Annotated in this window: 104 protein-coding genes (1 of these 104 only partly in view); 58 read left to right on the forward strand and 46 right to left on the reverse strand. The window is 69.5% G+C overall.

Going from position 1 to position 112,821, the window contains the following annotated elements; genetic code table 11:
- From ACGFNK_RS39080 to ACGFNK_RS39100, 5 genes are all read left to right on the forward strand, one after another.
- A partial coding sequence (locus ACGFNK_RS39080; RefSeq protein WP_393424372.1) for a transposase occupies positions 1-141 on the forward strand: 141 nt, incomplete at its 5' end.
- 123 nt (positions 142-264) lie between these two features.
- Positions 265-969 (forward strand): MazG nucleotide pyrophosphohydrolase domain-containing protein, encoded by a 705-nt coding sequence (locus ACGFNK_RS39085; protein ID WP_393423945.1) that lies wholly within the window; start codon positions 265-267, stop codon positions 967-969.
- Positions 970-1,322: 353 nt separating this feature from the next.
- Positions 1,323-2,756 carry a DUF2252 domain-containing protein gene (locus ACGFNK_RS39090; RefSeq protein ID WP_393423948.1) on the forward strand — a complete coding sequence of 478 codons (1,434 nt, stop codon included), beginning with the start codon at positions 1,323-1,325 and terminating at the stop codon, positions 2,754-2,756.
- 36 nt (positions 2,757-2,792) lie between these two features.
- Positions 2,793-3,737 carry a hypothetical protein gene (locus ACGFNK_RS39095; RefSeq protein ID WP_393423951.1) on the forward strand — a complete coding sequence of 315 codons (945 nt, stop codon included), beginning with the start codon at positions 2,793-2,795 and terminating at the stop codon, positions 3,735-3,737.
- A 111-nt stretch (positions 3,738-3,848) separates the two neighbouring features.
- Positions 3,849-4,178, forward strand: a complete 330-nt coding sequence (locus tag ACGFNK_RS39100; RefSeq protein WP_393424375.1) for a rhodanese-like domain-containing protein — start codon at positions 3,849-3,851, stop codon at positions 4,176-4,178.
- Between the two features lie 166 nt (positions 4,179-4,344).
- Here ACGFNK_RS39100 and ACGFNK_RS39105 read toward each other — a convergent pair whose 3' ends face one another.
- From ACGFNK_RS39105 to paaA, 6 genes are all read right to left on the reverse strand, one after another.
- A complete protein-coding gene (locus ACGFNK_RS39105; protein WP_393424378.1) occupies positions 4,345-5,481 on the reverse strand; it encodes an acyl-CoA dehydrogenase family protein in 1,137 nt (378 codons plus the stop codon).
- A gap of 166 nt (positions 5,482-5,647) precedes the next feature.
- Positions 5,648-6,715, reverse strand: a complete 1,068-nt coding sequence (locus ACGFNK_RS39110) for a 2Fe-2S iron-sulfur cluster-binding protein (RefSeq protein WP_393423954.1) — start codon at positions 6,713-6,715, stop codon at positions 5,648-5,650.
- A complete protein-coding gene (gene paaD, locus ACGFNK_RS39115) occupies positions 6,715-7,308 on the reverse strand; it encodes a 1,2-phenylacetyl-CoA epoxidase subunit PaaD (protein ID WP_393423957.1) in 594 nt (197 codons plus the stop codon). The genes ACGFNK_RS39110 and paaD overlap by 1 nt, the downstream gene beginning before the upstream one ends.
- Entirely contained in the window at positions 7,302-8,021 is a 720-nt protein-coding gene (paaC, locus tag ACGFNK_RS39120; RefSeq protein ID WP_393423960.1) for a 1,2-phenylacetyl-CoA epoxidase subunit PaaC, read from the reverse strand. Before paaC ends, paaD begins: the two co-directional genes overlap by 7 nt.
- The gene (gene paaB, locus ACGFNK_RS39125; protein ID WP_033320367.1) at positions 8,018-8,305 is read right to left on the reverse strand and encodes a 1,2-phenylacetyl-CoA epoxidase subunit PaaB; all 288 of its coding nucleotides are present in this window, start codon (positions 8,303-8,305) and stop codon (positions 8,018-8,020) included. Before paaB ends, paaC begins: the two co-directional genes overlap by 4 nt.
- Entirely contained in the window at positions 8,302-9,312 is a 1,011-nt protein-coding gene (gene paaA, locus ACGFNK_RS39130; RefSeq protein WP_393423964.1) for a 1,2-phenylacetyl-CoA epoxidase subunit PaaA, read from the reverse strand. Before paaA ends, paaB begins: the two co-directional genes overlap by 4 nt.
- 271 nt (positions 9,313-9,583) lie before the next feature.
- Here paaA and ACGFNK_RS39135 point away from each other — a divergent pair, with 271 nt between their 5' ends.
- From ACGFNK_RS39135 to ACGFNK_RS39145, 3 genes are read left to right on the forward strand one after another with little or no spacing between them, the layout of a single operon-like run.
- Positions 9,584-10,417, forward strand: coding sequence for a DUF5819 family protein (locus ACGFNK_RS39135; protein WP_393423967.1), 834 nt, complete (start codon positions 9,584-9,586; stop codon positions 10,415-10,417).
- Positions 10,414-11,682: an HTTM domain-containing protein gene (locus ACGFNK_RS39140; protein ID WP_393423970.1), complete on the forward strand. Its 1,269-nt coding sequence runs from the start codon at positions 10,414-10,416 to the stop codon at positions 11,680-11,682. Before ACGFNK_RS39135 ends, ACGFNK_RS39140 begins: the two co-directional genes overlap by 4 nt.
- Complete coding sequence (locus tag ACGFNK_RS39145) at positions 11,679-12,476, forward strand: TrmH family RNA methyltransferase (RefSeq protein ID WP_393423973.1); 798 nt, start codon at positions 11,679-11,681, stop codon at positions 12,474-12,476. Before ACGFNK_RS39140 ends, ACGFNK_RS39145 begins: the two co-directional genes overlap by 4 nt.
- A gap of 19 nt (positions 12,477-12,495) precedes the next feature.
- Here the strand turns inward: ACGFNK_RS39145 and paaN are convergent, their stop codons facing one another.
- Positions 12,496-14,190: a phenylacetic acid degradation protein PaaN gene (gene paaN / locus ACGFNK_RS39150; RefSeq protein WP_393423976.1), complete on the reverse strand. Its 1,695-nt coding sequence runs from the start codon at positions 14,188-14,190 to the stop codon at positions 12,496-12,498.
- Between the two features lie 148 nt (positions 14,191-14,338).
- On the opposite strand from paaN, the gene ACGFNK_RS39155 reads away from it, so the two are divergent.
- A complete protein-coding gene (locus ACGFNK_RS39155; protein WP_393423979.1) occupies positions 14,339-15,856 on the forward strand; it encodes a 3-hydroxyacyl-CoA dehydrogenase in 1,518 nt (505 codons plus the stop codon).
- Positions 15,853-16,443: a TetR/AcrR family transcriptional regulator gene (locus ACGFNK_RS39160; RefSeq protein ID WP_165338877.1), complete on the forward strand. Its 591-nt coding sequence runs from the start codon at positions 15,853-15,855 to the stop codon at positions 16,441-16,443. The genes ACGFNK_RS39155 and ACGFNK_RS39160 overlap by 4 nt, the downstream gene beginning before the upstream one ends.
- A 58-nt stretch (positions 16,444-16,501) precedes the next feature.
- Here ACGFNK_RS39160 and ACGFNK_RS39165 read toward each other — a convergent pair whose 3' ends face one another.
- Positions 16,502-16,987 (reverse strand): Lrp/AsnC family transcriptional regulator, encoded by a 486-nt coding sequence (locus ACGFNK_RS39165; protein WP_033320373.1) that lies wholly within the window; start codon positions 16,985-16,987, stop codon positions 16,502-16,504.
- 188 nt (positions 16,988-17,175) lie between these two features.
- On the opposite strand from ACGFNK_RS39165, the gene pdhA (ACGFNK_RS39170) reads away from it, so the two are divergent.
- From pdhA (ACGFNK_RS39170) to ACGFNK_RS39200, 7 genes are read left to right on the forward strand one after another with little or no spacing between them, the layout of a single operon-like run.
- Complete coding sequence (gene pdhA, locus ACGFNK_RS39170; protein ID WP_393423982.1) at positions 17,176-18,327, forward strand: pyruvate dehydrogenase (acetyl-transferring) E1 component subunit alpha; 1,152 nt, start codon at positions 17,176-17,178, stop codon at positions 18,325-18,327.
- A complete protein-coding gene (locus tag ACGFNK_RS39175; protein ID WP_393423985.1) occupies positions 18,324-19,328 on the forward strand; it encodes an alpha-ketoacid dehydrogenase subunit beta in 1,005 nt (334 codons plus the stop codon). The genes pdhA (ACGFNK_RS39170) and ACGFNK_RS39175 overlap by 4 nt, the downstream gene beginning before the upstream one ends.
- On the forward strand, positions 19,328-20,878 hold the full coding sequence (locus tag ACGFNK_RS39180; RefSeq protein ID WP_393423988.1) for a dihydrolipoamide acetyltransferase family protein: 1,551 nt from the start codon (positions 19,328-19,330) through the stop codon (positions 20,876-20,878). The genes ACGFNK_RS39175 and ACGFNK_RS39180 overlap by 1 nt, the downstream gene beginning before the upstream one ends.
- Positions 20,879-20,903: 25 nt before the next feature.
- Complete coding sequence (locus tag ACGFNK_RS39185; RefSeq protein WP_393423991.1) at positions 20,904-21,836, forward strand: NTP transferase domain-containing protein; 933 nt, start codon at positions 20,904-20,906, stop codon at positions 21,834-21,836.
- Complete coding sequence (locus ACGFNK_RS39190; protein ID WP_393423994.1) at positions 21,833-23,116, forward strand: molybdopterin molybdotransferase MoeA; 1,284 nt, start codon at positions 21,833-21,835, stop codon at positions 23,114-23,116. The genes ACGFNK_RS39185 and ACGFNK_RS39190 overlap by 4 nt, the downstream gene beginning before the upstream one ends.
- Positions 23,117-23,155: 39 nt before the next feature.
- Complete coding sequence (locus tag ACGFNK_RS39195; RefSeq protein WP_393423997.1) at positions 23,156-24,307, forward strand: potassium channel family protein; 1,152 nt, start codon at positions 23,156-23,158, stop codon at positions 24,305-24,307.
- A gap of 9 nt (positions 24,308-24,316) precedes the next feature.
- On the forward strand, positions 24,317-25,297 hold the full coding sequence (locus tag ACGFNK_RS39200; RefSeq protein WP_393424000.1) for an NAD(P)H-quinone oxidoreductase: 981 nt from the start codon (positions 24,317-24,319) through the stop codon (positions 25,295-25,297).
- Positions 25,298-25,326: 29 nt separating this feature from the next.
- Here ACGFNK_RS39200 and ACGFNK_RS39205 read toward each other — a convergent pair whose 3' ends face one another.
- The gene (locus tag ACGFNK_RS39205) at positions 25,327-25,779 is read right to left on the reverse strand and encodes a hypothetical protein (RefSeq protein ID WP_393424003.1); all 453 of its coding nucleotides are present in this window, start codon (positions 25,777-25,779) and stop codon (positions 25,327-25,329) included.
- 207 nt (positions 25,780-25,986) lie between these two features.
- Between ACGFNK_RS39205 and ACGFNK_RS39210 the strand changes: the two genes are divergently transcribed.
- On the forward strand, positions 25,987-26,526 hold the full coding sequence (locus ACGFNK_RS39210; protein WP_393424382.1) for a bacterial proteasome activator family protein: 540 nt from the start codon (positions 25,987-25,989) through the stop codon (positions 26,524-26,526).
- Between the two features lie 130 nt (positions 26,527-26,656).
- On the opposite strand, the gene ACGFNK_RS39215 is transcribed toward ACGFNK_RS39210, so the two are convergent.
- Positions 26,657-28,294 (reverse strand): protein kinase, encoded by a 1,638-nt coding sequence (locus ACGFNK_RS39215; protein WP_393424006.1) that lies wholly within the window; start codon positions 28,292-28,294, stop codon positions 26,657-26,659.
- 335 nt (positions 28,295-28,629) lie between these two features.
- Between ACGFNK_RS39215 and ACGFNK_RS39220 the strand changes: the two genes are divergently transcribed.
- Positions 28,630-30,198 carry a protein kinase gene (locus ACGFNK_RS39220; RefSeq protein WP_393424009.1) on the forward strand — a complete coding sequence of 523 codons (1,569 nt, stop codon included), beginning with the start codon at positions 28,630-28,632 and terminating at the stop codon, positions 30,196-30,198.
- A 99-nt stretch (positions 30,199-30,297) separates the two neighbouring features.
- Here ACGFNK_RS39220 and ACGFNK_RS39225 read toward each other — a convergent pair whose 3' ends face one another.
- On the reverse strand, positions 30,298-31,335 hold the full coding sequence (locus tag ACGFNK_RS39225) for a phosphotransferase (RefSeq protein WP_393424012.1): 1,038 nt from the start codon (positions 31,333-31,335) through the stop codon (positions 30,298-30,300).
- Between the two features lie 446 nt (positions 31,336-31,781).
- On the opposite strand from ACGFNK_RS39225, the gene pdhA (ACGFNK_RS39230) reads away from it, so the two are divergent.
- The 3 genes from pdhA (ACGFNK_RS39230) to ACGFNK_RS39240 are packed head-to-tail and all read left to right on the forward strand — an operon-like array spanning position 31,782 to position 35,456.
- Positions 31,782-32,948 (forward strand): pyruvate dehydrogenase (acetyl-transferring) E1 component subunit alpha, encoded by a 1,167-nt coding sequence (pdhA, locus tag ACGFNK_RS39230; protein WP_393424015.1) that lies wholly within the window; start codon positions 31,782-31,784, stop codon positions 32,946-32,948.
- A gap of 2 nt (positions 32,949-32,950) precedes the next feature.
- A complete protein-coding gene (locus tag ACGFNK_RS39235; RefSeq protein WP_393424018.1) occupies positions 32,951-33,931 on the forward strand; it encodes an alpha-ketoacid dehydrogenase subunit beta in 981 nt (326 codons plus the stop codon).
- A gap of 10 nt (positions 33,932-33,941) precedes the next feature.
- A complete protein-coding gene (locus ACGFNK_RS39240; protein ID WP_393424021.1) occupies positions 33,942-35,456 on the forward strand; it encodes a dihydrolipoamide acetyltransferase family protein in 1,515 nt (504 codons plus the stop codon).
- Positions 35,457-35,697: 241 nt separating this feature from the next.
- Here the strand turns inward: ACGFNK_RS39240 and ACGFNK_RS39245 are convergent, their stop codons facing one another.
- Positions 35,698-36,597, reverse strand: coding sequence for a D-alanyl-D-alanine carboxypeptidase family protein (locus ACGFNK_RS39245; RefSeq protein ID WP_393424024.1), 900 nt, complete (start codon positions 36,595-36,597; stop codon positions 35,698-35,700).
- Positions 36,598-36,810: 213 nt separating this feature from the next.
- On the opposite strand from ACGFNK_RS39245, the gene ACGFNK_RS39250 reads away from it, so the two are divergent.
- Both ACGFNK_RS39250 and ACGFNK_RS39255 read left to right on the forward strand, forming a co-directional pair.
- Positions 36,811-37,512: a GntR family transcriptional regulator gene (locus ACGFNK_RS39250; protein WP_393424027.1), complete on the forward strand. Its 702-nt coding sequence runs from the start codon at positions 36,811-36,813 to the stop codon at positions 37,510-37,512.
- Positions 37,509-38,822: a nitrate/nitrite transporter gene (locus ACGFNK_RS39255; protein WP_393424030.1), complete on the forward strand. Its 1,314-nt coding sequence runs from the start codon at positions 37,509-37,511 to the stop codon at positions 38,820-38,822. The genes ACGFNK_RS39250 and ACGFNK_RS39255 overlap by 4 nt, the downstream gene beginning before the upstream one ends.
- Positions 38,823-39,066: 244 nt before the next feature.
- Here ACGFNK_RS39255 and ACGFNK_RS39260 read toward each other — a convergent pair whose 3' ends face one another.
- Positions 39,067-39,891 carry a maleylpyruvate isomerase family mycothiol-dependent enzyme gene (locus tag ACGFNK_RS39260; protein WP_393424033.1) on the reverse strand — a complete coding sequence of 275 codons (825 nt, stop codon included), beginning with the start codon at positions 39,889-39,891 and terminating at the stop codon, positions 39,067-39,069.
- Between the two features lie 137 nt (positions 39,892-40,028).
- Between ACGFNK_RS39260 and ACGFNK_RS39265 the strand changes: the two genes are divergently transcribed.
- Complete coding sequence (locus ACGFNK_RS39265; protein ID WP_393424036.1) at positions 40,029-40,811, forward strand: carbon-nitrogen family hydrolase; 783 nt, start codon at positions 40,029-40,031, stop codon at positions 40,809-40,811.
- Between the two features lie 138 nt (positions 40,812-40,949).
- Here ACGFNK_RS39265 and ACGFNK_RS39270 read toward each other — a convergent pair whose 3' ends face one another.
- The 3 genes from ACGFNK_RS39270 to ACGFNK_RS39280 all read right to left on the reverse strand — a co-directional run bounded on the left by ACGFNK_RS39270 (position 40,950) and on the right by ACGFNK_RS39280 (position 44,621).
- Complete coding sequence (locus tag ACGFNK_RS39270; protein WP_386339884.1) at positions 40,950-41,201, reverse strand: DUF6458 family protein; 252 nt, start codon at positions 41,199-41,201, stop codon at positions 40,950-40,952.
- A 119-nt stretch (positions 41,202-41,320) separates the two neighbouring features.
- A complete protein-coding gene (locus tag ACGFNK_RS39275; RefSeq protein WP_393424041.1) occupies positions 41,321-42,619 on the reverse strand; it encodes a M18 family aminopeptidase in 1,299 nt (432 codons plus the stop codon).
- A gap of 175 nt (positions 42,620-42,794) precedes the next feature.
- The gene (locus ACGFNK_RS39280; RefSeq protein ID WP_393424044.1) at positions 42,795-44,621 is read right to left on the reverse strand and encodes an acyl-CoA dehydrogenase; all 1,827 of its coding nucleotides are present in this window, start codon (positions 44,619-44,621) and stop codon (positions 42,795-42,797) included.
- Between the two features lie 405 nt (positions 44,622-45,026).
- Here ACGFNK_RS39280 and ACGFNK_RS39285 point away from each other — a divergent pair, with 405 nt between their 5' ends.
- The 3 genes from ACGFNK_RS39285 to ACGFNK_RS39295 all read left to right on the forward strand — a co-directional run bounded on the left by ACGFNK_RS39285 (position 45,027) and on the right by ACGFNK_RS39295 (position 46,876).
- Positions 45,027-45,500 (forward strand): SseB family protein, encoded by a 474-nt coding sequence (locus ACGFNK_RS39285; protein ID WP_165338906.1) that lies wholly within the window; start codon positions 45,027-45,029, stop codon positions 45,498-45,500.
- A gap of 111 nt (positions 45,501-45,611) precedes the next feature.
- Complete coding sequence (locus ACGFNK_RS39290) at positions 45,612-46,583, forward strand: pirin family protein (protein WP_393424048.1); 972 nt, start codon at positions 45,612-45,614, stop codon at positions 46,581-46,583.
- Between the two features lie 26 nt (positions 46,584-46,609).
- Positions 46,610-46,876, forward strand: a complete 267-nt coding sequence (locus ACGFNK_RS39295) for a hypothetical protein (RefSeq protein ID WP_393424051.1) — start codon at positions 46,610-46,612, stop codon at positions 46,874-46,876.
- Here ACGFNK_RS39295 and ACGFNK_RS39300 read toward each other — a convergent pair whose 3' ends face one another.
- Positions 46,877-49,054, reverse strand: coding sequence for a SpoIIE family protein phosphatase (locus ACGFNK_RS39300; RefSeq protein ID WP_393424054.1), 2,178 nt, complete (start codon positions 49,052-49,054; stop codon positions 46,877-46,879). It abuts the gene before it with no gap.
- A 242-nt stretch (positions 49,055-49,296) separates the two neighbouring features.
- Here ACGFNK_RS39300 and aspS point away from each other — a divergent pair, with 242 nt between their 5' ends.
- The 3 genes from aspS (at position 49,297) to ACGFNK_RS39315 (ending at position 53,875) form a co-directional block, all read left to right on the forward strand.
- The gene (aspS, locus tag ACGFNK_RS39305) at positions 49,297-51,060 is read left to right on the forward strand and encodes an aspartate--tRNA ligase (RefSeq protein WP_386339867.1); all 1,764 of its coding nucleotides are present in this window, start codon (positions 49,297-49,299) and stop codon (positions 51,058-51,060) included.
- A 290-nt stretch (positions 51,061-51,350) separates the two neighbouring features.
- Positions 51,351-52,271, forward strand: coding sequence for an intradiol ring-cleavage dioxygenase (locus tag ACGFNK_RS39310; protein ID WP_393424057.1), 921 nt, complete (start codon positions 51,351-51,353; stop codon positions 52,269-52,271).
- Positions 52,272-52,519: 248 nt separating this feature from the next.
- The gene (locus ACGFNK_RS39315) at positions 52,520-53,875 is read left to right on the forward strand and encodes a TerD family protein (protein WP_393424060.1); all 1,356 of its coding nucleotides are present in this window, start codon (positions 52,520-52,522) and stop codon (positions 53,873-53,875) included.
- A 50-nt stretch (positions 53,876-53,925) separates the two neighbouring features.
- Here the strand turns inward: ACGFNK_RS39315 and ACGFNK_RS39320 are convergent, their stop codons facing one another.
- Positions 53,926-54,675, reverse strand: a complete 750-nt coding sequence (locus ACGFNK_RS39320) for an aminoglycoside 3'-phosphotransferase (protein WP_393424063.1) — start codon at positions 54,673-54,675, stop codon at positions 53,926-53,928.
- A gap of 279 nt (positions 54,676-54,954) precedes the next feature.
- On the opposite strand from ACGFNK_RS39320, the gene ACGFNK_RS39325 reads away from it, so the two are divergent.
- Complete coding sequence (locus ACGFNK_RS39325; protein WP_393424066.1) at positions 54,955-56,283, forward strand: polysaccharide lyase family 1 protein; 1,329 nt, start codon at positions 54,955-54,957, stop codon at positions 56,281-56,283.
- Between the two features lie 169 nt (positions 56,284-56,452).
- Here the strand turns inward: ACGFNK_RS39325 and ACGFNK_RS39330 are convergent, their stop codons facing one another.
- On the reverse strand, positions 56,453-57,637 hold the full coding sequence (locus tag ACGFNK_RS39330; RefSeq protein ID WP_393424069.1) for a beta-propeller fold lactonase family protein: 1,185 nt from the start codon (positions 57,635-57,637) through the stop codon (positions 56,453-56,455).
- Positions 57,638-58,182: 545 nt separating this feature from the next.
- Here ACGFNK_RS39330 and ACGFNK_RS39335 point away from each other — a divergent pair.
- Complete coding sequence (locus ACGFNK_RS39335) at positions 58,183-58,905, forward strand: class E sortase (protein WP_393424072.1); 723 nt, start codon at positions 58,183-58,185, stop codon at positions 58,903-58,905.
- 50 nt (positions 58,906-58,955) lie between these two features.
- On the opposite strand, the gene ACGFNK_RS39340 is transcribed toward ACGFNK_RS39335, so the two are convergent.
- The 3 genes from ACGFNK_RS39340 to ACGFNK_RS39350 form a co-directional block, all read right to left on the reverse strand.
- The gene (locus ACGFNK_RS39340) at positions 58,956-59,864 is read right to left on the reverse strand and encodes a hypothetical protein (protein WP_393424075.1); all 909 of its coding nucleotides are present in this window, start codon (positions 59,862-59,864) and stop codon (positions 58,956-58,958) included.
- A 156-nt stretch (positions 59,865-60,020) separates the two neighbouring features.
- Positions 60,021-60,917 carry a helix-turn-helix domain-containing protein gene (locus ACGFNK_RS39345; protein WP_393424385.1) on the reverse strand — a complete coding sequence of 299 codons (897 nt, stop codon included), beginning with the start codon at positions 60,915-60,917 and terminating at the stop codon, positions 60,021-60,023.
- Positions 60,918-61,055: 138 nt separating this feature from the next.
- Positions 61,056-61,610, reverse strand: a complete 555-nt coding sequence (locus ACGFNK_RS39350) for an ATP-binding protein (protein WP_393424078.1) — start codon at positions 61,608-61,610, stop codon at positions 61,056-61,058.
- Positions 61,611-61,763: 153 nt separating this feature from the next.
- Between ACGFNK_RS39350 and ACGFNK_RS39355 the strand changes: the two genes are divergently transcribed.
- Both ACGFNK_RS39355 and ACGFNK_RS39360 read left to right on the forward strand, forming a co-directional pair.
- Positions 61,764-62,639: a helix-turn-helix domain-containing protein gene (locus ACGFNK_RS39355; RefSeq protein WP_393424081.1), complete on the forward strand. Its 876-nt coding sequence runs from the start codon at positions 61,764-61,766 to the stop codon at positions 62,637-62,639.
- Complete coding sequence (locus ACGFNK_RS39360; protein WP_393424084.1) at positions 62,636-62,908, forward strand: DUF397 domain-containing protein; 273 nt, start codon at positions 62,636-62,638, stop codon at positions 62,906-62,908. Before ACGFNK_RS39355 ends, ACGFNK_RS39360 begins: the two co-directional genes overlap by 4 nt.
- A 57-nt stretch (positions 62,909-62,965) precedes the next feature.
- On the opposite strand, the gene metG is transcribed toward ACGFNK_RS39360, so the two are convergent.
- Both metG and ACGFNK_RS39370 read right to left on the reverse strand, forming a co-directional pair.
- A complete protein-coding gene (gene metG / locus ACGFNK_RS39365) occupies positions 62,966-64,681 on the reverse strand; it encodes a methionine--tRNA ligase (protein WP_393424087.1) in 1,716 nt (571 codons plus the stop codon).
- Positions 64,682-64,862: 181 nt separating this feature from the next.
- Positions 64,863-66,650, reverse strand: coding sequence for a VWA domain-containing protein (locus ACGFNK_RS39370; RefSeq protein WP_393424090.1), 1,788 nt, complete (start codon positions 66,648-66,650; stop codon positions 64,863-64,865).
- Between the two features lie 273 nt (positions 66,651-66,923).
- Between ACGFNK_RS39370 and ACGFNK_RS39375 the strand changes: the two genes are divergently transcribed.
- Positions 66,924-69,002 carry a PhoX family protein gene (locus ACGFNK_RS39375; protein ID WP_393424093.1) on the forward strand — a complete coding sequence of 693 codons (2,079 nt, stop codon included), beginning with the start codon at positions 66,924-66,926 and terminating at the stop codon, positions 69,000-69,002.
- 8 nt (positions 69,003-69,010) lie between these two features.
- On the opposite strand, the gene ACGFNK_RS39380 is transcribed toward ACGFNK_RS39375, so the two are convergent.
- Entirely contained in the window at positions 69,011-69,991 is a 981-nt protein-coding gene (locus ACGFNK_RS39380) for a LysR family transcriptional regulator (protein WP_393424096.1), read from the reverse strand.
- A 174-nt stretch (positions 69,992-70,165) separates the two neighbouring features.
- Here ACGFNK_RS39380 and snpA point away from each other — a divergent pair, with 174 nt between their 5' ends.
- Positions 70,166-70,858: a snapalysin gene (gene snpA / locus ACGFNK_RS39385; protein WP_393424099.1), complete on the forward strand. Its 693-nt coding sequence runs from the start codon at positions 70,166-70,168 to the stop codon at positions 70,856-70,858.
- A gap of 136 nt (positions 70,859-70,994) precedes the next feature.
- Here snpA and ACGFNK_RS39390 read toward each other — a convergent pair whose 3' ends face one another.
- The 3 genes from ACGFNK_RS39390 to ACGFNK_RS39400 all read right to left on the reverse strand — a co-directional run bounded on the left by ACGFNK_RS39390 (position 70,995) and on the right by ACGFNK_RS39400 (position 74,346).
- On the reverse strand, positions 70,995-72,020 hold the full coding sequence (locus tag ACGFNK_RS39390) for an endonuclease/exonuclease/phosphatase family protein (protein WP_393424102.1): 1,026 nt from the start codon (positions 72,018-72,020) through the stop codon (positions 70,995-70,997).
- Between the two features lie 267 nt (positions 72,021-72,287).
- Positions 72,288-73,178 (reverse strand): LLM class flavin-dependent oxidoreductase, encoded by an 891-nt coding sequence (locus ACGFNK_RS39395; RefSeq protein WP_393424105.1) that lies wholly within the window; start codon positions 73,176-73,178, stop codon positions 72,288-72,290.
- Between the two features lie 379 nt (positions 73,179-73,557).
- Positions 73,558-74,346 (reverse strand): alpha/beta fold hydrolase, encoded by a 789-nt coding sequence (locus ACGFNK_RS39400; RefSeq protein WP_393424108.1) that lies wholly within the window; start codon positions 74,344-74,346, stop codon positions 73,558-73,560.
- Between the two features lie 87 nt (positions 74,347-74,433).
- On the opposite strand from ACGFNK_RS39400, the gene ACGFNK_RS39405 reads away from it, so the two are divergent.
- Positions 74,434-75,837 (forward strand): PLP-dependent aminotransferase family protein, encoded by a 1,404-nt coding sequence (locus tag ACGFNK_RS39405; RefSeq protein WP_393424111.1) that lies wholly within the window; start codon positions 74,434-74,436, stop codon positions 75,835-75,837.
- Here ACGFNK_RS39405 and ACGFNK_RS39410 read toward each other — a convergent pair.
- The 4 genes from ACGFNK_RS39410 to ACGFNK_RS39425 form a co-directional block, all read right to left on the reverse strand.
- Entirely contained in the window at positions 75,752-76,654 is a 903-nt protein-coding gene (locus tag ACGFNK_RS39410; RefSeq protein WP_393424114.1) for a hypothetical protein, read from the reverse strand. The two genes, ACGFNK_RS39405 and ACGFNK_RS39410, sit on opposite strands and share 86 nt — an antisense overlap.
- Positions 76,655-76,767: 113 nt before the next feature.
- Positions 76,768-77,619 carry an ABC transporter permease gene (locus tag ACGFNK_RS39415; protein ID WP_386342383.1) on the reverse strand — a complete coding sequence of 284 codons (852 nt, stop codon included), beginning with the start codon at positions 77,617-77,619 and terminating at the stop codon, positions 76,768-76,770.
- Positions 77,616-78,644: an ATP-binding cassette domain-containing protein gene (locus tag ACGFNK_RS39420; protein WP_393424118.1), complete on the reverse strand. Its 1,029-nt coding sequence runs from the start codon at positions 78,642-78,644 to the stop codon at positions 77,616-77,618. Before ACGFNK_RS39420 ends, ACGFNK_RS39415 begins: the two co-directional genes overlap by 4 nt.
- Positions 78,645-78,915: 271 nt before the next feature.
- The gene (locus ACGFNK_RS39425) at positions 78,916-79,308 is read right to left on the reverse strand and encodes a hypothetical protein (RefSeq protein WP_393424121.1); all 393 of its coding nucleotides are present in this window, start codon (positions 79,306-79,308) and stop codon (positions 78,916-78,918) included.
- 170 nt (positions 79,309-79,478) lie between these two features.
- Between ACGFNK_RS39425 and ACGFNK_RS39430 the strand changes: the two genes are divergently transcribed.
- Complete coding sequence (locus tag ACGFNK_RS39430; protein WP_393424124.1) at positions 79,479-79,799, forward strand: DUF6191 domain-containing protein; 321 nt, start codon at positions 79,479-79,481, stop codon at positions 79,797-79,799.
- Positions 79,800-79,818: 19 nt separating this feature from the next.
- Here ACGFNK_RS39430 and ACGFNK_RS39435 read toward each other — a convergent pair whose 3' ends face one another.
- Complete coding sequence (locus ACGFNK_RS39435; RefSeq protein ID WP_393424388.1) at positions 79,819-81,207, reverse strand: hypothetical protein; 1,389 nt, start codon at positions 81,205-81,207, stop codon at positions 79,819-79,821.
- 228 nt (positions 81,208-81,435) lie between these two features.
- Here ACGFNK_RS39435 and ACGFNK_RS39440 point away from each other — a divergent pair, with 228 nt between their 5' ends.
- Entirely contained in the window at positions 81,436-82,674 is a 1,239-nt protein-coding gene (locus ACGFNK_RS39440; RefSeq protein WP_393424127.1) for a molybdopterin-dependent oxidoreductase, read from the forward strand.
- A 379-nt stretch (positions 82,675-83,053) separates the two neighbouring features.
- Here ACGFNK_RS39440 and ACGFNK_RS39445 read toward each other — a convergent pair whose 3' ends face one another.
- Genes ACGFNK_RS39445 through ACGFNK_RS39455 form a run of 3 tightly spaced genes read right to left on the reverse strand, consistent with a single transcriptional unit; the run spans position 83,054 to position 85,292 of the window.
- Positions 83,054-83,851 carry a class I SAM-dependent methyltransferase gene (locus ACGFNK_RS39445; protein ID WP_393424130.1) on the reverse strand — a complete coding sequence of 266 codons (798 nt, stop codon included), beginning with the start codon at positions 83,849-83,851 and terminating at the stop codon, positions 83,054-83,056.
- Positions 83,848-84,528 carry a DUF2064 domain-containing protein gene (locus ACGFNK_RS39450; protein WP_393424133.1) on the reverse strand — a complete coding sequence of 227 codons (681 nt, stop codon included), beginning with the start codon at positions 84,526-84,528 and terminating at the stop codon, positions 83,848-83,850. Before ACGFNK_RS39450 ends, ACGFNK_RS39445 begins: the two co-directional genes overlap by 4 nt.
- Entirely contained in the window at positions 84,525-85,292 is a 768-nt protein-coding gene (locus ACGFNK_RS39455) for a glycosyltransferase family 2 protein (protein WP_393424136.1), read from the reverse strand. The genes ACGFNK_RS39450 and ACGFNK_RS39455 overlap by 4 nt, the downstream gene beginning before the upstream one ends.
- Before the next feature lie 164 nt (positions 85,293-85,456).
- On the opposite strand from ACGFNK_RS39455, the gene ACGFNK_RS39460 reads away from it, so the two are divergent.
- Entirely contained in the window at positions 85,457-86,224 is a 768-nt protein-coding gene (locus ACGFNK_RS39460; RefSeq protein WP_393424139.1) for a response regulator transcription factor, read from the forward strand.
- A gap of 6 nt (positions 86,225-86,230) precedes the next feature.
- The gene (locus ACGFNK_RS39465) at positions 86,231-87,343 is read left to right on the forward strand and encodes a sensor histidine kinase (protein ID WP_393424142.1); all 1,113 of its coding nucleotides are present in this window, start codon (positions 86,231-86,233) and stop codon (positions 87,341-87,343) included.
- Positions 87,344-87,537: 194 nt separating this feature from the next.
- On the opposite strand, the gene ACGFNK_RS39470 is transcribed toward ACGFNK_RS39465, so the two are convergent.
- Both ACGFNK_RS39470 and ACGFNK_RS39475 read right to left on the reverse strand, forming a co-directional pair.
- Entirely contained in the window at positions 87,538-88,152 is a 615-nt protein-coding gene (locus ACGFNK_RS39470) for a hypothetical protein (RefSeq protein ID WP_393424145.1), read from the reverse strand.
- Between the two features lie 146 nt (positions 88,153-88,298).
- Positions 88,299-89,048 (reverse strand): response regulator transcription factor, encoded by a 750-nt coding sequence (locus ACGFNK_RS39475; protein ID WP_393424148.1) that lies wholly within the window; start codon positions 89,046-89,048, stop codon positions 88,299-88,301.
- A gap of 249 nt (positions 89,049-89,297) precedes the next feature.
- Between ACGFNK_RS39475 and ACGFNK_RS39480 the strand changes: the two genes are divergently transcribed.
- Positions 89,298-90,617: a hypothetical protein gene (locus ACGFNK_RS39480; protein ID WP_393424391.1), complete on the forward strand. Its 1,320-nt coding sequence runs from the start codon at positions 89,298-89,300 to the stop codon at positions 90,615-90,617.
- A 53-nt stretch (positions 90,618-90,670) separates the two neighbouring features.
- Here ACGFNK_RS39480 and ACGFNK_RS39485 read toward each other — a convergent pair whose 3' ends face one another.
- Positions 90,671-91,672, reverse strand: coding sequence for an NAD-dependent epimerase/dehydratase family protein (locus ACGFNK_RS39485; protein WP_393424151.1), 1,002 nt, complete (start codon positions 91,670-91,672; stop codon positions 90,671-90,673).
- 212 nt (positions 91,673-91,884) lie between these two features.
- Positions 91,885-92,784, reverse strand: coding sequence for a helix-turn-helix transcriptional regulator (locus ACGFNK_RS39490; protein ID WP_393424154.1), 900 nt, complete (start codon positions 92,782-92,784; stop codon positions 91,885-91,887).
- Between the two features lie 103 nt (positions 92,785-92,887).
- Here ACGFNK_RS39490 and ACGFNK_RS39495 point away from each other — a divergent pair, with 103 nt between their 5' ends.
- Complete coding sequence (locus ACGFNK_RS39495; RefSeq protein WP_393424157.1) at positions 92,888-94,414, forward strand: MFS transporter; 1,527 nt, start codon at positions 92,888-92,890, stop codon at positions 94,412-94,414.
- Between the two features lie 65 nt (positions 94,415-94,479).
- Here the strand turns inward: ACGFNK_RS39495 and ACGFNK_RS39500 are convergent, their stop codons facing one another.
- The 3 genes from ACGFNK_RS39500 to ACGFNK_RS39510 are packed head-to-tail and all read right to left on the reverse strand — an operon-like array spanning position 94,480 to position 96,942.
- Positions 94,480-95,223: a hypothetical protein gene (locus ACGFNK_RS39500; RefSeq protein WP_393424160.1), complete on the reverse strand. Its 744-nt coding sequence runs from the start codon at positions 95,221-95,223 to the stop codon at positions 94,480-94,482.
- A 21-nt stretch (positions 95,224-95,244) separates the two neighbouring features.
- Positions 95,245-96,489, reverse strand: coding sequence for an amidohydrolase (locus tag ACGFNK_RS39505; RefSeq protein WP_393424163.1), 1,245 nt, complete (start codon positions 96,487-96,489; stop codon positions 95,245-95,247).
- 24 nt (positions 96,490-96,513) lie between these two features.
- A complete protein-coding gene (locus ACGFNK_RS39510) occupies positions 96,514-96,942 on the reverse strand; it encodes an ATP-binding protein (protein WP_393424166.1) in 429 nt (142 codons plus the stop codon).
- A gap of 84 nt (positions 96,943-97,026) precedes the next feature.
- Here ACGFNK_RS39510 and ACGFNK_RS39515 point away from each other — a divergent pair, with 84 nt between their 5' ends.
- The 3 genes from ACGFNK_RS39515 to ACGFNK_RS39525 all read left to right on the forward strand — a co-directional run bounded on the left by ACGFNK_RS39515 (position 97,027) and on the right by ACGFNK_RS39525 (position 100,917).
- Positions 97,027-97,875, forward strand: a complete 849-nt coding sequence (locus tag ACGFNK_RS39515) for a helix-turn-helix domain-containing protein (protein ID WP_393424169.1) — start codon at positions 97,027-97,029, stop codon at positions 97,873-97,875.
- Positions 97,835-98,095, forward strand: coding sequence for a DUF397 domain-containing protein (locus ACGFNK_RS39520; RefSeq protein ID WP_393424172.1), 261 nt, complete (start codon positions 97,835-97,837; stop codon positions 98,093-98,095). Before ACGFNK_RS39515 ends, ACGFNK_RS39520 begins: the two co-directional genes overlap by 41 nt.
- A gap of 839 nt (positions 98,096-98,934) precedes the next feature.
- A complete protein-coding gene (locus ACGFNK_RS39525; RefSeq protein WP_393424175.1) occupies positions 98,935-100,917 on the forward strand; it encodes a calcium-binding protein in 1,983 nt (660 codons plus the stop codon).
- Positions 100,918-101,170: 253 nt separating this feature from the next.
- On the opposite strand, the gene ACGFNK_RS39530 is transcribed toward ACGFNK_RS39525, so the two are convergent.
- Positions 101,171-102,514: a tetratricopeptide repeat protein gene (locus tag ACGFNK_RS39530; RefSeq protein WP_393424178.1), complete on the reverse strand. Its 1,344-nt coding sequence runs from the start codon at positions 102,512-102,514 to the stop codon at positions 101,171-101,173.
- Between the two features lie 199 nt (positions 102,515-102,713).
- Between ACGFNK_RS39530 and ACGFNK_RS39535 the strand changes: the two genes are divergently transcribed.
- The 8 genes from ACGFNK_RS39535 (at position 102,714) to ACGFNK_RS39570 (ending at position 109,394) form a co-directional block, all read left to right on the forward strand.
- A complete protein-coding gene (locus tag ACGFNK_RS39535) occupies positions 102,714-102,860 on the forward strand; it encodes a hypothetical protein (protein ID WP_386342401.1) in 147 nt (48 codons plus the stop codon).
- Between the two features lie 118 nt (positions 102,861-102,978).
- Positions 102,979-103,590, forward strand: a complete 612-nt coding sequence (locus ACGFNK_RS39540) for a dihydrofolate reductase family protein (protein ID WP_393424181.1) — start codon at positions 102,979-102,981, stop codon at positions 103,588-103,590.
- 285 nt (positions 103,591-103,875) lie between these two features.
- Positions 103,876-104,862: a transposase gene (locus ACGFNK_RS39545; RefSeq protein ID WP_393424184.1), complete on the forward strand. Its 987-nt coding sequence runs from the start codon at positions 103,876-103,878 to the stop codon at positions 104,860-104,862.
- A complete protein-coding gene (locus ACGFNK_RS39550) occupies positions 104,850-105,575 on the forward strand; it encodes a transposase (RefSeq protein ID WP_393424187.1) in 726 nt (241 codons plus the stop codon). The genes ACGFNK_RS39545 and ACGFNK_RS39550 overlap by 13 nt, the downstream gene beginning before the upstream one ends.
- Positions 105,576-106,001: 426 nt before the next feature.
- Entirely contained in the window at positions 106,002-106,841 is an 840-nt protein-coding gene (locus ACGFNK_RS39555; RefSeq protein ID WP_393424190.1) for an SDR family NAD(P)-dependent oxidoreductase, read from the forward strand.
- 49 nt (positions 106,842-106,890) lie between these two features.
- Positions 106,891-107,859: an SDR family NAD(P)-dependent oxidoreductase gene (locus tag ACGFNK_RS39560; RefSeq protein ID WP_393424193.1), complete on the forward strand. Its 969-nt coding sequence runs from the start codon at positions 106,891-106,893 to the stop codon at positions 107,857-107,859.
- The gene (locus tag ACGFNK_RS39565) at positions 107,856-109,124 is read left to right on the forward strand and encodes an Nramp family divalent metal transporter (protein ID WP_393424196.1); all 1,269 of its coding nucleotides are present in this window, start codon (positions 107,856-107,858) and stop codon (positions 109,122-109,124) included. The genes ACGFNK_RS39560 and ACGFNK_RS39565 overlap by 4 nt, the downstream gene beginning before the upstream one ends.
- 30 nt (positions 109,125-109,154) lie before the next feature.
- A complete protein-coding gene (locus ACGFNK_RS39570; RefSeq protein ID WP_393424199.1) occupies positions 109,155-109,394 on the forward strand; it encodes a hypothetical protein in 240 nt (79 codons plus the stop codon).
- 48 nt (positions 109,395-109,442) lie between these two features.
- On the opposite strand, the gene ACGFNK_RS39575 is transcribed toward ACGFNK_RS39570, so the two are convergent.
- Positions 109,443-109,871 (reverse strand): nuclear transport factor 2 family protein, encoded by a 429-nt coding sequence (locus ACGFNK_RS39575; RefSeq protein WP_393424202.1) that lies wholly within the window; start codon positions 109,869-109,871, stop codon positions 109,443-109,445.
- A 136-nt stretch (positions 109,872-110,007) separates the two neighbouring features.
- On the reverse strand, positions 110,008-110,613 hold the full coding sequence (locus ACGFNK_RS39580) for a TetR family transcriptional regulator (RefSeq protein WP_393424205.1): 606 nt from the start codon (positions 110,611-110,613) through the stop codon (positions 110,008-110,010).
- 257 nt (positions 110,614-110,870) lie between these two features.
- Between ACGFNK_RS39580 and ACGFNK_RS39585 the strand changes: the two genes are divergently transcribed.
- The 3 genes in view from ACGFNK_RS39585 to ACGFNK_RS39595 are tightly spaced (at most 19 nt apart) and all read left to right on the forward strand, a layout consistent with a single transcriptional unit that may run on beyond the window.
- A complete protein-coding gene (locus ACGFNK_RS39585) occupies positions 110,871-112,139 on the forward strand; it encodes an amidohydrolase family protein (RefSeq protein ID WP_393424208.1) in 1,269 nt (422 codons plus the stop codon).
- Between the two features lie 19 nt (positions 112,140-112,158).
- The gene (locus ACGFNK_RS39590) at positions 112,159-112,536 is read left to right on the forward strand and encodes a Rieske (2Fe-2S) protein (protein ID WP_393424211.1); all 378 of its coding nucleotides are present in this window, start codon (positions 112,159-112,161) and stop codon (positions 112,534-112,536) included.
- 2 nt (positions 112,537-112,538) lie between these two features.
- Positions 112,539-112,821 carry the beginning of an amidohydrolase family protein gene (locus ACGFNK_RS39595; RefSeq protein ID WP_393424214.1) on the forward strand. 839 nt of this gene lie beyond the right edge of the window, so the window shows 283 of its 1,122 coding nt (coding positions 1-283); it begins with the start codon at positions 112,539-112,541; its stop codon lies off the right edge, out of view.

Raw genomic sequence — 112,821 nt, forward strand, 5'->3', positions numbered from 1 at the left:
CGCTGGACCATCGAACGCACCATGGCCTGGCTCGCCGGATGCCGACGTCTGCACCGCCGCTACGAACGCAAGGCCGACCACTTCCTCGCCTTCACAAGCATCGCCTGCACCCTGATCTGCTACCGCAGACTCACCAAATGAGATGACGTCTTAGAGCGTGGGAGCGATGCAATCGTCGTCCCGCTCCTCGGCCTGGCCGGGGAAGCTGGCTCCGTCGCCACCGTCTACAAGAAGTACCTGCGGGACGGTGCTGCCCACCGCACGATGAAGTCCCAGATGCGCGAGGAGCTCGGGGACGTCCTGTGGTATCTCGCTGTGATCGCGCGAGAGTTCGATCTCGATCTTGATGACGTCGCCATTGCGAGCCTTGGCAAGAATGCCGACCGCTGGAAGCCCACGGCGAGCGAGGAGATCATCCTTGACGTCGGCTATCCGGCGAACGAGCAACTGCCCCGCCAGGGCCGTTTCATCTTCGAGCTCAAGACCCTTCCCGATGGCCGAACGGCCAGCATGGTCACCTTGGAGGGACAGTCAGTCGGTGACCCCCTCACGGACGCGTCCCACATCCAAGACGGCTATCGATTCCATGACGCCTGTCACCTAGCTCATGCGGCAGTGCTCGGTTGGTCACCCGTTCTGCGGTCGTTGATGAAGCGCAAGCGCCGCAGTAACCCGGCCGTTGATGAGGCGGAAGACGGCGGACGGGCCATCGCTATTGAGGAGGGCATCTCCGCGCTTGTCTTCGCCTATGCGGCTGATCATGACTATCTGGCGGGCGTGCAGCGCCTGGACCACGAGCTGCTCGACACCATCAATCGCATGGTCGCGCACCTTGAAGTCAGCTGTCATCGCATCGCCGATTGGGAAAAAGCGATCCTCACCGGCTACGAGGTCTGGCGGACCCTCAACGAGCGTGGCGGAGGTGTCGTTGAGTTCGACATGACGCGGCAGTCCCTCAAAGTCGTATGACTGCGGAACTAGAGCCCGTCCTGGGCACTGGGAAACGATCTTGATGTCCGCGGGAAACGATCTTCGGCGACTCGGGCATAGCCCCTGGTCAGACAATTCCGTCGGTTCCCCACAGATGAAGCCCCGCAGGTCTTGGACCTGCGGGGCTTTCGCGTTGTCCGGACGCGGGCTGGGCGGTCCGGGCCGCCTCGGGTTCGGCTCGGGTCGCGCCGGGTCGTCTCGGGTGAGGACAATCACAGGGCAGACCTGGGTTTTTCCACAGGTGCGGAGTTGTCCACAGGGACTCACGCGGTTCGGCGCCCGGCGGTACCGTCGTGGCAAGTTGATGTTCGTGCACGGGGGAGGCGGTCCAAGTGAGCGAGAGCGGTAGCGCGGCGGCAGCGCGGGCTGAGCAGGCGGGACAGACCAGGGTTGCCGGGGTGCGCGGTTTCGCGCAGTGGCCGGCTCAGGGGTCCCCCAAGGAAGAGGGCAAGGCGCTGCGGGATCGGGTGCCGCGGGCCGCACACGCCGCCCAGGGCGGGAACGGGGACCGGCCTGGCGCCGTGACCGCCGTAGAGGAGTCCAACCGCGGCCGCATCCCCGAGCTCACGGCGATACGGGTCGGCAGGATGGCGGCCACCCCCTTCGCCTTTCTGCGCGGCTCCGCCGGACTCATGGCGTACGACCTGGCGCGTACGCCCATGACGGGCGTCGGAGCGCAGATCTGCGGGGACGCGCACGCGGCGAACTTCGGCCTCTACGCGGACGCGCGCGGTGGCCTCGTCATCGATCTGAACGACTTCGACGAGACGGTGCACGGGCCCTGGGAATGGGACCTCAAACGGCTCGCGACCTCGCTGGTCCTCGCGGGCCGGGAGGCAGGAGCGGACGAGGACACCTGCCGCAAGGCGGCGCACTACGCGACCGGCTCGTACCGGCGCACCATGCGGCTGCTCGCCAAACTCCCGGCCCTGGACGCCTGGAATGCCATCGCGGACGAGGAACTGGTCTCGCACACCGACGCCCACGACCTGCTGGGCACCCTGGAGCGGGTCTCGGAGAAGGCGCGGGCCAACACCAGCGGCCGCTTCGCCGCGAAGTCGACGGAGCCGGTCGAGGGCGGCGGGCGTCGCTTCGTCGACGCGCCTCCGGTGCTGCGGCGCATTACCGACGCGGAGGCAGCCGGGGTGGCGGCGTCACTGGAGCAGTACCTGACCACGCTCTCCGAGGACCGCCTCCCGCTCCTCGGGCGATACGCGGTGCACGACGTCGCTTTCCGCGTGGTCGGCACGGGAAGCGTGGGCCTGCGCTCGTACGTGGTGCTCCTGCTGGACCACCGTGGCGAACCTCTCGTCCTCCAGGTGAAGGAGACCCGCCCCTCCGCCCTGCTGCCGCACCTGAGGACGGCGGGCCTGACGGTGCCGGAGACCGAGCACGAGGGCCGCCGTGTCGTCCTCGGCCAGAAGCGCATGCAGGTCGTGAGCGACATCCTGCTCGGCTGGACCTCGGTCGACGGGAGGCCTTTCCAGGTACGTCAGTTCCGCAACCGCAAGGGCAGCGTCGACCCTGCGGCCCTCGCCGCAGACCAGATCGACGACTACGCCCGCATGACAGGCGCCCTGCTGGCCCGCGCCCACGCCCACAGCGCCGATCCCCGACTGATCGCGGGCTACTGCGGCAAGAGCGAGGAACTGGACGAGGCGATCGCGTCCTTCTCGGTGGCCTACGCGGACCGCACCGAGGCGGACCATGCGGAGCTGGTGGGGGCTGTGAAGGTGGGGAGGGTTGTGGGGGAGTTGGGAGTTTGAGTGGGCCGTCGGCTCGTAACCTAGGCTGGGTGGGTGATGACGCCGGAAGCTGAGCAGTCCCAGTCCGAGCCGCCTGCTGAGGAGGGGGCTGCGGCGCTGTCGGCGGATGATGCTCCACCGACAGGGGACGAGGCATCGGCCGGTGGGGATTCCGCCGAGGATTCCACGAGTGAGGATTCCGTCGGCGAGGGTGCCCGTGAAGAGCAGGTGCGGCCCGAGGAGCGGCTGGAGCGGGCCGTGCGTGCGGCTGAGCAGGCGTTGATCGAGTACGAGATCGCGGTGGAGACCTTCCGCATCGAGGTGGAGAATTTCTCCCGGTTGCACCACCAGAGGCTCGGGCCGATGTACGCGCGGCTCGACGAACTGGAAGCGCAGATCGCCGAGGCCCGGGCCGCCCGCACCGGCGACCCGGAGGACATGCGCAAGGCGCAGGAGGCGCGGGCCAGGGTCATGCCGATGCCGGGGGTCGAGGAGCTGTTCCACGACTGGCTCGACTCGGACGGGCTGTCCCCGGAGGCCTCGGCCATGCTGACCGAGCAGCCGGTACGGCCACCGCAGCGCGTGCGTCCGAGCGACGAGGCGCGCAAGCTCTACCGGGAACTGGTCCGAAAGGCGCACCCCGATCTGGCGCAGGACGACGCCGAGCGCCGGCGGCGCGACGAGTTCATCGCCCGGGTCAACGCCGCGTACGCCCGCGGGGACGAGGCCCTGCTCCAGGAGCTGTCCGAGGAGTGGGCCGCCGGGCCCGTAGCCAAGGAATGGCGCCCGAGCCGCGCCGAGGAGCTCTACGTCCGCCTCGAATGGCTCGCCGAGCGCAAGGAACTGCTCAGCCTCGTGGCCCGTGACCTGGAGGAGAGCGCGATCGGCGCGATGCTCAAGCTTGCCCCGGACGACCCCGACCGGCTGCTGGAGGAGATCGCCGAGCAGCTGCTGACTCAGGTGAGCGAGCGCGAGGCGGAGCTGGCGGGGTTGCTCGGCTAGCTGCACCGGGCTGCCGGTCGGCTTCACCGGGGCGTGGCTCCCCGTGAGGTGCCCCGGCCGCAGGTGGTGGGCGGGTCGGGTAGCGTCGGGCGTATGCATTTCGGAGCTGGTGTGCCCACGGTCGAGGTCGGGGATCTCGCGGACGGAGCCTTTCTGCTGGACGTCCGGGAGGACGACGAGTGGCAGGCCGGTCACGCGGCGGGGGCGCTGCACATCCCCATCAGTGAATTCGTGGCGCGCTACGGCGAGTTGACCGAGGCGGCGCCACAGGACGGCAGGATCCATGTGATCTGCCGCTCGGGCAGTCGCTCCGCGCAGGTCGCGATGTACCTCGTCCAGCAGGGCCTCGACGCGGTGAACGTCGCCGGCGGTATGCAGATCTGGGCCGCCACCGGCCGCACCGTCGTAGACGACAAGGGCCAGCCGGGCTTCGTGCTCTAGCGCTCCGCTGGGTGAGGCGGTCGAAGCTGCGGGTTCGTCGTGGCTGGCCGCCCCCCACTCTCGGCTTCTCCCTCACTCTCGGCTTCGCTCGCGCGGGGGGAGCCCCATAGCGGGGGATCCCCATCGGGGCGGAGCCGCAAAGTGGCCACGCGCTGGCCTCCGCCGCTCACCCCAGTGCATGCGCCGCCAGCAGATCGCCCAGCGTCTCCTCATGGGCTGCCGACGGGCCGAGGGAGAGCTCCAGGTGCTTGGCCCAGGCGTGGTAGCGGTGCAGTGGGTAGTCGGTGTCGGCGCCGAAGCCTCCGTGCAGATGCTGCGCGGTCTGTACGACGCGCCGTACGCCCTCGGAGGCCCAGATCTTGGCCACGGCGATGTCGCCGGACGCGGGCAGCGCCCCGCCCGCCCCCGTGCTGATCCGCCAGGCGGCCTGCCAGAGGGTCGCCTCCATCGCGCGCAGGTCGATATAGCGGTCGGCGGCCTGCACGGCCACCGCCTGGAACGTGGCGACCGGGAATCCGAACTGCTCCCGTTTGCTGGTGTATTCACTCGTCATCCCGAGAACGCCCTCGCCGAGGCCGAGCGCCAGCGCACACGTTCCGGTGGCGAGCAGATCCCGTAGCGATTCCCAGGCGCCGTCGGTGTCGATGACGTCGCGGGTGGCGAGGCGTACGGAGTCCAGCCGGAGTTCGCCGAGCCGCTCACCCGTCGTGGAGATCTGCTCGGCGAGCACGGCGCCTTCGTGGCCGCGCGGTACGAGGGCGAGCACGGCGCGGCCCGAACCGGTACTCAGAGCGGGTACGACGACAAAGTCCGCGTTGTAGACCCAGGGCACTGCTGTCTGCACCCCGTCCAGCACCCACACGTCGCCTTCCCGGCGTGCGGTGACGGCCTGTTCGGCACCGTCGTGTCCGGTACGGCCGTTCGCGGCGACTGTCAGCACCACTTCGCCCCGGCCTGCCCGCGCCAGCAGCTCCGCCTTCAACTCCTCACTGCCGTACGTCTGCACGGCCAGCGCCGCCGCACTGCTCTCCAGCAGCGGCACACGCGCGAGCACCTTCGCCGACTCGCGCAGCACCCGGCACAGCGCGATGGCGTCCAGACCCGCCCCGCCGTAGCGCGCGTCGAGCAGCAGGCTCAGCAGGTCGGCGTCGGCGATCTTGGCCCACAGTGCCCGGTCGAAGTCGTTCGCGACGGCGCCCGCAGTGAGTGCGGGTGAGGGCACCCCGTCCGGTGCGACCCCGGCGAACACCGCCTTCGCCGCCTCCGCGGCCGCCTGCTGTTCCTCGCTGAAGCTGAAGTCCACAGCCTGTCCTCCCACGTACCTGATCCATCGGACGGAGCTGATGGACCGACGATGGATCTGACGGAGCGTCAAGGTAGAACAGGTTCTATGAAAAGGGAACGGCGCGACAACAACGGAGCCACCGGCGAGCGAAGCTCACCACCGCCGAAACTCGACCGGGCGAAGCTCACCGGTCGAAGTCCAACTCCACCCTCTCCGTGGCCGGATGGGACTGGCACGCCAGTACATATCCCGCTTCCGTCTCCTCCGGTTCCAGCGCGAAGTTGCGGTCCATCCGTACCTCGCCGGAGACCAGGAACGCCCGGCAGGTCCCGCACACCCCGCCGCGGCAGGCATACGGCGCGTCGGGGCGGTTGCGCAGCACCGTCTCCAGGAGCGGCTCGCCGTCCTGCACGGGCCAGGTGCCTGCGCGCCCGTCGAGCCGCGCGGTGACCGTGCTGTGCGCGGGAGCCGGCACGGTGGCAGCCGGTGCGGCCCCGTCGTCGACGTGGAAGATCTCCTCGTGGATACGGCTCCGTGACACCCCGAGATCGCGCAACGCCCGCTCCGCCCCTTGCACAAGCCCGAACGGCCCGCACAGAAACCAGCCCGCCACCGCGTCGACCGGCAGCAGTGCCGGCAGCAGCTCCGTGAGCCGCTCCCGGTCGAGCCGCCCGGAGGGCAGGCCGGCCTGCTGCTCCTCCCGGGAGAGCACCGTCACCAGCTGGAACCGCTCCGGAAAGCGGTCCTTCAGATCGGCGACCTCTTCGAGGAACATCGTCGAGGCGGACGTACGGTCGCTGCGTATGAGGCAGAACCGCGCCTCGGGCTCCCGAGCCAGCAGCGTCGTGACGATCGACAGCACGGGTGTGATGCCACTGCCGCCGACCACCGCCGCATACAGCCCGGGTGCCGGTTCGAGCGTGAAGCGTCCGGCCGGTGTCATCACCTCCAGCTCGTCGCCCACGCCGATCTCCTTGAGCGCGTGCGTCGAGAAGGCCCCGCCCTCGACCAGCCGCACCCCGACCCGCAGCGTCCGGGGACCGGAGCCCTCCGCCGGGGCGGGCGCCGGCGAGCAGATCGAGTACGTACGCCGTATCTCCGTGCCATCGACCGTGTGCCGCAGCGCCAGGTGCTGGCCAGGTGCGTACCGGTACTCCTCGCGCAGCTCCGGCGGCACCGCGAAGGTCAGGGCGACGGAGTCGTCGGTGAGCCGGTCGACCGCGGCCACCGGGAGCGTGTGGAACCGGGCCATCACAACTCCTTGAAGTGGTCGAATGGTTCACGGCAGGACAGACAGCGCCGCAGCGCCTTGCATGCCGTGGACGAGAAGCGGCTGAGCAGCTCGGTGTCGGCGGAGCCGCAGTGCGGACAGCGCACGGGGTCCGCCTCCAGGCCCGCATCCGGTGGGGCGTCTTCCACCCCGCCGGGAGCGTGCGCGGCTGTCCGCGTCGGGCCGAGCGATATCGGAACCGGTCCTGTCGCCCGCTGTGTACGTGGCGGTGCTATCCCGAACTCCCTCAGCTTGCGGCGTCCTTCGTCCGAGATGTCGTCCGTCGTCCAGGCAGGGGACAGCACGGTCTGGACCGTCACCTCCGGCACTCCGTGCTCGAGCAGCACCTTCTCGATGTCCGCCGACATGGCCTCAACGGCCGGGCAGCCGGTGTAGGTGGGCGTCAGCTCGACGTCGACCGCACCGCCTCCACGGACATGGACCGCGCGGAGCACGCCCAGCTCCTCCAGGGTGAGGACCGGCAGCTCGGGGTCCGGCACGGAACCGGCGAGCCTGCGCAGCTCCTCCTCGAGGAGCGTCTCCGCCTCTTGGGAGGGCGTCGTTCTGGTCACCATGATGCCCCCGGGTGGCTGCGGTGCAGATGCTGCATCTCGGCGAGCATCCGTCCGAAGGGTTCCGTATGCAGCCCCTGGCGTCCGGCGCCCGCGGTCCATGCCCCGGATCGCGGCCCTTCCGGCACGTCGAGGGTCGCCCGGCGCAGGACGGCGGAGACGGACTCCAGCCAACTGGTCTCCAAATCCTTCCAGTTGACGTCCACACCCTCGACCGGCTGGAACAATTCACCGGTGTACCGCCACAGCGCCTCGCCCGCCCGATGCATCCGCTGACGGCTCTCGGCCGTGCCGTCTCCCAGTCGCAGCGTCCACTGCTCGGCGTGGTCCTGGTGGTAGGTGACCTCCTTGACGGCCTTGGCCGCGAGCGGGGCGAACTCGCCGTCTCCGGCAGCCAGTTCCGCGTACAGCAGTCGCTGGTAGGTGGAGAAGTACAACTGGCGGGTGATCGTGTGGGCGAAGTCGCCGTTCGGCTGCTCGACCAACTGGACGTTGCGAAAGGCGCGCTCCTCGCGGAGGTATGCCAACTGATCCTCGTCGCCTGCCATCGACAGGAGTACCCGCGCCTGGCCCAGCAGGTCGAGGGCGATATTGGCGAGGGCCACTTCCTCTTCGAGGACGGGCGCCTTGCCCGCCCACTCCCCCAGTCGGTGCGAGAGCACCAGGGCGTCGTCGCCGAGGGCGAGGGCGGCTGCGGAACCGGCGGTGACCGTCACAGGTGCTTGACCCCTTCCGGGATGTCATAGAACGTCGGGTGGCGGTACGGCTTGTCGGCGGCCGGTTCGAAGAAGGGGTCCTTCTCGTCCGGTGAGGACGCCGTGATCGCGGCGGACGGGACGACCCAGATGGACACGCCTTCGCCGCGCCGGGTGTACAGATCGCGGGCGTTGCGCAGTGCCAGCTCGGCGTCCGGCGCGTGCAGGCTGCCGGCGTGGGTGTGCGAGAGTCCGCGGCGCGAGCGTACGAAGACCTCCCACAGGGGCCAGTCGTTGGTGGTCATGCTCGCGCCTCCCCGTTGCCCGCGGCGTGTTTGCCGGCGTACGCCGCGGCCGCTTCCCGTACCCATGCGCCCTCTTCGTGTGCTTGCCTGCGCTGGGCTATCCGCTGTTCGTTGCACGGGCCATTGCCCTTGAGGACCTCCCAGAACTCCGTCCAGTCGATCGCTCCGAAGTCGTGGTGCCCCCGCTCCTCGTTCCACTTCAACTCCGGGTCGGGGAGCGTGAGTCCGAGGGATTCGGCCTGGGGGACGCAAATGTCCACGAAGCGCTGGCGCAGTTCGTCGTTCGAGTGCCGCTTGATCTTCCAGGCCATCGACTGCGCGGAGTGCGCGGACTCGTCGTCGGGCGGGCCGAACATCATCAGTGAGGGCCACCACCAGCGGTTCACCGCGTCCTGCGCCATCTCGTGCTGCTCCGATGTGCCGCGGCTGAGGGTCAGCAGCAGTTCGTATCCCTGGCGCTGGTGGAAGGACTCCTCCTTGCAGATGCGGACCATCGCGCGCGCGTACGGACCGTAGGAGCAGCGGCACAGGGGCACCTGGTTGGTGATCGCCGCGCCGTCCACCAGCCAGCCGATGGCGCCCACGTCCGCCCAGGTCAGCGTCGGGTAGTTGAAGATCGACGAGTACTTCTGGCGGCCGGTGTGCAGCCTGTCGAGCAGTTCGTCGCGGCTCGTGCCGAGCGTTTCCGCCGCGCTGTAGAGGTAGAGCCCGTGTCCGGCCTCGTCCTGGACCTTGGCCATCAGGATCGCCTTGCGGCGCAGGGAGGGCGCGCGCGTGATCCAGTTGGCCTCCGGCTGCATGCCGATGATCTCGGAGTGCGCGTGCTGCGCGATCTGCCGGACCAGCGTCGAACGGTAGGCGTCGGGCATCCAGTCGCGTGGCTCGATGCGCTCGTCGGCGTCCACGGCGGCGTCGAAGGCAGCCTCGTACGCCGCTGTCCGCGCGGCCTCGTCCGCCGTTCCGTCCGCCTGTGCCCGGGCGGTGCGGTGCGCGGCTGCTGTCGCCATGTGGTCCCCCTCGACCTCGATCAAGTGCTACCGACCGATCGTTCGGTTCGTCCGATTCAATGGTGGGTCGAGGGCCGTAAGGTGTCAACCGCTGTGGATAACCCGCTGTGGACAACGTCACGGTTGTGGCCGCTGTGCTCGCCGGGGCTGTGCCGGACGGGCGGCCTTAAGTACCGTGCCGGTGCGAACGTCGCGGCGCGGCACCCCGCGGGCGGTACGGCACCCGGCCGGCCGGCGACAGGAATCTGGCGGACATCGGAAACGGGGCGGAATGGACGCGTACCACGAGGGCTCGAACCCCCGGCACGAGCCGCCGGACGAGCCCGAGCCCGCCGCTGCCGACTCTCACCCGCCGAACGACCGCAAAGCCCTCGCCGCACCCCCGCCGCACCACCCGCCGCCCCCGCAGTACGACCCCGCGCCCCCTCCCCCCACCGGCATAGCCGCCCTTTCCCTCCCCTACCAGATCGCCGTCGCCCTGGCCCTCGCCGTCGTCGCGGTCGCCGCCTGTGTGCACCTCGGCACGATGTTTCTGCACGTCGCGCCCTCGAACACGGTCACCAAGCAGCACGGACAGGCGATCGACGAGTGGGTCTACCCCGAGTTCGAGCAGAACTGGAAGCTCTTCGCCCCCAACCCGCTGCAGCAGAACATCGCGGTCCAGGTCCGCGCCGAGGTGCGGGCCGCGGACGGCGGCATCCGGACGACCCGCTGGTACGACCTCTCCGCGCTGGACGGCGCGGCCATCGACGGCAATCTGCTGCCCAGCCACACTCAGCAGAACGCCCTGCGCCGCGCCTGGGACTTCTACGTGGGCACGCACGACAACGAGAACCGTCCCGACGGCCTGCGCGGCGCCCTCGCCGAGCGCTATCTGCGCCGCCTCGTGGTGCTGCGCCTGGACCGTGAGGAGGCGGGCGGCAGGGGCGCGGTCGTCCAGCAGGTCCAGGTCCGCTCCCGTACGACCAATGTGCCGCCTCCCAAGTGGAGCACGGAGCAGGTCTCCGACAAGCCTGTCTTCCGTGAACTGTCCTGGTGGCCGGTGACCGAGGCCGACCGTGCGGCGGGCACGCGCGACCCGGGAACAGAGGCGGGGGCCCAGTGAGCAGCGACGACCGCACCGGCACCCTCGAGAACAAACCCCGCCTCGACCGGAAGCTCGCACGCGGCATCTCCCAGGTCACCGGTTCGGCGCTCGCCCCGTACCAGAGCGCCGTCATACGCATCGGCTTCGCCGCCACCTGGCTGCTGTTCCTGCTGCGGGAGTTCCCGCACCGGCGGGAGATGTACGGGCCCGACGGCCCCTGGAGCTGGGACCTCGCCCAGCAGCTCATCGCGGACAACCATGCCTTCACGGCCCTGATGTGGTCCGACAGCCAGACCTGGTTCGAGATCGTCTACGCACTGGCCGTGCTGTCGAGCGCCCTGCTGCTGCTGGGCTGGCGCACCCGCGCCATGTCCGTGCTCTTCATGATCGGCGTGCTCTCGCTGCAGAACCGCAGCGTCTTCATGGGCGACGGCGGCGACAACGTCATCCACCTGATGGCGGTCTACCTGGTGTTCACGCGCTGCGGCCAGGTGTGGTCCCTGGACGAGCGGCGGGAACGTCGCGCGCGTGAGGCGCGCGCCCGTGGAGAGGGTTCCGGCCCGGACAGGGTGGGTCCCGCCCTGTGGGGCGTGCTCGGATTCCTGCTGGCCGCGGCCACGCTCGCGGGGAAGATCGACGGTGGCTTCCTGGGCGGCTGGCTGACGGTCTTGTGGGGGCTGTGGGCGGTGCAGGGCCTGTGGTGGGTCGTCTCACGCCGTGCGCGGACCGCCGAGCCGCGCATCTTCCTGGACATCGTCGCCAATCTCGTCCACAACGCCGCCCTGTTCGTGATCATGGCCGAGGCATGCCTGATCTACGCGACCGCCGGCTGGTACAAGATCCAGGGCTCGCGCTGGCAGGACGGCACCGCCGTCTACTACCCGCTCCACCTCGACTACTTCTCGCCCTGGCCCGCCCTGTCCGACCTGCTGACCGCGAACGGCACGCTGTTGATGCTGGTGACGTACGGGACGGTCGTCGTGCAGGTCGCCTTCCCCTTCACACTGTTCAACCGGCGGGTGAAGAACGTCCTGCTGGCAGCCATGATCACCGAGCACGCAGTGATCGCCGTGGTCCTCGGTCTGCCGTTCTTCTCGCTCGCCATGATCGCGGCGGACGCGGTCTTCCTGCCGACGTCCTTCCTGCGCCGCCTCGGCGGATGGGCGGCACGCGCGCGCGTGCGGCTGTTCTCACGCGGCCGCCCGGCGCTCCCGGGGCCACGTAAGGGCGATCAGCGCACCCCGGAGGAGGCAGAGCACACGCACGTAGGCTTCACCGCATGACGGCCCCCCACGACCCCGTACGCGCCTGGCGCCGGCTCGCCGACACGTCCGTACTGCTCGACGGCTTCCACGCCCTCAAGCACGCCGTACGCTTCCATGCCGAGGTCCCGGTGGCCGTCACCGCCGACCGGCGGGCGGCCCTCGCGCTGGCCGAGGAGCTGGCCCCGGACGTACGGGACACGCTCGACGGGACCCTGGCAGAGGTCCCGGAGGACGTCTTCCAAGCCCTCGTCCCCCGGCCGCACCCCACCGCGGTGGCCGCTTTGGCGGTACGTCCCTCCCGTGCGGCCAACCTGGATGCGCTGGCCCGCGCGCCGCGCCCTGCCCCCGTCGTGGTGCTCGACAATCCACGCAACCTGGGCAACGCCGGAGCCGTGATCCGCCTCGCCGCCGGCTTCGGGGCGACCGGTGTGATCACCACGGGCACCCTCGACCCCTGGCATCCCACGGTCGTACGCGGCGGGGCGGGGCTGCACTTCGCGACGGCCGTGGAGCCGCTCGCCGTGCACGAACTGCCCCCCGGCCCGGTGTTCGCCCTCGACCCGGAGGGCGAGGACATCCGTGGCCTCAAGCTCCCGGACGACGCCCTGCTCGCCTTCGGCTCCGAACGCAGCGGGCTGTCACCCGAACTGCGTGCCCGCGCCGATCACTTGGTGTCCCTGCCGATGCGCTCCCAGGTCTCCAGCTACAACCTCGCCACCAGCGTGGCCATGACCCTGTTCCACTGGAGCGCCGCCGGGGGCGGAGCCGGCAGCGCGTCTGTGCCGGGCGGCCCTGACGTCCGCCCGGCCTGAGCGTCCGGAAGACGAAGGCTCACGCCTCCCGGCGTAGCTCCACCACCCGGAAGCGGTTCGCCACGAATGCCCCGTCGCACAGGGCCGCGTTCGCCGCCGGGTTGCCGCCCGAGCCGTGGAAGTCCGAGAAGGCCGCCGTCTGGTTGACGTACACCCCGCCGGTCAGGTTCAGCGAGAGCTGGGCGCACTCCTCCAGGCAGGCCTCCTGGACGGCCTGCTCGACCTCCTGGGAGGTGGTGTATGCGCCGACTGTCATGGCGCCCTTGTCCCTGATCGTCCGCCGCAGCAGCTCCACGGCCTCCTCGGCCGAGTCGACCGCGACCGCGAACGAGACCGGACCGAAGCATTCGCTCATGTAGGCCGCTTCGGCATCGGGCTTGGCGCCGTCCAGCTTCACGATCACGGGCGTACGGACGATCGCGTCCGGGAACTCCGGATTGTGGATCTCCCGTGAGGCCAGGGCGACTTCGCCAAGACCCGACGCGGCCTCCAGGCGGGCCTTCACCTCCGGGTTCACGATCGCGCCGAGCAGGGCGTTCGCGCGGGCGTCGTCCCCGAGGAGGCCGCCGACCGACTTCGCGAGATCGGCGACCACCTCGTCGTACGACTTGGGGCCGTCCTCCGTACGGATGCCGTCGCGGGGGATCAGCAGGTTCTGCGGGGTCGTACACATCTGGCCGCTGTAGAGGGACAAGGAGAAGGCGACGTTCGACAGCATCCCCTTGTAGTTGTCGGTCGACTCCACGATCACCGTGTTGACGCCGGCCTTCTCCGTGTAGACCTCCGCCTGCCGGGCGTTGGCCTCCAGCCAGTCGCCGAATGCCGTCGAGCCCGTGTAGTCGATGATCCGGATCTCGGGGCGGGTGGCCAGGGTCTTCGCGATGCCCTCGCCGGGGCGCTCGGCGGTCAGGGCCACCAGGTTCGGGTCGAAGCCCGCCTCGGCGAGCACCTCGCGCGCCACCTGGACGGTGAGGGCGAGCGGGAGCACCGCGCGCGGGTGGGGCTTCACCAGGACCGGGTTGCCCGTGGCCAGGGAGGCGAACAGGCCCGGATAGCCGTTCCACGTCGGGAAGGTGTTGCAGCCGATCAGCAGGGCGATTCCGCGCGGCACCGGCGTGAACTTCTTGCTCAGTGCGAGGGGCTCACGCTTGCCCTGAGGCTTGGTCCACTCCGCGGTGTCAGGGGTGCGGACCTGCTCCACATACGCGTACGCCACCGCCTCCAGGCCGCGGTCCTGGGCATGGGGGCCGCCCGCCTGGAACGCCATCATGAAGGCCTGGCCACTGGTGTGCATGACCGCGTGTGCGAACTCATGCGTGCGGTCGCTGATCCGCTTGAGGATCTCCAGACACACCACCGCACGCATCTCCGGGCCCGCGTCGCGCCATGCGCGCTGCCCGGCCTTCATGGCGGGCAGCAGGACGTCGATGTCCGCGTGCGGATATGTGACACCCAACTCGATGCCGTACGGGGAGACTTCGCCACCCACCCAGTCGTCGGTGCCGGGCTGGCCCAGGTCGAGGCGGGTGCTCAGGAGGGCGTCAAAGGCGGCCTTGCCTTCCGCCAGGCTCAGGCTGCCGTTCTCGCCGTACGCCTTGGGGTGCTCGGGGTGCGGGGACCAGTACGCGCGCGTGCGGATCGTTTCCAGCGCCTGGTCGAGGGTGGGCCGGTGCTGGGCGATCAGCTGGTGCGCGGTGAGTTCGGCGGCGGCCATCAGGGACCAACTCCTCGTCTCTAGAGCTCTTCGTTGAGCTCGCGACCTGGGCGGAAATGGGCAGTCAGAGTTAGAGTAACCGAACGATCGGTCGGGACAAGGGGGTCCGCTGAACCTGTGGAAAACCCCGTGCGGGAGGATCGCGAGCATGACAGCACTCGACCTCGCCGACCCGGTGGCCGTCGTCGGCACGGGCACCATGGGCCAGGGCATCGCCCAGGTCGCACTGGTCGCGGGCCACCCCGTGCGGCTGTACGACGCCGTCCCCGGCCGCGCCCGGGCCGCGGCCGAGGCCATCGGCGCCCGCCTCGACCGGCTGGTCGAGAAGGACCGGCTGACCGGCGCCGACCGGGACGCCGCACGCACTCGTCTCAGCCCCGCCGAGAGCCTGGCCGAACTGGCCGACTCACATCTCGTCGTCGAGGCCGTCCTGGAGCGGCTCGACGTCAAGCAGCAACTGCTGCGCGAGCTCGAGGAGATCGTCACGCACGACTGCCTGCTCGCCACCAACACCTCCTCCCTGTCGGTGACCGCCATCGGCGGCGCCCTGCGAAACCCCGGCCGCTTCGTCGGCCTGCACTTCTTCAACCCCGCGCCGCTGCTGCCGCTCGTGGAGGTCGTCTCCGGGTTCGCGACGGACGTCACGTCGGCCACGCGCGCGTACGAGACGGCACGCGCCTGGGGTAAGACGCCGGTCGCCTGCGCCGACACCCCCGGCTTCATCGTCAACCGCATCGCGCGGCCCTTCTACGCCGAGGCCTTCGCGGTCTACGAGGCCCAGGCCGCCGACCCCGCCACGATCGACGCCGTCCTGCGCGAATCCGGCGGTTTCAAGATGGGCGCCTTCGAGCTGACCGACCTCATCGGGCAGGACGTCAACGAGGCGGTCACCCGCTCCGTGTGGGAGGCCTTCTTCCAGGACGTGCGGTTCACGCCCTCGCTCGCCCAGCGGCGGCTCGTCGAGTCGGGCCGGCACGGGCGCAAGACGGGACGCGGCTGGTACGCGTACGGGGACGACGCCGAGCGACCCGAACCGCACACCGCGGAGAAGGCCCAGCCGCCCGCGTACGTCGTCGTCGAGGGGGGCCTGGGCCCCGCGGCCGACCTGCTCCCGCTGATCCGCGAGGCGGGCATCCAGGTCCGCGAGGACGAGGAGGACAACGGCACCCGCCTGGTGCTGCCCAGCGGCGGGCAGCTGGCCCTCGCGGACGGACAGACCTCGGTCGAGTTCCGTGACGTCGTCTACTTCGACCTGGCGCTCGACTACCGGAAGGCGACCCGGATAGCCCTGTCCGCCTCGCAGGACACCCAGTCGGCGACCCTCGCCGAGGCCACCGGGCTCTTCCAGGCGCTCGGCAAGCACGTCAGCGTCATCGGGGACGTACCCGGGTCGATCGTCGCCCGCACCGTGGCCCGCATCATCGACCTGGCGCACGACGCGGTCACCAAGGGGGTGGCCACCGAGGAGGACATCGACACGGCGATGCGCCTGGGCGTCAACTACCCGCTGGGGCCCTTCGAATGGAGCCGCAAACTCGGCAAGGGCTGGGCGTACGACGTCCTGGACGAGATGCATCTGCGCGACCCCTCCGGACGGTACGCGCCGTCCCTCGCGCTCTACCGCCACGCGTACGCCTCGGACAAGCGGGAGGGCACCACCTCATGACCACGGCCAAGCGCGACACGTACACCCCGGAGACGCTGCTCTCCGTCGCCGTGCGGGTCTTCAACGACCGCGGCTACGACGGCACGTCCATGGAGCACCTCTCCAAGGCGGCCGGCATTTCCAAGTCGTCGATATACCACCACGTCGCGGGCAAGGAGGAGCTGCTGCGCCGGGCCGTGAGCCGGGCGCTGGACGGCCTCTTCGGGATCCTCGACGAGGAGCACGCGCGCGTGGGGCGTGCCGTGCGGCGACTGGAGTACGTCACCCGGCGCATGGTCGAGGTGCTCACCGCCGAACTGCCGTACGTGACGCTCCTGCTGCGGGTGCGCGGCAACACCGGCACCGAGCGCTGGGCCCTGGAGCGGCGCCGCGAGTTCGACCACCGGGTGGCCGAGCTCATGAAGGAGGCGGCGGCCGACGGCGACGTCCGCGCGGACGTGGAGTTCGGGCTCGCCACCAGGCTGGTCTTCGGGATGATCAACTCGCTCGTCGAGTGGTACCGGCCCGACGGCCGGGGCGTCGGTGAGCGGGAAGTCGCCGACGCGGTCGTGCGGTTGGTCTTCGAGGGGCTGCGCAAGGAGGAGTGAGGGCCGGGCCGCACGCCCCGAAGAAGCCGGGCCGCACGCCGGGAAAAGGGCAGCGGGGTCAGCCCTCCGGCTCCACGTCCTCCTCCTCGAAGACCAGCAGCGTCCGGGTGCTGAGCACCTCCGGGATGGACTGGAGGCGGGTCAGCACCAGGTCGCGCAGGTTCCTGTTGTCCGGCGTGTGCACCAGGAGCAGGACGTCGAAGTCCCCGCTGACCAGGGCGATATGGGCCACCTCGGGGAGCGCGCGCAGCTGTTCGCGCACCGTGCGCCAGGAGTTCTGCACGATCTTCAGGGTGATGTAGGCGGCGGCGCCCTTCCCTGCCCGCTCATGGTTGATGCGGGCGCCGAAGCCGAGGATCACGCCGTCCTCGATGAGCCGGTTGATGCGCGCGTACGCGTTGGCCCGGGACACATGCACGCGCTCGGCGACGGACCGTATGGACGCACGGCCGTCCGAGCGCAGCATCTGGAGGATGTCCTGATCGATGGCGTCCAGCGGACGCGGAGGAGTGTCGGCACGGCCGCCCTCCGGTCCCTCGGCCATTTGTTCAGGTGCCATGTCCCCCCGCCTCCATACCATGGACGTACTGCATCCATCCCAGGCTGTGGAGGACCGATTGTCCACAGCCTGGAGCTGCCTGTAGCCAAAATGTGCCGACGACCGAACAATCGGTAGGTGAGGCGCATCACATCCGGTGTGCCGCCGGACCACTCCCACGAGGAGGTGCCGTCATGACGGTCATGGAGCAGCGGGGCGCTTATCGGCCCACCCCGCCGCCTGCCTGGCAGCCCCGCACCGACCCCGCCCCCCTGTTGCCGGACGAGGTTCCGTACCGCGTCCTCGGCACGGACGCGGCAGCCGAGGCCGACCCGGGGCTGCTGCGTCGTCTGTACGGGGAGCTCGTGCGCGGCCGTCGCTACAACACGCAGGCCACCGCCCTCACCAAGCAGGGCCGGCTCGCGGTCTACCCCTCCTCCACCGGCCAGGAGGCCTGCCAGGTCGCCGCCGCGCTCGTCCTCGAAGAGCACGACTGGCTCTTCCCCAGCTACCGCGACACGCTCGCCGCTGTCGCCCGCGGCCTCGACCCCGTCCAGGCCCTGGGCCTCCTGCGCGGCGACTGGCACAGCGGATACGACCCTCGCGAGCGCCGTATCGCGCCCCTGTGCACGCCCCTCGCGACCCAGCTCCCGCATGCCGTTGGCCTCGCGCATGCCGCGCGTCTTCAGGGCGACGACGTGGTCGCGCTCGCCCTGGTCGGTGACGGCGGCACCAGTGAGGGCGACTTCCACGAGGCACTGAACTTCGCCGCCGTCTGGCAGGCCCCGGTCGTCTTCCTCGTCCAGAACAACGGTTTCGCGATCTCCGTTCCGCTCGCCAAGCAGACCGCCGCGCCTTCCCTCGCCCACAAGGCGGTCGGTTATGGCATGCCGGGCCGCCTGGTCGACGGCAACGACGCGGCCGCGGTGCACCAGGTCCTCGGCGAAGCCGTGGCCCACGCGCGCGCGGGAGGCGGACCGACGCTCGTGGAGGCGGTGACGTACCGCATGGACGCCCACACGAACGCCGACGACGACAAGCGCTACCGCGGCGACGCAGAGATCGAGGCCTGGCGCGCACACGATCCGATCGCCCTCCTGGAGCACACGCTGACCGAGCGCGAGCTCCTCGACGAGGCCGGCATCCAGGCCGCGCGCGAGGACGCCGAGGCGATGGCCGCGGACCTGCGCGAGCGCATGAACCAGGACCCGGCGCTCGACCCGATGGACCTCTTCGGGCACGTCTATGACCGGCCCACGACCCAACTCCTGGAACAGGAGGCACAGTTGCGGGCCGAACTGGCCGCCGAGGAGCGGCATCACGAGTCGGAGGGAGCGCCGCGATGACCACGGTCGCCGTGAAACCGGCCACCATGGCGCAGGCCCTCGGCCGTGCCCTGCGCGACGCGATGGCCGCCGACCCGGCCGTCCACGTCATGGGCGAGGACGTCGGCACCCTCGGCGGTGTCTTCCGGGTCACCGACGGGCTCGCCAAGGAATTCGGCGAGGACCGCTGTACGGACACGCCGCTGGCCGAGGCGGGCATCCTGGGGACGGCCGTCGGCATGGCCATGTACGGGCTGCGGCCGGTCGTGGAGATGCAGTTCGACGCCTTCGCCTACCCCGCCTTCGAGCAGCTGATCTCGCACGTGTCGCGGATGCGCAACCGCACCCGCGGAGCGATGCCACTGCCGATCACGATCCGTGTCCCCTACGGAGGAGGCATCGGCGGCGTCGAGCACCACAGCGACTCCTCCGAGGCGTACTACATGGCGACTCCGGGGCTCCATGTCGTCACGCCCGCGACGGTCGCCGACGCATACGGGCTGCTGCGCGCCGCCATCGCCTCCGACGACCCGGTCGTCTTCCTCGAACCCAAGCGCCTGTACTGGTCGAAGGATTCCTGGAACCCCGAGGAGCCACCGGCTGTTGAACCGATAGGCCGCGCGGTGGTGCGGCGCTCGGGCCGGAGCGCCACACTGATCACGTACGGGCCGTCCCTGCCCGTCTGCCTGGAGGCGGCCGAGGCGGCGCGGGCAGAGGGCTGGAACCTCGAAGTCGTCGATCTGCGCTCCTTGGTGCCGTTCGACGACGAGACGGTGACCGCGTCCGTACGGCGCACGGGGCGGGCCGTCGTGGTGCACGAGTCCGGGGGCTTCGGCGGACCGGGCGGGGAGATCGCCGCGCGGGTCACGGAGCGGTGCTTCCACTACCTGGAGGCGCCGGTGTTGCGGGTGGCCGGTTTCGACATCCCGTACCCGCCGCCGATGCTGGAGCGGCACCATCTGCCCGGCGTCGACCGCATTCTGGACGCGGTCGCGCGGCTGCAGTGGGAGGCGGAGAACTGATGCCCCAGGTCCTCGAATTCAGGCTGCCCGACCTCGGCGAAGGGCTCACCGAGGCGGAGATCGTCCGCTGGCTCGTCCAGGTCGGCGACGTCGTCGCCGTCGACCAGCCGGTCGTCGAGGTCGAGACGGCCAAGGCGATGGTCGAGGTGCCCTGCCCGTACGGCGGCGTGGTCACGTCCCGCTTCGGCGAGGAGGGCACGGAACTGCCCGTCGGAGCACCGCTGCTGACGGTGGCGGTCGGAGCACCCGCCTCCGGTGACGCGGACGAGGGGTCCGGCAACGTACTCGTGGGATACGGCACGGGAACGCCGCCGGCGCGGCGCGGAAGGGTACGGCCGACCGGCCCGGCGTCTGCTGGGCGGCGGCCGCCGGGCCGGCCCACGGAGGGGCCCGTCAGCGCGGACGTGGCGTCCGCCGCTCGCGCTGCGGACACGTCGGCCGCCGACCGGGGTACGGACAGCGGTGCCATCGGAACGGCGGCGCACGAGGCAGCCGCCCACCGCCTCGCGCAGGACGTGGCCACCACCGAGGGCCGGCCGGGTGGCGGGGACGGACGCCGCGCCGATGGTCCGGTGCCGGTGATCTCCCCGCTCGTGCGGCGGCTGGCCCGGGAGTATGGCCTGGATCTGCGGGAGTTGGCGGGATCCGGACCCGACGGACTGATTCTGCGGGCAGACGTGGAGCACGCGGCGCACGCGGCGCACGCGGCACGCGCCGCCGGGGCTCGCGGCCAGGCGATGGAGACCGGGGCTGTGTCGTACGCGCCGACGGGGCCGGAGCCCTCGGCCGCCCCCCACGCGCGCGTGCCTGCCGCGTCCGCCGGTGAGACTCTCCCGCGCGCGGCAAGCCTTCCGGCAGCCTCCGGCACCCGCATCCCCCTGCGAGGCATACGCGGTGTCGTCGCCGACAAGCTCGCCCGCAGCCGCCGGGAGATCCCCGACGCGACCTGCTGGGTGGACGCCGACGCGACGGAACTCCTGCACGCGCGCGTGGCGATGAACGCAAGCGGCGGACCGAAGATCTCCCTCCTCGCGCTGCTCGCCCGTATCTGCACCGCCGCCCTCGCCCGCCATCCCGAGCTCAACTCCACGGTCGACATGGACGCCAGAGAGGTCGTACAGCTCGACGAGGTGCACCTCGGGTTCGCGGCGCAGACCGAGCGGGGGCTCGTGGTGCCGGTGGTGAAGGACGCGCACACGCGGGACGCCCAGTCGCTGAGCGCGGAGTTCGCTCGGCTCACTGAAGCGGCGCGGACCGGAACGCTCACGCCAGGGGAACTCACCGGCGGAACCTTCACGTTGAACAACTACGGCGTGTTCGGCGTCGACGGCTCCACGCCGATCATCAACCACCCCGAGGCGGCCATGCTCGGCGTCGGCCGGATCGCCCCCAAGCCCTGGGTGCACGAGGGCGAGCTGGCGGTGCGGCAAGTCGTACAGCTCTCGCTCACCTTCGACCACCGGGTGTGCGACGGCGGCACGGCGGGCGGATTCCTGCGGTATGTGGCGGACTGCGTGGAGCAGCCGACGGTACTCCTGCGTTCCCTGTGATCGCCGTGGCACGCATACTCGTGGGGTGACCGCGTACCAGGCCCCCGGCACCTCCGGCGACTCCGGTGTCGATGTACACGACGCCGTCGTGCTCGCCGGAGGTGCCGCCCGGCGGCTCGGCGGAGCCGACAAGCCCGGTGTGCGCGTGGGCGGTCGCCCGCTGCTCGACCGGGTCCTGGCCGCCTGTTCCTCCGCCGCCACCACCGTGGTCGTGGCTGACCGCAGGGCCACCGCGCGCCCGGTGCTTTGGGCGCGCGAGGACCCGCCCGGCGCGGGTCCGCTGGCCGCGCTCGACGCGGGGCTCCGGCGGACCTCGGCGGCGTATGTCGTGGTGCTCTCCGCCGATCTGCCGTTCCTCGACGAGGAGACGGTACGACGGCTGCTGGCCGCCGTTCGGTCGACCGACACCGAAGGCGTGCTGCTCACCGACCCCGATGGCCGCGATCAGCCGCTCGTGGCCGCGTACCGGAATGCGGCGCTGCGCCGTGAGCTGGCGGCGCTCGGCGCCGAGCACGGTGGTCTGGCCGGGCTGCCGCTGCGGCTGCTGACCGGTGCGCTCGACCTGACCCGTATCACCGACCCTGTCGCGTCCTTCGACTGCGACACCTGGGACGACATCGCTGCCGCCCGGGCACGTATCAGGGAGCATGGGCACGTGTTGGATGAATGGATTTCCGCAGTCAAGGAAGAGCTGGGCATCGACCTCGACGTCGACACCGGCATCCTGCTCGATCTCGCCCGCGACGCCGCACACAATGTGGCCCGGCCCGCGGCTCCGCTGACGACATTCCTCGTCGGATACGCGGCCGCCCAGGCCAAGGGAGGTCCCGAGGCAGTGGCCGAGGCCTCGCGCAAGGCGACAGCGCTCGCGCTGCGCTGGTCGGAGGAGGAGGCCAAAGAGGCCTCGTCCGGCCCCGGTGCCGCCCCCGCCGCCGAGGCCCGCCCGGAAGCCGGATGACCGCCCACGGGCAGTACGAGGACGTCGACCTCGACGTGGAGGAGGCCCTCGCCTTGGTCAACGACAGCGGTGCCCACCGGCCCGGCGAAGCCACCCCTTGGCCACAAGCACGCGCCACCGCCGCGCGAGCCCCCCGCACCCCGACCGCGCCCGTCTCCGTCCCACTCGACGCCGCGCTGGGACTCGTCCTCGCCGCCTCCCTCACCGCCCTCACGGACCTCCCCTCGTTCGACACGTCCGCGATGGACGGCTGGGCGGTCGCCGGACCCGGCCCGTGGCACGTCCGGCCGGAAGGAGTGCTCGCCGGGCACGCCGAGCCGGCGCCGCTCACCGACGGAGAGGCGGTCCGGATCGCCACCGGCGCACGCATCCCGCAGGACGCCACCGCCGTCCTGCGCAGCGAGCACGGCCGCACCGACGACAAGGACCGGCTGCACGCGACCCGGGACGTCGTGCACGGCCAGGACATCCGGCCGCGCGGCCAGGAATGCCGCTCCGGTGACGCCCTCCTGCCTCCCGGGACGCACATCACCCCACCCGTCCTCGGGCTCGCAGCCGCCGCCGGATACGACACCGTCTCCGCCGTCCCGCGACCACGCGCCGAAGTCCTCGTCCTCGGCGACGAATTGCTCACCGAAGGACTGCCCCACGAGGGCCTGATCCGTGACGCGCTCGGCCCGATGCTGCCGCCCTGGCTGCGCGGGCTCGGCGCGGACGTCATCGCGGTGCGCAGGCTCGGCGACGACGCCGAGGCCCTGCACAAGGCACTGCAGCACTCCGAAGCCGACCTCATCGTCACCACCGGCGGCACCGCCGCGGGCCCGGTCGACCATGTCCACCCCACCCTGCGCCGCATCGGAGCCCAGCTCCTGGTGAACGGCGTCAAGGTGCGCCCCGGGCACCCCATGCTGCTGGCCCGCACCAAGAGGAACCAGCACCTCGTCGGTCTGCCCGGCAACCCCCTCGCCGCCGTCTCCGGCCTGCTCACGCTCGCCGAACCCCTGCTGCGTACGCTCGCGGGACGCCCGGCCCCGGAGCCGTACACACTGCCCCTCCAGGAGGCGGTGCACGGGCATCCGTACGACACCCGGCTGATCCCCGTCATGCTGCGCGAGGACCGGGCCGTGCCGCTGCACTACAACGGCCCGGCCATGCTGCGCGGCATCGCCGTGGCCGACGCGCTCGCGGTCGTCCCGCCCAGCGGTGGCCGCCCCGGCCAGGAGCTGGAGATCCTCGAGCTGCCGTGGGCGATGGCCGGGATGGGGGCAGGTCTCGCATGAACCGACTCGGGGTGACTCTCATATGAACCGGATCGGGGAGTGTTTCACGTGAAACTTCCGGGCCAGGACGCGATCGCCCGCCAGGCCGACGAACGTCTCGTGACTCAGCGGGTGAGGCTTCCCCGCCGGACCGTGGAGCATCCGTTTCGCCAGGTCGCCAAGCGCGTCGTCATGGCGCTGCTGATCCTGATCTCGACCGGCTTCCTCGTCTACCTCGACCGCGACGGCTACAACGACAACTCGGACCGCGCGGTCGATATGCTCGACGCCTTCTACTACGCGACGGTCACCCTCTCGACCACCGGGTACGGCGATATCACCCCGGTCAGCGACGCCGCCCGGTTCACCAACATCTTTGTGATCACGCCGCTGCGCGTGCTCTTCCTGATCATCCTGGTCGGCACCACTCTCGAGGTCCTCACCGAGCGCACCCGGGAAGAATGGCGACTGAACCGCTGGAGGACCGCTTTGAGGGAGCACACCGTTGTCATCGGCTTCGGGACGAAGGGGCGGTCGGCGATTCAGACCGTGTGTGCGACAGGGTTGAAAAAGGAGCAGGTCGTGGTGGTCGACCCCAGTACGAAGGTGGTCGACGCGGCGACGGCGGACGGGTACGCAGGTGTGGTCGGCGATGCCACGCGCAGCGACGTTCTGATCAGGGCCGAGGTGCAGAAGGCGCGGCAGATCATCATCGCGACCCAGCGCGACGACACAGCCGTACTCGTGGCGCTGACGGCCCGGCAGCTCAATCGCGGGGCGAAGATCGTGGCTGCGGTCCGCGAGGAGGAGAACGCGCCGCTGCTGCGCCAGTCCGGTGCCGATGTCGTGATCACCAGTGCGAGCGCGGCCGGACGGCTGCTCGGGCTCTCGGTGCTCAGCCCCAGCGCGGGCATGGTCCTGGAGGACCTCATCCAGCAGGGCAGCGGGCTCGACATCGTTGAACGGCCCGTCGTGAAGGCCGAGGTGGGGCGTGGTCCACGGGACGTGGAGGACCTGGTGGTCAGTGTCGTACGAGGGCATCGCGTGCTCGGATACGACGATCCGGACCTTGCGAAGCTCCAGTTGACGGACCGTCTGATCACCATCGTGCGGAAGACGCCGCATACGCAGGTCGCGCCCGACACCAAGCGCCTGCCCGGGGCCGAGCCGTCGGCAGGAGGGGCTTTCGGTAGGCCGAAACCCCGGGAGTAGCCTCGCCGCATGCGTGCGATCACGATTCCTGAACCTGGTGGGCCCGAGGCGCTGGTGTGGGACGAGGTCCCGGATCCGGTGCCCGGCGAGGGCGAAGTGCTGGTCGAGGTGGTGGCCGGGGCGGTCAACCGCGCCGATCTCCTCCAGAGGCAGGGCTTCTACGATCCACCGCCCGGCACCTCCCCGTACCCCGGCCTCGAGTGCTCCGGACGCATTGCCGAACTCGGCCCCGGCGTTTCGGGATGGGCCGTCGGCGACGAGGTGTGCGCGCTGCTCGCGGGCGGCGGATACGCCGAGAAGGTCGCTGTACCGGCCGGACAGCTGCTGCCCGTGCCCCAGGGCATCGAGCTTCAGCAGGCGGCCGCGCTGCCCGAGGTGAGCTGTACGGTCTGGTCCAACGTCTTCATGATCGCCCACCTCCGCCCCGGCGAGACCCTCCTCGTGCACGGCGGTGCGAGCGGCATCGGCACCATGGCGATCCAGCTGGCCAAGGCCGTCGGCGCGAAAGTCGCCGTCACGGCGGGCAGCAAGGAGAAGCTGGCGTACTGCGCCGACCTGGGCGCGGACGTGCTGATCAACTACCGCGAGCAGGACTTCGTCGAGGAGATCAGGACCGCCACGGACGGCGCGGGCGCGGACGTCATCCTCGACATCATGGGCGCCAAGTACCTGGACCGGAACGTCAAGGCACTCGCCACCAACGGCCGCATCGCGGTCATCGGCCTGCAGGGCGGCACCAAGGGCGAGCTGAACCTCGCCGCGCTTCTGGGCAAGCGGGCCGCCATCACCGCCACCTCGTTGCGTGCCCGGCCCGTCGCCGAGAAGGCGGCGATCGTCGCGGCCGTACGCGAGCACGTCTGGCCGCTGATCTCCGGTGGCCATGTACGCCCGGTCGTCGACCGCGAGCTGTCGATGAGCGAGGCAGCCGCAGCGCACCGCGTGCTGGAGGAGAGCGGGCACATCGGGAAGGTGCTGCTGACGCTCCCGTAAGGCCCTTCAGCGCGCTCCCGTACGGCGTCTCAGCCGCGCCGTACGCGCAGGCCGAGGAACGCGAGCCCCAGGCCGAGCCCGACGAGGACCAGGCCGCTGCCCAGGGGGAGGAGGCGCAGTACGGGCTGTGAGGAGGACGGCGGCGCGGCGTGCCGTGACGGCTCGGAGCCCACGTCGGAGCCGACGCCGGTCTCCGGGCCGACCGGGATGTCCGGCACCTCGGGAACGCCGGGGTCGATCTCTGTGCGTATGGCGCCGGCATCCTCCTCCGGCGACGCCTGCCGCCCCGGCCTCTGACGCCCCACGCCCGCACTGCTGCCGGCACGCGACTCGGTGGGGACGGGCTCGCCGGCGTACGACTCGGTGGGCGGGGCAACGAGCAAGGAGTTCAAGGCGGGTGACGCGTACGAGACAGGAGCGGGGACCGCCCCCAGGACCAGCAGCAGGCCGGCTGTACTCAGCGTGCGAAGCCACGGAGTCATGTCGATGACCCCCTCCCGATGCTCGGGCGCCAAGACGCATCAAGCGTCACACGGGTCCCGCATTCCGGCATCTCGGTCACATTCGGTGACAAGCCCGGCGTTCACGGGACCGTCCGCCCGACGCGAACACCGATTCCGTACACGGTGGATCTCTTTTGCGAGGGGGCACCACGGTGATGAGGTGTACGAGTGCGAGAGAATGACGGCATGGAGATGCCGAGGAACGAAAGGTCGCCGGAGAACCCACAGATCCTGGTCGTGGGCCAGGATGGCATGGCTCTCGGCGGCGGAGGAGACGACGACTCCCGCGAGGTCCCGGTGACGGAGATGGTGGAGCAGCCCGCCAAGGTCATGCGCATCGGGAGCATGATCAAGCAACTGCTGGAGGAGGTGCGTGCGGCACCTCTGGACGAGGCGAGCCGGGTCCGCCTCAAAGAGATCCATGCCAGCTCGGTGAAGGAGCTGGAGGACGGTCTCGCTCCCGATCTCGTCGAGGAACTCGAGCGGCTCTCCCTGCCGTTCACGGACGACGGCATTCCCTCCGACGCCGAGCTGCGTATCGCGCAGGCCCAGTTGGTGGGCTGGCTGGAGGGCCTCTTCCACGGAATCCAGACGACCCTGTTCGCCCAGCAGATGGCGGCCCGCGCCCAGCTGGAACAGATGCGCCGCGCGCTGCCGCCGGGCGTCGGCGGCGAGGGCGACGAAGAACCGCACCAGGGCGGCCGCTCGGGCGGGCCGTACCTGTAAGTGACGTACCTCTAAGTGCCGTACCAGTAGAGCCGTACGCGTAAAGCGGCCGCGCAGACGACAGCAGACGAAAGGGGCCCGGCACGGATGCCGGGCCCCTTCGCTTGTCCGGAAGATCATGTCCCAAGGATCAGGAGGGATTGCCCGTCGAGACATCGAGCTGGATCTTGGGCATGTTGTTGGGGTCGACGTCCGTGTCGTCCGCGGGGAACTGTTTCATGATCGTGCCGTCGCCGTAGGTGTTCTCGTCGACGGGCTTCTCTTCGTACTGCCAGCCTGCCTGCTGCAGGCACTTCTTCACCGAGTCGATGTTCTTGAAGGTGAAGTCGGGCAGCTTGATCTTGTTGGGGTCGTTGTACGACTCGTCCGGCTCCGTGCACTTCTCCGGATCGATCGTCTTCGAGGGGTCCGGCGCCTTGTACCCGGCCTCCTGCTGCTGCGTCGCGGACCCGCTGGCGTCGTCGTCACCGCCCGGGTCGCCGCCTCCACCCCTGTTCAGCGCCAGGATCAGTCCGACGACTGCGGCGAGCGCGACGACGGCCGAGCCGATGATCACCGGCAGGTTGCTCTTGCGGCCGCCGCCCGGGGAGGGGGCCGAGGGCTGCTGCGGGGAGATCGTGTAGGGCGGCGGGGGCGTCAGGCCCTGCTGCGGGGAGTACGCCGCGGTCTGCGGGGGCGTCGGGTAGCCGCCCTGCTGCGGATAGCCGTAGGCCGCGGACTGCGGCGTGGCCGAGGGGGTCGGTGGGCCGTACGGACCGGGTGTGTACGGCGTCTGGACGTTCCCCGCCGGGCTCGGGCCCGTCTGGCCGATCGGTGGGAAGACCGCGGAGCCGACACCGGCGCCGCTCGACGTCTGCACCCCGGGGACGATGTTCGGCGCGGCCGAGTGCAGCGACTGGGTCACGCGATGGCACTCGTCGCGCATTGCCTCGGCGCTCGGGAAGCGCTCGTTCGGGTTCTTCTTCAGCGCGCGGGCGATCAGCGAGTCCACGGCCGGTGGCAGCGAGCGGTTGATCGAGGAGGGCGCGACGGGCTCCTCCTGGACATGTGCGTAAGCGATCGCGAGCGGCGAGTCCGCCTCGAACGGCAGCCGTCCGGTGACCAGCTGGAAGAGCATGATGCCGACGGAGTACAGGTCGGAGCGGGCGTCCACGCCGCGGCCCAGCGCCTGCTCCGGGGAGAGGTACTGCGGGGTGCCGACCACCATGCCGGTCTGGGTCATGGAGGTGACGCCGGACTGCATGGCGCGGGCGATGCCGAAGTCCATCACCTTGACGACGTTCCGCTTCGTCATCATGACGTTGCCCGGCTTGATGTCGCGGTGGACCAGGCCCATCTCGTGGCTGATCTCCAGCGCCGCCAGCACATCCGCGGTGATCTTCAGGGCCTTGTCGGAGGGCATCGCGCCGTACTGCGCGATGTCCGCCTCGAGGACGGAGCCGAGCGGCTTGCCCTCGATGTACTCCATGACGATGTACGGAGTGGTCGCGCCGTCAAGGTCGTCCTCGCCGGTGTCGAAGACCGAGACGATGTTCGTGTGCGTGAGTTTCGCCACTGCCTGGGCCTCGCGGCGAAAGCGCTCACGGAAGGCCTGTTCGCGTCCCAGCTCTGTGTGAAGTGTCTTGATCGCTACTTGTCGGTCGAGCACCGAGTCGTATGCGAGATGGACCGAGGCCATGCCGCCTTCGCCGAGCAGATCACGCAGTTGGTAGCGGCCGCCGGCGACCGCACGCCCCGCGTACCGGCCTTGTGCGCCGTCCTGGCTCATGTTCTGCGTCCCCCATCGGCGTGCGCCGTCGCGCGGGCGAAAGCTGCTGATGTGCTCCCGCGGTCGGTGATCCTTTGTGCATTCCCGGCCAAGTCTGCCCGAGGGCACTGACACGTCAAGCGCGGTGCCCGATCCGTGACCGTACGCGATAGAAGCGTCGCGGAAGCGTTACAGGTGACGTGCGGACGGTACACAGGATTTGCACCCGGAGACCCGCTACGGGTTTCATGACCCGTCCATCTCGGACCGGCGCCTCATGCGGAGGCTGTAGCGTGGCCCGACGGAGACCGTAACAACCACCGCGCGGACGCGGGCTGAAACGACGGCGAGGACTGATGGCACAGCAGCAGCGCGCTCAGGGCCCGTCCGACCCCGAGGCGACTGGCGGCGGTATGTCAGATGCGCCGGACATGTGGGGTAACGGCGGGCTTGTCGGGGATGGCCGGTATCGGCTGACCCACAGACTCGGCCGGGGCGGCATGGCCGAGGTGTTCGCGGCCGAGGACGTACGCCTGGGACGTACCGTCGCGGTCAAGCTGCTCCGCTCCGACCTGGCCGAGGACCCGGTGTCCAAGGCGCGCTTCACGCGCGAGGCCCAGTCGGTGGCGGGCCTCAACCACCATGCGGTGGTGGCGGTCTACGACTCCGGCGAGGACGTGATCGCCGGCAACACCGTGCCGTACATCGTCATGGAGCTCGTCGAGGGCCGTACGATCCGCGATCTGCTGCTCAACGCCGAGGCCCCCGGGCCCGAGCAGGCGCTGATCATCGTCTCTGGTGTTCTTGAGGCGCTGGCGTACTCGCACCAGCACGGCATCGTGCACCGCGACATCAAGCCCGCGAACGTGATCATCACCAACACCGGCGCGGTGAAGGTGATGGACTTCGGCATCGCGCGCGCCCTGCACGGCGCGCAGTCGACGATGACCCAGACCGGCATGGTCATGGGCACGCCCCAGTACCTCTCGCCCGAGCAGGCGCTCGGCAAAGCCGTCGACCACCGCAGCGACCTGTATGCGACGGGCTGTCTGCTGTACGAACTTCTCGCGCTCCGGCCGCCGTTCACGGGTGAGACCCCGTTGTCGGTGGTCTACCAGCACGTTCAGGACATTCCGGTACCCCCGTCCGAGGCCTCGGACGTGGCGCCGCCGGAGCTGGACGGCCTGGTCATGCGCTCCCTCGCCAAGGATCCGGACGACCGGTTCCAGACCGCCGAGGAGATGCGCGGGCTCGTCCAGTACGCGCTGCAGATGCTGTACGACCAGGGCGGCCACACCGGCGGCACCTGGAACACCGGTCCCGTGATGATGCACGAGGGCGGGGGCACTTCGGCGATGGGCATGGCGGGTACGAACGTCATGCCGCACCCGAGCGACTCGGGTACCACGCAGATCCCGTCACCGATCCTGCCGAACCGCGGCTCGGGCGACGACGGGGGCTTCGACGGCAACGGCAACCGGGGCAGCGGCCGCGGCAAGCTGTGGATCCTGGCCGTTCTCGCGGTGATCGCCATCGGGGCGGGCGTCGCGCTGGCCCTCCAGGACAGGGATAAAAACGGTGGCGGGGGCGGCGACACCACGCAGTCGCCGACGACCTCGCAGACCGAGAAGGACCCCACGCCGAGCGAGAGCCCCTCGTCCGAGGCGACGGAAGAGGAAAGTCAGGACGACGGCGCCGGCACGGGTGGTGACCCGGACTACACGCCGCCGACGTACGAGCCGACGGACGAGCCGACCAAGGAGCCGACGCAGGAGCCGACCGAGCCCACGGCGAACCCCACGACCGCGGCGCCCACGACTGCGGATCCGACGGAGGATCCGACGGAGGACCCGACGGAGGATCCCACGGAGCCGACGGAGGATCCGACGGGTGCTGTTGCCGGTGGCGCCACCGGCGGCAACTGACCCCGAAGCACCCTTCACGCGCGCGTGCGGCCCGAAAGCGGGCTCCACGCGCGCGGGCCGTTCGGCAGGCTCCACGCGCGCGTGCCCTGTGGCCGCGCCTCACCCCACGAACGCCCCGCAGACCGCGGCGTACTCCTTCGTCCACCACACGGCGAGCGCGGAAGCCGCCGGGAACTGCGGGTCGGCGCGGGTATCCCCCCGCTCGTAGTGCCAGCGCAGTATCCAGAAGTCGTTGAGCCGCTCCCACCACACGCGGTGCACGGCGGCCGAGAGTTCGGTCGGGGTGGCGTGTGCGGAACGCCGGTACGCACGCGCGTAGGCCCGTACTTTCGCCAGATCGAGAGCGCCGTCGGGACGTACGAAAAAGATCACCGCGGCGCGTACGGCCTCCTCGGCCCGTGGCTGGACCCCGAGGCGGTCCCAGTCGACGATCGCGGCGGGAGCATCCCCCTTGTAGAGCACGTTGAAGGGATGGAAGTCCCCGTGCACCCAGCCCACGGAGCCGCCCTGCGGTGGGCGCCGGTCGGCGTGCCGCTCCAGGAGAGCCCGCCGTTCCAGGAGCCGGTGGCGGGCCAACTCATCGAAGTCGTCCGGCGGGCGGTGGCGGCGTACCCGGGCGAGCAGGTCGTCGATGAGCGCGAAGGTGTCGGCGAGGTCGGCGCTCTGCGCTCGTGCCTCGGCCTGGCGCTGCGGCATCACCCGCTCCAGGGACGCGTGCACGACTCCCAGGAGCGCGCCGAGGCGCCGGCACTGCTCGGTGGTCAGCTGGGCGCCGCCACGGTGGCGCCCCTCGATCCAGGGGTGCAGCGCATAGGCGTGGCCGCCGATGACGGCGACCGTACGGCCGTCGGTACCGGTCAGCGGCGGGGCGACCGGGATGCCGAGGTCGGCGAGGAGCCGGGTCGCGTGATGCTGGCGGGCGATCGCGGCCGGGTCGGCGGTCTCGGGGTCGAAGTGATGCTTGAGGAAATACCGGCCGTGGGTCGTGGCGAGACGGTAGCCGCGATTGAGCAGCCCCTGGTCCACAGGTTCGCAGGCCAGTGGGGATCCGGCGGCGTACCGCCGCAACAGGGGGCCCAGCGGGGGCCCGGCGGAGGGCCCGGGGCAGGCAGCGGGGAGTACAGATGAGCGCGGCACGCGCCAGATGTTAGGTCACTGAACACGCCGTTGACCTTGCGTTTGTCACAGACGGTGCCCATGTGGTTCTGGTCCGCACCGCCGATCGGTCACAAATGGGCTCACTGTTCCACCGAGGCGAACTCTTCCCGTCCCCAGGGTGACCGGGATAACGTGCCGGTGTTCCGGCCCCCTGCAAGGCTGTGACCAGCGGCTGTTCCCGACCGGCGCGATCTGTGCGGAAATCCGACCACAGGGTACTTGGATATCCAAGCAAAAACGCAGGTCAGGAAGGGTTTCCCACGGGTGTGGGGCACTGGGTAACGTGCTAGTTGCAGGGCGCTCGCCGGGGCACCTGTCACGCCTGTTCCCGGCTGAGGGCACCTACCCGTGCACGGGTACTGGAACAGGCGAGCCGCACTGGTCACCCGGCAACCCCGGGGGGCCGGACCGACGGAGGAGCACACGTGACCGTGGAGAGCACTGCCGCGCGCAAGCCGCGACGCAGCGCCGGCACCAAGCGCACCAGCGCCAAGAAGCCGCCGAGCCGGGACACCGAGCTCGTGCAGCTGCTGACGCCGGAGGGCAAGCGCGTCAAGCATGCCGAGTACGACCCGTACGTCGCCGACATCACCCCTGAAGAGCTGCGCGGTCTGTACCGCGACATGGTGCTCACCCGCCGCTTCGACGCCGAGGCGACCTCGCTGCAGCGTCAGGGCGAACTGGGCCTGTGGGCCTCGCTGCTCGGCCAGGAGGCCGCCCAGATCGGCTCCGGGCGGGCCCTGCGCGACGACGACTACGTCTTCCCGACCTACCGCGAGCACGGCGTCGCCTGGTGCCGCGGCGTCGACCCGACCAACCTGCTCGGCATGTTCCGCGGCGTGAACAACGGCGGCTGGGACCCGAACGGCAACAACTTCCACCTCTACACGATCGTCATCGGCTCGCAGACCCTGCACGCCACCGGCTATGCGATGGGCGTGGCCAAGGACGGCGCGGACTCGGCCGTGATCGCGTACTTCGGGGACGGCGCCTCCAGCCAGGGCGATGTTGCCGAATCGTTCACCTTCTCCGCGGTCTACAACGCCCCTGTGGTGTTCTTCTGCCAGAACAACCAGTGGGCGATCTCCGAGCCCACCGAGAAGCAGAGCCGCGTCCCGCTCTACCAGCGGGCACAGGGCTACGGCTTCCCGGGCGTGCGCGTCGACGGCAATGACGTACTGGCCTGCCTGGCCGTCACCAAGTGGGCCCTGGAGCGGGCCCGCCGGGGCGAGGGACCCACGCTCGTAGAGGCGTACACGTACCGCATGGGCGCGCACACCACCTCCGACGACCCGAGCCGCTATCGGCACGACGACGAGCGGATTTCATGGGAGGCGAAGGACCCGATCCAGCGCCTGCGCAGCTATCTGGCGTCCGAAACTGACACGAATGAGGGATTTTTCGGGGAACTCGAAGCCGAGAGCGAGGCGTTGGGCAGGCGAGTGCGCGAAGTGGTACGTGCCATGCCGGACCCGGACCACTTCGCCATCTTCGAGAACGTGTACGCGGACGGGCACGCGCTCGTCGACGAGGAGCGGGCCCAGTTCGCCGCCTACCAGGCGTCGTTCGTTCAGGAAGGGGAGGGCGAGTAGCGATGGCGGCAGAAAAGATGGCGCTGGCCAAGGCGATCAACGAATCGCTGCGTACGGCCCTCGACGCCGACCCGAAGGTCCTGATCATGGGCGAGGACGTCGGCAAGCTCGGCGGTGTCTTCCGGGTCACCGACGGGCTGCAGAAGGACTTCGGCGAGGACCGGGTCATCGACACCCCGCTCGCCGAGTCGGGCATCGTCGGCACAGCGATCGGCCTCGCACTGCGGGGCTACCGCCCGGTGGTGGAGATCCAGTTCGACGGCTTCGTGTTCCCCGCGTACGACCAGATCGTCACGCAGCTCGCGAAGATGCACGCGCGAGCACTCGGCAAGATCAAGATGCCGGTCGTCATCCGCATTCCGTACGGCGGTGGAATCGGCGCCGTCGAGCACCACTCCGAGTCCCCGGAAGCGCTGTTCGCGCATGTGGCCGGCCTGAAGGTGGTCTCTCCGTCGAACGCCAGCGACGCCTACTGGATGATGCAGCAGGCCATCCACAGCGACGACCCGGTGATCTTCTTCGAGCCCAAGCGGCGCTATTGGGACAAGTCCGAGGTCGACGCCGAGGCGATCCCCGGGCCGCTGCACAAGGCCCGTGTCGTGCGCGAGGGCAGCGACCTGACGCTTGCCGCGTACGGCCCGATGGTGAAGGTCTGCCAGGAGGTCGCGAACGCTGCCGCGGAGGAGGGCAAGTCGCTGGAGGTCCTGGACCTGCGCTCGGTCTCGCCGATCGACTTCGACACCGTCCAGGCCTCGGTCGAGAAGACCGGCCGCCTGGTCGTGGTCCATGAGGCTCCGGTGTTCTTCGGCTCCGGTGCGGAGATCGCCGCCCGCATCACCGAGCGGTGCTTCTACCACCTGGAGGCACCTGTTCTGAGGGTCGGCGGCTATCACGCCCCGTATCCGCCGGCGCGCCTGGAGGACGAGTACCTTCCGGGCCTGGACCGGGTGCTCGATGCCGTCGACCGCTCGCTGGCGTACTGAGGAGAGGGTCGTGACGACGATGACGGAAGCGTCCGTGCGGGAGTTCAAGATGCCCGACGTGGGCGAGGGACTCACCGAGGCCGAGATCCTCAAGTGGTACGTGCAGCCTGGTGACTCCGTCACGGACGGGCAGGTGGTCTGCGAGGTCGAGACGGCGAAGGCGGCCGTCGAACTGCCGATCCCGTACAACGGGGTGGTGCGGGAGCTTCGGTTCCCTGAAGGGGCGACGGTCGACGTGGGCACGGCGATCATCACGGTCGACGAGGGCGGTGGGGATGCCGGGGCCGGTGAGGCCGGTGGTGCCGCTTCGGTCGCGGAGTCCGAGACGCCTGCCGAGACTCCGGCTCCGACACCGACACCGTCCGCACCGGAGGCGCCGAAGCCCGAGGGGCGCAAGCCGGTCCTGGTCGGGTACGGCGTGTCCGAGGCGTCGACGAAGCGTCGTCCCCGTAAGGGAGTTCCGGTTCAGCAGGCCCAGGCCCAGGCCCGAGTCCAGACCCAGCAGCCCGAGGCTGCGGCTGCCCTCCAGGGCGAGCTGAACGGGCACACCACGCCGGTGGACCGCCCCTCTCCGGTGAGCAGTCCGCCTTCGGCCGGCAGTGCAACTCCGGTGGGGGGCCGCCCGCTGGCGAAGCCGCCGGTGCGCAAGCTGGCCAAGGACCTGGGAGTGGACCTGGCGACGGTCACGCCGTCCGGGCCGGACGGGATCATCACGCGCGAGGACGTGCACGCGGCGTCGGCGCCTCCGGCTCCCGAGCCGGTGCGGACTCCCGTAGCCGCTCCAGCACCGGCGCAGGCACCGGCGGCGGTGTCGCACGAGGGCGCCCGTGAGACCCGTATCCCCATCAAGGGCGTCCGCAAGGCCACGGCGACCGCGATGATCGACTCGGCGTTCACGGCGCCGCATGTCACCGAGTTCGTGACGGTCGACGTGACCCGGACGATGAGGCTCATCGAGGAGCTCAAGCAGGACAAGGACCTCGCGGGCCTGCGCGTGAACCCCCTCCTGCTCATCGCCAAGGCCCTCCTTGTGGCGATCAAGCGGCATCCTGAGGTGAACGCGTCCTGGGACGAGGCGAACCAGGAGATCGTGGTCAAGCACTACGTGAACCTCGGCATCGCGGCGGCCACCCCCCGCGGCCTGATCGTCCCGAACATCAAGGACGCCCACACCAAGACCCTGCCCGAACTGGCCGCCGCACTCGGCGAGTTGGTGTCAACGGCCCGCGAGGGCAAGACGTCCCCCGCAGCCATGCACGGCGGCACGGTCACGATCACAAACGTCGGCGTCTTCGGCGTCGACACCGGCACGCCGATCCTCCCTCCCGGGGAGTCCGCGATCCTCGCCGTCGGCACCATCAAGCTCCAGCCGTGGGTCCACAAGGGCAAGGTGAAGCCGCGCCAGGTCACGACACTGGCGCTGAGCTTCGACCACCGCCTGGTGGACGGCGAGCTGGGCTCCAAGGTGCTGGCGGATGTGGCGGCGATCCTGGAACAGCCGAAGCGGCTGATCACCTGGGCGTGAGGCCGTCGGCCGGATGGGTTCAACGATGAAGGGGGCGCCGCAATTTCGGATTGCGGCGCCCCCTTTGCCTCCCTGCCGTCAGCCTTCGTGGGACGCGATCAGGGGTTCGCGGGTGGCCCTCCGGCGCCGCCGGCCGGCGCCGGAGTCCGGAGAGGGCCCGCCGCATGCCGTGTAGGCGCTGGCGGGCCCTCTCCGTCGTACCTCTGGAGCCGACGCTCTTACGGCGGCCTCCAAGAGCGTCCTATCGCGCGAAGGCGTAATCCATCAGCTTCTTCGCGTCCGATGCGCGGTTCGTCGACGAAGTCGACGCGAGCACCGTGCCGATGACCGTCTTGCCGTCGCGGGTGGCGGCGAAGACCAGGCAGTACTGGGCCTCCGGTCCAGAGCCGGTCTTGACGCCGATGGCGCCGGTGTAGGTGCCGAGGAGGGGGTTCGTGTTCGTCCACGGCGCCATCGTGCGGGTGCCGCCGGTCTTCGTGGTCGTCTTCGCCGTGTACGACTTCGTCTTGACGACCGAGCGGAACGTGGAGTTCTTCATCGCACTGCTGGCGATCTTCGTGAGATCGCGCGGCGTGGAGTAGTTCGCGCCCCTGCCGATGCCGTCGAACGAGTCGAAGTGAGTGTTCGCCAGGCCGAGGTCCCTGGCCTGCTTGTTCATCTTGCCGATGAACGACTTCACGCGGGCGGCCCGCGTCGTGCCGGAGCCGAACTTGTCGGCGAGCGCGTACGCGGCGTCGCAGCCGGACGGCAGCATCAGCCCGTACAGCAACTGACGGACCGTTACCTTGTCGCCGACGATCAGCTTGGCGTTCGAGGCCCAGTTGTTCTGGACGATGTAGTCGCTGTACGCCTTCTGGATCGTGACCTTGGCGTCCAGGTTGAGGTTCGGCTGCGACAGCACGACCTTCGCGGTCATGATCTTCGTGGTCGAGCCGGTGGAGCGGCGGGTGTCCGCGGCCTTCGTGTAAAGCGTCCTGCCGGTGCCGTTGTTCATCACGTAGCCGCCCTTGGCGGCGATCGTGGGCACGGTGAGGGCCGTTGCGGGCGCCGCGGTGAGGGCTCCGGTCGCGAACATGGCTCCGGCGGTGATGATCACGGCGGCAGCTCTGCGGACCCGTACGCCCTTAATGCCGGTTTTCAAGTCAAGTACCCCGATTACGTCGTATGCCCCAAACGCCCTTGAGGGGCGGCCACTTGGCGGCGACTCGAGCGAGTCGCCTGCTCCTGCGACACGTATGACACGTAAGTAGCACAGGAGGTTGTGGCGTCTGCGAGGCGGGGTGCCTTTAACGCCGTGCGTCCGCATCCTGGACGGCCCGCGACGATGCGTACGTGTTGTATCTATGCTGTGCGCATGCCTGCAGCGTCCTCCCCGACTTCGAGCAAGACCGCGTCCGGACCAGCCAAGCAGCAACTCGCCAAGCAACCCCCCGCCGCCGAGCGCGTCTACGCCCACGTCAAGCAGGGAGTCCTGGAGCGCCGGTACGAGGGCGGGACGCTGCTCACCGAGGGCGAGCTGGCCGAGGCGGTCGGTGTGTCACGCACCCCCGTTCGCGAGGCGCTGCTGAAGCTCGAGGTCGAGGGGCTGATCAGGCTCTACCCGAAGAAGGGCGCGCTGGTCCTGTCCGTCTCCGCGCAGGAGATCGCTGATGTCGTGGAGACCCGGCAGCTCGTCGAGGAGCACGCGATCCGCAAGGCGGTGCCGGCCTCGCCCGCGCTCATCGGGCGCCTCACCGAACTCCTGGACAAGCAGCGGGAACAGGCCGAGGCGGGCGACCTGGCGGCAGCCGCCGTCACCGACCGCTGCTTCCACGCCGAGATCGTCCGCAGCGGAGGGAACGAAATCCTCTCGCGGCTCTACGACCAGCTGCGCGACCGGCAGTTGCGCATGGGCGTCGCCGTGATGCACGCCCACCCCGACCGCATCACCAAGACGCTCACCGAACACCGCGAGATCCTCGAAGCGCTGCGCTCCGGCGACGCGGAGGCGGCCGTCGACCTGGTCCACCGGCACGTCAGTTGGTTCTCCAGCCTCGCCCGAGGTGATGTCCGATGACCGCTCGGGCACGCTCCACGCCCGCGGCCCTCCCCGGCGACCCGCCCGGCGGCCGCCGCGCAGTCCTCGTCTGGTCCGTCGGCGTCTCCGTCTACTTCGTCGCGGTCATCTTCCGTACGTCCCTGGGGGTGGCCGGACTTGACGCCGCCGACCGCTTCGACGTGGGCGCCTCCGCGCTGTCCACCTTCTCCATCCTCCAGCTCCTCGTCTACGCGGGCATGCAGATACCCGTCGGCCTGCTGGTGGACCGGCTCGGCACCAAGAAGGTGCTGACCATCGGCGTGCTGCTGTTCACGGCGGGTCAGTTGAGCTTCGCCTTCTCACCCTCGTACGGGATGGCGCTGGCGTCGCGCGCGCTGCTCGGCTGCGGTGACGCGATGACGTTCATCAGCGTGCTGCGGCTCGGGGCGCGCTGGTTCCCGGCCCGGCGCGGCCCGATGGTCGCGCAGCTCGCGGGCCTGGTGGGCATGGCGGGCAACCTCGTCTCGACGCTCGTCCTGGCCCGGCTGCTGCACGGCGTCGGCTGGACCGCCGCCTTCGCGGGCAGCTCGCTCGCGGGCGTCCTCGTCCTCGTACTGATGCTGCTGTTCCTCAAGGACCACCCCGAGGGGCACGAGCCGGAGCCGTTCCCGCACCGTGGCGGCGCGTATGTGCGCCGACAGATCGTCGCGTCCTGGCGGGAGCCCGGGACGCGGCTCGGGCTGTGGGTGCACTTCACGACGCAGTTCCCGGCGATGGTGTTCCTGCTGCTGTGGGGCCTGCCGTTCCTCGTCGAGGCACAGGGCCTCTCGCGGGCGACGGCCGGCGAGCTGCTGACGCTGGTCGTGCTCTCCAACATGGTCATCGGCCTGGTGTACGGGCAGATCGTCGCCCGGCACCACGCGGCGCGGCTTCCGCTGGCGCTCGGCACGGTGCTGTCGACGGCGGCCGTCTGGGCCGCCACGCTCGCGTACCCCGCCGACCACGCGCCGATGTGGCTGCTGATCGTCCTCTGCACGGTGCTCGGCGCCTGCGGCCCCGCCTCGATGATCGGATTCGACTTCGCACGGCCGGCGAACCCGCCCGAGCGTCAGGGCACGGCCTCCGGAATCACCAACATGGGTGGTTTCGTCGCCTCGATGACGACGCTGTTCGCGATCGGTGCGCTGCTGGACGCCACCGGTGACGACTACGGTGTCGCCTTCTCCGCGGTGTTCGTGCTCCAGGCACTCGGCCTCGGCCAGATCCTGCGGCTGCGCCGCCAAGCGGCCCGCCGTGAGCGCGAACGGCTGGTCGCGAGCCGGGTGGAGACGGTGCACGTTCCCGCGTGACGCGGGACGGTTGTCCGTAGCTGCCCTTCGCAGCCGAGGTGTTGCTCTGCGACCAGCATCACCGAGGACGGCTGCGCCCCGTCCGCTGACCGTGACCGTTCGACGGCGGGCCTCCCACGGCGGGCCGCGACCGCACGATGACGGGCCGCCCCACGGCGGGCCGCGAGGCGAACACTCCGCGCCCGCCGGGGCCCGATCCCCGCGCAGGCGTCCGGCGCACCCGCGGCCCTCGCCGGTGCGTGCGCTACTGCGTGACCACGAAGTGCCGCAGGATCGCCGCCGCCAGCTCCGGATCGCCCTCCGTCTTGATGCGGTCGGCCACCGAGTCGACGGTGACGCGGCCGCAGGCCAGCCGGAAGTACGTCTCCCAGTCGAGCGTGAGGGTGGCCGCCGGACCGAGCGACGGCGCGCCGTCTATCGTCCCGTGGCCCTCCGCGTCGACGCGGACCGTGCGCAGGAATTCGACCGGTCCGTGCACATCGAGGACGACCGCGGAGTTCGCGGGCGCGCCCGCTTCCTTGGCGACGACCTTCGGCAGTACGGCGAGCAGCTCGTCGCGCACGATGTACGCACCCGGCGAGTCCAGATTGCCCGGCCGGCCGAGCGCGGTGCGCAGGTCCTGCTCGTGCACCCAGACGTCGAAGGCGCGGTACCGCATGGACTGTTCGAGGGTGATCTCCGAGCCCAGCGGACCGCGCACCTTGGCGTGCGGTTCGCGCGACTCGTTCCGCAGCTGCCGGTTGCGGCGGATGATCGTGTACTCCAGCTCGGACGTCATCTCCGGTGCCGTGTGGTGACGGCGCACGTCGACCTGCATCTCCATGTACCGCTGGTGCTCGTTCGACACGTGGTACAGATCGCGCGGCAGCGTGTGGATCGGGCGGGGATCGCCGAGCATCTCGCAGTCCAGACCGATCACGTGCGAGACGATGTCCCGGACGGACCAGCCCGGACAGGGTGTCCGCCGGTTCCACTCACCCTCCACGAGCGGCTGCACCAGCTCGGATATCGCTTCCACTGAGTGGGTCCAGGCATCGGCATAGGTCTGAAGGCTGGGATGGAGACTCACGGGACCCCTCGGGCGGTTCGTGCGCGGGCATGGGTGTCTTGGACCGCTAAGTTACGCTGCTCCAAGGCACCCCGGCAGTGCTTTCGTGTGACGATCGTAGGCCCGTTTCGCAGTTCGAATGCCAGGACGGTGGTAGTGTGCGCGCCTCCCTCATCCAGATCGGTGTATACGACGACGAAGGGGGCGAATCGATCGACGCGCGCCGAGAACGTGTGGCTGCCCTCGTCCGCGAGCAGGCCGGTGCCGATCTGGTCGTGCTGCCCGAACTGTGGACCACGGGGGCGTTCGCCTACGAGTCCTTCGGGACTCAGGCCGAGCCGCTTCAGGGGCCTACGTACGACGCGATGGCCAAAGCGGCGAGCGACGCGGGCGTATGGCTGCACGCGGGCTCCATCCCCGAGAGGGACCCCGACGGCCTCCTCTACAACACCTCACTCGTCTTCTCCCCCTCCGGCGAACTGACCGCCTCGTACCGCAAGATCCACCGCTTCGGCTTCGACAAGGGTGAGGCGGTGCTGATGAGCGCGGGCACGGACGTCGTCACCGTACGACTGCCGTCGACCATGCTCGGCCTCGCGACCTGCTACGACCTTCGCTTCCCCGAACTCTTCCGCCGCCTCGTCGACGCCGGCGCCGAAACTCTCGTCATCCCCGCCGGCTGGCCCGAACGCCGCCGCTCCCACTGGACGCTCCTGGCCCGGGCCCGCGCGGTGGAAAACCAGTCGTACGTCCTCGCGTGTGGAACGGCCGGCACGCATGCGGGAGTTCCGCAGGCCGGTCACTCGATCGTGGTGGATCCCTGGGGCGAGGTACTGGCCGAGGCGGGCCCGGACGAGGAGGTGCTCACGGTGGAGTTCGATCCGGGGAAGGTGGGCGTGACGAGGGATCAGTTCCCGGCACTGAAGGACCGCGTCCTGTGACGGTGCCGCCGGTGGCCTGGCGGGTGCGTTCGTTGTCGGGTGCGGGTTGTGGGTCGCTGGTCGCGCCTGTGGCGACCTGAGTCAGCTCGCGGGCGCCCAGCGACCCGGCCCGCCACGTTCACCGGCAGAGGAAGACGATCAGATGCCGTAACCGTCGCTGTATCCATCCCGGCGGCTGTGGTGCCGTTCCTCGTCGATCACCGGGGTTGTGGGCGGTACCACCACACGCCTGCGCTTGGCGACGCTGCTGAACGTCGCGACGCCGATCAGGCCGACGATGATCAGGATGATTCCGACCAGGTCGAGGTTGACTCCCTGCATGTCCCAGTCGGTCGCGAACGTGAGGATGGCCCCCACCGCGATCAGAATGATGCAACCACCAAGACCCATGAGTCCGGCCTCCCTGTGCTGTCCGTGTTCAACGGCTGTTGCGGACCCGGGCCGGGTACCCTCCGCCGGACCGGCCATGCGGAGGCGAGCACTCACTTCATGTAGAAGCTTGGGGAGAACTATCCCTCCAGGAACGCCATCAACGCGTTCCCCAGCAGGAACGGGTCCTCCGTGGCGCATAGTTCGCGGGCGCTGTGCATGGAGAGGATGGCGACGCCGATGTCGACCGTCTTGATGCCGTGGCGGGCGGCGGTGATGGGGCCGATGGTCGTGCCGCACGGCATCGAGTTGTTGGAGACGAAGGACTGGAAGGGGACGGCGGCCTTCTCGCAGGCGGCGGCGAAGATCGCGCGGCCCGAACCGTCCGTGGCGTAGCGGTTGTTGACGTTGACCTTGAGGATGGGGCCCCCGCCCGCGCGCGGGTGGTGCGTCGGGTCGTGGCGCTCGGCGTAGTTCGGGTGGACCGCGTGGCCCGTGTCGGAGGACAGGCAGACCGTGCCGGCGAAGGCGCGCGCCCTGTCCTCATACGTACCGCCGCGCGCGAACACCGAACGCTCCAGCACACTCCCGAGCAGCGGACCGTCCGCTCCCGTGTCCGACTGCGAGCCGTTCTCCTCGTGGTCGAACGCCGCGAGCACCGGGATGGACAGGAGGGCAGCGTCACAGGTCGCGACGGCCGCCAGCGCGGCCGTACCCGCGTGCACGGACAGGAGGTTGTCCATGCGCGGGCCGGCGACCAGCTCCTTGTCCCGGCCCAGGTACGACGGCGGCTCGATGGAGTGCGTCATCAGGTCCCAGCCGGTGACCTCGCCCTCGGCCAGCCCGGATTCCCGCTCCAGGAAGCGGATCAGGTCCCCGTCGCGTACGTCGTTGCCGAGGCCCCAGATCGGCTGGAGATGCCGCTGCTTGTCGAGCTTGAGGCCCTCTGTGGTGACCGAACGGTCCAGGTGGATGGCGAGTTGGGGAACTCTCAGCAGGGCCCGGTCGATGTTCACGAGGTGGCTCGTGCCGTCGCGCAGTGAGAGCCGGCCGGCGAGGCCCAGGTCGCGGTCCAGCCAGGAGTTGAGCAGCGGGCCGCCGTAGACCTCGACCGCGACCTGGCGCCAGCCGTGCGCTCCGCTGTCCGGCCGCGGCTTCACACGCAGGTTGGGGGAGTCGGTGTGGGCCCCGACGATCCGGAACGGCGTGTGCGGCTCGGCGCCCTCGGGCACGTACCAGGCCACGATCGCGCCCCCGCGCACCACGTACTTCCCGCCGTGCGCCCCCTCCCACGCGTCCGTCTCGGCGACCTGCCTGAAGCCGGCCTTCTCCAGCCGCTCGGCCGCGTTCGCCACCGCGTGATACGGCGACGGGCTTGCCGTCAGGAAGGACATGAGGTCGTCGGTATGGCCGCGATCAAAGCGTGGGGGTGTGCGCATGGGTTCACCTTAACGACGTACGAGAGCCCGCTCCCGGTGATGGGGAACGGGCCCTCGTAAGGGGTATGTGGAGGGGGCTGCCGACCGGAAGGTGACTTTCCGGTAGGGCTCCGGTATGTACGCAGACGCTCCTGGAAAGGCCGCCTCGTATGTGCCGAAGCGTACGGAAGCGTTCCTAGAAGGCCGCTTCGTCGAGCTCCATCAGCTCCAGGTCGGTGCCCTCGGCGAGCTTGCGCGCACCGGTGACGCCCGGCAGGACGTTCGCCGCGAAGAACTTGGCCGCGGCGATCTTGCCGGTGTAGAAGGCCTTGTCCTTGGCGGGTGCCGTCTCCAGCTTCTCGGCGGCGACGGCGGCACCCTTCAGCAGCAGGTAGCCGACGACCACGTCACCGGAGGCCATCAGCAGGCGGGTGGTGTTGAGCCCGACCTTGTAGATGTTCTTGACGTCCTGCTCGGTCGCCGCGAGGTCCGTGAGCATCAGGCCGACGATGGCCTCCAGATCGACGGCCGCCTTGGCGAGCTGCTCGCGGGCCGCCGACAGCTCCTCGCCACCCGTACCGATCGCCAGGAACTTCTTGATGTCCTCGGCGAGCGAGTTCAGCGCCGCGCCCTGGTTGCGGACGATCTTCCGGAAGAAGAAGTCCTGGCCCTGGATCGCGGTGGTGCCCTCATAGAGGGTGTCGATCTTGGCGTCCCGGATGTACTGCTCGATCGGGTACTCCTGCAGATAGCCGGAGCCGCCCAACGTCTGCAGCGACTGCGACAGCTGCTCGTACGCCTTCTCGGAGCCGTAACCCTTCACGATCGGCAGAAGCAGGTCGTTCAGGGCCTCGAGGGCGGCGGTGTCCTCGCCCGCGGCCTCCCTGATGAGGATCTCGTCCTGGATCGAAGCGGTGTACATGACGAGGGCGCGCATGCCCTCCGCGTACGCCTTCTGCGTCATCAGCGAGCGGCGGACGTCCGGGTGGTGCGTGATGGTGACCTTGGGGGCGGTCTTGTCCATGAAGTTCGCGAGGTCCGGGCCCTGGACGCGCTCCTTGGCGTACTCGAGGGCGTTCAGGTAACCCGTCGACAGCGTGGAGATCGCCTTCGTGCCGACCATCATCCGGGCGAACTCGATGATCCGGAACATCTGGCGGATGCCGTCGTGCTTGTCACCGATCAGCCAGCCCTTGGCGGGGTGCCGGTCGCCGAACGTCATCTCGCACGTGTTGGAGGCCTTGAGGCCCATCTTGTGCTCGACGTTCGTCGCGTACACGCCGTTGCGCTCGCCCAGCTCGCCGGTCTCGAAGTCGAAGAGGAACTTCGGTACGAGGAAGAGGGAGAGGCCCTTGGTGCCGGGACCGGCGCCCTCGGGACGGGCCAGCACGTAGTGAAGGATGTTCTCCTCCATGTCGTGCTCACCGGACGTGATGAACCGCTTCACGCCCTCGATGTGCCAGGAGCCGTCCTCCTGCTGAACCGCCTTGGTGCGCCCGGCGCCCACGTCCGAGCCCGCGTCGGGCTCGGTGAGCACCATGGTCGAGCCCCAGGTCCTGTCCACGGCTATCTGGGCGATCTTCTTCTGGGCCTCGGTGCCCTCGTCGAAGAGGATGCGGGCGAACGCCGGGCCGGAGGAGTACATCCAGACCGCCGGGTTCGAGCCCAGGATCAGCTCCGCGTACGACCAGATCAGGGACGGCGGGGCGGTCGTGCCGCCGAGCTCCTCGGGCAGGCCGAGCCGCCAGTACTCGGAGTCCATGAAGGCCTTGTAGCTCTTCTTGAAGCTGGCGGGTACGGGCGCGGTGTTGGTCTCCGGGTCGAAGACCGGCGGGTTGCGGTCCGCGTCCGCGAAGGACTCCGCCAGCTCATTCTCCGAAAGTCGGGTCAGTTCTTCGAGGATGCTCTTGGCGGTCTCGGTGTCCATCTCCGCGAACGGGCCGCTGCCGTACAGCTTGTCGCGCCCGAGCACCTCGAAGAGGTTGAACTCGATGTCGCGGAGATTCGACTTGTAGTGCCCCATGGCGACGGCTCCGTTAAGGGATCGGGTGAGGTGTGATTCCTCGGACCTAGGTTCGTGTACCAGCAAGTAGCCACGATGATGCTACCCGTGGGTAATAAGAATCAACCCCTAGCGGCTCAAGTGTGAGTTAACCCTCCAGGTTCGGACGGGGTGGTTTTGTGAGGGTTGGGTCGGTTTTCGGGTGGGGGTGCATGGTGGGCTTCCGCCGGTGAACAAGCGCGGGTCCATGGTGGCCCGCGGGTGAGTGGAGCCGCAGGTGGTTCAGGAGCACGCGGCTGTGACATGAGCGGCTCCGCCGCGGGCGCGACAAGCCACGTTGAACCCGCACTCACCCACGAACCGAACCTCCCCCTCCCGGATGACGCCCCGGCCCAACCGCCGGAGGCAACGGCTACTCTGGCCCCCATGTACGGCTACGACCAGACCGCGGGCCCCGGCCAGCAGCAGTATGCGCAGCCTCAGCCGCCGCCCCAGCCCGGAGGGTATGGGCCGCAGAGCGGACCGCTGTACCCGGAGCCGTCGCCGCCCTCGCTCGCGGACGCGGTGCGCGCGTTCACCACGGGGGCGATCTCTGCCGAGGACTTTCAGCAGGTCTTCGCCACGTCCAAGGTCTACTGCCCGCGCGGTGACAACCCCGGCTTCCTCGCGCTGCACAACACCCAGCAGCCCGTGATCCCCATGTTCACCTCGCTCAAGGAGCTGCGCCGGTACGCCGGCAAGGAGTCCAAGTACTTCGTGATCACCGGTGCCGAGGTGATCGACCTGCTCCCCACCGGCTACGGCTTCGTCCTCGACATGGAGGGCGAGCACCGCATGGTCTTCGACGCGAAGGCGGTCGAGCAGATGGTCGACTTCGCGATGCGCCGAATGTACGGCTGAGGTGCCCCGACACCGCGCGACGCCCGGAGGGAATTCCCTCCGGGCGTTCTCTGTTCCGGGTAGCAGGAAGTTCAACAATCAACTAAACTCGGAGCACAAGGAGGTACCGACATGCCTGCAGTGACCGTCGAGAACCCGCTGACCCTGCCCCGTGTGGTGGCGTCGGCCGAGGCGGTGGCCCGCCCGGTGCTGGCGGTGACCGACGCGCCGAGCGGCTTCGAAGGCGAGGGCTTCCCGGTCCGCCGGGCCTTCGCCGGAATCAACTACAAGTACCTCGACCCGTTCATCATGATGGACCAGATGGGTGAGGTGGATTACGCGCCCGGGGAGCCGAAGGGCACGCCGTGGCACCCCCACCGCGGCTTCGAGACCGTCACGTACATCATCGACGGGATCTTCGACCACCAGGATTCCAACGGTGGTGGCGGCACCATCACCAACGGCGACACCCAGTGGATGACCGCGGGCTCGGGGCTGCTCCACATCGAGGCGCCGCCGGAGTCGCTCGTCATGTCCGGTGGGCTCTTCCACGGCCTCCAGCTGTGGGTGAACCTCCCGGCCAGAGACAAGATGATGGCCCCGCGCTACCAGGACATCCGTGGTGGTCAGGTGCAGCTTCTCAGCACGCCCGACGGCGGTGCACTGCTGCGCGTCATCGCCGGTGAACTGGATGGTCACCAGGGTCCCGGTATCACGCACACGCCGATCACGATGGTGCACGCGACGCTGGCGCCGGGCGCCGAGATCACCCTGCCCTGGCGTGAGGACTTCAACGGCCTCGCGTACGTGCTGGCGGGCAAGGGTACCGTGGGCGCGGAGCGCCGCCCGATCCACCTGGGGCAGACCGCGGTCTTCGGCGCCGGATCCTCGCTGACCGTCCGTGCGGACGAGAAGCAGGACTCTCACACGCCTGACCTGGAGGTCGTCCTCCTGGGTGGGCAGCCGATCCGTGAGCCGATGGCGCACTACGGGCCGTTCGTGATGAACACCCGCGAGGAACTGCAGCAGGCCTTCGACGACTTCCAGAAGGGACGGCTGGGTACGATTCCGGCCGTGCACGGGATGACCGAGGGCGGTCTCTGACCGTACGGAACGGAAGGACGACGGGCATGGCGCAGGAGAATCCGGAGTTCCACCTCGTGTTCCATCCCGTCGTCGGGGAGCCGCTGGCTGTCAGGAGCCGTGACTACGAGTCGTTGGAGTCGGCGGTGGACAGCGTCACCATGGCGCTGGAGCAGGGGAACACCCTGCGCTTCGAGCTGAACGGCCGTGACGGCGCCGACAGTGGGGCCGCGCTGGTCAACTGTTCCAACGTCGTCGCGGTCAAGGTGCGGCCGGTGTCGGCGACAGGCGCCGACGACGGCCAGTACCTCTGATCACGTACCGGTGATCGTCTCGACGAGATCGCCGGTGCCGTCCGGTTCGTAGAGCTCGAACCAGATGCTCTTGCCCTCGCCCCGCGGGTCCACTCCCCAGGCGTCCGAGAGCAGCTCCATGAGCATCAAGCCCCGCCCGGAGGACGCCAGTTCTCCGGGCTGACGCTTGTGGGGAAGGGCGTCGCTCCGGTCGGTGACCTCGACCCGGATCCGGCGGGAGCCCGCCTCGCCCGTCATCTCGGCGACGAGCAGCGCTTCGGCGTCCGTGTGCACGAGTACGTTCGTGACCATCTCCGAGACCAGGAGCACCGCCGAGTCGATCTGGTCGTCGGACGCCCAGTCGTGCAGCAGTTCCCGGAGCTGGTTGCGGGCGTCCGCGACCCGCTCGGGCTCCGCCTGTGCCACGGTCAGCACGGTGCGGCGTACGGAGGTCCGTGCTGCCAGGGGTTCGCCGCAGCCGCAGCCCTCCCCCTGCCGGCACAGCAGCAGAACCGCGATGTCGTCCTCGCGGCGGTCCACCAGCGGCCCGGTCATGTGGTGCGAGGAGGGCCCGTGCACGGCCTGGACCAGTGCGTCGGCCAGCGCCTCCAGGTCGCTCTGCTCGCCGTCGTGGCTCTCCAGGATCTTGCGGATCCTGAGCCAGCCCGTGTCGAGGTCGTGCCCGCCGGTCTCGATGAGTCCGTCCGTGCAGATCAGCATGGTCTCGCCGGGTTCCAGGGCGAGCCGTGTCGTCGGATAGTCCGCGTCCGGGTCGATGCCGAGCGGCAGTCCGCCCGCGGTCGGCCGGGTCAGTACAGTCCCGTCGGCCATCCGTATCGCCGGGTCCGGATGCCCGGCGCGGGCGATGTCCAGTACGCCGGTCGCAGGGTCGACCTCCACGTACAGGCAGGTCGCGAAGCGCAGGTCGGCGGCCTCCTCGTCGGACGTCATCCCGTACAGGAACCGCGAGGCGCGCGACAGCACGGCGTCCGGGCGGTGCCCTTCGGAGGCGTACGCCCTGAGCGCGATCCGCAGCTGGCCCATCAATCCGGCGGCGCGTACGTCATGGCCCTGGACGTCGCCGATGACGAGGGCGAATCTGCCTCCTCCGGGCTGCGTCGGGGAGGTGCCTCCGGGGAGCGGGATCATGTCGTACCAGTCGCCGCCGACCTGGAGCCCGCCACCGGTGGGCACGTATCGCGCGGCAACCGTCATGCCCGGGATCTGCGGCCCAAGGTTGGGCAGCATGGAGCGCTGGAGGCCGTCGGTCAGCTCGCGCTCGGACTCGGCGGCACCGGCGCGTGAGAGGGCCTGCGCGAGCATGCGGGCCACGGTGGTGAGGACGGAGCGTTCGTCGGGGGTGAAGGAGACGCGATAGGTGAAGGCCGCCATCCACGCGCCGATCGTGCGGCCCGCGACGACGAGCGGCAGAAACGCCCACGACTGCCGTCCGAAACCCTGGGCGAGTGGCCACCAGGCGGGGAAGCGTTTCCGGTAGTCCTTCGGGGAGGAGAGATAGACGGCACGGCCGGTGCGTACGACCTCCGCGGCGGGATGGTCCGTGTCCACGGACATCGCGGAGGACGGTCCCTCGTCGTCGGACTGGTGTCCGTGGTGGCCGATGAGCGTCAGCCGGTCGCCCTGAGTGCCGTAGACGGCCAGGCCGTCCGGGGAGAACCCGGGCATCGACAGGCCGGCCGCGACCCGCAGCACCTCCGCCGTGGACCGGGCCTCTGCCAGTGCGCGCCCGGCGTCCAGCAGGAACGCCTCGCGGGAGCGGCGCCAGTCACCGGTGACAGGCGTGCGGGCGGCGGCGCCCGGCGGTGGCTCCGAGACCTCCTGAAGCGTGCCGACCAGCTGGTAGGAGCGCGATTCCTGGTCGTACGACGGCTTGGAGCGGCTGCGGACCGTACGCAGTACGCGCCCCTGCCCGTCCATGACCCGCATCCGGAGTTCGGCGATGGTGCCCTCGGAGGCGGCGAGCTGGACGACCGGTTTGACCTCGTTCCAGTCGACCGGGTGGAAGCGGGCGCGGGCGCCGGCCTCCGACAGCGTGATCGGCTCGGCGGGAAGTCCGAGCAGCCGTGCGGCCTCGGCATCCAGAGTGACCAGTTCGGCCGCGTTGTCCCAACGCCACAGGCCGGTCGCGAGGGCGGCCAGGACGTCCCCCACGGCGGGCAGGGGCTCACCAGTGCGCATTGGGCCACTGTAGGAAGAGGTGATCGTGAGAAGCCACTAAAGGTGAAAAGGCCACCCTTCGGAGGGCCGGACCGTGACAGGCCTGTGATGGTCGTGACCCGCCCGTAATGGTGGGGAGGCGGGCTTTGGCTCCCCGGTACGCTTGGGTCTGTGTTTCACGTGAAACACAGACCGTGACAACACAGGCCGTGACATAGGCCGTGACGCACAGACCCCGATCCGCGAAGACTGGATGAACGACGATGCATCGGTACAGGTCCCACACCTGCGGCGAGCTCCGCGCCTCTGACGTCGGCAGCGACGTCCGGCTGAGCGGCTGGCTGCACAATCGGCGCGACCTGGGCGGCATCCTCTTCATCGATCTGCGCGATCACTACGGCATCACGCAGCTGGTCGCCCGCCCCGGCACGGCCGCGTACGAGGCGCTGGACAAGCTCTCCAAGGAGTCGACCGTCCGTGTCGACGGCCAGGTCGTCTCGCGCGGCGCCGAGAACATCAACCCGGACCTGCCGACCGGCGAGGTCGAGGTCGAGGTGAGCGAGGTCGAGCTGCTCGGTGCCGCCGCCCCGCTGCCCTTCACGATCAACACCGAGGATGGTGTGAACGAGGAGCGGCGCCTGGAGTACCGCTTCCTGGACCTGCGCCGCGAGCGCATGCACCGCAACATCATGCTGCGTACGGCGGTCATCTCCGCGATCCGTAACAAGATGACGACCCTCGGCTTCAACGAGCTGGCGACCCCGATCCTCACCGCCACCTCGCCCGAGGGCGCCCGCGACTTCGTCGTCCCGTCCCGTCTGCACCCGGGCAGGTTCTACGCCCTTCCGCAGGCCCCGCAGCAGTTCAAGCAGCTGCTGATGATCTCCGGCTTCGACCGCTACTTCCAGATCGCGCCCTGCTTCCGCGACGAGGACGCGCGCGCCGACCGTTCGCCGGGCGAGTTCTACCAGCTCGACGTGGAGATGAGCTTCGTCGAGCAGGAAGACGTGTTCCAGCCGATCGAGCAGCTGATGACAGAGCTGTTCGAGGAGTTCGGGAACGGCCGCCATGTCACCTCCCCCTTCCCGCGGATCCCGTTCCGCGAGGCGATGCTGAAGTACGGCTCCGACAAGCCGGACCTGCGGGCCCAGCTGGAGCTGGCCGACATCACCGACATCTTCGAGGGCTCGGAGTTCAAGGCCTTCGCGGGCAAGCACGTGCGGGCGCTGCCGGTGCCGGACGTGTCCTCGCAGCCCCGTAAGTTCTTCGACCAGCTCGGTGACTACGCCGTCTCGCAGGGGGCGAAGGGCCTGGCGTGGGTGCGGGTTGCTGAGGACGGCTCACTCACCGGTCCGATCGCGAAGTTCCTGACGGAGGAGAACGTCGCGGAGCTGACGAAGCGGCTGTCTCTCGCTGCCGGTCACGCGGTGTTCTTCGGTGCGGGTGAGTTCGACGAGGTCTCGAAGATCATGGGTGCGGTGCGGGTCGAGGCCGCTCGTCGCTCGGGTCACTTCGAGGAGGACGTCTTCCGCTTCTGCTGGGTCGTCGACTTCCCGATGTTCGAGAAGGACGAGGAGACGGGGAAGATCGACTTCTCTCACAACCCCTTCTCCATGCCGCAGGGCGGTATGGAGGCCCTGGAGACGCAGGACCCCCTCGACATCCTGGCCTGGCAGTACGACATCGTCTGCAACGGTGTCGAGCTGTCCTCCGGCGCGATCCGGAACCACGAGCCGGACATCATGCTGAAGGCCTTCGGTATCGCGGGCTACGAGGCGGAGACCGTCGAGCGCGAGTTCGCGGGCATGCTCCGCGCGTTCCGCTTCGGCGCGCCCCCGCACGGCGGCATCGCGCCGGGCGTCGACCGGATCGTGATGCTCCTGGCCGACGAGCCCAACATCCGCGAGACGATCGCCTTCCCGCTCAACGGCAACGCCCAGGACCTGATGATGGGCGCGCCGACGGAGCTGGAGGAGGCGCGGCTGCGGGAGCTGCACCTTTCGGTACGGAAGCCGCAGCCGAAGTAGCTCCGCTGGTGGCGCAGTGATTCACCTGCGGGCCGGTGGGGGCTGGTCGCGCAGTTCCCCGCGCCCCTAAAGGAAGGCCTGCGGCCTCCTTTAGGGGCGCGGTACCGCACCGGACTTTGGCCCGGAACCGACGCCGGTTCCGGGCCGCTTTCGCGTGTGCGGGCAACCTGTGAGAGGCACGTGGAATCCCACAGTCCGTACCCATGTTGCTGACAGACACCGTCCCTAACGTCCTGCCCATGACTGGGACCGAGACTCACAAGACTCAACAGCCGAAGCACAAAAGGAACATGACGCGACGCAAGGTCGTCGTGGCGGGTGGCGCGGCCGTGGCCGCGGTGGGCGTCGGCGGCGGTATCGCCGCGACCGCGAACGCGGGCCAGACGACCAGCACGGGCAAGGGTGCCACCGCGAAGGCCGCCGGCAGCGCCGCGGAGGAGTGCTACAAGCTCACCTCCGAGACCACCGAGGGCCCGTACTACATCGACGCGGACAAGATCCGCCGCGACATCACCGAGGACAAGGAGGGCATCCCGATGACCCTCCGCATCAAGGTGATCGACTCCGAGAGCTGCAAGCCGGTCCGGAACGCGGCCGTCGACATCTGGCACTGCGACGCGCTGGGCATCTACTCCGGTTACGAGGATGCCTCCACCGGTGGTGGCGGTACGCCGCCCAGCGGCACACCCTCCGACGTCCCGTCCGGTACGCCGACGGGCTCCCCGCCGGAGGGCGGCGGTGGTGGCGTCCATGAGGAGCCCACCGACGACGAGCGCTATCTGCGCGGCACATGGCGGACGGACAAGCAGGGCTTCGTCACCTTCAAGACGGTCTTCCCGGGCTGGTACCGGGGTCGCTGTGTCCACATCCACACCAAGGTGCACGTCAGCGGCGAGTGGACCGACGCCGGTTACGAGGGCGGCAACACCTGCCACACCGGCCAGTTCTTCTTCGACGAGGAGTCCGTGCTCGCCTCCGCCGAGGTCGAGCCGTACTCGACGTCGACGACGGAGCGCACGACGCTCGAAGAGGACACGATCTACGACCAGAGCGGCACGACGGGCGGTCTGCTCAAGCTGAAGTACAAGAAGGACAACATCGCCAAGGGCGTCATCGGCACCATCACGGTGGGCGTGGACCCGGAAGCGACGAACACGGGCACGGACGACTCGGCCCAGCCGGGGGCGTCGGCGTCCGCTTCGGCGAGCTGATGCCCGCCGCCCCTCCGGCGACCTGATCCGACTGCGAGCTGACGGACGTACGGCTCGCGCGCCACGGTCCGGAACCTTCCCCCAGGTTCCGGACCCGTCACCGGGGCCCTGCTGGAGCTTCCGCGACGACGGGGGCGTGCTTCCCGGCCCGCGGTTAATGCCGGGGCGCTCCTCTCCAGTGGTGCCGTGTGGCAAGGTGGCCGGACCGTAAGTCGGGTGGGGTACGGCACAGGTGGGGGTGGCCGGGCATGGCTGAGCTTGGCAAGGGTGGCAATACGGCTCTGGGGGCGGGGCGTGTCACCGCTGAACTGCACAGCGTGGGGGAGCCGGTCGACCTCAGCGCACTGCTGGTCGGCGCGGACGGCAAGGTCAGGTCCGACGACGACATGGTCTTCTACAACCAGCCCTCCGCCGAGGCGGGCGCGGTGCGACATTTCGCTGCCGACCCCGGCGGCCCGGAGCGTATCGAGGTGGACCCGGCCGCCCTGCCTGCTGACGTGGACCGGGTCGTGCTGGTCGGCAGCTGCGATCCCGACGATGTGGCGCGCACCTTCCGCGAGGTGAAGGAGGTGCGGATGCGTGCCGTCCAGGACGGCGCCGAGCCCATCGAGTTCCGTCTTCCGGACCTCACCGACGGCGAGCGGGCCGTGCTTCTGCTGGAGATCTACCGCAGGGGCGAGGCGTGGAAGCTCCGCGCCATCGGTCAGGGGTACGCCGAGGGGCTCGCGGGCCTGGCCACCGACTACGGCGTACGGGTGGAGGAGCCCGAGGCCGCCGATGAGGAACCGTCGTACGACGCCACAGCGACCGCTCCTCCGGTGACCGCCCCCACCCCCACCCCCGCCCCGAGCCTGGTCAAGCCCCCGCTCGGCACCATCAGCCTCGACAAGGGCGGGCAGGCCTCGATCAGCCTGGACAAGGGGGACCGCGAGCTGGTCGTCACCGCGTCGCTGGAGTGGGACGGGGGCAGTGAGCAGCGGCGCAAGAGGGGCGCCGACCTCGATCTGTACGCCCTGTTCGTACCGGCTTCGAAGGCCATACGGGGCGTGAAGACACCGGGCACCCTCGTCAAGTCCGGCCACGTGCCGCAGGGAGAGCCGTTCCGCCCCGAAGCGAACGGGCCCGCCGGTGCGAAGGGCACGGTGACGAAGGGAAAGGGGCAGGGGAAGGACGGGGACACGACGCGCGGTGCCGTCTACTACAAGCGCCTCGGCTCGGTGAAGAACCGGCCCTTCATTTGCCTGGACGGCGATGCGCGCGTACCCGGCTGCGAAACCGTCCGCATAGTCCGCCCCGACGAGCAGGGCTACGTCCTGCTCTGCGCGTACTCCGCCGTCAGCAACGGATTCGGCTCCTTCCGCAGCTTCGGCGCGAAGGTCGTCGTCACGGACGGCCGCGGCTCCACCGTCACCGTGCCGCTCTTCGAGAACACCAAGACCCGTTACTGGGTCGCCATCGCCCTCGTCGACTTCACCGACCCCGACGGTGCGGCCATCCACCACATCGAGGCCTACAGCGGCCGTATGACGGAACGCCGTCCGGTCCTCCACCAGGACGGCGCTGTCGAGATGAACGGCGGCCCGGTGGAGTTCAAGAGGCGCTGATCCGCCGGCTACCGGCGCACCCCGGCTACCAGCGCCTGCCGGCTACAAGCTCACGTGACGCTCCACAGAAGCCGGTAGAACTCGGTTCGCCCCGGATCGGGAGCGATGCCGTACGCGTCGAGGAGGGTGTTGTCCCAGCCCGGGCCGTAGTTCCACTCGGTGCTCCAGGTGGCTACGGCCAGGTCGGCCCAGCGGTCGGCGAGGCCCAGGGTGCCCATGTCCACGTGGGCGGACCAGGAACCGTCGTCGTGCAGCAGGGTGTTCGGGGCGCAGGAGTCGCCGTGGCAGACGACGAGGAGGTCGACCGGCGGGGGTTCGGGCAGGTCGGACGGTACGTCGAGGCCCGACCGCCGGGCGCGTTCCAGACGGTGCTCGACGGACCAGCTGAACGGGCAGTCGCCCACGGGAAGTTGGTCGTGCAGGGCCCGCAGCCCCGCCCCCAAGGCTCGTACGGCCGTGGCGGGATCCGCCTGCCACCGGGGAGTGACGGCACTTTCGCCGGGCAGTCCGTACGTGACGAGCCAGGCTCCGTCATCGTCGGCTCCGTACTCTCGGACGCGAGGTACGGGCGTGAACTTCCCGGCCCAGCGCAGCCGTTCCACTTCGGCGGGCAGGTCCAGGCCGGAGCCCGTCGGCGCCCACTTGGCGAACAGCCGCCCTTCACCACCGTCGGCACCGATCCGGAAGGTCAGGCCGCCCAACTGGTTCTGCCACACGGGCAGTAGCGGCCGGTCTCCGGCCAGTTCGGCGATCGGTGCGGGCACGCGTACGGCTGAGGTCGGTGGTCCGGCGTTGGGCATGGGCGCATGGTGCCCTGAGTACGTGCTGACGGGCGAGCGGTTTTCCGCCCGGCCCCCGTTACCCGGGTTGGTCGCCGCCTTCCTCGGCGTGAACGTCGCGGTACTTGCCGCGGCGATTGGCTGGAGATGAGGCCAACGCCCGTCCTGTTTACACCACTTGACGGCAACCTTCCTTACGCCCGTGACCACAGATGAGTCAGGAGCCCCGTTCGCGCAGGGCTCCAAGAACCTCGTGCACGTTCCGCATCGCGTGCACCTGAACCCCGTAAGGACTCATCCGTGGCATCCACTTCCCACCGCCGGTCCCTTCGGAGGTGGCGCACCGCGCTGGTGTCTGCCGCCGCCGTGGCGGCCGCCGGGCTCGGCGCGGTTTCCTTCGTGATGAACGCGAACGCGACCCCCGTCGAGCTGGCCCGCCAGTCGCTGCCCGCCAAGGACGGCTGGGCGGCGAGCGGTTCCGGAACGACGGGCGGCTCGAAGGCCGGCTCCGCGCACGTCTACCACGTCAGCACCCGCGCCCAGCTGGCGAAGGCGCTGGGCAACGGCTCCGACTCCACGCCGAAGATCATCAAGGTCAAGGGCACGATCGACGCGAACGGCGGCAAGAGCTGCGCCGACTACGCGGCCGGTACGGGTTACTCGCTCGCCGCTTACCTCAAGGCGTACGACCCGAAGACGTACGGCAAGAAGATGCCGTCCGGCACCCAGGAGGCGGCCCGCGAGGCCGCCGAGACCAAGCAGAAGAAGAACATGGTCTTCAAGGTGCCCGCCAACACCACCATCGTGGGCGTCCCCGGCACGAAGGCCGGCATCAAGGGCGGCAGCCTCCAGGTTCAGGACGTGAAGAACGTCATCATCCGCAATCTCACCTTCTCCGCCACCGAGGACTGCTTCCCGCAGTGGGACCCGACGGACGGCTCCTCGGGCGAGTGGAACTCGAACTACGACTCGGTGACCCTGCGCGGCGCGACGAACGTCTGGGCCGACCACAACACGTTCACGGACGCGCCGAACTTCGACAAGTCGCTGAAGACGCACTTCGGCCGCAAATACCAGATCCACGACGGTGCCCTCGACATCACCAACGGCTCCGACCTGGTGACCGTGGAGCGGAACAAGTTCACCAACCACGACAAGACGATGCTGATCGGCAGCAGCGACTCCGACACCAAGGGCAAGCTGCGCGTCACCATCCACCACAACGTGTGGAAGGGCATCGCCCAGCGCGCCCCACTGGCCCGCATCGGCCAGATCCACCTCTACAACAACTTCTACGACACGACGACCGTCAACGGTTACGCCCCCAAGTACAGCCTCGACTCCCGCGCAAAGGCCCAGGTCGTCGCGGAGCACAACGCCTGGACGGTGCCCTCCGGCGGCAAGATCAACAAGCTGCTGAGCGGCGACGGCACGGGTTCGGTCGCGGGCAGCGGCAACCTCGTCAACGGCAAGGCGTGCGACATCGTCGCGGCGTACAACTCCGCGTCGTCGAAGAAGATCAAGACGACGGTGAACTGGAAGCCGACGCTGACGGCGGGCCTCCAGACCTCGGCGAAGAGCCTGCCGGTGGGGCTGCTGAAGACGACGGGTGCGGGGATTCTTCACTGACCTTGTCCTGATCCCCTCCGCGGGGGCAGGCAGTTGCGAAAAGCGTGAACACTCTCCCGGAGAGTGTTCACGCTTTTCACGTTGGCCTTCTGCGGCGGGGGCACACGGTCAGCGGCGGCACGGCGACCGCGATGGAGGGCTGAGAATGCCTCCCTCCTCGTCGCTCTCGTCAGGAGGTTGCGATGGCCACGCCAAACGGGCTGTCGCCGACGGGGATGGTGTCGGTGACGGTGTTGGTGGTGGTGTCGATCACCGACACGGTGTCCGAGTCGAGGTTGGTGACGTAGACGCGGGTGCCGTCCGGGGTGACCGCCACGCCCATTGGGCCAGCGCCGACGGGGATGGTGGCGATGACGGTGTCGGGGGTGGTGGTGGTGTCGATCACCGACACGGTGTTCGAGACGACATTGGTGACGTAGACGCGGGTGCCGTCCGGGGTGACTGCCACGCCTGCCGGGTTGCTGCCGACGGGGATGGTGTCGGTGACGGTGTTGGTGGTGGTGTCGATCACCGACACGGTGTTCGAGACATTATTGGTGACATAGGCGCGGGTGCCGTCCGGGGTGACCGCCACGCCCGTCGGGCTGTCGCCGACGGGGATGGTGGCGGTGACGGTGTTGGTGGTGGTGTCGATCACCGACACGTCCGAGCCACCAGCACTGGTGACGTAGGCGCGGGCGCCGTCCGGGGCGACCGCCACGCCATACGGTCCGAAGTCGACGGGGATGGTGGCGATGACGGTGTCGGGGGTCGTGGTGGTGTCGATCACCGACACGGTGTTCGAGCCGACGTGGGTGACGTAGACGCGGGTGCCGTCCGGGGTGATCGCCACGCCCGTCGGGTTGCTGCCGACGGGGATGGTGTCGGTGACGGTGTTGTCGGTGGTGTCGATCACCGACACGGTGTTCGAGACATTATTGGTGACGTAGGCGCGGGTGCCGTCCTGGGCGATCGCCACGCCCGTCGGGCTAATGCCGACGGGGATGGTGGCGGCGACGGTGTTGTTGGTGCTGTCGACCACCGAGACGGTGTTCGAGCCAGAATTGGTGACGAAGGTGTCCCCCGTCTGGCTGGGGGGTGGTGGCGACGGCTCGGCTGTCGATTCCGATGCCCCGGTTCTCGCACTCGACACGCTGTCCGAGCGATTGTTGGAGACGTTGTCCGAGCGATTCTTGGAGACTTGGACAAACGGTTCCGTCTGGCCGGGAACTGGTGGCGTGGGCGACGCCACAGCCATCGATGTCGACGGCCCGGCCGCAATGACTAGTCCGAGCAAGGTGATTCCGACCCGAAGCCACCAGCCGGCGGTGGCAGATGTGATGCGTCTCTTTCGCAACCGGACCTCCATATCCATGCGACGCACGCCAAGGCGGCAGCGCTTTCACAGTGATGTCGCGACCATAGGAGTGCCGTGTCTCTTCGACGCGAGCGTTGGACCGTCTGCGGCGAGTCGCCCAGCACTCGCACCCTCCAAGCGGCGGAATCGTCACACCGGTCATGCCCAACCACCGTTACGGCCGTGTGATTGCTCCCACCAGATCCCAGGGCCAACCGGTCGGTCCGCAGAGAGTTGATGTGCTCCTCGATGGCCGGCAAGCAGGAACGGTCGGCGGGCCGGTACCGCAGCCCGCGCACTGGAAGCGGATGGGACGCGCGCTTCCGCCGGCTTTGACGTTGGACGGTTCGCGACAGTTGCCGAACGGCGCTGCGACGGAGCGAGCGTCGAAGGCGGTGTTCGATGTGGTCGGCGCCGACGTTGCAAAAAGCGTGAACACTCTCCCGGAGAGTGTTCACGCTTTTCACGTCGGCCTTCTGCGGCGGGGGCCGTGAGCGGGGAACGCCTGGTCCGTTCTGCGCGTTGTTCTCTGCGTTGACTCCCGGCTACCGGTCCCGAGTGCCATGTCCCGTTCCCGAGCTTTCTCCGTCGCGCTTTCGGGCGCTGTCGTCGCCGTGCTCGTCGGTTGCTCAACCGGCAGCGCGGACGCAGGCGCTGACGCGCGCGCCCCGAGTCCGCCGTCCACGGCGACCGAGTCGACGACCACCCCGGCCGAGCCCTCACGGGACAGCCCCTCTCCCACGCCGACTCCCTCCAAGCCCAGCACCCGGGTCCGGACCGCGTCGCTCACCATCCCGGAGATCGGCCTCAAGGACCTCCGGGTCGTCCCGTACGAGGGGACGACCGACGACTGGCCGGGGACACGCATCCAGAACGAGGGCGTTGCCGCCAGCCCGTACGGCAGCCGTGGTGGCGTAGGCCCCGGCGACGTCGGGAACTACCTCGTCACGGCACATCGCCTCTCCGCCGGCGGACCCCTGCGTGAGCTTCCGTCTCTCGACGAGGGGGACACGGTGACCGTCACGGCGGGCGGGACGGTCTACGAGTACGAGATCACCGACACCAGAAGCACGTCCTTCCGCTCCGAGCGCTCGCTGGCCGAACAACGGGCCGCCGTCCCGGGCCACCCGGGCCGCCAGCCCACCGAGGCCATGATCACCATCTCCACCTGCGCGACACCCGAGGACAACGCGGCCGGAAACTTCTGGCGCGACGACAAGGGCAACCCCGAACACCGCATCGACAAGATCGGGGTGCTGACTTCGACGACGCCTGCAACGACGTAGACGCTCACGAGGGTGTTCAGCCGGGCAGGGGTCTCCGCCGACCTCCGTGGCTACTCGTCCGTGAAGATCTCGTCGGCGGAGCGGGCGATGACGGCCCGCCGGTGCCAGTGGCGCAGGGTCTCGGGGTCGTCGCAGCTGGTGATGCGTTCGCGGACGGCTTCGGGGACGTCGAGGCCGCGCACATCGAAGACGTCCAGGATGTCCTCGGCGCGGCTCTGCGCCTGGCCCTGTGCCTGGCCCTGCGCCCGGCCCTGTGCCCGGCCTTCGTCGCGTGCTTCTTCAAAGATGGCCGACTTGTAGAAAGAAAGGTCCACGGCCACTAGTTTCCTCCACAGTGCTGCGGCGGGCAGCTTGCCCAGGCCCTGAAAGATGAATTCGATGACGGGGTTCTTGACGGTGTCCGGAGTGTCCTGCAGAACGGCCGTCACTGCTTTGAGTATGGCCTCGATGTCCGGGTTCTTGCCGTGGGTGATCGCCGACAGTGTGGCGAGGGCGAGGTCTTTGTGGACCTCGTCAGGGTCGGTGATCACCGGCATGTTGTGCGGGCCCGCGACCAGCGGGCGCAGGGTGAGCAAGGGCCACTGCGGAGGCCCGAAGGTGACCGGACGCGCTGCCCACTCGGCGGTCGCCCGGTCCTGGCAGACGACCAGCAGCATCGGCTGCAGCCGGTATTTCGTGAGCAGGTACGAGGCGTAGTACGCCCAACTCGCGGGCTTGTGCGGATCCTTCTTTCCCTGGGCCTCTACGGCGAGGAGAAGCGGCTCCTCGCCCTCCGTCTCCAGCCTCAGCAACGTGTCGACGCGACGTTCCAGCGGGCGGGTCTCGGTGAGGTCGGTCGGCAGGATCGTGACCGAGGTGGGAGGGGCGAAGCGGACGCCGAGCACCTCGGACACCCCGGAGAAGAGACCCGGGTGGTCTTGGAAGATGCGGTGCATCGCCTCGTGGGGCGAGCTGACCATGAGGGTTCCCTGTGGGAGGGGGCGGACGGAAGCTGATGGAAGTCACCTTTGGCACATGCCATGGGCAAGTTCTGTCGCGAGCGTAAGACAGCAACACGCCCCAGATGGAGCCCAGTTGGTGATATTCACCCGCAGGGGTGAGTCTGCGGCGTTTCGTCAGACGGCCGTGAGGGCGGGTGGACGGAGCTCGCGGCAGTCGCGGCAGCGTGCGCCCGGATCGGGTGAGCGGAAGGCGCGGTCGCAGCCGTCGCAGTTGCGGAGGGGGTGCTTGACGGTTGGGAGTGGTTCGGGGGTGCGGTACGGAGGGAGGGGCGGGAGTTGGGCTGTGAGGCGGTGGGCCAGGAGGGCGGCTGGGCGGCGTAGGGGATCGGGTGGGAGGCCTGTGGTCAGGGCCTGGCGTACGGCGGTGGGGGTGAGGTCGCGTTCCAGCCAGGCGGCTACGCCGGGGGCGAGGTGTTCGGCATCAGTGGCGGAGAGGAGCAGGCGGGGGTCTTCGCGGCGGAGGCCGGCTAGGACGTCGATGGCCGTTTGGAGGAGGGCCGGGGCGGCGTACGCGGGCTTCGGTACGGCAGGGAGGGCGCGGCGTGGGGGGTTCTTCCGCTGCTCGGCCGCCCGCCGGGCCGGAGGCTTGGCCGGGGGTTCGGGTGCGTCGTCGGTCGGGTCCCCGTGCCGGCCCGGCTGGTTGCAGGAGACCGTGCGGGTGACGATCCGGCCGCCCTCCGTGCGTTCGCGGGTGCGGCGCAGGTAGCCGTGGGTCTCCAGTTCGCGCAGGGCGGCGGCGATGCGGGTCGGGCCCTCGGGGAAGCGGGTGGCGAGGGTCTTGATGTCGGCGCGGGCGCCGGTGGGGAGCGACTGGATGTGGACGGCGAGTCCGATGGCCAGCGCGGACAGTTCCGGGTGCTGGGCGAGGTGGTTGCCGATCACCGTGAAGCGGGTGTTATGGCGGGAGTTGTCGTGGATTACGCCGCCCGCATGGGCGTTCCGGTGCGGGTGGTTTTTGCCCGTGGTACGGGTCTGGGCGTGCGGCTGCACGCTAGGGTTCTGCGTATCCATCAGGAAGGGCTCTACTTCCTCGGTGGTCAGGCCCTCGCACTGGGATTGCCGTCCCGGCGGGGGCCGTCGCATGTCTGCTGTTGTCGCGCTGAGCGTAGATCAGGCAACCCATCCCAAAGCCAGCCGAGTTGGCGATGTTCACTCGCGCGAGTGAGCGCCCGCCGTGGGAGGGAGGGGTGGGGCTTGGTGAGGTTTCTTTCCCTCTCGTGGTTCTTTGGGCAGAGCGCCAGGCCCGCCGGAACACACGGCGTCAGGATCCGGTGAGCGCGGTGTCAGGTCGAGTTCTGCCCATACGGTTTTGCGCGGGACGGGGCCCAGTTCGACGCCCCAGCGGTCCGCGAGGGTTTCGACGAGGAGCAGGCCGCGTCCGGACTCGGTGTCGGGGGACGGGAGTTGAGGATCCGGGAGGTTGTCACCGCGTGTGTCGGTCACCTCGATGCGGAGGGTTTCACCGCGGGCCAGGAGCGCGAGGCGGAAGTCCCGGCCGGTGACGCGGCCGTGGGTGGCGGCGTTCGCGGCGAGTTCGGCGACCAGGTGCGCGGCGGTCTCGGTGATGCCGTACGGCAGGTCCCAGGTGCGCAGCCACTCGGTGGCGAGTAGTCGGGCGAGGCGAGCGCCGCGTGGGGTCGGGGACAGCAGAACGCTGAAGTGGCGGGCTGGCGTGTCGAGTTGGGTGGAGTTTTCCTTGTTCACATCACTGAGCGTGGCTGTGCATGCCTACCGTGAACAGTGACGACGCCGATGCGTACGGTGACTGTCCGGAGCTTGTCCGCTGTTGTCCGGGCTGTCGGAACCGGCCGTAGGGGTACGGGCGTTGCGGCACGGAGTGCGACGGAGGGGCGCGGTATGTCGGTGGACGGCGGGGTACGACGGCTCAAGAGCGAGGCGGATGAGCCGGGTTGGGAGGTCGACCCGGACGACGACTGGGGAGTGGCCGTCGTCGCGACCGTGGGGCGGCAGCTCAGGCTGCGGCGCGAGGCGGTGGGGATGCGGGCCGCCGAGTTCGGGGCGGCGGTGGGCTACGGGGAGGACCTGGTCTACAAGATCGAGGGCGGGAAGAGGATTCCCCGGCCAGAGTTCCTGGACAAGGCGGACGAGGCGTTGGGGGCGGGTGGGTTGCTCTCGGCGATGAAGGAGGATGTGGCGAAGGTCCGGTATCCGAAGAAGGTTCGAGATCTGGCCAAGTTGGAGGCGCAGGCGGTCGAGCTTCTCTCGTACGGCAGCCATGCCCTGCACGGCCTCTTGCAGACCGAGGAACACGCGTGGGCGTTGCTGAGAACGCGGCGGCCTTCGCCCCCGGAGGAGGAACTGGAGCGAGCGGTGGCCGCGCGCATGGCCAGGAAGGAGATCTACCAGCGCTCACCTGCCCCCGAGATCAGCTTCGTCCTGGAAGAGGCGACGCTGAAACGCCCGGTCGGAGGCAAGATGGTGAGGCGTAGGCAGTTCGAACACATCCTGGAACTGGCGCATTTGCGCAACGTCGAAATTCAGGTGATGCCGATGGACCGCTGGGACCACCCTGGTACGGGAGGACGGATCCAGGTGCTGAAGTTCGGGGACGGAACGGCGGTTGGGCGCATGGACGACGAGTTCGGCGGCCGTCCCGTCTCCGACCCGAGGCAGCTGAGGATCCTCGAACTGCGCTATGGCATCATCCGAGCCGAGGCTCTGACCGCACGGGAGTCACTCGGCTTCATCGAACACCTGCTGGGAGACACATGATCCGCAAAGCCTCTGCCGGAGACACTTCCGAGCTGGCGTGGTTCAAGAGCAGCTACAGCGACACCAGCAACCCGAACGACTGCGTCGAAGTGGCGCTGGACTGGTTCAAGAGCAGCTACAGCAGCGGCACTGAAGGCGACTCCTGCGTCGAACTCGCCAGCACCCCCGGCACTATCCACGTCCGCGACTCCAAGAACATCGAAGGCCCCCAGCTGGCGCTGGCGCCGACCGCGTGGGCGGACTTCGTCGCGTACGCCTCAGGAAGCTGATCCTTCAAACGCAAGGGCCCGGTTACGTCGTATGACGTAACCGGGCCCTTGCGCTCGTTACTCGGCTGCGCCGCCGAAGCGCTCCTTGTACGTCTCCAGGTCCTCGTCCGTGATCTTCGCGAAGAGGACCGGGGGGACCGTGAAGGGGGTGCCCTCGGGGACGGCGGTCAAGGCGTGGGCCTCCTCCGGACTGACCCACACCGCTGTGTCGTCCGGCAGCGTGAAGGCTGAGCGCATCGCCTTTGCCGAGGACGGGATGAAGGGCTCGGAGATGACCGCGTAGAGGTGGATGAGGTTCATGGCCGTGCGGAGGGTCAGGGCCGCGCCCTCCGGGTTGGTCTTGATCTCCAGCCAGGGGGCCTTCTCCTCGAGGTACGAGTTGCCGGCCGACCAGAGCGCGCGCAGGGCCGCCGCCGCCTTGCGGAACTGGATGGCCTCCATCTGCTCCTCGTACTCCGCGAGGAGACGGGCGACCTCCTGGCCCAGCTTGGCCTCCGCCTCGCCGGGCTCGCCGCCCGCCGGGACGTCGTCGCCGAAGCGCTTGCGGGAGAAGGACAGGACGCGGTTGACGAAGTTGCCCAGCGTGTCCGCCAGGTCCTTGTTCACCGTGGCCGTGAAGTGCTCCCAGGTGAAGGACGAGTCGTCCGACTCCGGGGCGTTCGCCATCATGAAGTAGCGCCAGTAGTCGGCGGGCAGGATCTCCAGCGCGTCGTGTGTGAAGACGCCGCGCTGCTGCGAGGTGGAGAACTTGCCGCCGTAGTAGTTCAGCCAGTTGAAGGCCTTGATGACGTCGACCTTCTTCCACGGGGCGCGGGTGCCCAGCAGGGTCGCCGGGAACATCACGCTGTGGAAGGGGACGTTGTCCTTCCCCATGAACTGGGTGTAGCGGACGTCGGCCTCCGACTCCCACCACCACGAGCGCCAGTCACGGTTCTCCGGGTCCTTGTCCGCCCACTCCTTCGTCGCGCCGATGTACTCGATCGGGGCGTCGAACCATACGTAGAAGACCTTGCCCTCGGCCGCCAGGTCCGGCCAGGTGTCGGCCGGGACCGGCACGCCCCACTCCAGGTCACGGGTGATCGCGCGGTCGTGCAGGCCCTCCGTCAGCCACTTGCGGGCGATGGAGGAGGCCAGCACCGGCCAGCTGTCGGCGCGCTCGTCGACCCAGGCCTCGACCTCGCCGGCCAGCGCCGACTGGAGGAGGAAGAGGTGCTTGGTCTCGCGGATCTCCAGGTCGCTGCTGCCGCTGATCGCCGAGCGAGGCTCGATGAGGTCGGTCGGGTCCAGTACGCGGGTGCAGTTCTCGCACTGGTCGCCGCGGGCCTTGTCGTAGCCGCAGTGCGGGCAGGTGCCGATGATGTAGCGGTCAGGGAGGAAGCGGCCGTCGGCGTTCGAGTACACCTGGCGGATCGCCCGCTCCTCGATGAAGCCGTTCGCCTTCAGCTCGCGGGCGATCTCCTGCGTGATGTCGCGGTTCTGCGGGGAGGAGCTGCGGCCGAAGTAGTCGAAGGCCAGCTGGAAGCCGTCGTAGATCGCCTTCTGCTGGTCGTGCGCCTGCGCGCAGAACTCGTCGACCGGGATGCCCTGCTCCTTGGCCGCCAGTTCGGCCGGGGTGCCGTGCTCGTCGGTCGCGCAGATGTAGAGGACGTCGTGGCCGCGCTGGCGGAGGTAGCGGGAGTACACGTCCGCCGGGAGCATGGACCCCACCATGTTGCCCAGGTGCTTGATCCCGTTGATGTACGGAAGGGCGCTGGTGATGAGGTGTCGAGCCATCGGGGGCTGCTCCCAAGTCGCTACAGAGGGTGACGACAGTGACTGTGAGGTCTTCGGGGTCGTCTATGGAACCTTGAAATCGTAGCTGACATGGGTGGGCCGCCCGCCTCCCGTTTTCACGGGTGGGAAGCGGACGGCCTGGGTGGTGCGCGTGGGTGGTGCCGGGTGGGCTTCCGTCCGGTTACGGGCGCCAGTTCGCCAGTACGCCCTCGTAGAGCTCCTGGTCGGTCAGCTCGCGCGGGGTTTCGCCGGCCAGGAAGTGGGCCGTGTTGTCCGTCTTGAGCTTGCGGAGGTAGTCGAAGGCCTTGTTCTCCGGGTCACCGAAGGCGACGAAGGAGAAGAAGACGGCGGGGTGCTTCTTCGCCGCGTCTGTGAGGGACTGGGTGGCGGGGGTCCTGGCGTCCGGGGCACCGTCCGTCTGGAAGATCACGAGGGCGGGGTCCTTGGCGCCGGACTTCTCGTAGTGGCCTACGACCTCCTCGACCGCCGCGTGGTAGCTGGTACGGCCCATGCGGCCGAGCCCTGCATGCAGGTCGTCGATCTTGTTCTCGTGGTCGGTGACGGTGAGTTCGCCGGTGCCGTCGAGTTCCGTGGAGAAGAAAACGACGTGGACCTTCGCCTCGGGGTCGAGGTGGGCGGCGAGAGCCAGGGCCTGCTCGCCGAGGGCCTGGGCGGAGCCGTCCTTGTAGTACGGGCGCATGGACGCGGAGCGGTCCAGGACGAGGTAGACCTTGGCGGTCGTGCCGGTGAGGTTGAGCTTCTTGAGGGTGGCGCCGGCCGACTTGTAGGCGGTGAGGAGGTCGGCAGGAACGGCGTCGGATGCGGGTGGCCCCTGTGGGGCCTGATCGCCGTCGGCGGCTACGGGTTCGTCCGCCTGGGCGGCGACCGGGGTCGGCTCGGCGTCGGGGGCTACCTCAGCAGCGGCAGCGGCCGGCTTGGACTCCGGGCTGACATCTGCGACGACCGCCTCCGGCGCGGGCGCGGACTCGGGGGTCGTCTCAGCGACGACCGGTCCGGCCTCCGGCGCGGACGCGGGTGCTGGGGTCGCCTCGGCGGCGACGGGCTCAGGCTTGGACTCGGCTTCCGCTGTTGCCTCGGCGGCGACCGGCTCGGGCGCGGGCTTGGCTTCGGCCTCCGGCTCGGCTTCCGGTGTCGCCTTGGCCGCGGCGGGCTCCGGCTCCGCCTCAGGCGCGGGTGTCTGTGTCGCCTCGGCGGCGGGCGCGGGTTCGGTTTCCGGCTCGGGCTCCGGAGCCGCCTCAGCGACAACCGGCTCGGGCTCAGGCGCAACGGGCTCGGGCTCCGGCTCGACGACTGGCGCCGGCTCCGGCTCCGCCGCCGCAGGCTCCGGCTCGGGAGCCGTCTCAACCACCGGCTCTTCAGCGGCAGCCTCAACCTCGGGCTCCGCCTCTGCCGCCGGGGCCTTCTCCGCAGCAGGCTCCGGCTTCACCTCCGGCTCGGGCTCCGGCTCGACGACCGGCGCCGGCTCCGCCTCAGCCGCCGCAGGCTCCGGCTCGGGAGCCGCCTCGACCGCCGGCTCCTCAGCGGCAGCCTCAACCTCGGGCTCCGCCTCTGCCACCGGGGCCTTCTCCGCAGCAGGCTCCGGCTTCACCTCCGGCTCAGCCTCACGCTCCTGCTCTCGCGCCGCAGGCACCGGCACCGAAACGTTGTCGAACGCCGCCGACACCAGGTCATCCACAGCGGAGCCCTTGGGCCCAGCCGCCGGTGCCGGTGCCGGTGCCGGTGTCGGCACCGAAGCCTCCGCCTCGGGAGCCGTCCGTTCAGCCGCCGGAGGCACCGGCTCGGAAGCCGTCTGCTCCGACGCCGGAGTCACCGGTGCCGGCTCTGCAGCTGGAGCCGGCACCGAGGCCGAAGCCTCCCGCTCAGCTGCCGCAGGCACATCGGCACCCTCGGACGTACGCCCCTTGCGTGACTTTCCGAATGCGTTTCGCAGGAGGTTGAGAATGCCCATGAGCGCAACCCTTCACATGAGTTGTTTCCGTCAATCCCTGGCCAGGACGGACACGTAAGGTTAGCCGCCAGATTTGGAGATCTACTTCAGGCCCAGAACTCGATCAGGCCTCGACCAGATCTCAACTTGAACCGCCGACGTCGGCGCACGGTCAGCACCCCGCCAACGCCCGTTCAACTCCCCCAGATTCACTCTGTGTTCACCTGTCGGCAGTGTTGCCGAACGCGCGTGCCCCTAGCGTCACGGCCGACCCAGGAAATATTGGGAGGGACCGTGCGCAACCTGCTGCCACTGATCGGCTCGACCGGCTCGCACCCCGGTGGCCGTTCGGCGATGACTTGTAGATTCCGGTGTGGTGACGCCTGCTTCCATGAGGTGCCCAACACCACCACCAACGAGTACGTCGGCGATGTCATCGCCGGTGCGCTCAGCCGCCGTTCCATGATGCGGGCCGCCGCCGTGGTGACGGTCGCGTCGGCAGCCGGGGGTGCGGTCATCGGCGCCGGTGCCCCGGAGGCCGCCGCACAGACCGGCGAGGGCGCGGCCCCCGCTGCGTACGAGAAGGGCAACGGTAAGGGGGCGCGCGGCCTCAGGTTCACGCCTGTCGCGCCGAACACCGCCGACACCGTGACGATCCCGGAGGGCTACGCCCAGAACGTGGTCATCAGCTGGGGCGAGCCCATCCTCCGCGGCGCCCCCGCCTTCGACCCGGACAAGCAGAGCGCCAAGGCGCAGGCGGGCCAGTTCGGCTACAACTGCGACTACCTCGGCCTGCTTCCGCTGCCGGAGCCCGGCCGTCAGCTGCTCGTGGCGAACCACGAGTACACCGACGAGATCCTGATGTTCAGGGGCTACGACGCCACCAAGCCCACCCGCGAGCAGGTCGAGACCGCCTGGGCGGCGCACGGCCTGTCCGTCGTCGTCGTGGAGGAGGACCGCAAGAGCGGCAAGCTCACCGCCGTTCCCCGTCATCACCTCAACCGGCGCGTCACCGCCACCACCGAGTTCAAGGTCAGCGGTCCGGCCGCCGGGTCCGACCTCCTCAAGACCTCCGCCGACCCGACCGGCACGAAGGTCCTCGGGACGCTCAACAACTGCGCGGGCGGCGAGACCCCCTGGGGTACGACGCTGCACGGCGAGGAGAACTTCAACCAGTACTTCGCCAACAGCAGCCGGGCGACGGACAAGCGGTACGGCGTCGGCACCGCCGCCTCCGAGCGCAAGTGGGAGCTGTTCGACAAGCGGTTCGACGTGGCCAAGGAGCCGAACGAGGTTCACCGCTTCGGGTACGTCGTCGAGCTCGACCCGTACGACCCCACCTCCACGCCCCGCAAGCGCACCGCGCTCGGCCGCTTCAAGCACGAGGGCGCGACCGTCCGCCTCACCCACGACGGCCGCCCGGTCGTCTACACCGGCGACGACGAGCGCTTCGACTACTTCTACAAGTTCGTCGGCAGCAAGCGGATGGCCCACGGCCACAGCCGCCGGGCCCGCGAGCACAACCTGACGCTCCTCGACGAGGGAACGCTGTACGTCGCCAAGCTCACCGGCGACTCCCCGGCGATCGAGATAGACGGCACGGGCAAGCTGCCGAACGACGGCGAGTTCGACGGCAGCGGTACGTGGATCCCGCTGGGCACCGCCACCGCGAAGGGTGCCGTCTCGCACGTCGAGGGCATGACCGCCGAGGAGGTCTTCGTCTTCACGCGCCTCGCCGGTGACAAGGTCGGCGCCACGAAGATGGACCGGCCCGAGGACATCGAGCCGAACCCGCACACCGGCAAGGTGTACGTCGCCCTCACCAACAACTCCAACCGCGGTGTCGGTACGAACGCCAAGGCGGACGAGGCCAACCCGCGCAACGCCAACAAGCACGGCCACGTCCTGGAGCTCACCGAGCGCTGGAACCGCCCGGAGAGCACGAGCTTCGCCTGGTCGCTGTTCCTGGTCGCCGGCGACCCGAAGGACCCGGCGACCTACTTCGCCGGCTTCCCGAAGGACAAGGTCAGCCCGATCTCCTGCCCGGACAACGTGGCCTTCGACCGGTACGGCAACCTGTGGATCTCCACCGACGGTGCCCAACTCGGCTTCCACGACGGTCTGTTCGGCGTCGCGACCAAGGGTGACCGGCGCGGTGAGCTGAAGCAGTTCCTGACCATGCCGAAGGGCGCCGAGACCTGCGGCCCGATCGTCCAGGACCGCCGTGTCCTGGTCGCGGTCCAGCACCCGGGCGAGATCGACGGCGCCACCGTCGAGAAGCCCGCGAGCACCTGGCCCGACGGCCCGGGCACGTATGTCCGCCCGTCCGTGGTCGCGGTGTACCGCAAGGACGGCCGCGACATCGGCGTCTGAGCGCGGCGTCAAGTTCCGACGCGTACGTCCGTGGGGCGTCCCTCTCCGGAGGGGCGCCCCTCTTTTTCGGCTCTCCCGGTCCTTTCCAGCCACTCCCGATACCCGGGCGCCTGCAGTGCGACCTCCTCGTACGCCTCCTCCAGTTCCGGATAGACGGAGTCCAACTCCTCCTGTGTACGGGCCGCGAGGAGCAGGCGTACGCCGAGGGGGTCGCCGTGGATGCGGCGTACCGCCATCGTGGGGCCGTCGACGTGGGTCGGCTGGCAGACGGCCACCACCTCGCCGGTGGCGACCAGTGCGTCTGCCGTGTAGTAGTCGCCGTGCAGGACATGCGGGTTGACGCCGGCCGCGCGGAACATCCGCTGCACGGCGTCCCACTCCCCGTCGACCGTCGGGTCGACCATCCAGCGGTCGTCGGCCAGGTCACGCAGGCTGACCTCGGACTTCGCTGCGGCCGGGTGGTTGGGTGGCAGCGACACGAATTGCGGCTCGCGTTCCATCAACACGCGTAGCTGGAGTTCGGGTGGAATGCGCAGCCGACTGCCCTCCACCTCGTGCACGAAGGCGACGTCGAGCTGTCCGTCGGCGAGCATGCGCAGCAGCGCGTTCGGCGAGACGTCCATCTGCAGGACCGGTTCCTGGCTGCGGGCGCGCAGCCGGCGCAGCCAGCCCGCGAGGGCCCGGCTCGCGGTGGAGCCGATACGCAGCTGGGGTCCGTCCACCGCGGCGGCAGTCCGGGCCTCCGCCACCAGGGCGCGCATTTCGGCCACCAGCGGGCGGGCCCGGCCGAGTACGACGCGGCCGAGCGGGGTCGGGCGGCAGCCGGTGCGTTCGCGGGTGAACAGGGCGCCGCCCAGCTCCTGTTCGATCCGGCGCAGCTGGGTGCTCAACGAGGGCTGGGCGACACCGAGTTGACGTGCGGCGCGGTGCAGGCTGCCGGTGTCGGCTATGGCGCACAGCGCACGGAGGTGCCTGACCTCAAGCTCCATGGGGTGAGCGTAGGACGCACGTCTCGGTCACACCAGACGCACAAATCGCCTCTGAAGTGGGCGAGTTGGTGACTGATAGCGGCGTGCTATCGCCACTTGCCATCATCACAGCGGGCGCACAGGCATCGACACTCACCGATGACGACTTCACCCCCCACTCAAGGAGTCATCATCGTGCGACTGCCCCTGCCCACGTTCAGGACGCCCAAGTCCAGAGCTGTGCTTTCCGCCGCCGTCGGACTCGGCCTCGCGGCCGGTGCGTTCGGCGCGGTCCCCGCCTCGGCGGACTCGACCTCCGCCCCCGCCACCTCGACGAAGACCTCCGTCACCGGCTACCACGGCTCGTCCGGGGAGGCCAAGGCCAACGAGGCGTTCTTCCAGGCCGTACTGAAGTCCGTGGCCGAGAAGCGGGCCGCGAACCCGGGCGCCGCCGCGGTCACCGTCGTCTACGACGCCTCCGACGCGCCCGCCTTCAGCGCCCAGATAGACCGTTCCACCTCCATCTGGAACAGCTCGGTCGCGAACGTCCAGCTCCAGGAAGGCTCCAACGCCGACTTCGAGTACCGCGAGGGCAACGACCCGCGTGGCTCGTACGCCTCCACGGACGGCCACGGCGGCGGCTACATCTTCCTCGACTACGCGCAGAACGAGGAGTACGACTCCACGCGCGTGACCACCCATGAGACCGGCCACGTCCTCGGTCTGCCGGACAACTACGAGGGCCCGTGCAGCGAGCTCATGTCGGGCGGTGGCCCCGGCCCGTCCTGCACCAACGCGAACCCCGACGCGAACGAGCGCGCCGAGGTTGAGCAGCTGTGGGCCAACGGCCTCGCGAAGGCCCTGCAGAAGGTGAACCAGGACCGGTAGTCCGCGTACGGCCTCGTCAGCCCCGTACCGAAAACCGAAAACCGAAGACCGAAAACCCATAGACCGCAAGTCGCCACCCCCCACTGGTGTGGGCCGCCCTTCCTGCACAGGGGCGGCCCACACCGCGTTTCAGTCGTCAGTCGCGCTCGTGGAGGGTCAGGTCGAGGAGGAGGGAGCGGTGGTCCGTGTTCTTCAGGTCCAGGAAGCGAGCCTTGTTCGCCGCGAAGTCCTCGGAGACCAGGATGTGGTCGATCTGAGCGCCGAAGGCCGGGACCGTTCTGGCCGGCCAGGTCGGAGTGCGGGCGTCGCCGGTGAGCCGGGCGCCGTCGCGCAGGCCCGTGTCCAGGATGCGGCGGAACGCGGCGTGGTCCTGGGAGGCGTTGAAGTCACCCGCGAGGATGGTGGGGCGGGTCTTGTCCGCCGCGGCGTAGTCGCGGAGGGCGCGCAGTTCCCTCTGCCAGTCGTCCACGTGGGCCGGGAGCGGGGGCATGGGGTGGGCGAGCTGGACCCTCACCTCGCGGCCCTTCACGTCGGCGGTCGCGCCGGGCATGCCCATGGTGCCCCTTACGCCGGGGGCCGGCTTGAGGGGGTACCGGCTGAGGATGACGGAGCCGTCCGAGCCGTACCCTTCCACGGCCTGGCGGTAGGGGTACGTGCCTCTCGCCCCCTGCGCTTGGTCTCTGCCGAAGGCCTGCGTCAGCTTCTCGTCGCAGGTGGTCTCGCACTCCTCGACGAACACGAGGTCCGGCTTCTCGCTCCGTACGATCTCGATCAGTTCGTCGGTGGCCTGGCCGAACTCCACGTTCGACGTCAGCACGCGCAGCTCTGCGACCGGGGTGCCCTTCGGCTCGCTCGTCTTTCCGTACGGCTCGATGAACCAGGCGACTGCCGCTGCCGCGAGCACGCCCCATACGAGGCCGATGCGCCAGCGGGCCAGGGCGGCGAGGAGGAGGGCGAGGGCGGTGGGGGCGAGTAGCCAGGGCAGGAACGCGATGATTTGCGGTACGGGGGTGATGCCGTCCGTGTCGGCGATGCGGCACCCTACGACGATGCTCACGCCGAGGAGCAGCAGGCCGGCGATCCAGGCGCCGGCTGCGCGCCCGGGCCGACGCGTCACGGGGGCGTCGGCCCACTCGTCCGCCTCAGTCGTAGCAGTACCCAAGTCCGCACCTTCCGTTCTGCCTGGATCCTCCCTCAAAGACGGGGTGAGTGGGGGGAGGGTTCATTTCCCCGGGCCCGCCCTTCCCGGCTGGATCTATGTGCGGCTCCGCCGCGTGGGGCGGCCACAATGCTTCCACCGTGAAGATGCACGCCAACCAGTTGACGGTGTCACCTGAGATGGTGCGCACGTTGGTCGATCAGCAGTTTCCCGAGTGGCGGAGCCTGCCCGTCAGGAGCATCGCTGTGATGCCCCGACCGTTGGTGTCGGTCAGTCGTTTCCAGAAGTCCGCCACCGGGGAAGAACGTCCGCGGCGATCCGGTCGACCACCGACCGCGGCGCGGAGAAGGGACCCTGCGCACGCGGCCACGGGGCGACGACATCGGTGAACCCCAGCTCGTCGGCCCGGCCCAGAAAATCGTCGAAGCAGTCGGCCGACTGGATACTGAGCACCGGTGCGGCATCGGTCTGCAGCACCCGCCGGAACTCCGGATCGGCCTCGCGTCCGTGCGTCGCAAGGGCAGCCGTCATCCGGTCGCTCGCCTCCGAGACAAGACCCCACCACGCGTCGAGCCGCTCCGCCATCCCTCCGATCGTCACCCACCCCTGCCCGTACCGCGCCGCGACAGACGCTGCGCCGGGACCGTTGGCCGCCACTATGAACGGCAGCCGCGGCCGCTGGCGGCACCCGGGCACCGAACGAGCGTCGACGGCGGAGTAGTAGTCACCCTGGAAGGAGACATGGTCCTCGCGGAGGAGCCGATCGAGCAGCTCGACGAACTCGCCGAACCTGCGAACCCGGCTCTTCGGCGCTCCCGCCCCGAAAACGTCGACGTCGTACCCGCCCGTCGCGCCGGCGCCGACGCCGAGAGTGAGACGCCCTTCGCTGATCTCGTCGAGGCCGATCAGGTCGCGGGAGAAGGCCACCGGGTGGCGGAAGTTCGGGCTGGCCACAAGCGTGCCGATCTCCAGCCGCGACGTGACCAGTGCGGCGAGGGTCAGCGTCGGCACCGTGCCGTACCACGGGCCGTCGAGCAGCCCGTCCCAGCCGAGATGGTCGAAAGTCCAGCCGTGGTCGAACCCGTACTCCTCGACGCTTGCCCAGATCTTCCGGGCGGATTCCCCGGAATGCTCCGGCAATACCGTCATCCCCACGCGCATGTGCGCCTCCTCGTCCTCGGCGGCAGTACTTCTATGTTCGCGTATCGGTCACGGTGACCAATACGCGAACACTGGCTCTACTGGTCATCGTTGGCGCGATGGCACTGAGCTGCGGTTCCGCGGTTCAAAACCACTCACTCAGGGGCAGCCCACCACGTGCCGGACTACCAGCAGGCGTGACCTGCCGCCTTGGACATGGCCGCTGACCGTCTTGATCGTGACGTTGAGGCAGCCGACACGGGAAACTGTCACGTGTCGGCGACACGTGGATCGTGACTGCTTCTACCAGCTCGCGGGATTCGAAGGCCGTCGAGTTCAGTGGAACCATGCCCACTGCGCTTCCGCCACAGACCGGACGCCCGCAGCCTCCTGGTCTTGCTCAAGCAGAGCCGTCGACCTGGCCCAAGAACCTCGCCAGCGCCTCGTTGAACTCCCCCGGACGTTCCAGGTTCGGCATGTGGGCCGCTCGGGGGATGACCTGGAGCGTGGCGTCGGGGAGGGCTTCGGCCATCGCCTTCGCGTCCGGGACGGGGGTGTACTCGTCGTCCTCGCCGACCACCACCAGGGACGGGACCCTGACCCGGGTCAGAAGCTCCCGGTAGTCGGGCCGTTCCGCCCGACCGCGCAGGGCCGCTGCCGCGCCGGGCGGCGGCGTGGCGGTCATCATGCCGTGGACGTGGGCTGCCACGGTCGGGTCGGCGTAGGGCGCGACCATCTTGTACAGGACCTCGTCCGCGTAGCCCCGCATGCCTTCCACGAGGAGCCGGTCCGCCATCTCGTTGCGGGACTTCTTGCCGGCCGGAGTCTCCGGGGAGGCGAAGGTGTCGGCCAGGATCAGGCCCCGGATGCGGTCCGGGAACTGGGCGTAGCACTCCATGACGATCTGGCCGCCCATCGACAGGCCGCCCAGGACGAAGTGCTCCACGTGCAGTTCGTCCAGGAGAGCCGCTATGTCCTCGGCGAACGTGGACAGTGGCGTGACACCGTCGACGACCGGCGACGCGCCGTAACCGCGCAGGTCCGGGGCGATCACCCGGCGCGTCGGTGAGAAGGCCGTGACCTGCGGCTTCCACATCGTGTGGTCGAACGGATGGCCGTGGATCAGGACAAGAGGCAGGGGAGTTGAGAGTTTCGCGCCTTTGTCCTCGTATGCGAGGAAGGGAGCCATGAGTGGACCCTAGGTCGCATCGCATACTCGGTGCAATGAAAACTTTGCCCTCGGTGCAATCCTGAGGGCGATGGGAAAGGGGCACGCATGGAGGACTACCGGCGGATCGCCGACCGGCTGGCCGAGGAGATCCTCACCGGGCGGCTCAAGCCCGGTGAACGGCTGCCGCCGCAACGGGTGTTCGCGCGACGGCGCCGTATCGCCGGGTCCACGGCCGGGCGCGTCTACGCGGAGTTGGTGCGGCGAGGGCTCGTGGTCGGCGAGGTGGGGCGGGGGACGTTCGTACGGGCGGGGCCGGTGCCGTCGGGGCGGGCGCTGGCCGAGGAGGAGGGGCAGGAGCAGGGCAAGGCCGCTGGGCCGCGTATCAATCTGGAGCTCAACTACCCGTTTGCGGAGGGGCAGTCGGAGCTGCTCGCCGTCGGGCTCGCGCCGCTGCTGCGGGCCGACGTGCTGGCGGAGGCGACGCGTACGGCGCCCGTCACCGGCACGCCCGCCGCACGCGAGGCCGTCGCCGGGCTGCTGGGCGGTCCGGGGTGGCGGCCCGCCCAGGAGAGGGTCCTCTTCGCCGGGAACGCCCGGCAGGCGATCGCGGGCGCCCTCGCCTCACTCGTACGGCCCGGAGGGCGCGTCGGCGTGGAGGCGCTGACGTATCCGCTGGTCAAGGAGATCTCGGCACGGCTCGGCATCACCCTCGTACCGCTCGCGATGGACGATGAGGGGCTACGGGCCGACGGCCTCGTCGCCGCCCATCGCGCCGCGCCGCTGTCCGCCGTCTACGTCCAGCCGACGCTTCACAATCCCACCTCCGTGACGATGGGGGACGGGAGAAGGCGCGAACTGGCCAGCACCCTGCGTGAGTTGGACCTTCCGGTCGTGGAGGATCGGATCTGGTCGTTCCTCCAGGACGGCCAGGCGGGCCCCACTCCCCTGGCCTCGTACGCCCCCGAGCGCACGTACCTCGTCGACGGGCTGTCCAAGCGCGTCGCGCCAGGCCTCACGGTCGGTTTCCTCGTCGTGCCGCGGGGTCGGGTGGACGCGGTCGCCGAGGCACTGAGGTCGGGCGGGTGGACGGCGGGACGGTTCGCGCTGGAGGCCGCGGTGCGGTGGATCGGTGACGGGACGGTCGAGCGGCTTGTGGCGGCCAAGCGGGCGGACGCGCGGGCGCGGCAGCGGGTCGTCGAGGAGTGGCTGGGGGAGTTCGTCGTACGGGCCGATCCGTACGCGTACTACACCTGGTGGGAACTGCCCCCGCCCTGGCGCGCGGACACGTTCACGGCTGCGGCAGCGGCACGCGGGGTGGCCCTCACGCCGGGGCGGGCGTTCGCCGTGGAGCCCCAGCGCACGCCGCAGGCCGAGCGCACGCCGGCCGCGCGTCCCGGCACGCCGGGCTCCGCGGCGGATGCCGTCAGGCTCGGGCTCGCGTCTGTTTCTGTGCCGGTGCTGGAGGAAGCTCTGAGCATCGTGCGCGATGTCGCGCGACACGGCCCGTGAGCCAGGTCGTCGCCGCCACCGTGAGGCCGAGGGCGAGGATGATCCACGTCGCCGTGCGGAGTGTGGACGTGAGGGCGTCGTAGACCGTGCCCGCCGCGGCGCGGGAGACGTGGGGCGGGAGGTCGGCGAGTGTCAGGGCGCGGCCCACTGCCGTCGCCAGGGCGAGGAGAGCAGCACCCAGCGCCGTGCCCAGGGCCGCCGCCATGATCGCGCGGCGGCGGTGTACCGCGAGGAGGATGCCGCCGACGGCCAGCGCCAGCGCCGCGATCGGGAGCCAGAAACCCGCGAACTCCAGCATACGGAAACCCTTCCGTAGCGTGGCCACTTCCCTGCCCTCGAGAACCGTGATCTCGGTGTGTGTAACGGGGATACGGTGCGCCAGCGGCACGCGGTCGTCGGCCAGCCGGTCCTTGAGCTGCTGCGTGACCGGTGCGAGGTCGAGGGTGACCGCGTCGTCGCTTTCGCCGCGCAGGGCCCGTAGGACGGCGTCGTGTGCGGCCCGGTTCGCGGTGTCCCAGGCGGCACGGAAGGCCGGCGTACCGGTGAAGGACCGCACCGCCTCGCGCACGAACCGCCGGACCTCGCCCTCGAGCGACCCGGCCTCGACCTTGGTCATGATCCCGTCGGTGACTGTGTCCGTGACCGCCCCGCGCACCTCGGACCCGGTGGCGAGCGGCCCCATCGTGGCGACGTACCGCCGGGTGTCGCCGATCTCGTACTTGGCCCACACCGACAGCCCGCCGAGCGGCACGAGGAGACAGCCGAGGACGATCAGTACCGCCGAGAGGACTTTCCGAGCACCACCGACTCTGCGCACAGCTCAAGAAAGAACCCCGGCCGTGCCCCGAATCCATCGGGGCACGGCCGGGGTGACTGCATCCGGACGTGGATTGCCTTCTTCCGGGGGACGCCTGCCCCTGGCTTCTGGGACTACTTACGGTTGTACAGCCGCATCGTCACCGGCCCGAGCACCGCCACGAACACCGCCGCCCAGCCCAGCGTCCACGCGATCTCTTCGGTCGGCCAGGAGCCCGCCATCAGATCGCGGACCGCCGAGGAGACGTGGGTGATCGGGTTGTTGTTGACGAAGGCCTGGAGCCAACCCGGCATCGTCTCGGGCTTGACGAAGATGTCACTGAGGAACGTCAGCGGGAACAGCACCATCATGCTGACGCTCATCACGCCCTTCTCCGTACGCATCAGCAGACCGACCATCGTCCACACCCACGAGAAGGCGAAGCAGAAGATGATCAGCAGCACCACGCCCGCCACCACGCCGGAGAAGCCGCCGTCCGGGCGGAAGCCCATGATCAGGCCGACCGTCAGCATCACGATCGACGCGAGCGTGTAGCGCACGGCGTCACCGAGCAGATAGCCGACCATGGTCGACGGCCGCCAGATCGGCAGGGAACGGAAGCGGTCGAAGACACCCTTCTCGATGTCGATGTTGACCGCCAGGCCCGTATACATCGTGATCATGGTCACGGACATCACGAGGATGCCGGGCAGCAGATACTGGATGTACTCGCTGGGGGAGCCGGCCAGGGCGCCACCGAACAAGTACGTGTACATCAGCACCATCATGATCGGGAACGCCGTCACATCGAACAGCTGCTCCGGTACGTGCTTGATCTTGAGCATCGCCCGCCAGCCGAACGTCAGCGAGGTCTGCAGCGCGTTCGGCCGCGGCGGCCGCTCCCGGGCGACGAGCAGTTCGGCCAGGCTCTCGGTGCGGACCGGGGCGAGTTCCGTGCTCTCGGTGGTCTGGGTCGCGGTGCTCATGCCGTGGCCTCCTTCGGCTGCGCCTCGGTCGTCGGGTCGTGGTCGGTCGGGCTGCCGGTGAGGGCCAGGAACACCTCGTCCAGGCTCGGCTGTCCCAGCGAGAAGTTGTCGACGATGATGCCCGCGCGGGCGAGTTCGGCGAGGGCCCGGGAGGCCTTCTCGGAGGGGCCGACGCCGTTCGCCCCGCCGTTGCCGCCGACCCGGGCGGTCAGGGCCACCGGGTCGGGTTCCAGTTGTACGTTCGCGTCGAGGGCCTGCCTGAGCAGGAGCTCGGCGTCGGGGCGCTGGTCTGCGTCCCGCAGCCGTACGTGCACGGCGCCCGCGCCGACCGAGGCCTTCAGCTCGCCCTTGGTGCCCTCGGCGATGACCTTGCCCTTGTCGATGACGGCGATCCGGGACGCCAGCTGGTCGGCCTCGTCGAGGTACTGCGTGGTCAGCAGCACCGTCGTGCCCTGGGCGACGACCGCTCGTACGATCTCCCAGACCTGGTTGCGGCTGCGCGGGTCCAGGCCCGTCGTCGGCTCGTCCAGGAACAGCAGGTCCGGGGTGTTGAGGATCGACGCGGCGATGTCGATACGGCGCCGCATGCCGCCGGAGTAGTTCTTCACCTGGCGGCCCGCGGCCTCCGACAGGCCGAAGGCGGCGAGGAGTTGGGCCGCTCGGTCGTACGAGGCCTTCTTGCTGTGGCCCGTCAGGCGGCCCAGCAGTACGAGGTTCTCGGTGCCGGTGAGGTCCTCGTCGACGGAGGCGTACTGCCCGGTGAGGCTGACCCGGCTGCGCACCGTGTCCGCCTCCCGCACGACGTCGTGACCGAAGACGTGGGCCTCGCCGCCGTCGGGGCGGAGCAGGGTCGCCAGCATCCGCACCGTGGTCGTCTTGCCCGCGCCGTTCGGACCGAGCAGGCCGTACACCGTGCCCCTCTCGATGCGCAGGTCGACGCCGTCCACGGCACGGTTGTCGCCGAAGGTCTTCACCAGGCCGGCGGTCTCGATGGCCGGCCCTCCGGCCAGGTGATCGCTTTTCATGTCCGCCCCATCCAGTCCTCTACGAGCTGAGCTGTCGTTGAGATGTAGACCCCCACCGGGCAGCAAACTCATCGTAGATTTCGGCACTGGATCCGTCGTGAGCTTTTTGTCCTAGTCCCGCGGTCGCCCAGGGGTACTCCTCGGGGCGCAGGTGCCTGGCAGAAGTCATGCCGTGAAGGTAGCGGGCATATAGGTCAGATCTTGTCCGCCTTCGGCCTGGCCTGCGTTTGTCGTCGTTGTCGTCGTTGCCGGCGTCGCCCTCGGTCTGCGGTCAGTTCTCCGTCGTGTAGAAGCGGTAGAACACCACCACGAAGGCGCCCGCCGCCACCGCGAACGCCACGGCCGCCGACCTCAGGACGCTCGAGCCGGTGAGGCCGTGCAGGAACCCGACCGCGACACCGGCGAAGCCCGCCCACGCGGCGGCGCGCAGTTCGCGCGGCAGGTGCGTGCCGATCAGACGCAGCCCGAGGTACGCGGCCACGAAGACGACAGCGGACACGACGCCCAGCAAGGCGTTCCAGCCGGTGATCGGCCCTGCGTCCCGTCCGATGGCGGCGGCCCACAGGCCGTAGACGATGCCCCCGAGTACGGGGGCGGTGAGCTTCGATGCGACCCGTGAGGGGCTGCCGTACCGCCGAGCGGCACGTGGCGCTGCGTGAGCCATGACCCCACTCCTCTCTCCTCGCCCCTGCCTCCAGAGCACACCTGGGGGGCGGGGTGGGCAAGTCGGAGTGGCCTTCGGGCGGGTCCGTGATGTCCTCGGAGTGGAGGCGCTCCTCGTTCTACTACGTCGTTGAGCTGTCGGCATCGCCCTCTGGTCCGGATACTCGGGGCATGGAATTCGTCGTCTTCATGACCTTGCCCGGACTGGTCATCCTGCTGACCGCTGTGGCTTTCGCAGATCAGATGCTTCTCCATGCCGGGCGGGCCGGACTGCTGCCATGGCGGAACAGCGCCCGGCAGGGCCAGATATCGGCGACCGGGTTTGAGCAGCTCCATGCGAGCTTTTCGCCCGGAAAGCAGAACGAACTCAAGGAGCGGCAGTCGGCACTGGTGATGCGGGACGACGAGGAAGACGGGGCGCCGCCGAACCGGACAACTGTAGACCTGAAGGGAGGGATCGCGGTCGTCCGGATGCCGCAGGCCGACCAATAGAAGGCCGGCTACCCGGCGCTCACCACCCCGTGTGGAACAGGTGGTTGATCGCCAGCGCCACCGTCACCTGGGCGACAAGCCACCCCCGCTGCCCGCCCCGCGGCAGCAGCGCCGTCGCAGGCAGCAGCCAAAATGCAAAGGGAAGCCAAATACGTTCCGTCTCCGCCTTGCTCATGCCGGAGAAGTCGGCGACGAGCACCATGAGGAGCCCGGCGAGGACCAGACCGAGAAGCCGGTCGGTGGAGGTCGGAGCGCCGGCACGCAGGCGGCGGACCGCGTCCGGCACGGTGGCCAGCGTGCGGCGCAGCCCCGCCACCCCCGCCAGTCCCACGAGAAGCACCGTGCACGCGAGGTTGCCCCACACGAAGTACCAGTACGGCCGGATGGCACCCGCGCCCTGGTAGTACCGCTCGACCAACAGGTGATACGCCTCCCACCAGTTGAAGCCCGCGAGCGTGAAGGCGACCGGCACGACGGCCGCACCCGCCAGCAGTGGGAGGAGAAGCGTGCGCGGCCACTGTCGCCAGGTCAGCAGCAGCACGGCGACGGCGATGATCGAGAACAGGGTCAGCCCGTACGACAGATAGCCGGTGAAGCCCAGCAGCACCCCGGAACCGAACCCGTAGACGAGGGCGGGAACCCTGCGCCCCCCGGTCGCCGCCAGAGCCAGCAGCGCCACCGCCCACGCTGCCACCGCCGCGAAGTAGCCGTCCGCCGAGGCGCCCACCCAGACCGCCGCCGGCGCCAGGGCGACGAACGGCGCGGCCCGGCGGGCCAGCGTCTCGTCGGCGAGGGAACGTACGGCGATGAGCACCGCCGCGGCGGCGGAAGCGCCGACCGTGATGCAGAAGACGCCCGCCCAGCCACCGCCACCGAGGCCGATCCGGTCCAGCCAGACGAAGGTGAGCGTCGCGGCCGGTGGATGGCCGGCGATGTGCGGGGGCCAGTGGTCCGGCGAGTCGATCAGGATGTGCTGGGTGAAGCCCCGCAGGGTCGCCCCGATGTCGTCGAAGCGGTCGATGACCGTCAGGTACTCGTAGCGCGTGGTGAGCCGCCGCTCGATTCCGTAGTGCCAGCCGTCGATCAGCGCGAGCGACCACGTCCAGGCCATGGCGACGAACCAGGTCACCGGCACGAGCGCACGCCACGGCAGGCGGGCCGCGAGACCGGGGCCGTACGCGATCACCGCCACGGCCACCGTGATCGCGGCCGGAGTACCGGGCCCCACCTGCGGCGACCACCAGGCGTACAGCGGCGCCCAGGCGAGGTGCAGGGAGCCGTCGGAGTTCTCGATGGCCTGCCCGACGACGGCGGCCGTGGCGAAGAGGAGCACTGCGGCCCCGGCGGCGTACAGGTCAGGGCGAAGGCCCCGGCGGGAGCCACGGCCGACGTCCTGCTCGACGTCCAGCCCGACGTCTTGGGCGGTGTCCAGGCCGATCTCCTGGCGGAGGTCATCACGAAGGCCGTTGCGCTGGTCCTGGTTCCGCTTCTGGCCAGGGCCCCGGAGAAGGTCACGGTTCACAGCGGAAACGCTAGGGCCGAGGCCACCCCTTGGCGCCCCGGCCAGCACGAACGTCAGTCTTTCGTCATGAGTCGATCCCCCCTCGGCCCGCCCGCACCGGCCTACCGTCGAGGCATGAGCGAACGGCTCCCCACCTCCCCCGCCTTCTGGCGCAGCCCACTGCGCGGCCCCCGGCTCACCTCGCTGCTCGGTGTCGTGCTGCTCGCCGGGATCACCGTCCTGTTCGTGACGGGCCTCGTGTCGTACGCCGCGTACAACCCGAACCTCTCGCCCGTGAACGACAAGACCCCGGACAAGGGCCTCCTCGGCTTCTACCTCTTCGCCTGGCCCACCGACCCGCCCTGGCTGTACCGCCTCAACCAGGGCACCCACGTCACGCTCGGCATCGCCCTGATCCCCGTACTCCTCGCCAAGCTGTGGTCGGTCGTGCCGAAGCTGTTCGAGCTGCCGCCCGCGCGCTCGCTCGGACACGCGCTGGAACGGCTCTCGCTGCTCGTGCTGGTCGCAAGCGCGCTGTTCGAGTTCGTGACAGGAGTGCTGAACGTCCAGCTCGACTACGTCTTCCCCGGCTCCTTCTACCCCCTGCACTTCTACGGCGCCTGGGTGTTCTTCGCCGCCTTCGTCGCGCACACGGTGCTGAAGACGCCGACGGTGTTGCGCAACATCCGACGCGAACGGGGCGAAGGGGAAGAAGAAAAGGGGGAGTTGGTGTCGCCCCGGCCCGCCTCGCCCACCGTCTCCCGCCGTGGCGCGCTCCAACTCGTCGGCGGTTCTTCGCTGTTCCTGCTCGCCACGACCGCGGGCCAGAACTTCGACGGGCCGCTGCGCCAGACGGCGGTTCTCGCGCCGCACGGCGGCTCGGAGCCGGGCTCGGGACCCGGTGGCTTCCAGATCAACAAGACGGCCGCGGCGGTGGGGATCCGGGCGGATGAGACGAGTGACGAGGCGTGGCGGCTCGTCGTCGAGGGGCGCCGCACGGTCCGTCTCAGCCGTGCGCAGCTGCATGAACTGCCCCTCTGCAGCGCCGCGTTGCCCATCGCCTGCGTGGAGGGCTGGTCGACGGGCAACCAGTGGTGGCGTGGCGTACGGCTGCGGGATCTGGCGGAGTTGGCGGGGTACGACCAGGGCCAGGAGCCCGATCTGTTCGTGGAGTCCCTTCAGCAGCGGGGTGCCTTCCGGCGGGCCGCCCTGCGCGACAACCAGGTCCGCGACCCGCGCTCGCTGCTCGCCCTGTACGTCAACGGCGAGCCGCTGACCCCCGACCACGGCTACCCGGCGCGCATCATCGTCCCCGCCGCGCCCGGAGTGCTGAACACCAAGTGGGTATCCCGGCTGACGTTCGGAGACCTGTGATGGACGTACGAATGCGCGGACGACTGCACGGACGAATGCAGGGACGAATGACGAGCGTGCGGAACCGGTGGCGCCGCTGGTACGGCGAGAGTCCCCTCCAACTACTGCTCCTGGCCTGCTCGTTCGCGCTCGTGGCGTATGCCGGCGTACAGCTGCTCGCGGGGGACTGGTGGGGCGTTCTGATGTGGATGGTCGGGGCGGCGCTGCTGCATGACCTCGTGCTGCTGCCGTTGTACGCCGCTGCCGACCGGGTCGTCCGGGCGGTGCTCGGTGCGGTCGGGCGCCGGGAGTGGCTGGTGTTCGTCCGTGTCCCGGCGGCCCTGTCCGGACTGCTCCTGCTGGTGTGGTTCCCGCTGATCAGCGGGCGGGTCGAGCGGCGTTACGAGGCGTCCACCGGCTCGTCCGGCGAGGGGTTCCTGGCCCGCTGGCTGCTGATGACGGCCGTGCTGTTCGGGGTGTCGGCGCTGTGGATGCTGATCCGTTCGGTGCGGGCGCGGCGCAGGGCCACGAAGCAGCGGCCGTCCGCCGTCCACTGACCGTCCGTACGCCAGCCGAGCCGGCGTGCGCGCTTCAGCAGGGCGCGGCTGCCGAGCCGGGCCCAGGGGAACAGGGCTCCGGCGGCTCCCTGGGCGTCGGTGACATGGACCTGGACCTGCTCGTCGACGTCCACGGGTGCGGTCTCGGCGATCAACAGGCCGCCAGGAGCGAGGAGTTGGGCGATCCGGCGCAGCAGGGCTTCCGGATCGCCGCCGATCCCGATGTTCCCGTCGATGAGCAGCGCCGTGTTCCAGCGGCCCTCCCCCGGCAACGGTTCGAACACCGACCGGCGCAGCGCCTGTCCGCCGAGCCCCACGGCGTGGTTGACGGCCGCCTCGCTGACGTCGATCCCGAGCACGGTCCGGCCCCGAAAGGCGAGGGCCGCGACCAGCCGCCCGGGTCCGCAGCCCACATCCAGTACGGCCCCTTCGCACCGCCGCAGTGCGGACAGATCGGCGGCGTCGGCCCGCGCACACCACCGCTCGATCTCCAGCGGGAGCAGCCAGCCGTCGGTGCGGCGCAGGAAGAGCGGGCCGCGCCCGTCACGGAGGGCGTCCGCGTACGGGTCGACGCACCACGCCGTCGCCGTATCCGCTGCGCTCGCAGTACTCGCCGTACTCGCCGTACCCGCAGCGCTCATCGCCCCACAACCGATCGCTCGACGACGGATCGCTCGACTTCCGATCGCCGCACGCCCGCCGCCAGCCGGTCGAACTCCGCCGCGAACCGGCCGCCCTGCCCCTGGACCATGACCTGCTCGGCGACCAGCCAGGCGTCGTAAGCCGTGTCGACGTCCCGCAGCCGCGGCAGATCGCGTACGCGCAGTCCGGCGGCGGTGAGCCGGGCCCGCTGCACGGCGCCTGTCGTGGGCGTCGACATCGGTACGCCACGCAGCAGCGCGGGGTCCGGTTCGGCGAGTCCCAGAGCCCAGAAGCCGCCGTCCTCCGCGGGCCCGAACCAGGCGTCGCAGTCCGTGAAGTCGGCCCCGGACGCGAGGAGTTCGGCGGTCGCCTGAGGGGTGTCCATGCCGATGAGCAGCGTCGGTCCCGCGCAGTCCGCGAACGCCGCGGCGAGCCGCTCGTCGAGCCCGCCCGCGCACTGCGGGACCACCTCGACGCCGGGCGGCAGCCACGGCCCCGGCTCCCCGTCGAGTACCAGGACCCGCCGGTCCGCGGGCGTCGCGAGCACCGCGCTCAGGGTGTCGGCCAGCGCGGCCTCCGCGAGCGCCGCCGCCTCCTCGGGCGTGAACGGCGGGGTGAGCCGGGTCTTCACACGTCCGGGTCGCGGTTCCTTGGCGATGACGAGCAGGGTGGTCATCGGTGCGCTCCTCCTTGGAAGGGTCCTTGGGCGATTCCCCGGCCGGGGCCTTCGGCGGTTCCTTGGCCGGTGGCGTACGCCGGCTCCGTCAGCACCCGGCGCATGTCCCGTACCGCGTGCCAGGTCCCGCGCCAGGTGCCGGTGACCTTGGAGGTGCCGGTCCGCGGCAGATACGGGACGTCGTGCTCGGCGATGCGCCAGCCGGCGTCGGCGGCGCGGACGACCATCTGCAGGGGATAGCCGCTGCGGCGGTCCGTGAGGCCGAGGCCGAGCAGGTCCTCGCGGCGGGCGGCGCGCAGAGGGCCGAGGTCGTTCAGGCGTACGCCGGTGCGGCGGCGGAGCATCCGGGACAGCGCGAGATTGCCCGCGCGGGCGTGTGCCGGCCAGGCGCCACGGCCCTGCGGGCGCCGCCGCCCGAGCACCAGGTCGGCCTCGCCGTCCCGGATCTCGCGTACGAAGGGCACGAGCAGGGACGGATCGAGCGAGGCGTCGCAGTCGCAGAAGCAGACGATGTCCGCGGTGGCGGCGAGCAGCCCCGCGTGGCAGGCCGCCCCGAAGCCGCGCCGCTCCTCATGGACGACGGTCGCGCCGAGGTCGCGGGCCACGTCGGCGGAGCCATCGGTGGAACCGTTGTCCACGACGAGCGCGCGCCAGCCCTCGGGGATGAGGGCCAGCACCCAGGGGAGCGCGGCGGCTTCGTTCAGGCACGGGAGGACGACATCGACGTCGGGTTTCGTGGTGGGGTTGGGATACACGGCTTTCACAGTACGAACGCGAAGCGGGCATTCCGGGCAGCGGCTCCTTACGAAACGGGGACGTCGTCCGCAGACTCGTAGTCCGCCCGTATCTCCTTACGAATCAAGGACGGGTGAGGTCTCCGGGCCCCGGACGCAGGACAGCCGCGCGCCCCTGGTGCGACCCTGGCGACATGCACCAGCCGCAGCCGTACGACAGCACCTCCGGCACCCGCGTCCTCGTCGTCGACGACGACCCCACCGTCGCCGAGATCGTCTCGGGCTACCTCGACCGCGCCGGATACGTCGTGGACCGGGCCGTCGACGGCCCCGCCGCGCTCGCGCAGGCCACCGCGCACTGGCCCGACCTGGTCGTACTGGACCTGATGCTGCCCGGCATGGACGGCCTGGAGGTGTGCCGCCGGATGCGTGGGCGGGGTCCCGTACCCGTGATCATGCTGACCGCCCGCGGCGACGAGGACGACCGGATCCTCGGCCTGGAGGTGGGCGCCGACGACTACGTCACCAAGCCGTTCAGCCCCCGCGAGCTGGTCCTGCGCGTGGAGTCCGTACTGCGCCGCAGCAGGCCGTCCGCCGAGCCGCGCGGGCTGCTGCGAGCGGCCGGCCTCAGTGTGGACCCGGAGGGCCGCCGCGCCACCAAGGACGGTACGGAACTGGCCCTCACCGTCCGCGAGTTCGACCTTCTCGCCTTCTTCCTGCGGCACCCCGGTCACGCGTACAGCCGTGAGGAGCTGATGCGTGAGGTCTGGGGCTGGGACTTCGGCGACCTCTCCACGGTCACCGTCCACGTCCGCCGCCTCCGTGCCAAGATCGAGACCGACCCGGCGCGGCCCGCGCTGATCCAGACGGTGTGGGGGGTGGGGTACCGCTTCGACGTGACGGGCGCCCCCGGCGATACCGACGGCGGTCCCGGCGGCGGTCGCGACAAGGTGGAGGACTGAGCCGTCATGCAGGACATACTCCTCATCGCTCTCTTCTCCTTCCTGGGCGCCGGTGCGGCCGGTCTGCTCGGTGCCTTCGTGCTGATGCTGGTCCGGCACCGGTCGCTCACGGTCTCCATCACCGTCGTGGTGTTCGTCGCCGTGACCGCGATGCTGGCCGGGACGCTCGCGGTGGCGCAGGCGATGTTCCTGAACACGCACGACCTCCAGGTCGTGACGATGGTCGTCGCCATGGCGGCCGTGGTCTCGCTGGCGACGGCGACGATCCTGAGCCGCTGGGTCGTCGCCCGCAGCCGGGCGCTCACGATCGCCGCCCGCTCGTTCGGCGACGGCGGTGACTTCGCCGCCCCGGCCGAGGGAGGGACTGCCGAACTCGCCGCGCTGAGCCGGGAGTTGGCGGCCACCAGCGCGAAGCTCGCCGAGTCCCGGGACCGTGAACGCGCCCTGGAGACCTCCCGGCGCGAGCTCGTCGCCTGGATCTCGCACGATCTGCGCACCCCGCTGGCCGGACTGCGCGCGATGTCGGAGGCGCTGGAGGACGGGGTCGCAGCGGATCCGTACCGGTATCTGCGGCAGATCCGTACGGAGGTCGAGCGGCTCAACGACATGGTGGGCGACCTGTTCGAACTGTCGCGCATCCACGCCGGGACGCTGGCGCTGAGCCCTTCACGGATGTCGGTGTACGACCTGGTCGGGGACGCGCTCGCGGGGGCGGACGCGCTCGCCCGTGAGCACGGCGTACGGCTGGTGGGGGCCGGGATCGATCCTGTGCCGGTGGAGGTGGACGGCAAGGAGATGAGTCGCGTCCTGGGGAATCTGCTGGTCAACGCGATTCGGCGGACGCCGTCCGATGGGACGGTGGCCGTCGGCGCCCACCGGTCGCCGGACGGGGTTGTGTTGTCGGTGACGGATGGGTGTGGGGGGATTCCCGAGGAGGATCTTCCTCGTGTCTTCGACACGGGGTGGCGCGGCACGCACGCGCGTACGCCTCCGGCGGGGGCGGGCCTTGGGCTCGCGATTGTGCGCGGGATTGTGGAGGCTCACCAGGGGCGGGCGGTTGTGCGCAACGTGTCGGGGGGCTGTCGTTTCGAGGTGACGTTGCCGACGGTCGAGGCGTAGGAATGCGGGTCGTTCGCAGGCTGCGGGCCCGTTGTGGCTGATCGCTCCCCCACTCTCGGCTTCTCCCCCACTCTCGGCTTCGCTCGAGCGGGGGGACCCCATGAGAGGGGGGACCCCCATCGCGGCGGAGCCGCGATTCGACATGGCCCCGCGCCCCTTACGGGGCGCGGGGAACCGGCAGCCCGCCCGCGTGCTCAGCAGCCGCCGGGGCCTGTCTCCGCCTCGCGGAACACAGGGCTCTCGCCGTACGTGTTGTCGGGGTCGATGCCGGTCATCGTCACGTCGTTGACGTACCAGATGTAGTGGCCGTAGTAGCGGTCGCCGAAGTTGAGCTGGTAGTAGCCGTGCGACTTGACCATGTGCGCCCGGTGGGTGAGCCAGCCCTTCTTGTGCGGGCCGATCCACAGGCTCTCGGTGTGCGACTCGGTGTGGGACTTCTCCCAGGTCTTCCCGGTGGCGCTGCTGAACCCGGCGGTGAAGGCCTCGAAGGCCCCGCCGAACTCTATGGTCTGGGTCGTCGAGGTGCCGGTCGTCGTGGTGTCCGACCATGTCTTGGAGATGTTCTGGTTGACGCTCGTGCAGTTGTACGCGTCGGAGGTGACCCGCTGCTCCGGGCCGAGGTACTTCTCGACCGACTCGACGTGGAACTCACACCGGTCCGTGCCGTTGTTGCACTGCTCGAGGAGCTGCGCGACGGTCGGCTGCTCCTCGTGGTCGGCCATGGCGGTGCCGGGGGTGGCCACGACGAGGGCGGCCAGGGTGATCGCGGACCCGAGGACGGCCGCGACTTTTTTCCGTACGGAAGACATGCTGCTGTGCTCCCTGTGGGGGTGGGAAACAAAGGAGGCAGCCCCGAGCAGAGGCCGAGGCCCCAGTGAAGCGAGCGCGGATCCGGAACCGCTCCGTACGGGATAAGGATTTGATGAAGGTTGCGGCGCGACGCGGACTTCGGCGGTCAGGCCGCGGACAGCCGGTAGCCCACACCGCGGACGGTACGGATGAGTGACTGGCCCTGGTCACCCAGCTTGCGGCGCAGGTAGTAGACACAGGTGTCCACGATTCCGGAGCTCTCGTCGCGGTGGTTCCAGACGCGCTCCTGTATCTGGGAGCGGGTCAGCACCCGGCCGGAGTTCTCCATCAGATAGCGCAGCAGGGCGAATTCGGTGGGGGTGAGCCGGACCGGTTGCCCGGCCGCCCACACCTGGTGTGCGTCGGGATCGAGTTGCACATGACCGACGCTCAGACAGCGGCGCCGCATGGGTGGTTCGGCAGTGCGGCGCAGCAGGGCGCGGATGCGAGCCGCCACCTCCTTCAGCTCGAACGGCTTGATGAGGAAGTCGTCGCCGCCCAGGTCCAGTCCGCGCACCCGGTCGTCGACCGCGCTGCGTCCGGAGAGGAACAGCACGGGCATGGTGAGGTCCCGTTCGCGCAGGGTCCGGCAGACCTCGAAGCCGTCGACGTCGGGGAGGTTGACGTCGAGCAGGACCAGATCGGGAACGCGTCGTGTGACGAGGCGCAGGGCCTGGTGGCCGGTGGCGGCGCAGGTCACCTCGAAGCCGAGGAGTTCCAGGGCCATGGTGAGCACGTCGCGGACGCCGACGTCGTCGTCCACCACGAGGAGATGGGCGGCGGCGCCTGAGGGGGCGGGTGGCGAGGAGGGCGAGGAGACAGCGGTTGTGGGGGAGTTGGGGACAGGGTGGGTCATGTCCTGTTCCTTTGCTGGCCTTGGTACTTCTGCCGACCGTGATGCTTCAGGTTTCACAGGCGTCCCCATGGTCACACGTACCCGCAGGTAGGGTGAGCGGCTTCGTCCGCTTGCTCGAATCCGCCGTCGTGGCACGGCCGTTGCCTTCCCCTGGCCCGCCAGACATCCTCATGGCTCTCTCTGTCCCCGCTTTGCACGCGCAGCGGTTACGGTGCTGACGTGCTGATCGATGGAGAGGGGGCGGGAACGATGCCTGGGACCGTGCTGCTGCTAGCGGCTTCGCCGGTGGGCAAGGGGTCTCTGGTGGACGCGGCGTCGGTGCTGCCCGTGCTCGCGGCGGTGTCGCCCGCGGTGCTCTCCGGCACGGACACCGCGAACGTCGTCGAACTCGCCGACCCCCTGGAGCCGCAGGCTGTCCTGACCCGCCTGCGTGCCGCCGCGACGGCCCCCGGCCCGCTGACGGTCTTCGTCACCGGCCAGCTCCAACTCGACCGCCGCCAAAGGCTTCCGCACCTGGCCCTGGCCCGTACGACCCCGTCGACGGTCCGCTACACCGGCTTCCCCTGGCACTGGATCCGCGAGGAGCTGCGGCTGCGCGCGCCCGGCGGTACGACGGTGTTCGTCGACCTGCACGCCGACGCGGAGACCTGGCAGCACCTGGTCACGCAACCGCTCGGCGTCGGGCCGGGAGTCCGGCTGTACGGCCGGGTCGCCCCGCCCCCGCCCCGGCGGACGCTCGCCATGCCGACGTACATGAAGTCCGTCGCGACGATCCTGCGCAGCGGTCACCGTCCGGAGCCGGGCCAGTTGCACCAGCAGGCGCTGACGCGGGTGTCGGGGGAGGAGCCGGAGGCGGTCCGGCGGGACCTCGTGCTGGCGGTGGAGTCGGGGGCGTCCGAGGGGTCCGTGCCCTTCGTGCCCGCCCCCGCCGTTCCTACGCCCTTCATCCCCGCCGCCTCACCGCCCGAGGCGCCCGCGCCCTTCATCCCCGCCGCGCCGCCGGGGGCATCTGCGCCCTTCATCCCCGCCGCGCCGCCGGGGGCATCTGCGCCCTTCATCACCGCCTCACCGCCGGAGGCATCCGCGCCCTTCATCACCGCCGCCCCGCTGCCGGAGGCTCCCGTACCCTCCGCCCCGTCCGACCCCCACGCCGAGATCGCCTCCGCCGTGGAGGCCGGGCGGCACGGTGACGCCGACGGGTTGGCCGCGCGCTGGGAGCAGGACGCGCTGCGTACGTATGGGCCCGGTTCGGACGAGGTCGTGCACTGGATGGAAGTACGAGCCGACTTGGCCATGTTCGCCGGGGACGCCGTGCGCAGCTGCCGGACCTGGCTGGCCGTGGCCGATGCCCGGCTCGGTGCGGGGCAGTCCCCGGACGCACCCGGTGTCGAGGCGGCCGTCGACCGGGCCCACCACCAGTGGGGCCGTATCGCCGAAGCGGCCCCGGCTCGCGAACTCGGCGCCGTTCTCGCCGAGTTGCGCGCCCGGGTACCGGGCCGCCGCAAGGGCGCGCTCCAGCATGTACACCAGCGCCTGGAGCAGTTGAGGGCGACGCAGCAGGTGGGCTGACGGTTGAGGGCGACGCAGCAGGTGGGCTGACGAACGACCCGGTCGTCACCTCGTCAGCCGGAATCCCTCAGCCCCGCCGCCGTGGCGAACTCCCGCACACCCTCCTCGAAACCGACCTCCGGCTTCCACCCCAACTCCTCCCGCACCCAGGCCGAATCCGCCGTGATGTGCCGTACGTCGCCGAGCCGGTACTCCCCGGTGACGACGGGCGCGGGCCCGCCATGGGCGGCGGCCAGCGCATCGGCCAGCTCGCCCACGGTGTGCGGATCGCCACTCCCCACGTTGTAGGCGGTGAAGGGGGCGGCGTCCGAAAGGGCCTCCAGAGCCAGGACATTGGCGGAAGCCACATCACGCACATGCACGAAGTCCCGCCGCTGCCCCCCGTCCTCGAAGACCCTGGGCGACTCCCCGCGCGCCAGCGCGGAACGGAAGAAGGAGGCGACCCCGGCGTACGGAGTGTCACGCGGCATCCCCGGCCCGTACACGTTGTGGTACCGAAGCGAAACCGTCCGCCCGCCCACCGCACGGGCCCAGGAGGAAGCCAGATGCTCCTGGGCGAGCTTGGTCGTGGCGTACACGTTCCGAGGATCGACGGGAGCGTCCTCACGAACGAGCCCCGGCGCCAACTCATCCCCACACACAGGACAGTTGGGCTCGAACCGTCCCGCATCCAGATCGGCGACATCCCGAGGCCCCGGCCGCACCACCCCATGCCGCCCGCACTCGTACCGCCCCTCCCCATAAACGACCATCGACCCGGCGAGCACCAGCCCCCGCACCCCCGCATCCGCCATGGCCGACAACAACACGGCGGTCCCGAGATCATTGCTGCTCACATAGGCGGCCGCATCCTCGAACCCCTTCCCCAGCCCCACCATGGCGGCTTGATGACACACGGCATCCACCCCGTGGAGCGCCCGCCCCACGGCGTCCCTGTCCCGCACATCGCCCCCGGACACGAGGTCGTAGACGACCTCCTCATGCCCCCGCGCCCGAAGCGCCGCCACAACCGCCGACCCGATGAACCCGGCTCCGCCGGTGACCAGTACTCGCATACGAAAACGCTAGGCCCTCGCCCCACCGAACGGCGCTTACGCGCCCAGCACGTCACGGCTCCGTAAGAAGCGCGCCAAGACCTCGGACTCAGCCGATGGCTCAGTCGAGCGCCTTGTCGTCGAAGGGGACCTGCGATCGCCGAAGGCGTACCGGTCATCGATGAGCACACCTTCCTGCGGCTGCTGACCGACATGACGGTGATGGGCAGCAGTTACCTGTCCAGATGCCGGGGCGCCTCGTTGAGGGCGGCCTCAGGCTCCTGCTGACCGGCAACTTGGTTGGACAACAGTCGCAGCGCGTCGGCCGAGGTGCTGTCCTTTGGTGTGTAGACCTCAAGCCGGTGGTCGGGGCTGTCGGGCTGGAGCCACACCTGGTAGTCGACGTCGGCCCTTCCCACGGTGGGGTGTTGCAGGCGCATGGTGCCCACGGTGCAGTCCGCGACGTCGCCTTTGGCCCATAGCTTGGCGAAGTCGCCGCTGCGCATGGCGAGTTCGCCGATCAGTTCGGCCAACCGGGCGTCGGTGGGATACCTGCCTGCGGTGAGCCGCAGGTAGGCGACATGGATTCGGGCCAGTTCGTCCCAGTTTTGGTGCAGGTCGCGGGTGAGGGAGTCGAGGAAGAACATCCGGGGGATGGACGGCCGTCGCGCGAGATCGTGGGGTGCGTCGAAGTCGACGTGTTCTGCGACGAGGGCACGTCCGGTGCGATTCCAGGCCAGCACATCGCCGCGGCGGCCGAGCACGACGGCCGGCGTGGTCTCTCCCAGGGAGGCCAGGAGCGCCAGTACTCGTGGGTGTGGCCGTTCAGGGCGGGGACGGACCAGGCGTGATGTGGTGGGCTGACGGGCGAGGTTGTGCAGGTGTGCTGTCTCGGCCGGATCGAGCTGGAGCACGCGGGCGAGCGCGTCGAGGACCTGTTGGGAGGCTGTACCGGCCTGGCCCTGTTCCAGTCGCGTGTAGTAGCCGGCGCTCACGCCGGCGAGCTGGGCGAGCTCCTCGCGGCGCAGGCCCGGTACGCGGCGGGCGGTGCCGAAAGTGCGCAGTCCGACGTCGGCGGGCGTGACCCGGTCGCGGCGGGTCTTGAGGTAGGCCCCGAGGCTCTCCAGCTCCATGACTGCGAGCGTAAGCACCACAGTCCGCGCCTGGGTGCCCCTGTGAGGTGTACCCATGACGCGGGGATGGTTGCCGAGCGGACGACGCCGCACCATCCCGAGCATGAATGAACAGCGCGTTTCTCACTCACCCGGTCCGCGGGCGTGGCTTGGTCTGCTGGTGGTGCTGGGCCCGGTCCTGCTCGTCGCGATGGACAGTTCGGTCCTGTTCCTGGCCATGCCCAAGGTCTCCGAGGCGCTGTCGCCGACCGCCGATCAGGCGCTGTGGATCCTGGACGTCTACGGATTCGCCGTCGGGTCTCTACTCATCGCGTTCGGCAACATCGGCGACCGGTACGGCCGGCTGAAGCTGTTGATGACCGGCGCGGCGGTGTTCGGCGCGGCCTCGGCGGGAGCGGCGTTCGCCGCCGGCCCGGAGCTGCTGATCGTCTTCCGGGCGCTGATGGGCGTGGCCGGTGCCACACTGCTGCCGTCGGCGCTGGCGGTACTCAGTGAACTGTTCACCGACCCACGCCGGCGAGCGAAAGCGATCGGCATCTTTGCAGCCACCTTCGCCGCCGGCTTCGCGATCGGCCCGGTCGTCGGCGGACAACTGCTGAACAGCTTCTGGTGGGGATCGGTCTTCCTGATCAATCTCCCCGTCGTCGTGCTGTTCCTGCTTCTGGCCCCGGTCCTGCTCCGCGAGGTACGTGCCACCCGGACCGGCCGCATCGACGTCTTGAGCGTGCTGCTCTCCGCTGCGGGCATCCTGCTGACCGTCTACGCGATCAAGCACACGGCGGCGGAGGGGCTGACCGCGGCCCCGGTGGCCACAGGGATCGTGGGCGTCGTCACCCTGGGGTGGTTCGTCCGGCGGCAACTCCACCTTGAACACCCGCTGATCGACTTCCGCCTCTTCCGCGACCGGGTGTTCACGATTGCGGCCATCACCGGGCTTCTGCCTCTGGCCGCATGGTCGGCAGTGGCCTACCTCGGCGGCATCTACCTGCAGTCCGTCCTCGGACTGACCGTCCTGGACGCGGCTCTCGTCGCGCTCCCCGGCGCCGCTGTGCTCACCGCCGCCTGCATCCTCACACCGGCACTCGTCACGCGTATGGGCACCCGGGCAGCGCTCATCACCTGCCACTTCTTCATCGCCGCAGGGCTGCTCCTGCTGCTGCCCACCAGCATCTCCGGCGGCATCGGCTGGTACATCGCATCCACCGTCATCGCCGGCATCGGCTACGGCATCTCCTTCAGCGTCGTCGCCGACACCGCCATCGCCGCGGTTCCCGCAGAGCGCGCCGGGTCCGCGGCAGCAATCGCCGAGACCAGCAACGAGATCGGCAACGCCCTCGGCATCGCACTCCTCGGCTCGCTGGCCACCCTGATCTTCCGATTCCAGGGACCTGACCTCGCCGGCACCCTCAACGAGACATTGCAGGTCCCAGGCCTCACCGCCGCGATGATCGGCGACGCGAAGACCGCCTTCGTCACCGGTCTGCACGCCGCTGCCGTCATCGCAGGCATCCTGCACGCCGCACTCGGCGTCTTCGCCCTGCGCCGGATACCAAGAACCTTCCTCAGCACGGGTGACTCCGGTGCAGAGCCCCTGGCCCAGGACGCCGTCGACGAAGGCAGCGTTCGATGACCCATGCCAACTCCCCGCTCAGCACCGAGGGCCGACGGCGTCACGAACGTCATGGCCTCGGACACTCAGGCGGTCTGTGGAAACGACGGAATCGCTCCCAGGGATAGCGCGTCAGATACGTGCTTCAGGCAGGTCGCGAGATCGTCACTGGCTACTTCAGCTGCTTGCCTGGCCTTGCCGGGCAAGCGCAGTCGACGGACGCGCTGCGGGTCGATGCTCATGCTGAACTCCACGAAACCGTGTCTGCGGCGCAGCCTTGTAGGCTCACGCAGTTCCGCGGACTTCATCAGCCCAAGGATGATGAACAGCCTGGGCGATTCAGCTGCTTCCCACCAACGGGACCACTCCGGAGAATCCTCAACGAGATCTGCGAGTCCCTCGACCGATTTCTCATAGATGGGCGGGATGGTGAAGTCAGATCCGAAGCTGACATCCAGCCAGCCTGCCCGCTCGGGGCGTTCAGGAAGCCCCTGGAGGAACTCCAGCACCTCGGGTGCCGCCTGCTCGAGAAGAGTTGCCTCTTCGCAGTCCCACTCGCGTTCCTGGAACTTTGCCGGCTCATTCAGAATGCGTGTGTACACACTCTTCCCGGCGGCCACCACCGCGCACGCTTCCGCTTCACCCAGCGGATTACCGGCTTCTTCTGCCCGTCGACGGAGTTCGGAAAGGTGTCTTTCAAGATGCCGTTGAAACGCGGCGACATCCTCGTCGTCTTCTCCCAGAAGGAATTCTTGGAGTTCATGGACAGATGCTTCGTCGGCGCATCCTTTCATTTCGTCTATGGCGGCCCAGAACTCGGATTCCTTCACGGGTCGCTCCTCTCACTCGAGTCACCGCCCCGCCAGCATCTCCAGCGCGCCTGAGACCAGCGTTCGTACCCCGGGCCCCACCGTCGCCAGGTCAGGGGCGAAGTGCGGGCTGTGGTTGCTGGGCACCGCTGCGAGTTGTTGCATCAGGTCGCCGGCTGTGGATGCCGCGTTCCAGACGTCGGCGGGAGTGCTTGTCACGAACCAGTACGCGTAGGGGAGATCGCCGTCGGCGAGGACGGGGAAGTCCTCGCTGCCCATTACGGGGCCGAAGTCGAGGACCGTGCCCACGCCGAAGACCTCGCCGTGGACGGCGGCTACGCGACGGTCGGTCTCCAGGTCGTTCACGGTGACCGGGAAACTGCTGCCGATCGTGATCGTGGGTTCGCTCGGGCAGCCCGCCGCCGCGCACTCGCCCACCGCGATGCGGCGGATCGAGGCGAGCATCCGGTCGCGTACGGCGGCGGACTGGGTGCGGAGGTTGAGAGCGATGTGGGCCTCGGACGGGATGATGTTGTGCCGGGTTCCCGCCTCGATGCGGCCGACCGTCAGGACGGCGGACTCGCGGGCCGCCAGCTCCCTTGATACGACGGTCTGGAGACGGGTCACGATGTACGCGGCCGTCACCACAGGGTCCACCGTCGCCTCGGGACGGGACCCGTGGCCGCCCACCCCGTGCACGACGATGTCCACGTCCGTCGCGGCGGACATGATCAGGCCGGGCGAGTGCGCGTACAGCCCGGTCGGACCGGGCGTCGCGTGCTGGGCGAGAAGGACGTCGGGGCGCGGGAAACGTTCGTACAGCCCGTCCCCGACCATCGCCGCCGCCCCCTCGCCGGTCTCCTCGGCGGGCTGGCCCACCACGAGCAGCGTGCCGGACCAGGTGTCCCGCCCCTCGGCCAGCGCGGACGCGGCGCCCGCCAGCCAGGTGACGTGCAGGTCGTGCCCGCAGGCGTGCATGACGCCGGGCGCCTGCGAGGCGTACGGCAGCCCCGTCTCCTCCGCGACCGGCAGCGCGTCCATGTCGCCACGAAGGAGGACGGTCGGGCCGTCGCCGTTGCGCAGCAGGCCCACCACGCCCGTACCGCCGACGCCCTCGGCCGTCTCGTACCCGGCCGCCCGCAGCCGCTCCGCGAGCCGCCCCGCCGTGCGGTGCTCGGCGAGGGACAGCTCCGGATGGCGGTGCAGGTCGCGGTAGAAGTTCTCCAGCGCGGGGAGCGGGAGGTCGGCGGTGAGGTCCAGCGCGGTGCGGGCGGCGGCAGAGGTCACGAAGTGCAGCGTACGGTCATGTCCTCACGTCTGCGCCTTGGCGTCGCACTCGAACCACACGGTCTTGCCGGTACGGCCGCCGGTCAGCGGCTGCCAGCCCCACCGGTCCGTGACCGCCTCGGTGATCAGCAGGCCCCGGCCGCCCTCCGCCAATTCGTCCACAGCTGTGGACAACGGCGGCGACGGGCATGCGTCGGTCACCTCCACCCGAACACCCTCCGGCCGCCGCAGCATCAGCATTGAGCAGCGCCGTCCCGGTACGTGCCGTACGACGTTCGCGATCAGCTCCGTGAGCGCGAGGCCCGTCGCGTCGATCAGTTCGGGCATCTCCCATGCCAGCAGGTACGCCCGGAGAATGCGGCGCAAGTGCCGGGCCGAGTGGTCACCGACGGTGAAGCTGCCGCCATACCTGGCGCCAAGCCTCGCCTCTGGAAGGTCAGTTGCGTGATTCACATCACCAGAGTGGAGTGATCCGATTACGCTCGGCTACATCTGGAACGAAACGATGTGCCGAGTGCACTTGGGAGTTGGCGCCGCATGGTCAATATCCGCGACCTCGACCCCAGCGCGAGTCCGCTGGACTACTACGGAGCCGAGTTGCGGCGCTTCCGTGAGGCCGCCGGGCTCAACCAGAAGCAGTTGGGTTCCGCTGTGTTCTGTACCGGGTCCCTGATCGGGCAGATCGAGACGGCGCACAAGGTTCCGACGCGGGAGTTCAGCGAGCGGGTGGATGTGGCCCTGGAGACGGAGGGGGCCTTTTCGCGGTTGGTTGGGCTGGTACTCCGGTCACAGCTGCCGAACTGGTTCCAGCCGTACGCGGACATGGAGGCGCGGGCGACGTACATCTCCACGTATCAGGCCCAGGTGGTGTACGGGCTTCTCCAGACCGAGGAGTACGCACGTGCCGTGATCGGTGCCCCAGAGCCGGAGGGCCTTGACGAGTTGGTCGCGGCCAGGATGGAGCGCCAACGCATCCTGAGGAAGGAGAAGCCGCCGCTGGTATGGGTGGTACTGGACGAGGCGGTGCTGTGTCGCCCCATGGGCAGCCGGGAAGTCATGCGAAACCAACTCGCGCACTTGTTGAGCTTTCGCAGCCAACGGCGGGTCAAGATCCAGGTGTTGACTTTCTCCGCGGGCCAACACCCGGGCCTGACGGGTGGGTTCAATCTCCTGCGCTTCGACGACGACCCGGACATCGTCTACACCGAGGACTTCGTCCAGGGGCACATGACCGCCAACCCGGACAGCGTCAGCGAGGGCTGGCTCCATTACGATCAACTGCAGGCTGCCGCACTCTCGGTGCAGGACTCGGCAGCGCTGATCGCCCGCGTAATGGAGGAGCGCTATGGAGACCAGCCAGGGGCTGACAGCCGCGACGTGGCGTAAGTCCAGTTACAGCGGCAGCAGCGGTGGTGACTGCGTCGAATGCGCCCCCCTCGGCAACGCCGAGTGGCGCAAGTCGACCCACAGCGGTACGAGCGGCGGCGAATGCGTCGAGGTCGCCGACCTCACCCCCCACATCGCCGTCCGCGACTCCAAGAACCCCGAAGGCGGAGCCTTCACCGTCACCCCCGACGCCTTCACCACTTTCGTCGCCTCCCTGTAGCCCCCGGCCACGTAGTCGCGGGAATGTGACACTCCCACCCCCACCTGTCACATTTCCGCGCGCACACCGGGTCGCCGTAGTAATGGCCGCAAGAACAACGGATATCGCTGATCTGGAGCAACGCCGCTCGGAGGGCGCTGTTGTCGGGCGGCTCGTACTGGCGTTGAACCCGGGCGCCGCGCCGCGCCGGGACGCGGCCGTAGTCCGAAAGACCGGCTGGGGCCGGCGGTCCTGTGCACCCTGCCGTGGCTCGGGTTCGTCCCGGACGACGTCGCCTCGGCACCTCCAGCAGCGGTGGCCCGGCTCTCCGAGTATCTACAGATTCCCGTGGGTGAGCTGCGGTTCTACGGCGAGCTCCGACCAGCCTGAACCACCTGACCAGAACCGTGGAACCGGCGCCACCGACGCGACAGCCGGGTCTTCTGCCTGCCCATCACTGGCCCGAACGGCGAAATGGCCCACCGGGCAAACGACGGACCGTCACGGCAGATCGATGCTAAGAGAGCGACTGGGCTGATCAGGCGCTGCCGGGCACCGCTTGGCCGAATCCATGAAGCGTCATCAGAGTGGCGAGAAAGAGCTGTGGTTGTGTGCCTCCCGGGTCGACGTGCTGCCCTCTTGGGATCTCCTCCCGAGCGAGTGCACGAGGTACCCGCGAGAAATGTCGTCGCTGCAATGAGCGCTGGATGCGGTGGCGACTGGCGGCACAAAGACGAAAGGCAGCTTGAATGTCCATGTCCGCGTTCTTTCCTAATCTGCTCTTCGCGTTCAGACGACGTACTCGACGTACCAAAGGCCGGCAGTGGTCGAGGAACAGCCGGGTTGGGGTGGTGGCGGCCATGGGCGCGGCGCTCGTGTTGTCCTGCCCCGGGGGCGCGCTGGCGGCGCCGGGCGACCTGGACCCCGACTTCGGCACCGGCGGCACGGTGACCACCGACTTCGACGGCGGCAACGACCAGGGGCACGCGGTGGCGGTACAGGACGACGGCAAGATCATCGCCGCCGGCGGCGGTGGGATTTCGGGCGACTTCGCGCTGGCCCGCTACGACACCGAGGGCAACCTGGACACCACCTTCGGCGGCGACGGCACGGTGACCACCGACTTCGCCGGCGGCAACGACCAGGCTTTCGGGGTGGTGGTGCAGGACGACGGCAAGATCGTCGCCGCCGGGCGGGCGGGCTTCGACTTCGGGCTGGCGCGCTACAACACCGACGGCAGCCTGGACACCACCTTCGGCGGCGACGGCACGGTGATCACCGGCTTCGCCGGCTTCGACCAGGCTAACGGGGTGACGCTGCAGGCCGACGGCAAGATCATCGCCGCCGGCTCATCGGACACCGGCGGCCCCACCAACATCGACTTCGCGCTTGCCCGCTACACCACCGACGGCGACCTGGACATCGACTTCAGCACCGACGGCAAGGTGACCACCGACTTCGCCTCCGGCGCCGACCAGGCTCACGGGGTGGTGGTGCAGGACGACGGCCAGATCGTCGCCGCAGGGGAGGGAGAGCAGCAGCCGGGCGGCGGCGGCCTCGACTTCGCGCTGGCCCGCTACAGCACCACCGGCAGCCTGGACGGCTCCTTCGGCACCGGCGGCAAGGCCACCACCGACTTCGCCGGCGGCTTCGACCGGGCTTTCGGGGTGGCGCTGCAGGACGACGGCAAGATCGTCGCCGCCGGGCAGGCGTCGGGCGAATTCTCTCTCGCCCGCTACAGCACCACCGGCAGCCTGGACACCTCCTTCGACACCGACGGCAAGGTCACCACCGGCTTCGCCGCCCGGGCTAACGGGGTGGTGGTGCAGGCCGACGGCAAGATCGTCGCCGTCGGCGGGACGGGCGGCGACTTCGCGCTGGCCCGCTACAGCACCACTGGCAGCCTGGACACCTCCTTCAGCGGCGACGGCACAGTGACCACCGACGTCACCGGCGCATTCGACGAGGCCAACGGGGTGGCGCTGCAGGCCGACGGCAAGATCGTCGCCGCCGGCCAGGCGTTCCTCGACTTCGGGCTGGCCCGCTACGAGGGCGGTGACGGCGCCGCTGTCGGCGTGGACGTGTCCGTCACCAAGACCGGGCCGGCCACCGTCAGCCTGGGCGATCAGGCCTCCTACACCGTGACGGTGACCAACACCAGCACCACCGACTCGGCCACCGGTGTCACGTTGGCCGACACCGTCAGCGGAGCCGGTGCGACCCTGGTGTCGGCCACGCCCAGCCAGGGCACCTGCAGCACCACTTCCACCAGCGCCACCTGCACTCTGGGCACCCTCACCCCCGGCCCCGGTGCCGGCTCCAGCGCCACGGTGACCGTCGTCGTCGAGCCCACGGCCACCGGCACCATCTCCGACACCGCCACGGTCAGCGCCACCGAAACCGACCCGGTGCCCGGCAACAACACCGCCGTAGCGACCACCACCGTGAACAACGCCCACGGATGCACGATCCTTGGCACCAGCAACGCCGACAACCTCAGCGGCACCAGCGGCAACAACGTGATCTGCGCCTTCGGAGGCAACGACACCATCAACGCGCGCAGCGGCAACGACACCGTCTTCGCCGGCTCCGGAAACGACGCGGTCGATGGCGCCAGTGGCGCCGACACGCTGAACGGCGGTCCCGGGAATGACAGGCTGAACGGCGGATCCGGAAACGACACGCTGAACGGCGGATCCGGAAACGACACGCTGAACGGCCACAGTGGAAATGACGCGCTCGACACCGTCGACGGCGTCTCCGGCAACGACGCGGCCAACGGCAACTCCGGCACCGACACCTGCACCACCGACCCCGGCGACACCGTGACCAGCTGCTCGTAACCCGCAACGCGGCACACCTGGGCAACGCGCCCGGAAGCTCACGTAAATCTTGATCAGACAGTCCGGCCAAGCCCCGGCACCCGGGTTTGGCCGGACGCACGCCGTGTGCCGCCAGCCCAAGAAGACCGCGATCACGGAGCCCTGAACGCGGACGACAAAGGAGCCCGGGGCCGGGTCAGCGATATCCGTTGTTTTTGCGGCGAGTACTACGGGGACCCCCACACCCACCACACCCCTCAAAGCAGCGGATGCGTCAAAGGGGCGGGTGCGCCGGCGCCGGCCCCAGGGTCGTAGTCCCCGGCGCGGTCTGGTGCCCCAGACCGGTTCGGTACGCGTCCAGTGCCGCCTCCACCCGGCCCGTACGCCGGAACAGGTCGCCCAGCAGGCGGCACAGATCAGCCAAGTCGCCTGCCGCGCCTGCCCGTTCGAGGAGGCTGAGCGCGCGCACGTAGTGCTCCTCGGCCGTCTCGGTGTCGTGGGCGTCCTCGGCGATGATCCCGAGCAGGCGATGAGCTGCCGCGGAGTGAAGGGCGCCCCGCTCCGAACTCAGATCCCCCAGCACCTCTCGAAGCAGCTCCGCCGCCTCCTCCGACTTGCCTCGCCGGTGCAGGACGTCGGCCAGCTCCACCACCACCTGGCTGGTGTAGAGCGTCGCGCGCTTGGCGGCGAGGATCGCCCGGGCCTCGCGCAACTCGCTCTCGGCACGGTCCAGTTGGCCGTCCTGCGCGTACAGATAGCCGCGCATCCAGTGGCAGCTGGCGAGTTCCGTACGGATCTGAAGCTGGCGGTAAAGCTCCGCCGCCTTCGCCAGGGACGCGTCCGCCTCCGCGATCCGGCCCTCGGCGAGCAACGTACGGGCGACCGAGCGGTGCATACGGGCCACCAGTGCCGGATCCTGCACCTGCGGAGCCAGCGCGAGGGCGAACTCCGCGGCCTGGGCGGCGCGCGCATGGGCGCCCATGTCCATGTACGGGGCGATCACGCTCGCGTAGAGGAGGACCAGGGCGCCGGGGTCGTGCAGGCCGGTGCGGTTGAGTTCGTCGAGCGCGGACTCCAGGAGGTAGCAGGCGTAACGGAGTTCGCCCGCCAGGTAGTGGGCGACCGCCCGTCCTCGCAGGGCCGGCACCCGGATCGGTAACGGCGCGTCCGCGAGCCGTTTCTCCGCCTGCTCGAACCGGAGCCGCCCGACGACCAGGTCGCCGGACTCCAGGGCGCATTCACCGAGCCCCAGCAGCGCGGCGGCGCACTCGGCGTCGAGCCCGTGCGCCTGAGCCTCCTCCAGCAGCGCCGCGTACTGCTCGGCTGCGGCCTGCGCCTCACCGGTGGCGAGGGTGCGCTGCGCGTCGGTGAGCCGCAGCCGCAGGTTCGTGGCGAGGTGGGCGGGCCGGCCGGTGGCCAGTTCCTCGTACGCGACGTCGAGCCGGGCGGCGATGTGCCGCAACGCCTCCTCCGAGGGCCGTACGCGTCCCGCCTCCAGCGTGGAGATATAGGCCGGCGTGTACGCCCCTTCCGCCAACTGCTTCTGTGTCAGCCCACGTTCGGTACGCAGCTGCTGGACTCGGCGCCCGATGATTCCCGGGTCGTCACGCTCGGCCATGGCCCCAGCATGCCAGTAAGTCGACTTACCTCTACCGACAAGTCAACTTCCGTTCGGAACAAGCCAGTTAATGCGCGCGGGAAGCGGGCAGGAGAATCCCGACCCCTCTTGCCCCACGGCCCGTTCCCCCCTACGTTAAGCGGCGCGTTAAACCTACGATTGCCCTCACTTAACGCACTGACGATGCGAGGTTGTCGCCGTGTTCCGACGCATGTCCACGCGCTATGTCTCGGCGCTCCACGTCACGGCCCGCCATGTCTCGGTCCGCTATCTCACGGCCCTGTGCGCCGCGGTTGTCGCCTGCGCGGCCCTGATCACCGCGGGGGCGGCGGGGCCGCATCACTGACGGTTCTCGAACCGATCGGTTCGGACCGGTGAGTTTCCGCGCGGCATACGGTCTGAAGGAGAGGGCGCGGATTGCGTCCCCTGCGGAATACCGAATACCGAAGCGGGAGTGATGCGTGATGAGACTGGTTCTGCAGGAGTTCCTGTCGCTGGACGGCGTCTCCCAGGGCCCCGGTGCCCCGGACGAGGACACGAGCGACGGATTCACGCAGGGCGGCTGGTTCGTACCGCATCTGGACGAGGCGTTCGAGCGGCTGGCCGGCACGTGGCTCGAGCAGGCGGACGCGTTCCTCTTCGGCCGCCGTACGTACCTGAACTTCGCGCGGGACTGGCCGAAGATGACCGAGCACCCGTCCGCCGCCATCCTGAACGGCCTGCCGAAGTACGTCGCCTCCCACAGCCTCACCCGAGCCGACTGGAACCCGACCACGATCCTGTCCGGCGACGTCCCCGCCCAGGTCGCCGAACTGAAGCAGCAGCCCGGCCGCGAGCTCCAGATCCACGGCAGCGCCCGCCTCGGCCAGTCGCTCCTCGCCGCCGGCCTGATCGACGAGCTGCGCCTCGCGATCGCCCCGGTCGTCGTGGGCACCGGCCGCCGCCTGTTCCCGGACGGCGGCGCCCCGGCGGGCCTACGGCTCCTGAGCAACGAGAGGACACCGGGCGGACTGACGATCCTCGTCTACGCATCGACGGGGCTTCCGGAGTACGGGACGTACGGGGCCGACACGTAGGAACTACGACGCGAGGGCGAACACCGCCCCGAGTAGCCGTCGTGGACGGCGGTGGGCCCCGCGGGTCATCCAGGTCCCGCCGTCACCAGCGACGCGGAATGTGACTCTGTTGCTGAATTGCCTGCAGGGGTGCGAGGCGGCCCGGCATGATCGTTGGTGCGGTCGTTCTGTCTGCTCCGGCCGTAGGGGGGCGGCGCAGTGTCCATGCGACCGGGGGGATTGCCGCCTGTTCCTGAACAGACCGCCAGGACGGCTCGCGCCGCCTTCCCCGGTGGCAGCCTGCCCATGCGCCTGCGTGACCACCTTGCCGAGGTCTTCGACGACTCGTTGTTCACCGATGCGTTTCCCGGCCGTGGGGCTCCTGCCCACTCCCCGGCGCTGCTCGCTCTGGTGACGGTGCTGCAGTTCACCGAGAGCCTCACCGATCGGCAGGCTGCGGACGCGTCACGGGACCGTCTGTCGTGGAAGTACGCACTGGGCACGGAGCTGTCCGATGCCGGCTTCGACTTCTCCGCGTTGTCGAGGTTCCGTGCCCGGCTGGTCGGGCACGGCCTGGAGCGGACGCTCTTCGACAGGCTCGTCGAGCACTGCCGCGGGGCCGGGCTGATCAAGGCCGGTGGCAAGCAGCGCACCGACTCCACCCACGTGATCAGCGCGGTCCGTGACCTGAACCGCACCGAGCTGGCCGGGGAGAGTGTGCGGGCCGCTCTGGAGGCCCTGGCGGTGGCGGCGCCGTCCTGGCTGGCCGGGGTGATCGATGTCGCCGAGTTCGCCGAACGCTATGGGCCGCGCGTCGACGGCTGGACGATGCCGGGCTCGAAGACCAGGCGGGACCGGCTCGCCCAGGTCTTCGGCCAGGACGCGCTGGCCTTATGCCGGGCGGCCTGGTCCGACACCGCCCCGGTGTGGGTCCGTGAGATCGAGGCGGTGGCCCTGCTGCGGCAGGTCCTGGTGCAGACCTACAGCATCCGTACCGATGCCCGGGGACGGGAGGTGATCACCAAGCGGGACGCCGACGACGAGGGCGTCCCGCCCGGCCATATCCGCCTGGCTTCCCCCTACGACCCCGATGCCCGCTGGTCGGCCAAGGGCGACGACCTTTTCTGGATGGGCTACAAGGTCCACCTCACCGAGACCTGCGACACTCCCACCGAAGCCGAAGCCGAAGCCGAAGCCGAAGCCGAAGCCGAAGCCGAAGCCGAAGCCGAAGCCGAAGCCGAAGCCGAAGCTGGTACGAGCGTGCTGCGGCTGGTACGAGCGTGCTGCGGCTGATCACCGATGTGCACACCACCCTGGCGACGGTTCCCGACGTCAAAGCCACCGCGCCCATCCAGCAGAACCTGGCCGAGCGGCAGGTCGCACCGGGCGAGCACTACCTCGACTCCGGATATCCCTCCGTCGACCTGGTCGTGGAAGCGGCGGGCCGGGGCATCAGCATGGTCACCCCGCTCCTGGCCGACCACTCGCCCCAGGCCAAGGCCGCCGAGGGCTTCGCCAAGAGCGCCTTCCGTATCGACTGGAAAGCCCGTCAGGTCCGCTGCCCCCAGGGCGCCACCAGCGTCGGCTGGTATCCGGTCACCCAGCACGGCCGCGACGCCATCGTGACCGGCTTCGCCCGCACCGACTGCCGCCCCGGCCCCTCCCGGACCAAGTGCACCAACTCCGTCCGCGGCGCCCGCATGCGCACCCTGCGCCCCCGTGAACTCCACGAACGCACCACTGCGGCCAGAGCCGAACAGGACACCGACTCCTGGAGAACCAAGTACGCCCTCCGCGCCGGCATCGAGGGCACCGTCAACCAGGCCCTCGACGTCACCGGCATCCGCCGGGCGCGCTACCGCGGCCTGCCGAAAGTCACCCTCCAACACATCTACTCCGCCACCGCCCTCAACATCGTCCGCCTCGACGCCTGGTGGACCACCGACCCACTACGCAAGCCTCGCACCAGCCGACTCGAGCGCCTCAGCCACCAACTCGCCGGCTGACGAATTCAGCAACAGAGTCGCCTACGGCCACAAAACCGAGCACCGGCTCCGCCAGCGCGCCCAGGTCGTCCTGCACGCGGCCCGGGGCCGCTCCAACGCCCGGACGAGGGGTGTCCGGCGATGGTGTTGCCCTTGAGGCTGAGACCGGTCGGCGTACATGTCAGGTGTATTCGCCGGTCAGGAGGACTTTTCCCGGTGCGACGGCCGGCGCCTCCAGCTTTTCGATCCTGATGTCGCCCTTGGCGTGGATGTGCACGGTCCTTATGGATATGTCCTCTCGTCGTGCAGGTGCTTCTTCTCATCACTCCTTGACGCTCCATGCCTATGGTGTCAGTCTATGCCAGTCCAGACAGTAAGAGCCGTGCCGTGACTCTCGTGGGGGACGCCAGGACCGCTCCCGAGAGGTCGCACCGTCAGAGGGAAACCATGAACACCGATATGGTCGGCAAGACAGTCGTCATCACGGGAGCGAGCTCCGGGATAGGTGCCGTCGCCGCACGCTGGCTTGCTGAGCGGGGAGCCACGGTCGTGCCCGTCGGCCGCTCGCCGGAGGCCACCGCGGCCCTCGCCGGCGAACTCGGCGTCGAGCCGTTGACCGCCGACTACGCGCGCCTTACCGACGTGCGTGAGCTGGCCGCGCGGCTCCTGAAGCGATGCCCTGTCATCGACGTGCTGGCACACAACGCCGGTCTGATGGCGGGTGTACGGGCCGACTCCGCGGACGGCTTCGAGCTGACCTGGCAGGTGAACCATCTCGCTCCGTTCCTCCTGCAGAACCTCCTGCACGAGCGACTCAGCGCCTCCCGGGCGCACGTCGTCGTGACGAGCAGCATGGGGCACTGGATGGGCCGGATCGACCTCGACGACCCCGGCCACGAACGCCGCCGTTATTCGGGGTTCGGCGCCTATGCCGACTCCAAGCTCGCGAACCTCCTCTTCGCGCGGGAGATCGCCCGCCGTACCCCGCGCACCGGAATCACGGCCGTGGCCTTCCATCCCGGAGTTGTGGACTCCGGGCTCGCCCGGGAGGCGCGGGGCATGGCCCACCTGGCGTACAACACCCGGCTCGGGCGCGCGCTGACGATCGACAGCGAGAAGGGGGCCGCTCCCTTGGTCCACCTGGTCTCCGTCGCCGACCCGCGCAGTGTCAACGGCCAGTACTTCCACCGGCTCAGGCCGAACGCCCGTACCTCACGGCAGGCGCGGGACCCACAGTTGGCCAGGGCGTTGTGGGAGCGGTCGGAGCGCATGCTCGGCCTCGTGTGACGGTCCGGCGCCAGCGCCGCACCGCAGATCTCAGGATCGGAGAGTCTTCGTGGTCGCAATCAGTGCACGGCGGTTCACCGGAAAGATCGCGGTCGTGACGGACGGAGTTTCGGGGACCGGCCTCGGCATCGTTCGGCGACTGGTGGCGGAGGGGGCCCGGGTCGTCGTGGGTGACATCGACGAGCACGGACTGGGGCGGGCGGCGGCCGGGTCCGGCACCGACGTGGTGCCACTCGTCACCGATGTGAGGCGGGAGCCGGACATCGAGTCGCTGGTGACGACCGTGGTGGAGCGTTTCGGGCGGCTGGACTGTGCGTTCAACGTCGCGGGTGCGGGAGGCGGCGGTCCTGTCGTCGGCCTCAGTGCGCAGGAGATCGACTCGGTCCTGTCGCTGACTCTGCGCAGCACCTTCCTGTGCGTCAAGCACGAGGCGAGCCAGTTCATCGCTCAGGACTCGAGCGGGGCGATCGTCAACATCGCCTCGATCAACGCGACCCAGCCGGACGAGGGCACAGCGCCCTACAACGCCGCCAAGGCGGGGGTGGTGAGCCTCACCCAGTCGGCCGCCTTGGAGCTGGGCGGGCACGGTGTCCGGGTCAACGCAGTGGGTCCGGGACTCGTCGAGACCCCGATGACACGCGTTCTCACCGAGAATCCGCCTGTCGTGCAGGCGTGCCAGGACGCCACGCCGTTGACGTGGCGGGGCCGGCCGGAGGACATCGCGGCGGCGGCCTTCCTCGGCAGTGAGGAGTCCGCCTGGACGATCGGGCACACCCTGTATGCCGACGGCGGCCAGACAGACGGTCACGGGATATCCGAGGTTGCTGCGGCTGTTCGAGCAGAGCACGGGCGGGATGCCGGCGGCTCCAGCCGCACGTTGGATCCCACCTTCCCGGTGGCGTGCGGTTCGTTGGCCACTTCATGGCATCTGCGCAGCGCATGCCCGTCGGTGACTGAGCCCGGCCGCGGTCGGATCGCCGCGGCATCGGCGGACGTCGAATTCGAGGAGACCTCATGACTCACGGCATTCCCGCAGCACGCCGGGACGCTCCGGTCGAAGGCCGCCCCCGTCCGGGTGGGGCCTCCCGCAGAGCCGCTGCCTTCTACGGTCCCGCGTTCGTCGCCGCCGTCGCCTACGTCGATCCGGGCAACTTCGCCACCAACTTCCAAGCCGGTGCCCAGTACGGCTACCTGTTGGTGTGGGTGCTGGTGTCGGCCTGCCTGGTCGCCATGTTCATCCAGTATTTGTCCGCGAAGACGGGTTTGGCCACGGGACGTGATCTGCCGACGCTGTGCCGGGAGAGCTTCCGTCGCCCCGTCGTGCTGGGTCTCTGGGCCCAGGCCGAGGTCGTCGCCATGGCCACCGATCTCGCCGAGTTCATCGGGGCGTCCATCGGGCTCAACCTCCTTTTCGGCATCCCCATGTTCCCCGCGGCACTGATCACCGCCGTCGTGAGTTTCGCCATCCTCGCTCTCAGGCGGCGCGGTTACCGTCCCTTCGAACTCGCCATCGCCTTCCTGCTCGGGGTCATTGCCCTCGGATTCGTCTACACCCTCTTCGCCGTCGGCGGGCAGTCCGCCCCCGACCTGGCCGCCGGGATGGTGCCGGCCTTCGAGGGCACGGATTCCGTCGTCCTGGCCATCGGCATCATCGGGGCGACGGTCATGCCGCACGTCATCTACCTGCACTCGGCACTGACTGCCGAGCGCCGGGCTCCTGAAGGACCGGCGGAACGCAGACGGGCGTTGCGCAGCCTGCGCATCGACACCGTGCTGGGGCTCAGTGCCGCCGGGGCGATCAATCTTTCGATGCTCTGCGTCGCCGCGGCCGCCTTCAGCGGGTCGGGAGGCTTCGACGGCAGCCTGGGCGCCGCTCACGGAGGCTTCGAGCGGCTCGTCGGAGGTGGGGCCGCGTTGGCGTTCGCCGCGGCGCTGCTCGCCTCAGGGCTTTCCTCATCCGGGGTCGGGACCTACGCGGGACAGGTCATCATGCAGGGCTTCCTGCGCATTCGCATCCCCCTCTTCCTGCGCCGGCTCATCACCATGGCACCCGCTCTGGTCGTCATAGCAGTCGGCGTGTCGCCGGACACCGCACTCCTGCTCTCCCAGGTCGTGCTCTCTTTCGGGATCCCGTTCGTCCTCGTCCCGCTCGTCCTGATCAGCCGACGGCGCGACCTGATGGGCGATCTGGTCAATGGGTCCCTGACGACCTTTCTCGGCAGCGTCGCGGCAGTTCTCATCTCCGGTATCAACATCTACCTGCTCTATGCCCTCGCCTTCTGAGGGCCCGTCATCGCCGGACAAGGAAGCACCATGAATGCGACAACGTTCCAGTCCTTCGCCGAAGCCCTGATGGCGGCCGGCAGCCTGGGCATGATCGCGATGATCCTGTACAAGGCGGCGCTACGACACGTGGACTGGGAGTTGATCCCCAAGGCGGCCCTGCCCCGCGTTCGGTGGTGGAGCACCTACGCCACGCGCGTCCTGGTCATCAGCGGGTTCGCGCTCCTCCTCGGCCTGGCCGCTCGAATCGGCGTCTGCCTGGCCCGCTGACTGGAGAAGGGGCCCGCCGAGACAGCGCTCGGCGGGCCCCTTCTCCAGTCAGCGATCACGTTCGGCCCTGGAGTCCCAGTCCTCCATGTGGAAGGGCGCCTCCATGTAGTGGGTGAAGAGCCACCGCATGTCGCGTCGGCGCAGCAGGGCGCTGACGCGGCTGTACGTCACCCACTCGAATTCCCACCGGCAGATGAACGTGGCCAGCGCAAGCCCCGGCGCCAGTTCGCGCACATGGACGTCCCGAAGGGAGACGCTGGAGGCGCTGATGCGGTGCTCCGTGCGCAGGAGATGCTCGGAGATGCGCTCGGGTCCGACCAGGACTTCGCCCAACTCCTCGGCGATGTAGGTGACTTCCGGGTCCTGGCGATCCCATTGGTCTGCCACGCGCTGCAGATCCAGGGCAGTCCAGGCCGCCGCGTACTCCTGGAGCGCGGCGGCGACATCCTCGGTCGCGGTCAATTCCGTGTAGGTCACTCGGACTCCTTGCCACAGGGGCGATCGGCCGGTCCGGCCGAAGGCACGGCCGAGGCCATCGGGGGTCGGGACTGCGCCGGACCTCTCAGCGACCGGCTGTGCCGGGCCCGGTCAATCGATCGAGGTCACGGGTCAGTCATTCCTCGGGAAGCGGTGATACGGCGCTCATGGCGACGTCGAGGAGCTTCGCCATCGCGCCCTTGCCGTCACCGGCGATCCATTCGAGGCGGGCGTACTCCAGGCACGCGACGCCGGCGGAGGCAAGCGCTCCCGCACGCAGTCGCCGCTCGTCGGCGTCAAGCGACTGCGGAAGCCTCAAGGCGAGTGCGCCCGCGATGGTCTCGATCCACCTCACCTGCTTGTGCAGGTGACCCGCGTACAGCGACGGCGTGTCGTAGATCATCCGGATCAGGGGCACGGACGCGGGGCGCTCGGTCAGCTGCTGGATCAGCCCGTCGAACGAGCGGCGCAGTGCGAGCCAGGGGGCCTCTTCGGAAGGCCGCTCTGCCAGGGCGTCGGCGATGTCGGTGCCCGTCGTGTCGAACATGTGGGTGACCACGGCTTCCTTGCTCGCGAAATAGCGGAAGAAAGTGCGCGGTGACAGCCCGGCCGCTGTCGCGATCTGGTCCACGGTCGTGTCTTCGTAGCCGTTGGCGACGAACAGGTCGACGGCGATGCCGGCCACGTCGTCCTGGACCGCACGTCGTTTCCGGTCGCGCAAGGTGTACTGCCTCTGCTCCACACGTAGATGCTACAGCACGCCGAATCTGCCATGCCATGACTCTATTGACAGACTCTGTCATTCATGGCTTTCATTGCCTTGTCAGCCTGTTCCTGTTTCGTCGTCGTAACGGCAGGACGCGCGGGCCGCTGGAGCGACCGCCCGCGCACTGCGCACATCGCGCCTCATCTCGATCGAAACTTTGATCACGAAGAGACCGGATCTCCTCGACGACGGTCCTCGACAGACATGAACGAACAGCAGAGAGGCGGAAAGTGATGGTCTCTGCGGAGAGCCGCGAAGCATCGCCGGCCACGGTCCCGGTCCGGGTCGTCGACTGTGACGTACACCCTGTGCCGGGCTCCATGGAGGAGTTCATCGAGCACTATCCCGAGCCGTTCCGGAGCCGGTACTTCACCAGGTATCGCGAGGAAGTCCCCCTGAGCTTCCTGCTCTACACCCCTCATTCCAACACCGGCGGCAATCAGGGCATGGGAGGCCCCGGCGGCTACGCCACGCCTCCGCGGGGCGGCTCCGGCAGCGATCCGGACTTCCTGGCCAAGCAGCTGTGCGTGGACAACGGGGTCGACTACTGCATCATGAACCCGCTGTTCTTCCGGCCCCGGCACTGGGACGCCGAGTGGGACGTCGCGCAAGCGGCGGCCACCAACAACTGGCTGGCCGCGAACTGGCTGGAGGGCGAAGCGAACCGGCACGGCCGGTTCTTCGGCTCCATCCAGGTGTCCTCCATGGACGCGGAGGCCGCAGCCCGTGAGGTCGAGCGGTGGGCGGGCCACCCCGCCTTCATCCAGTCCTACATGCTCGCGGACTCCTTCGTCCCCTTCGGAGCGCCGCAGTTCGAACCCCTGCTGAAGGCGTCGGCCCGGCACGACCTACCGCTGGCCACTCACCTGTACCGCCACTCGGGCATCCGCTCGATGACCCCGGTCGGCTTCCCCTCGTATCACGTCGAGGTCCTGCCCAACTGGATCTTCACCTACATCTGCCACGTGACGAGCACGGTGTTCGAGGGCGTCTTCGAGCGCTATCCGAATCTCAAGTTCGTCGCCGTGGAAGGCGGTTGCGAGTGGGTGGGCCCGCTGCTGTGGCGGCTGGACCGGCAGTGGGAGGAGCTGCGGGCCGAGGTCCCGCAGTCCAGCCGGCGGCCCTCCGAGGTGATCCGGGAGCATGTCCGCTTCGCCACGCAGCCGCTGTGCGAGCCGCCCGGCCGCGGTGACCTCGCCCGCTTCATGGAGTGGGGCGGCGCGGAGGAGACCATCGTCTTCAGCTCCGACTACCCGCACTACGACTTCGATCCCGCCCCGTGGGTGACGCAGCAGCTGCCCGAGGCATGGCGGGACCGCGTGATGGCGAAGAACGCGCTGGAGACGTACGGCCTGCCGGCGCAGCGTCCGCGGGACTACCTGGACGACATCGTGCCGGAGAACCCGCGCAAGGAGGCCGGGGAGCGGCGTTACGCGGCCCTCGCGGCAGCGGCGGCAGGTCACGGCAATGCCGAGACGCCGTGGATCGAGTCGGCGGACTAAGGGCGGAGGAAGCAATCACATGACGAGTCAACCCGTGACGAGTACCCCCACCTCCCATGTCGTCGGCACGGTCGAGGAAATCCCGCCGGGCAGTTCGAAGTTCGTCCCGGTCGGCAAGTTCGGCGTCGGCGTCTACAACGTGGGCGGTGAGTTCCGCGCCGTGACCAACTACTGCCCCCACCGCGGCGGTCCGCTGTGCGTTGGCCAGCGCTATCCCGTCATCGAGCCCTCGGAGCCGTACCAGTTCGAGGTCAGCGGCGAGGACGAGATCCTCAAGTGCCCCTGGCACGGCTGGGAGTTCGACCTCCGTGACGGCGTCTCCGAGGTCGGCACCAAACGCATTCGCATGCACCGCGTCCGGGTCGAGGACGGCCTGGTCATCCTGGAAGGAGTGTAGAGATGGCGACGGACACCCAGGGCGTCGTGGACGCGGCCGTGCACCCGCGCATGCTCACCCCGCAGCAGATCCACGACTACCTCCGGCAGCCCTACGACGGGCTGGTGTACAACTCGCCCAACCGGTTCTTCCACCCCACGCCCACCGGCATCCCGCCCTTCGGCGAGTGGCTCGAACAGTCCCGGCCCGACGGCGAGGTGGTGACCACCCCGGCCGGCACCCACACCGCCCGGGAGCCCGGTTCGGTCCCCGCGCGCACCCAGGAGTACCTGCGCGCGAACGGCG

Source organism: Streptomyces sp. NPDC048825 (genome assembly GCF_043198355.1).
In the GTDB taxonomy this organism is placed as follows: Bacteria; Actinomycetota; Actinomycetes; order Streptomycetales; family Streptomycetaceae; genus Streptomyces; species Streptomyces xiangluensis.

Bases quoted from the DNA above. Each gene is read 5' to 3' on its own strand.
- ACGFNK_RS39280 (WP_393424044.1), bottom strand. From the start codon at position 44,621: ATGGGGCACTACAAGTCGAATCTCCGCGACATCGAGTTCAACCTCTTC.
- ACGFNK_RS39315 (WP_393424060.1), top strand. From the start codon at position 52,520: ATGGCTGAGCTTGGCAAGGGTGGCAATACGGCTCTGGGGGCGGGGCGT.
- ACGFNK_RS39210 (WP_393424382.1), top strand. From the start codon at position 25,987: ATGGAGATGCCGAGGAACGAAAGGTCGCCGGAGAACCCACAGATCCTG.
- ACGFNK_RS39540 (WP_393424181.1), top strand. From the start codon at position 102,979: ATGAGACTGGTTCTGCAGGAGTTCCTGTCGCTGGACGGCGTCTCCCAG.
- ACGFNK_RS39345 (WP_393424385.1), bottom strand. From the start codon at position 60,917: ATGGATACGCAGAACCCTAGCGTGCAGCCGCACGCCCAGACCCGTACC.
- ACGFNK_RS39405 (WP_393424111.1), top strand. From the start codon at position 74,434: ATGGAGGACTACCGGCGGATCGCCGACCGGCTGGCCGAGGAGATCCTC.
- ACGFNK_RS39440 (WP_393424127.1), top strand. From the start codon at position 81,436: ATGAGCGAACGGCTCCCCACCTCCCCCGCCTTCTGGCGCAGCCCACTG.
- aspS (WP_386339867.1), top strand. From the start codon at position 49,297: ATGCATCGGTACAGGTCCCACACCTGCGGCGAGCTCCGCGCCTCTGAC.
- ACGFNK_RS39190 (WP_393423994.1), top strand. From the start codon at position 21,833: ATGACCGCCCACGGGCAGTACGAGGACGTCGACCTCGACGTGGAGGAG.
- ACGFNK_RS39205 (WP_393424003.1), bottom strand. From the start codon at position 25,779: ATGACTCCGTGGCTTCGCACGCTGAGTACAGCCGGCCTGCTGCTGGTC.
- metG (WP_393424087.1), bottom strand. From the start codon at position 64,681: ATGGCTCGACACCTCATCACCAGCGCCCTTCCGTACATCAACGGGATC.
- ACGFNK_RS39275 (WP_393424041.1), bottom strand. From the start codon at position 42,619: ATGCGCACACCCCCACGCTTTGATCGCGGCCATACCGACGACCTCATG.
- ACGFNK_RS39110 (WP_393423954.1), bottom strand. From the start codon at position 6,715: ATGGCCCGGTTCCACACGCTCCCGGTGGCCGCGGTCGACCGGCTCACC.
- ACGFNK_RS39585 (WP_393424208.1), top strand. From the start codon at position 110,871: ATGGTCTCTGCGGAGAGCCGCGAAGCATCGCCGGCCACGGTCCCGGTC.
- ACGFNK_RS39555 (WP_393424190.1), top strand. From the start codon at position 106,002: ATGAACACCGATATGGTCGGCAAGACAGTCGTCATCACGGGAGCGAGC.
- ACGFNK_RS39320 (WP_393424063.1), bottom strand. From the start codon at position 54,675: ATGCCCAACGCCGGACCACCGACCTCAGCCGTACGCGTGCCCGCACCG.
- ACGFNK_RS39135 (WP_393423967.1), top strand. From the start codon at position 9,584: ATGGACGCGTACCACGAGGGCTCGAACCCCCGGCACGAGCCGCCGGAC.
- ACGFNK_RS39465 (WP_393424142.1), top strand. From the start codon at position 86,231: ATGCAGGACATACTCCTCATCGCTCTCTTCTCCTTCCTGGGCGCCGGT.
- ACGFNK_RS39485 (WP_393424151.1), bottom strand. From the start codon at position 91,672: ATGCGAGTACTGGTCACCGGCGGAGCCGGGTTCATCGGGTCGGCGGTT.
- ACGFNK_RS39395 (WP_393424105.1), bottom strand. From the start codon at position 73,178: ATGCGCGTGGGGATGACGGTATTGCCGGAGCATTCCGGGGAATCCGCC.
- ACGFNK_RS39310 (WP_393424057.1), top strand. From the start codon at position 51,351: ATGACGCGACGCAAGGTCGTCGTGGCGGGTGGCGCGGCCGTGGCCGCG.
- ACGFNK_RS39380 (WP_393424096.1), bottom strand. From the start codon at position 69,991: ATGGAGCTTGAGGTCAGGCACCTCCGTGCGCTGTGCGCCATAGCCGAC.
- ACGFNK_RS39255 (WP_393424030.1), top strand. From the start codon at position 37,509: ATGACCGCTCGGGCACGCTCCACGCCCGCGGCCCTCCCCGGCGACCCG.
- ACGFNK_RS39155 (WP_393423979.1), top strand. From the start codon at position 14,339: ATGACAGCACTCGACCTCGCCGACCCGGTGGCCGTCGTCGGCACGGGC.
- ACGFNK_RS39400 (WP_393424108.1), bottom strand. From the start codon at position 74,346: ATGGCTCCCTTCCTCGCATACGAGGACAAAGGCGCGAAACTCTCAACT.
- ACGFNK_RS39160 (WP_165338877.1), top strand. From the start codon at position 15,853: ATGACCACGGCCAAGCGCGACACGTACACCCCGGAGACGCTGCTCTCC.
- ACGFNK_RS39235 (WP_393424018.1), top strand. From the start codon at position 32,951: ATGGCGGCAGAAAAGATGGCGCTGGCCAAGGCGATCAACGAATCGCTG.
- ACGFNK_RS39495 (WP_393424157.1), top strand. From the start codon at position 92,888: ATGAATGAACAGCGCGTTTCTCACTCACCCGGTCCGCGGGCGTGGCTT.
- ACGFNK_RS39290 (WP_393424048.1), top strand. From the start codon at position 45,612: ATGCCTGCAGTGACCGTCGAGAACCCGCTGACCCTGCCCCGTGTGGTG.
- ACGFNK_RS39370 (WP_393424090.1), bottom strand. From the start codon at position 66,650: ATGGGCATTCTCAACCTCCTGCGAAACGCATTCGGAAAGTCACGCAAG.
- ACGFNK_RS39095 (WP_393423951.1), top strand. From the start codon at position 2,793: ATGACGCCGGAAGCTGAGCAGTCCCAGTCCGAGCCGCCTGCTGAGGAG.
- paaB (WP_033320367.1), bottom strand. From the start codon at position 8,305: ATGACCACCAACGACTGGCCCCTGTGGGAGGTCTTCGTACGCTCGCGC.
- ACGFNK_RS39295 (WP_393424051.1), top strand. From the start codon at position 46,610: ATGGCGCAGGAGAATCCGGAGTTCCACCTCGTGTTCCATCCCGTCGTC.
- ACGFNK_RS39175 (WP_393423985.1), top strand. From the start codon at position 18,324: ATGACCACGGTCGCCGTGAAACCGGCCACCATGGCGCAGGCCCTCGGC.
- ACGFNK_RS39285 (WP_165338906.1), top strand. From the start codon at position 45,027: ATGTACGGCTACGACCAGACCGCGGGCCCCGGCCAGCAGCAGTATGCG.
- paaN (WP_393423976.1), bottom strand. From the start codon at position 14,190: ATGGCCGCCGCCGAACTCACCGCGCACCAGCTGATCGCCCAGCACCGG.
- ACGFNK_RS39250 (WP_393424027.1), top strand. From the start codon at position 36,811: ATGCCTGCAGCGTCCTCCCCGACTTCGAGCAAGACCGCGTCCGGACCA.
- ACGFNK_RS39340 (WP_393424075.1), bottom strand. From the start codon at position 59,864: ATGGTCAGCTCGCCCCACGAGGCGATGCACCGCATCTTCCAAGACCAC.
- ACGFNK_RS39445 (WP_393424130.1), bottom strand. From the start codon at position 83,851: ATGAGCGCTGCGGGTACGGCGAGTACGGCGAGTACTGCGAGCGCAGCG.
- ACGFNK_RS39415 (WP_386342383.1), bottom strand. From the start codon at position 77,619: ATGAGCACCGCGACCCAGACCACCGAGAGCACGGAACTCGCCCCGGTC.
- ACGFNK_RS39145 (WP_393423973.1), top strand. From the start codon at position 11,679: ATGACGGCCCCCCACGACCCCGTACGCGCCTGGCGCCGGCTCGCCGAC.
- ACGFNK_RS39590 (WP_393424211.1), top strand. From the start codon at position 112,159: ATGACGAGTCAACCCGTGACGAGTACCCCCACCTCCCATGTCGTCGGC.
- ACGFNK_RS39525 (WP_393424175.1), top strand. From the start codon at position 98,935: ATGGGCGCGGCGCTCGTGTTGTCCTGCCCCGGGGGCGCGCTGGCGGCG.
- ACGFNK_RS39425 (WP_393424121.1), bottom strand. From the start codon at position 79,308: ATGGCTCACGCAGCGCCACGTGCCGCTCGGCGGTACGGCAGCCCCTCA.
- ACGFNK_RS39565 (WP_393424196.1), top strand. From the start codon at position 107,856: ATGACTCACGGCATTCCCGCAGCACGCCGGGACGCTCCGGTCGAAGGC.
- ACGFNK_RS39330 (WP_393424069.1), bottom strand. From the start codon at position 57,637: ATGGATATGGAGGTCCGGTTGCGAAAGAGACGCATCACATCTGCCACC.
- ACGFNK_RS39220 (WP_393424009.1), top strand. From the start codon at position 28,630: ATGGCACAGCAGCAGCGCGCTCAGGGCCCGTCCGACCCCGAGGCGACT.
- ACGFNK_RS39430 (WP_393424124.1), top strand. From the start codon at position 79,479: ATGGAATTCGTCGTCTTCATGACCTTGCCCGGACTGGTCATCCTGCTG.
- ACGFNK_RS39470 (WP_393424145.1), bottom strand. From the start codon at position 88,152: ATGTCTTCCGTACGGAAAAAAGTCGCGGCCGTCCTCGGGTCCGCGATC.
- ACGFNK_RS39545 (WP_393424184.1), top strand. From the start codon at position 103,876: ATGCGCCTGCGTGACCACCTTGCCGAGGTCTTCGACGACTCGTTGTTC.
- ACGFNK_RS39530 (WP_393424178.1), bottom strand. From the start codon at position 102,514: ATGGCCGAGCGTGACGACCCGGGAATCATCGGGCGCCGAGTCCAGCAG.
- ACGFNK_RS39180 (WP_393423988.1), top strand. From the start codon at position 19,328: ATGCCCCAGGTCCTCGAATTCAGGCTGCCCGACCTCGGCGAAGGGCTC.
- ACGFNK_RS39570 (WP_393424199.1), top strand. From the start codon at position 109,155: ATGAATGCGACAACGTTCCAGTCCTTCGCCGAAGCCCTGATGGCGGCC.
- ACGFNK_RS39200 (WP_393424000.1), top strand. From the start codon at position 24,317: ATGCGTGCGATCACGATTCCTGAACCTGGTGGGCCCGAGGCGCTGGTG.
- ACGFNK_RS39475 (WP_393424148.1), bottom strand. From the start codon at position 89,048: ATGACCCACCCTGTCCCCAACTCCCCCACAACCGCTGTCTCCTCGCCC.
- ACGFNK_RS39360 (WP_393424084.1), top strand. From the start codon at position 62,636: ATGATCCGCAAAGCCTCTGCCGGAGACACTTCCGAGCTGGCGTGGTTC.
- paaA (WP_393423964.1), bottom strand. From the start codon at position 9,312: ATGGCGACAGCAGCCGCGCACCGCACCGCCCGGGCACAGGCGGACGGA.
- ACGFNK_RS39490 (WP_393424154.1), bottom strand. From the start codon at position 92,784: ATGGAGCTGGAGAGCCTCGGGGCCTACCTCAAGACCCGCCGCGACCGG.
- ACGFNK_RS39215 (WP_393424006.1), bottom strand. From the start codon at position 28,294: ATGAGCCAGGACGGCGCACAAGGCCGGTACGCGGGGCGTGCGGTCGCC.
- pdhA (WP_393423982.1), top strand. From the start codon at position 17,176: ATGACGGTCATGGAGCAGCGGGGCGCTTATCGGCCCACCCCGCCGCCT.
- ACGFNK_RS39270 (WP_386339884.1), bottom strand. From the start codon at position 41,201: ATGGGTCTTGGTGGTTGCATCATTCTGATCGCGGTGGGGGCCATCCTC.
- ACGFNK_RS39460 (WP_393424139.1), top strand. From the start codon at position 85,457: ATGCACCAGCCGCAGCCGTACGACAGCACCTCCGGCACCCGCGTCCTC.
- ACGFNK_RS39420 (WP_393424118.1), bottom strand. From the start codon at position 78,644: ATGAAAAGCGATCACCTGGCCGGAGGGCCGGCCATCGAGACCGCCGGC.
- ACGFNK_RS39355 (WP_393424081.1), top strand. From the start codon at position 61,764: ATGTCGGTGGACGGCGGGGTACGACGGCTCAAGAGCGAGGCGGATGAG.
- ACGFNK_RS39085 (WP_393423945.1), top strand. From the start codon at position 265: ATGAAGTCCCAGATGCGCGAGGAGCTCGGGGACGTCCTGTGGTATCTC.
- ACGFNK_RS39480 (WP_393424391.1), top strand. From the start codon at position 89,298: ATGCCTGGGACCGTGCTGCTGCTAGCGGCTTCGCCGGTGGGCAAGGGG.
- ACGFNK_RS39520 (WP_393424172.1), top strand. From the start codon at position 97,835: ATGGAGACCAGCCAGGGGCTGACAGCCGCGACGTGGCGTAAGTCCAGT.
- ACGFNK_RS39450 (WP_393424133.1), bottom strand. From the start codon at position 84,528: ATGACCACCCTGCTCGTCATCGCCAAGGAACCGCGACCCGGACGTGTG.
- ACGFNK_RS39515 (WP_393424169.1), top strand. From the start codon at position 97,027: ATGGTCAATATCCGCGACCTCGACCCCAGCGCGAGTCCGCTGGACTAC.
- ACGFNK_RS39300 (WP_393424054.1), bottom strand. From the start codon at position 49,054: ATGCGCACTGGTGAGCCCCTGCCCGCCGTGGGGGACGTCCTGGCCGCC.
- ACGFNK_RS39165 (WP_033320373.1), bottom strand. From the start codon at position 16,987: ATGGCCGAGGGACCGGAGGGCGGCCGTGCCGACACTCCTCCGCGTCCG.
- ACGFNK_RS39335 (WP_393424072.1), top strand. From the start codon at position 58,183: ATGTCCCGTTCCCGAGCTTTCTCCGTCGCGCTTTCGGGCGCTGTCGTC.
- paaD (WP_393423957.1), bottom strand. From the start codon at position 7,308: ATGGTGACCAGAACGACGCCCTCCCAAGAGGCGGAGACGCTCCTCGAG.